Annotated in this window: 100 protein-coding genes, 3 tRNA genes and 1 pseudogene (2 of these 104 only partly in view); 82 read left to right on the top strand and 22 right to left on the bottom strand. The window is 74.9% G+C overall.

What is annotated here, in order from left to right:
• Window positions 1-1,234: the 5' portion of an SDR family oxidoreductase gene (locus EV189_RS07890; protein ID WP_231116174.1), read on the bottom strand. The gene continues 320 nt to the left of window position 1, outside the view; the window shows 1,234 of its 1,554 coding nt (coding positions 1-1,234); the start codon lies at window positions 1,232-1,234; its stop codon lies beyond the left edge, outside the window.
• A gap of 68 nt (window positions 1,235-1,302) precedes the next feature.
• On the opposite strand from EV189_RS07890, the gene EV189_RS07885 reads away from it, so the two are divergent.
• Together EV189_RS07885 and EV189_RS07880 are read left to right on the top strand one after the other, a co-directional pair.
• Window positions 1,303-2,541, top strand: coding sequence for an MFS transporter (locus EV189_RS07885; protein WP_130492372.1), 1,239 nt, complete (start codon window positions 1,303-1,305; stop codon window positions 2,539-2,541).
• 100 nt (window positions 2,542-2,641) lie between these two features.
• On the top strand, window positions 2,642-4,720 hold the full coding sequence (locus tag EV189_RS07880; protein ID WP_130492371.1) for a phosphocholine-specific phospholipase C: 2,079 nt from the start codon (window positions 2,642-2,644) through the stop codon (window positions 4,718-4,720).
• 7 nt (window positions 4,721-4,727) lie between these two features.
• Here EV189_RS07880 and EV189_RS07875 read toward each other — a convergent pair whose 3' ends face one another.
• A complete protein-coding gene (locus EV189_RS07875; RefSeq protein ID WP_130492370.1) occupies window positions 4,728-6,830 on the bottom strand; it encodes a prolyl oligopeptidase family serine peptidase in 2,103 nt (700 codons plus the stop codon).
• 180 nt (window positions 6,831-7,010) lie between these two features.
• On the opposite strand from EV189_RS07875, the gene EV189_RS07870 reads away from it, so the two are divergent.
• From EV189_RS07870 to EV189_RS07855, 4 genes are read left to right on the top strand one after another with little or no spacing between them, the layout of a single operon-like run.
• Window positions 7,011-7,541: an HNH endonuclease gene (locus EV189_RS07870; protein ID WP_130492369.1), complete on the top strand. Its 531-nt coding sequence runs from the start codon at window positions 7,011-7,013 to the stop codon at window positions 7,539-7,541.
• Between the two features lie 55 nt (window positions 7,542-7,596).
• Window positions 7,597-9,729: a 4-alpha-glucanotransferase gene (gene malQ, locus EV189_RS07865; protein ID WP_130492368.1), complete on the top strand. Its 2,133-nt coding sequence runs from the start codon at window positions 7,597-7,599 to the stop codon at window positions 9,727-9,729.
• 10 nt (window positions 9,730-9,739) lie between these two features.
• Window positions 9,740-10,111, top strand: a complete 372-nt coding sequence (locus tag EV189_RS20615; protein WP_231116173.1) for a hypothetical protein — start codon at window positions 9,740-9,742, stop codon at window positions 10,109-10,111.
• The gene (locus EV189_RS07855; protein ID WP_130492939.1) at window positions 10,098-10,472 is read left to right on the top strand and encodes a DUF5130 family protein; all 375 of its coding nucleotides are present in this window, start codon (window positions 10,098-10,100) and stop codon (window positions 10,470-10,472) included. Before EV189_RS20615 ends, EV189_RS07855 begins: the two co-directional genes overlap by 14 nt.
• A gap of 22 nt (window positions 10,473-10,494) precedes the next feature.
• Here EV189_RS07855 and EV189_RS07850 read toward each other — a convergent pair whose 3' ends face one another.
• Both EV189_RS07850 and EV189_RS07845 read right to left on the bottom strand, forming a co-directional pair.
• A complete protein-coding gene (locus EV189_RS07850; protein WP_130492367.1) occupies window positions 10,495-11,118 on the bottom strand; it encodes a PadR family transcriptional regulator in 624 nt (207 codons plus the stop codon).
• Between the two features lie 68 nt (window positions 11,119-11,186).
• Complete coding sequence (locus tag EV189_RS07845; protein WP_231116172.1) at window positions 11,187-12,242, bottom strand: LacI family DNA-binding transcriptional regulator; 1,056 nt, start codon at window positions 12,240-12,242, stop codon at window positions 11,187-11,189.
• Window positions 12,243-12,258: 16 nt separating this feature from the next.
• Here EV189_RS07845 and EV189_RS07840 point away from each other — a divergent pair, with 16 nt between their 5' ends.
• Entirely contained in the window at window positions 12,259-13,428 is a 1,170-nt protein-coding gene (locus EV189_RS07840; protein ID WP_165400190.1) for an MFS transporter, read from the top strand.
• Here the strand turns inward: EV189_RS07840 and pepN are convergent.
• Window positions 13,425-15,974: an aminopeptidase N gene (pepN, locus tag EV189_RS07835; protein WP_130492364.1), complete on the bottom strand. Its 2,550-nt coding sequence runs from the start codon at window positions 15,972-15,974 to the stop codon at window positions 13,425-13,427. The genes EV189_RS07840 and pepN overlap by 4 nt on opposite strands.
• A 144-nt stretch (window positions 15,975-16,118) precedes the next feature.
• Between pepN and EV189_RS07830 the strand changes: the two genes are divergently transcribed.
• From EV189_RS07830 to EV189_RS07820, 3 genes are read left to right on the top strand one after another with little or no spacing between them, the layout of a single operon-like run.
• Complete coding sequence (locus tag EV189_RS07830; RefSeq protein ID WP_130492363.1) at window positions 16,119-16,736, top strand: mycothiol-dependent nitroreductase Rv2466c family protein; 618 nt, start codon at window positions 16,119-16,121, stop codon at window positions 16,734-16,736.
• 19 nt (window positions 16,737-16,755) lie between these two features.
• The gene (locus tag EV189_RS07825) at window positions 16,756-17,226 is read left to right on the top strand and encodes a ribose-5-phosphate isomerase (RefSeq protein WP_130492362.1); all 471 of its coding nucleotides are present in this window, start codon (window positions 16,756-16,758) and stop codon (window positions 17,224-17,226) included.
• A 4-nt stretch (window positions 17,227-17,230) separates the two neighbouring features.
• Window positions 17,231-17,590 carry a hypothetical protein gene (locus EV189_RS07820; protein WP_130492361.1) on the top strand — a complete coding sequence of 120 codons (360 nt, stop codon included), beginning with the start codon at window positions 17,231-17,233 and terminating at the stop codon, window positions 17,588-17,590.
• Window positions 17,591-17,614: 24 nt separating this feature from the next.
• Here EV189_RS07820 and nagA read toward each other — a convergent pair whose 3' ends face one another.
• The gene (gene nagA / locus EV189_RS07815) at window positions 17,615-18,712 is read right to left on the bottom strand and encodes an N-acetylglucosamine-6-phosphate deacetylase (protein ID WP_130492360.1); all 1,098 of its coding nucleotides are present in this window, start codon (window positions 18,710-18,712) and stop codon (window positions 17,615-17,617) included.
• A 42-nt stretch (window positions 18,713-18,754) separates the two neighbouring features.
• Here nagA and EV189_RS07810 point away from each other — a divergent pair, with 42 nt between their 5' ends.
• Both EV189_RS07810 and EV189_RS07805 read left to right on the top strand, forming a co-directional pair.
• Window positions 18,755-19,573: an Fpg/Nei family DNA glycosylase gene (locus tag EV189_RS07810; RefSeq protein ID WP_130492359.1), complete on the top strand. Its 819-nt coding sequence runs from the start codon at window positions 18,755-18,757 to the stop codon at window positions 19,571-19,573.
• Entirely contained in the window at window positions 19,570-20,058 is a 489-nt protein-coding gene (locus tag EV189_RS07805; RefSeq protein ID WP_130492358.1) for a glutathione peroxidase, read from the top strand. The genes EV189_RS07810 and EV189_RS07805 overlap by 4 nt, the downstream gene beginning before the upstream one ends.
• A gap of 9 nt (window positions 20,059-20,067) precedes the next feature.
• Here the strand turns inward: EV189_RS07805 and EV189_RS07800 are convergent, their stop codons facing one another.
• Both EV189_RS07800 and EV189_RS07795 read right to left on the bottom strand, forming a co-directional pair.
• Complete coding sequence (locus tag EV189_RS07800) at window positions 20,068-21,429, bottom strand: DNA polymerase IV (RefSeq protein ID WP_130492357.1); 1,362 nt, start codon at window positions 21,427-21,429, stop codon at window positions 20,068-20,070.
• Between the two features lies 1 nt (window position 21,430).
• Window positions 21,431-21,501 (bottom strand) — tRNA-Gly (locus EV189_RS07795).
• Window positions 21,502-21,555: 54 nt separating this feature from the next.
• On the opposite strand from EV189_RS07795, the gene EV189_RS07790 reads away from it, so the two are divergent.
• From EV189_RS07790 to EV189_RS07750, 9 genes and pseudogenes are all read left to right on the top strand, one after another.
• Window positions 21,556-21,628 (top strand) — tRNA-Pro (locus EV189_RS07790).
• 112 nt (window positions 21,629-21,740) lie between these two features.
• A complete protein-coding gene (tig, locus tag EV189_RS07785; RefSeq protein ID WP_130492356.1) occupies window positions 21,741-23,198 on the top strand; it encodes a trigger factor in 1,458 nt (485 codons plus the stop codon).
• Between the two features lie 269 nt (window positions 23,199-23,467).
• On the top strand, window positions 23,468-24,088 hold the full coding sequence (locus EV189_RS07780) for an ATP-dependent Clp protease proteolytic subunit (RefSeq protein ID WP_130492938.1): 621 nt from the start codon (window positions 23,468-23,470) through the stop codon (window positions 24,086-24,088).
• Between the two features lie 42 nt (window positions 24,089-24,130).
• Complete coding sequence (locus tag EV189_RS07775) at window positions 24,131-24,790, top strand: ATP-dependent Clp protease proteolytic subunit (RefSeq protein WP_130492355.1); 660 nt, start codon at window positions 24,131-24,133, stop codon at window positions 24,788-24,790.
• Window positions 24,791-24,929: 139 nt separating this feature from the next.
• Window positions 24,930-26,216, top strand: a complete 1,287-nt coding sequence (gene clpX / locus EV189_RS07770; protein WP_130492354.1) for an ATP-dependent Clp protease ATP-binding subunit ClpX — start codon at window positions 24,930-24,932, stop codon at window positions 26,214-26,216.
• Window positions 26,217-26,342: 126 nt separating this feature from the next.
• A complete protein-coding gene (locus EV189_RS07765) occupies window positions 26,343-28,427 on the top strand; it encodes a methyl-accepting chemotaxis protein (RefSeq protein WP_130492353.1) in 2,085 nt (694 codons plus the stop codon).
• A 36-nt stretch (window positions 28,428-28,463) separates the two neighbouring features.
• Window positions 28,464-31,061, top strand: a complete 2,598-nt coding sequence (locus tag EV189_RS07760; RefSeq protein ID WP_130492352.1) for a valine--tRNA ligase — start codon at window positions 28,464-28,466, stop codon at window positions 31,059-31,061.
• Window positions 31,016-32,422: pseudogene (locus tag EV189_RS07755) on the top strand (bifunctional folylpolyglutamate synthase/dihydrofolate synthase); the annotation flags it as partial. The gene EV189_RS07760 and the pseudogene EV189_RS07755, both read left to right, overlap by 46 nt.
• A 5-nt stretch (window positions 32,423-32,427) precedes the next feature.
• The gene (locus EV189_RS07750) at window positions 32,428-33,441 is read left to right on the top strand and encodes a LacI family DNA-binding transcriptional regulator (protein ID WP_130492350.1); all 1,014 of its coding nucleotides are present in this window, start codon (window positions 32,428-32,430) and stop codon (window positions 33,439-33,441) included.
• A gap of 4 nt (window positions 33,442-33,445) precedes the next feature.
• Here EV189_RS07750 and EV189_RS07745 read toward each other — a convergent pair whose 3' ends face one another.
• Window positions 33,446-34,483 (bottom strand): LacI family DNA-binding transcriptional regulator, encoded by a 1,038-nt coding sequence (locus EV189_RS07745; protein ID WP_130492937.1) that lies wholly within the window; start codon window positions 34,481-34,483, stop codon window positions 33,446-33,448.
• A gap of 211 nt (window positions 34,484-34,694) precedes the next feature.
• On the opposite strand from EV189_RS07745, the gene EV189_RS07740 reads away from it, so the two are divergent.
• Both EV189_RS07740 and EV189_RS07735 read left to right on the top strand, forming a co-directional pair.
• The gene (locus EV189_RS07740) at window positions 34,695-35,915 is read left to right on the top strand and encodes an endo-1,4-beta-xylanase (protein ID WP_130492349.1); all 1,221 of its coding nucleotides are present in this window, start codon (window positions 34,695-34,697) and stop codon (window positions 35,913-35,915) included.
• Window positions 35,916-35,989: 74 nt separating this feature from the next.
• Window positions 35,990-37,489: a GGDEF domain-containing protein gene (locus tag EV189_RS07735; RefSeq protein WP_130492348.1), complete on the top strand. Its 1,500-nt coding sequence runs from the start codon at window positions 35,990-35,992 to the stop codon at window positions 37,487-37,489.
• Between the two features lie 173 nt (window positions 37,490-37,662).
• Here EV189_RS07735 and EV189_RS07730 read toward each other — a convergent pair whose 3' ends face one another.
• Window positions 37,663-39,153, bottom strand: a complete 1,491-nt coding sequence (locus tag EV189_RS07730; RefSeq protein ID WP_130492347.1) for an HNH endonuclease signature motif containing protein — start codon at window positions 39,151-39,153, stop codon at window positions 37,663-37,665.
• 501 nt (window positions 39,154-39,654) lie between these two features.
• Between EV189_RS07730 and EV189_RS07725 the strand changes: the two genes are divergently transcribed.
• From EV189_RS07725 to EV189_RS07655, 16 genes are all read left to right on the top strand, one after another.
• Window positions 39,655-40,014 (top strand): DUF4233 domain-containing protein, encoded by a 360-nt coding sequence (locus tag EV189_RS07725; RefSeq protein ID WP_130492346.1) that lies wholly within the window; start codon window positions 39,655-39,657, stop codon window positions 40,012-40,014.
• A 23-nt stretch (window positions 40,015-40,037) separates the two neighbouring features.
• Window positions 40,038-40,484, top strand: a complete 447-nt coding sequence (gene ndk / locus EV189_RS07720; protein ID WP_130492345.1) for a nucleoside-diphosphate kinase — start codon at window positions 40,038-40,040, stop codon at window positions 40,482-40,484.
• A 214-nt stretch (window positions 40,485-40,698) separates the two neighbouring features.
• Window positions 40,699-41,730, top strand: coding sequence for a rod shape-determining protein (locus EV189_RS07715; RefSeq protein WP_130492344.1), 1,032 nt, complete (start codon window positions 40,699-40,701; stop codon window positions 41,728-41,730).
• 41 nt (window positions 41,731-41,771) lie between these two features.
• Entirely contained in the window at window positions 41,772-42,614 is an 843-nt protein-coding gene (mreC, locus tag EV189_RS07710) for a rod shape-determining protein MreC (RefSeq protein ID WP_130492343.1), read from the top strand.
• Window positions 42,611-43,126, top strand: a complete 516-nt coding sequence (gene mreD / locus EV189_RS07705) for a rod shape-determining protein MreD (RefSeq protein ID WP_130492342.1) — start codon at window positions 42,611-42,613, stop codon at window positions 43,124-43,126. Before mreC ends, mreD begins: the two co-directional genes overlap by 4 nt.
• Window positions 43,123-45,315, top strand: a complete 2,193-nt coding sequence (mrdA, locus tag EV189_RS07700; RefSeq protein WP_231116170.1) for a penicillin-binding protein 2 — start codon at window positions 43,123-43,125, stop codon at window positions 45,313-45,315. Before mreD ends, mrdA begins: the two co-directional genes overlap by 4 nt.
• Window positions 45,312-46,493, top strand: a complete 1,182-nt coding sequence (rodA, locus tag EV189_RS07695; RefSeq protein ID WP_130492341.1) for a rod shape-determining protein RodA — start codon at window positions 45,312-45,314, stop codon at window positions 46,491-46,493. Before mrdA ends, rodA begins: the two co-directional genes overlap by 4 nt.
• A gap of 65 nt (window positions 46,494-46,558) precedes the next feature.
• Window positions 46,559-47,488 carry a hypothetical protein gene (locus tag EV189_RS07690; protein ID WP_130492340.1) on the top strand — a complete coding sequence of 310 codons (930 nt, stop codon included), beginning with the start codon at window positions 46,559-46,561 and terminating at the stop codon, window positions 47,486-47,488.
• A 55-nt stretch (window positions 47,489-47,543) separates the two neighbouring features.
• A complete protein-coding gene (locus EV189_RS07685) occupies window positions 47,544-48,071 on the top strand; it encodes a SigE family RNA polymerase sigma factor (protein WP_130492339.1) in 528 nt (175 codons plus the stop codon).
• A complete protein-coding gene (locus tag EV189_RS20130; RefSeq protein ID WP_165400189.1) occupies window positions 48,068-48,310 on the top strand; it encodes a hypothetical protein in 243 nt (80 codons plus the stop codon). The genes EV189_RS07685 and EV189_RS20130 overlap by 4 nt, the downstream gene beginning before the upstream one ends.
• Complete coding sequence (gene lepB, locus EV189_RS07680) at window positions 48,307-48,987, top strand: signal peptidase I (protein ID WP_165400188.1); 681 nt, start codon at window positions 48,307-48,309, stop codon at window positions 48,985-48,987. The genes EV189_RS20130 and lepB overlap by 4 nt, the downstream gene beginning before the upstream one ends.
• A 121-nt stretch (window positions 48,988-49,108) precedes the next feature.
• Window positions 49,109-49,387, top strand: coding sequence for a hypothetical protein (locus EV189_RS07675; protein WP_130492337.1), 279 nt, complete (start codon window positions 49,109-49,111; stop codon window positions 49,385-49,387).
• An 11-nt stretch (window positions 49,388-49,398) separates the two neighbouring features.
• Window positions 49,399-49,911, top strand: coding sequence for a GAF domain-containing protein (locus EV189_RS07670; RefSeq protein WP_130492336.1), 513 nt, complete (start codon window positions 49,399-49,401; stop codon window positions 49,909-49,911).
• 88 nt (window positions 49,912-49,999) lie between these two features.
• Window positions 50,000-51,931, top strand: a complete 1,932-nt coding sequence (locus EV189_RS07665) for a TIGR03960 family B12-binding radical SAM protein (protein WP_130492335.1) — start codon at window positions 50,000-50,002, stop codon at window positions 51,929-51,931.
• Window positions 51,931-52,707, top strand: coding sequence for a TIGR03936 family radical SAM-associated protein (locus EV189_RS07660; RefSeq protein WP_130492334.1), 777 nt, complete (start codon window positions 51,931-51,933; stop codon window positions 52,705-52,707). Before EV189_RS07665 ends, EV189_RS07660 begins: the two co-directional genes overlap by 1 nt.
• 134 nt (window positions 52,708-52,841) lie before the next feature.
• Window positions 52,842-55,949, top strand: coding sequence for an Rne/Rng family ribonuclease (locus EV189_RS07655; protein WP_130492333.1), 3,108 nt, complete (start codon window positions 52,842-52,844; stop codon window positions 55,947-55,949).
• Window positions 55,950-56,272: 323 nt separating this feature from the next.
• Here EV189_RS07655 and EV189_RS07650 read toward each other — a convergent pair whose 3' ends face one another.
• Together EV189_RS07650 and EV189_RS20125 are read right to left on the bottom strand one after the other, a co-directional pair.
• Window positions 56,273-58,168, bottom strand: coding sequence for a putative bifunctional diguanylate cyclase/phosphodiesterase (locus tag EV189_RS07650; protein WP_130492332.1), 1,896 nt, complete (start codon window positions 58,166-58,168; stop codon window positions 56,273-56,275).
• An 83-nt stretch (window positions 58,169-58,251) separates the two neighbouring features.
• Window positions 58,252-60,708, bottom strand: coding sequence for a hypothetical protein (locus tag EV189_RS20125; RefSeq protein ID WP_165400187.1), 2,457 nt, complete (start codon window positions 60,706-60,708; stop codon window positions 58,252-58,254).
• A 293-nt stretch (window positions 60,709-61,001) separates the two neighbouring features.
• Between EV189_RS20125 and rplU the strand changes: the two genes are divergently transcribed.
• From rplU to EV189_RS07620, 5 genes are all read left to right on the top strand, one after another.
• Window positions 61,002-61,319, top strand: coding sequence for a 50S ribosomal protein L21 (gene rplU / locus EV189_RS07640; protein WP_130492330.1), 318 nt, complete (start codon window positions 61,002-61,004; stop codon window positions 61,317-61,319).
• A gap of 4 nt (window positions 61,320-61,323) precedes the next feature.
• Entirely contained in the window at window positions 61,324-61,590 is a 267-nt protein-coding gene (rpmA, locus tag EV189_RS07635; RefSeq protein ID WP_130492329.1) for a 50S ribosomal protein L27, read from the top strand.
• A 99-nt stretch (window positions 61,591-61,689) separates the two neighbouring features.
• Window positions 61,690-63,060, top strand: coding sequence for a GTPase ObgE (gene obgE / locus EV189_RS07630; RefSeq protein ID WP_130492328.1), 1,371 nt, complete (start codon window positions 61,690-61,692; stop codon window positions 63,058-63,060).
• A 29-nt stretch (window positions 63,061-63,089) separates the two neighbouring features.
• Window positions 63,090-64,196, top strand: a complete 1,107-nt coding sequence (gene proB, locus EV189_RS07625; RefSeq protein WP_130492327.1) for a glutamate 5-kinase — start codon at window positions 63,090-63,092, stop codon at window positions 64,194-64,196.
• A gap of 76 nt (window positions 64,197-64,272) precedes the next feature.
• A complete protein-coding gene (locus EV189_RS07620; RefSeq protein ID WP_130492326.1) occupies window positions 64,273-64,779 on the top strand; it encodes a GAF domain-containing protein in 507 nt (168 codons plus the stop codon).
• Here the strand turns inward: EV189_RS07620 and EV189_RS20450 are convergent.
• Both EV189_RS20450 and EV189_RS07610 read right to left on the bottom strand, forming a co-directional pair.
• A complete protein-coding gene (locus EV189_RS20450; RefSeq protein ID WP_196788537.1) occupies window positions 64,776-67,628 on the bottom strand; it encodes a hypothetical protein in 2,853 nt (950 codons plus the stop codon). The genes EV189_RS07620 and EV189_RS20450 overlap by 4 nt on opposite strands.
• 63 nt (window positions 67,629-67,691) lie before the next feature.
• Window positions 67,692-68,483, bottom strand: a complete 792-nt coding sequence (locus EV189_RS07610) for an MBL fold metallo-hydrolase (protein WP_130492325.1) — start codon at window positions 68,481-68,483, stop codon at window positions 67,692-67,694.
• 119 nt (window positions 68,484-68,602) lie between these two features.
• Here EV189_RS07610 and EV189_RS20960 point away from each other — a divergent pair, with 119 nt between their 5' ends.
• Window positions 68,603-68,731, top strand: coding sequence for a hypothetical protein (locus tag EV189_RS20960; protein WP_269204178.1), 129 nt, complete (start codon window positions 68,603-68,605; stop codon window positions 68,729-68,731).
• 16 nt (window positions 68,732-68,747) lie between these two features.
• Here the strand turns inward: EV189_RS20960 and EV189_RS07605 are convergent, their stop codons facing one another.
• Window positions 68,748-70,004 carry an EAL and HDOD domain-containing protein gene (locus tag EV189_RS07605; protein WP_165400186.1) on the bottom strand — a complete coding sequence of 419 codons (1,257 nt, stop codon included), beginning with the start codon at window positions 70,002-70,004 and terminating at the stop codon, window positions 68,748-68,750.
• A 149-nt stretch (window positions 70,005-70,153) separates the two neighbouring features.
• Here EV189_RS07605 and nadD point away from each other — a divergent pair, with 149 nt between their 5' ends.
• From nadD to EV189_RS07555, 10 genes are all read left to right on the top strand, one after another.
• Window positions 70,154-70,795 (top strand): nicotinate-nucleotide adenylyltransferase, encoded by a 642-nt coding sequence (nadD, locus tag EV189_RS07600; protein ID WP_130492323.1) that lies wholly within the window; start codon window positions 70,154-70,156, stop codon window positions 70,793-70,795.
• A 56-nt stretch (window positions 70,796-70,851) separates the two neighbouring features.
• Window positions 70,852-71,244 carry a ribosome silencing factor gene (gene rsfS, locus EV189_RS07595; RefSeq protein ID WP_130492322.1) on the top strand — a complete coding sequence of 131 codons (393 nt, stop codon included), beginning with the start codon at window positions 70,852-70,854 and terminating at the stop codon, window positions 71,242-71,244.
• Window positions 71,241-71,927, top strand: coding sequence for a histidine phosphatase family protein (locus EV189_RS07590; protein WP_130492321.1), 687 nt, complete (start codon window positions 71,241-71,243; stop codon window positions 71,925-71,927). The genes rsfS and EV189_RS07590 overlap by 4 nt, the downstream gene beginning before the upstream one ends.
• 77 nt (window positions 71,928-72,004) lie before the next feature.
• A tRNA-Ala gene (locus tag EV189_RS07585) sits at window positions 72,005-72,077 on the top strand.
• Between the two features lie 150 nt (window positions 72,078-72,227).
• Window positions 72,228-73,043, top strand: a complete 816-nt coding sequence (locus EV189_RS07580) for a C1 family peptidase (protein WP_130492320.1) — start codon at window positions 72,228-72,230, stop codon at window positions 73,041-73,043.
• 2 nt (window positions 73,044-73,045) lie between these two features.
• Window positions 73,046-73,330 carry a protease inhibitor I42 family protein gene (locus EV189_RS07575; protein WP_165400185.1) on the top strand — a complete coding sequence of 95 codons (285 nt, stop codon included), beginning with the start codon at window positions 73,046-73,048 and terminating at the stop codon, window positions 73,328-73,330.
• 41 nt (window positions 73,331-73,371) lie between these two features.
• Window positions 73,372-74,574: an AI-2E family transporter gene (locus EV189_RS07570; protein WP_165400184.1), complete on the top strand. Its 1,203-nt coding sequence runs from the start codon at window positions 73,372-73,374 to the stop codon at window positions 74,572-74,574.
• Window positions 74,575-74,624: 50 nt separating this feature from the next.
• Window positions 74,625-75,665, top strand: coding sequence for a M4 family metallopeptidase (locus tag EV189_RS07565; protein WP_130492318.1), 1,041 nt, complete (start codon window positions 74,625-74,627; stop codon window positions 75,663-75,665).
• A 6-nt stretch (window positions 75,666-75,671) separates the two neighbouring features.
• Window positions 75,672-76,004 carry a protealysin inhibitor emfourin gene (locus EV189_RS07560; protein ID WP_130492317.1) on the top strand — a complete coding sequence of 111 codons (333 nt, stop codon included), beginning with the start codon at window positions 75,672-75,674 and terminating at the stop codon, window positions 76,002-76,004.
• 88 nt (window positions 76,005-76,092) lie between these two features.
• Window positions 76,093-77,079, top strand: coding sequence for an acetylxylan esterase (locus EV189_RS07555; protein WP_130492316.1), 987 nt, complete (start codon window positions 76,093-76,095; stop codon window positions 77,077-77,079).
• Between the two features lie 191 nt (window positions 77,080-77,270).
• Here EV189_RS07555 and EV189_RS07550 read toward each other — a convergent pair whose 3' ends face one another.
• Window positions 77,271-78,914, bottom strand: a complete 1,644-nt coding sequence (locus EV189_RS07550; protein ID WP_130492315.1) for a RecQ family ATP-dependent DNA helicase — start codon at window positions 78,912-78,914, stop codon at window positions 77,271-77,273.
• A 136-nt stretch (window positions 78,915-79,050) separates the two neighbouring features.
• Here EV189_RS07550 and EV189_RS07545 point away from each other — a divergent pair, with 136 nt between their 5' ends.
• The 5 genes from EV189_RS07545 to EV189_RS07525 all read left to right on the top strand — a co-directional run bounded on the left by EV189_RS07545 (window position 79,051) and on the right by EV189_RS07525 (window position 87,200).
• On the top strand, window positions 79,051-79,998 hold the full coding sequence (locus EV189_RS07545; RefSeq protein WP_130492314.1) for a GGDEF domain-containing protein: 948 nt from the start codon (window positions 79,051-79,053) through the stop codon (window positions 79,996-79,998).
• Between the two features lie 64 nt (window positions 79,999-80,062).
• A complete protein-coding gene (gene leuS, locus EV189_RS07540; RefSeq protein ID WP_130492313.1) occupies window positions 80,063-82,909 on the top strand; it encodes a leucine--tRNA ligase in 2,847 nt (948 codons plus the stop codon).
• 4 nt (window positions 82,910-82,913) lie between these two features.
• Window positions 82,914-83,786 (top strand): DegV family protein, encoded by an 873-nt coding sequence (locus tag EV189_RS07535; RefSeq protein WP_165400183.1) that lies wholly within the window; start codon window positions 82,914-82,916, stop codon window positions 83,784-83,786.
• A gap of 106 nt (window positions 83,787-83,892) precedes the next feature.
• Complete coding sequence (locus EV189_RS07530) at window positions 83,893-84,852, top strand: helix-hairpin-helix domain-containing protein (protein WP_231116168.1); 960 nt, start codon at window positions 83,893-83,895, stop codon at window positions 84,850-84,852.
• A complete protein-coding gene (locus EV189_RS07525) occupies window positions 84,849-87,200 on the top strand; it encodes a ComEC/Rec2 family competence protein (RefSeq protein WP_130492311.1) in 2,352 nt (783 codons plus the stop codon). The genes EV189_RS07530 and EV189_RS07525 overlap by 4 nt, the downstream gene beginning before the upstream one ends.
• A 110-nt stretch (window positions 87,201-87,310) precedes the next feature.
• Here the strand turns inward: EV189_RS07525 and EV189_RS07520 are convergent, their stop codons facing one another.
• The gene (locus EV189_RS07520; protein WP_130492310.1) at window positions 87,311-87,718 is read right to left on the bottom strand and encodes a PPOX class F420-dependent oxidoreductase; all 408 of its coding nucleotides are present in this window, start codon (window positions 87,716-87,718) and stop codon (window positions 87,311-87,313) included.
• A 120-nt stretch (window positions 87,719-87,838) separates the two neighbouring features.
• On the opposite strand from EV189_RS07520, the gene holA reads away from it, so the two are divergent.
• A complete protein-coding gene (holA, locus tag EV189_RS07515) occupies window positions 87,839-88,792 on the top strand; it encodes a DNA polymerase III subunit delta (RefSeq protein ID WP_130492309.1) in 954 nt (317 codons plus the stop codon).
• Window positions 88,793-88,862: 70 nt separating this feature from the next.
• On the opposite strand, the gene rpsT is transcribed toward holA, so the two are convergent.
• Window positions 88,863-89,129: a 30S ribosomal protein S20 gene (gene rpsT, locus EV189_RS07510; RefSeq protein WP_130492308.1), complete on the bottom strand. Its 267-nt coding sequence runs from the start codon at window positions 89,127-89,129 to the stop codon at window positions 88,863-88,865.
• A 198-nt stretch (window positions 89,130-89,327) separates the two neighbouring features.
• On the opposite strand from rpsT, the gene lepA reads away from it, so the two are divergent.
• The 5 genes from lepA (at window position 89,328) to hemW (ending at window position 95,356) form a co-directional block, all read left to right on the top strand.
• On the top strand, window positions 89,328-91,187 hold the full coding sequence (gene lepA / locus EV189_RS07505) for a translation elongation factor 4 (protein ID WP_130492307.1): 1,860 nt from the start codon (window positions 89,328-89,330) through the stop codon (window positions 91,185-91,187).
• A 255-nt stretch (window positions 91,188-91,442) separates the two neighbouring features.
• Window positions 91,443-92,087 (top strand): MOSC domain-containing protein, encoded by a 645-nt coding sequence (locus tag EV189_RS07500; RefSeq protein WP_130492306.1) that lies wholly within the window; start codon window positions 91,443-91,445, stop codon window positions 92,085-92,087.
• 9 nt (window positions 92,088-92,096) lie between these two features.
• Window positions 92,097-92,921: an S-methyl-5'-thioadenosine phosphorylase gene (locus EV189_RS07495; RefSeq protein WP_130492305.1), complete on the top strand. Its 825-nt coding sequence runs from the start codon at window positions 92,097-92,099 to the stop codon at window positions 92,919-92,921.
• 95 nt (window positions 92,922-93,016) lie between these two features.
• Entirely contained in the window at window positions 93,017-94,099 is a 1,083-nt protein-coding gene (locus tag EV189_RS07490; protein WP_130492304.1) for a glycosyltransferase, read from the top strand.
• A gap of 42 nt (window positions 94,100-94,141) precedes the next feature.
• On the top strand, window positions 94,142-95,356 hold the full coding sequence (gene hemW, locus EV189_RS07485; protein ID WP_165400182.1) for a radical SAM family heme chaperone HemW: 1,215 nt from the start codon (window positions 94,142-94,144) through the stop codon (window positions 95,354-95,356).
• 68 nt (window positions 95,357-95,424) lie between these two features.
• Here hemW and EV189_RS07480 read toward each other — a convergent pair whose 3' ends face one another.
• Entirely contained in the window at window positions 95,425-95,895 is a 471-nt protein-coding gene (locus EV189_RS07480) for a DUF4870 domain-containing protein (RefSeq protein WP_165400181.1), read from the bottom strand.
• A 115-nt stretch (window positions 95,896-96,010) separates the two neighbouring features.
• Between EV189_RS07480 and EV189_RS07475 the strand changes: the two genes are divergently transcribed.
• Window positions 96,011-96,787: an HAD-IIA family hydrolase gene (locus EV189_RS07475; protein ID WP_130492301.1), complete on the top strand. Its 777-nt coding sequence runs from the start codon at window positions 96,011-96,013 to the stop codon at window positions 96,785-96,787.
• A 4-nt stretch (window positions 96,788-96,791) separates the two neighbouring features.
• Here the strand turns inward: EV189_RS07475 and EV189_RS07470 are convergent, their stop codons facing one another.
• Window positions 96,792-97,610: a DUF3097 domain-containing protein gene (locus tag EV189_RS07470; RefSeq protein ID WP_130492300.1), complete on the bottom strand. Its 819-nt coding sequence runs from the start codon at window positions 97,608-97,610 to the stop codon at window positions 96,792-96,794.
• A gap of 50 nt (window positions 97,611-97,660) precedes the next feature.
• On the bottom strand, window positions 97,661-97,885 hold the full coding sequence (locus EV189_RS20120) for a hypothetical protein (protein WP_165400180.1): 225 nt from the start codon (window positions 97,883-97,885) through the stop codon (window positions 97,661-97,663).
• Window positions 97,886-98,025: 140 nt separating this feature from the next.
• Between EV189_RS20120 and hrcA the strand changes: the two genes are divergently transcribed.
• The 13 genes from hrcA (at window position 98,026) to EV189_RS07400 (ending at window position 111,876) form a co-directional block, all read left to right on the top strand.
• Window positions 98,026-99,045 (top strand): heat-inducible transcriptional repressor HrcA, encoded by a 1,020-nt coding sequence (hrcA, locus tag EV189_RS07460; protein ID WP_130492298.1) that lies wholly within the window; start codon window positions 98,026-98,028, stop codon window positions 99,043-99,045.
• Between the two features lie 66 nt (window positions 99,046-99,111).
• A complete protein-coding gene (dnaJ, locus tag EV189_RS07455) occupies window positions 99,112-100,233 on the top strand; it encodes a molecular chaperone DnaJ (protein WP_130492933.1) in 1,122 nt (373 codons plus the stop codon).
• Window positions 100,230-100,964 (top strand): 16S rRNA (uracil(1498)-N(3))-methyltransferase, encoded by a 735-nt coding sequence (locus tag EV189_RS07450; protein WP_130492297.1) that lies wholly within the window; start codon window positions 100,230-100,232, stop codon window positions 100,962-100,964. Before dnaJ ends, EV189_RS07450 begins: the two co-directional genes overlap by 4 nt.
• A 36-nt stretch (window positions 100,965-101,000) precedes the next feature.
• Window positions 101,001-101,702 carry a Pr6Pr family membrane protein gene (locus EV189_RS07445; protein ID WP_196788536.1) on the top strand — a complete coding sequence of 234 codons (702 nt, stop codon included), beginning with the start codon at window positions 101,001-101,003 and terminating at the stop codon, window positions 101,700-101,702.
• The gene (locus EV189_RS07440) at window positions 101,699-103,678 is read left to right on the top strand and encodes a M13 family metallopeptidase (protein ID WP_130492296.1); all 1,980 of its coding nucleotides are present in this window, start codon (window positions 101,699-101,701) and stop codon (window positions 103,676-103,678) included. The genes EV189_RS07445 and EV189_RS07440 overlap by 4 nt, the downstream gene beginning before the upstream one ends.
• Window positions 103,675-104,028: an HIT domain-containing protein gene (locus EV189_RS07435; protein WP_130492295.1), complete on the top strand. Its 354-nt coding sequence runs from the start codon at window positions 103,675-103,677 to the stop codon at window positions 104,026-104,028. Before EV189_RS07440 ends, EV189_RS07435 begins: the two co-directional genes overlap by 4 nt.
• A gap of 77 nt (window positions 104,029-104,105) precedes the next feature.
• The gene (locus EV189_RS07430) at window positions 104,106-105,371 is read left to right on the top strand and encodes an acyltransferase family protein (RefSeq protein WP_130492294.1); all 1,266 of its coding nucleotides are present in this window, start codon (window positions 104,106-104,108) and stop codon (window positions 105,369-105,371) included.
• Between the two features lie 111 nt (window positions 105,372-105,482).
• Entirely contained in the window at window positions 105,483-106,526 is a 1,044-nt protein-coding gene (locus EV189_RS07425; RefSeq protein WP_130492293.1) for a PhoH family protein, read from the top strand.
• Window positions 106,523-106,996, top strand: coding sequence for an rRNA maturation RNase YbeY (ybeY, locus tag EV189_RS07420; protein ID WP_130492292.1), 474 nt, complete (start codon window positions 106,523-106,525; stop codon window positions 106,994-106,996). Before EV189_RS07425 ends, ybeY begins: the two co-directional genes overlap by 4 nt.
• A 52-nt stretch (window positions 106,997-107,048) precedes the next feature.
• Window positions 107,049-108,395 carry a hemolysin family protein gene (locus EV189_RS07415; protein ID WP_231116166.1) on the top strand — a complete coding sequence of 449 codons (1,347 nt, stop codon included), beginning with the start codon at window positions 107,049-107,051 and terminating at the stop codon, window positions 108,393-108,395.
• Window positions 108,392-108,766, top strand: coding sequence for a cytidine deaminase (locus tag EV189_RS07410; protein ID WP_130492291.1), 375 nt, complete (start codon window positions 108,392-108,394; stop codon window positions 108,764-108,766). The genes EV189_RS07415 and EV189_RS07410 overlap by 4 nt, the downstream gene beginning before the upstream one ends.
• Window positions 108,763-109,680, top strand: a complete 918-nt coding sequence (gene era / locus EV189_RS07405; protein ID WP_130492290.1) for a GTPase Era — start codon at window positions 108,763-108,765, stop codon at window positions 109,678-109,680. Before EV189_RS07410 ends, era begins: the two co-directional genes overlap by 4 nt.
• A gap of 138 nt (window positions 109,681-109,818) precedes the next feature.
• Window positions 109,819-111,876, top strand: coding sequence for a S8 family serine peptidase (locus tag EV189_RS07400; RefSeq protein ID WP_130492289.1), 2,058 nt, complete (start codon window positions 109,819-109,821; stop codon window positions 111,874-111,876).
• Window positions 111,877-111,908: 32 nt separating this feature from the next.
• Here EV189_RS07400 and EV189_RS07395 read toward each other — a convergent pair whose 3' ends face one another.
• Complete coding sequence (locus EV189_RS07395; RefSeq protein WP_165400179.1) at window positions 111,909-112,544, bottom strand: pyridoxamine 5'-phosphate oxidase family protein; 636 nt, start codon at window positions 112,542-112,544, stop codon at window positions 111,909-111,911.
• Between EV189_RS07395 and EV189_RS07390 the strand changes: the two genes are divergently transcribed.
• Complete coding sequence (locus EV189_RS07390) at window positions 112,543-113,874, top strand: aminotransferase class I/II-fold pyridoxal phosphate-dependent enzyme (RefSeq protein ID WP_130492287.1); 1,332 nt, start codon at window positions 112,543-112,545, stop codon at window positions 113,872-113,874. The two genes, EV189_RS07395 and EV189_RS07390, sit on opposite strands and share 2 nt — an antisense overlap.
• A gap of 188 nt (window positions 113,875-114,062) precedes the next feature.
• On the top strand, window positions 114,063-115,343 hold the 5' portion of the coding sequence (gene leuA, locus EV189_RS07385) for a 2-isopropylmalate synthase (RefSeq protein ID WP_130492931.1). Its footprint extends 411 nt past the window's final position; only the first 1,281 of its 1,692 coding nucleotides appear in the window; it begins with the start codon at window positions 114,063-114,065; its stop codon lies beyond the right edge, outside the window.

Below are 115,343 nucleotides of genomic sequence, written 5' to 3'. Positions count from 1 at the left end.
AGTCGAGCGCGTCGCCCACGTGGACGTCGTCGGGGTCCGTACGCCCGCGCCGCAGGCCCGGCCCGCCGACGAGCCGGTCCATGAGCCCGCGCACCCGCCAGGCGAACGGGAACGAGTACCACCCGCGCTTGCCGCCGATGCCCTCGAGCACCCGCCACAGTGCCTCGGGCGAGGCGCGGACGAGCCGCTCGCGCTCGTCGACGTACAGGTCGCCGCCGGCCCACGTCGGGTCGGTCGGCAGCGGGTCGCTCGGCGCGCCGGGCATCGAGGCCGAGGACCAGTACGTCGGCACGCTCATCTCGCGCACCCGGGCCAGGGCGAGGCCGACGGCGTCGTCGAAGCCGAGCAGGCCCTCGGGCGGGTCCGGCACGTACTGCGCGATGTCGTGCTCGCGGCAGACCACGGTGTTGCGCAGCGACTCGACGAGCGGGCGCGCGATGGAGTTCGGCACCGGCGTGACCACGCCGACCCAGTGGCTCGACAGCGACGGCGAGAGCACCGGCGTCTTCAGCAGCCTCCGCCGGGGGAGCCCGGAGACGAGCGCGAAGCGGTGCATCATCTCGGCGTAGGTCAGCACGTCGGGGCCGCCGATGTCGAAGGCCCGGTTGACCTCCGGCGGGAGCTGGGCGGCGCCGACGAGGTAGCGGAGCACGTCGCGCACGGCGATGGGCTGGATCCGCGTGTTGACCCACTTCGGCGTCACCATCACCGGCAGCCGCTCGGTGAGGTGGCGCAGCATCTCGAACGAAGCAGACCCCGAGCCGAGGATGACCGCGGCCTGCAGGACCGCCGTCGGCACGCCGGAGGCCAGCAGGATGAAGCCGACCTCGGCTCGGGAGCGCAGGTGCGGCGAGAGGTCCTCGTCGCGGGGCAGCAGGCCGCCCAGGTAGACGATCCGCCCGACGTGCTCCGCGCGCGCGGCGGCGGCGAAGGTCAGGGCGTGGGACCGGTCCGTGGTCTCGAAGCTGCGGCCGGTGCCGAGCGAGTGCACGAGGTAGTACGCCACCTCGACCCCGGCGAGCGCCGCGCGCAGGGACCGGTCGTCGGCCATGTCGCCGCGTGCGGTCTCGACCTGCTCGGCCCACGGGTAGCGCTCGATCTTGCCGGGGTCGCGCACGAGGACGCGGACGCGGTGCCCGGCGGCGAGCAGCTCCGGCACGAGCCGACCGCCGATGTAGCCGGTCGCCCCCGTCACCAGGCACAGCCGGCTGCCGGGGCCCTGCTCGTCCGTCATGCCGCCCATGATCCGCCCCCGGGGAAACGGATGCACGTCGAGCCGCGCCGCTGTGTGAGCATGGACGGATGTCCGCGGTCGGCCTGAAGGGCTACGTCGAGGTCCTCCGCCACCGGGAGGCGCTGCTGCCGTTCGTGCTCTCGCTGCTGGCCCGGCTGTCGTACGCGCTGGTGCCGCTGAGCGCCGTCCTCCTCGTGCAGCAGGTCCGCGGGTCGTACGGCGATGCCGGTCTCGTCACCTCGACGTACGGCCTCGGCACCGCCGTCGGTGCCCCCGTCCTCGGCCGCGCGCTCGACCGCGTCGGGCACCTGCGGGTCCTCGTCCCGGCCTCGCTCGGCTGCGGCGCCCTGCTCCTCGCGCTCGCCCTGCTGGCCGCGGCCGACGCGCCGCTCGGCGTGCTCGTAGCCCTCTCGACCGGGGCCGGCGTGCTGTTCCCGCCCATCGGCCCCGCGATGCGCGAGGCGTGGCGGCAGGTGTTCCCCGACGGGCCCCTCCGCCGCGGCGGGTACGCGCTGGACGCCGTCGCCGTCGAGACCATCTTCATCGGCGGCCCGCTGCTGCTCTCCGTGCTCGTCGTGACCACGCCCGCGGCGTTCCCGCTCGCCGCGGCCGCGGTCGCGCTCGCCGGAGGGACCACGGCGTTCGCCCTGACGCGGGCGTCGCGCTCGGTGGAGCCGCACGAGGACCACGCCGACGGGACGTCGCGGGGGCAGCGCAGCGCCGCGCTCTCCCCGGGGATGCCGCTGCTGCTGCTGGCGGGCTTCTGCCTCGCGGTCGCCTTCGGCTCGATCGACACCTCGCTGGCGGCGACCGCGCGCAGCGTGCTCCACGACCAGACGAAGCTGGGCATCCTGTTCACCGCGATCGCGGGGGGCAGCACGATCGGCGGCCTCGTCTACGGCGCGCGAGCCTCGCACGTGCCCGGCCAGGAGCAGCGCCGGATGCCCTGGACGCTCGCGACCTTCAGCCTCGGGCTGCTGCCCCTGCCGTTCCTCCTCCGGCTGGACCCGCCACCGCTGCTCGGCGTGCTGCCGCTGCTGCTCCTCGCCGGGCTCTCCATCTCGCCGACGATCCTCATGCAGCTCAACCTCATCGACCGGCTCTGCCCGCCGCAGCAGGTCAACGAGGGGCAGAGCTGGCACACGACCGCCGTGACGACGGGGGCTGCGGCGGGTGCTGGGCTCGCGGGCGTCCTCATCGACCGCATCGGCGTCCCCGCGTCGTTCGCGGACGCCGTCGTGGCGACGGCGGTCGGTGCACTGGTCGCCTGGCTGGCCCAGCCGTTGTGGCGCAAGGAAGCGCTCTGAGCCCTGCCCGCGGACGTTCACCTGCCGTTCCGGCCCGCGTCTCCTCGCGCCCCTAGCGTCGGCTCCGTCCCCGACGGCGCTGACACGAAGGCAGACCAGGATGTCCACGGACCGCCGCACGTTCCTCAAGATGCTCGGACTGCCTGCTGCTGCGGCAGTCCTGCCAGGCTTCGACATGCAGAAGGCGCTGGCCATCGAGGCCGACGTGCGTCACGGCAGCATCGAGGACGTCGACCACGTCATCGTCCTCATGCAGGAGAACCGGTCCTTCGACCACTACTTCGGCTCGCTGCGCGGCGTACGCGGCTTCGCGGATCCGCGCCCGGTGCGCCTGCCGTCGGGCAAGTCCGTGTGGCACCAGCCGGACGGCGACGGTGAGCTGCTCCCGTTCCGCCCGCCCGTCCAGGACCTGGGCCAGACCTTCCTGCCGGACCCGCCGCACGGCTGGAACGACACGCACGCGGCGTGGAACGGCGGCCGCCACGACCAGTTCGTGCCCAACAAGGGCACCTCGGCGCTGACCTACCACACGCGGGCCGACCTGCCCTGGCAGTACGCCCTCGCCGACGCCTTCACCGTGTGCGACAACTACCACTGCTCGCTGCTCGGCCCGACCGACCCGAACCGCTACCACATGTGGACCGGGTGGGTCGGGAACGACGGCAAGGGCGGTGGACCGGTCATCACCAACGCCGAGGCCGGCTACGACTGGTCGACCTACCCGGAGCGGCTGCAGCGCGCGGGGATCAGCTGGAAGGTCTACCAGGACGTCGGCGAGGGGCTCGACGCCGCGGGCTCCTGGGGCTGGACCTCCGACCCCTTCATCGGCAACTACGGCGACAACTCGCTGCTCTACTTCCACCAGTACCAGGACGCCCAGCCCGGGAACCCGCTCGCGGACCGCGCCAAGACGGGCACGGACGTGAAGGCCGAGGACCGCGACCCGGAGCGGCTGCTGGACCAGTTCCGCGCCGATGTCGCGTCCGGGCAGCTGCCGCAGGTCTCGTGGATCGTCGCGCCCGAGGCGTACTCCGAGCACCCGAACTGGGAGCCCGACTTCGGCACGTGGTACGTCGCGCAGGTCCTGCAGATCCTCGCCGAGCACCCCGAGGTGTGGAGCCGGATGGCGCTGTTCATCACCTACGACGAGGAGGGCGGGTTCTTCGACCACCTCGTGCCGCCGACGCCGCCGACCTCCGCCGCGGACGGCATCTCCACCGTCCCGACGACCAACGAGGTCTACCCCGGCAGCGACGCGCACCCCGCCGGCCCGTACGGCCTGGGGATGCGGGTGCCGATGATCGTCGTGTCGCCGTGGACGCGCGGCGGCTACGTCGACTCCGAGCTGTTCGACCACACCTCGCTCATCCGCTTCCTCGAGAAGCGGTTCGGCGCCGGCAACCCCGACCTCGTCGAGAGCAACATCACCCCCTGGCGCCGCGCGGTCGTCGGTGACCTCACCTCGGCCTTCGACTTCGAGTCCCCCGGCACGACGACGGCGCTCGCCCTGCCGGAGACGGACTCGCTGAAGCCGCAGGACCTCACGCGCCAGCCGGACGAGGAGCTGACGAAGCCCGCCGACCAGCAGGTGCCGCCGCAGGAGCGCGGTGTGCGCCCGGCGCGGGCACTGCCCTACGAGGTCCACGCAGACGGCGTGGTCCGCGCCGGCGCCCTGCACCTCACGATCGCGAACACCGGCGACGCCGCGGTGGTGCTGCAGCTGCGCTCGGCGGACCCGGCGTCGCAGCCCCGGAGCTACACCGTCGGCGCTGGCCACGACGTGACCGACGTCGTCGCGCTGCCGACCGGCGACTACGACCTGGAGCTCCACGGCCCCAACGGGTTCTTCCGCTCCTGGCGCGGCGGGACCACGCCCGGCCGGCTCGCGGTGGCGGCCACCACGACCTACCACAAGCACAAGGTGCGCCTCGACGTGAGCAACCCCGGGTCCGAGCGGATCGACGTCACGCTGCGCGAGCGCTACACCGGTGAGACCACGCGGGTGTCCGTACGCCCCGGCGCCTCCCGCTCGGAGACCTGGTCGCTCGGCAGCAGCGGCGGCTGGTACGACGTCACCCTCACGGTCCAGCAGGACCCCGGCCTGGTCGTGGGCTACGCCGGCCACGTGGAGAGCGGGCGGCAGAGCATCTCCGACCCGCTGATGGGCGGCCTCGTCTGAGCAGCGCCTACAGCGGCAGCCCGGTGTGCGCGGCGAGAAAGACCGTCGTGTCCACGCTGAGCTCGATCGTGCGCGACAGCGAGCGCGAGCCGTGGCCGACGTCCTTCTCGCGCCGGACGAGCACCGGGCGGTCGCCGGAGGTCGCGTGCTGCAGCGCGGCCGCGAGCTTGCGGGCGTGCAGGGGGTCCACGCGCGTGTCGCCGTCGAAGACGGTGAACAGCGTGGCCGGGTAGTCCGTGCCGGCGACGACGTGGTGGTAGGGCGAGTACGACAGCAGCCAGCCGAGCTGCTCGGGGTCGGCGGCCGAGCCGTACTCCACCGCCCACGTCGCGCCGAGGCCGAACTGCTCGTAGCGCACCATGTCGAGCAGCGGCGCGCTGCAGACGGCCGCGGCGAACAGCTCGGGCCGCTGGGTCAGTGCGACCCCGACGAGCAGGCCGCCGTTGGAGCCACCGCTGATGCCGAGCTGCTGCGGCGTCGTCCACCCCTCGGCGACGAGCGTCTCCGCCGCGGCGTAGAAGTCGTCGTAGACGTTCTGCTTGCGCCCCAGCATCCCTGCGCGGTGCCACTCCTCGCCCTCCTCGCCGCCCCCGCGCAGGCAGGCGACGGCGTAGACCCCGCCGGCCTCGACCCACTGCAGGATCCCGGAGGAGTAGCCCGGGCCCATGGGGATGCCGAAACCGCCGTAGCCGTAGAGGATCGTGGGTCGCGGCTGGTCGGGAGCGGCGGTCGGTGAGAGCACGAACATGCGCACGGTCGTCCCGTCCTTGGACGAGAACTCCTCGAGCTGCACGGAGACCTCGGGCACCTCGACGCTGCCTGGAGGGGTCGCGTAGAGCGACACCTCGCCGGTGCGGGCGTCGTAGTGGTAGACCGACGACGGCGTCACGTGGTCGGTGTAGCCGAACCACACCTCGTGCCCGCCCTCGGGATGCGCTGAGAGGCCACCGATCGAGCCCACGCCAGGCAGGTCCACCGACCCGCGGCGCTCGCCGGTGGCGAGGTCGTGGACGGAGACCTCGGAGACCGTGTGCCGCGTCCAGGAGCAGAGCAGCAGCGGGGCGTCGCCGAGCTCCGGGCCGTCGAGCAGCGCGTAGCCGTCGAGGACGGCCTCGGGATCCTCGGGGACGAGGTCGCGCCAGGACGCGTACGCGAGGTCGTCGGGTGAGGTCACGCAGACCCGTCCGCGCGGGGCGTCGCGGTCGGTGAAGACGTAGACCCGGCCGTCCCGCCCCACGTGCAGGCCGGTCTGGGCGTCGACGCCGACCTGCACCTCGCGCAGCGCGGGCGACTCCAGCGGAGAGGAGGAGAGGTCGGCGATCCAGAGGTCGTTGCGGGGCGCCGTGCCCTCGGAGGCCGAGATGGTGAGCCAGCGGCCGTCCATGGAGACCGAGGCGCCGTAGTACTCCGTCTTCTCCCGCCCCTCGCCGAAGACGAGCACGTCCTCCTCGGGCGAGGTGCCGAGCCGGTGGAGCCAGACCCGCCGGTGGTACTGCGCCTCGTCGGCCGGGACGAGCGCGGGGTCCAGCCGGCGCACGTAGTAGAACGCCTCGCCGCCCGGCAGCCACGCGACGGGGGAGTAGCGGGCGCGGTCGATCGGCCCGTCGACGAGCTCACCGGTCGCGACGTCCAGCACGCGCAGCACCGACTCCTCCGTGCCGCCCTCCGAGAGCTGGTAGGCCAGCAGGTGGCCCTCCTTGCTCGGCTGCCACGAGTCGAGCGTCGTCAGCCCGGAGGGGTCGAGGGCGATGGGGTCGAGCAGCACCCGCTCGCTGCCGTCCGCCTCGCGCACCCACAGCACCGAGAGCTCCTGCTCCGCCGTGCGCCGCATGGAGAACCGCCGCTCGCCGCGGAGCGCGGGAGCCGAGACCGAGCCGGCGCCGAGCAGCTCGCGCAGCCGGGCGCGTACGCGGTCCCGACCGGGGAGCCCGTCGAGGTGGGCGCGGACGAGCGCGTCCTGCTCGCTCGACCAGGCCTCGACGGCCGCATCGGCTGCGTCCTCCAGCCAGCGGTACGGGTCCGCGACGTCGTACGCGGGGGCGGACTCCGGCAGCCGCTCGACGATGTCGAGGCGCGGGGCGTCGGGGTAGGGCGGGCGTCGGTCGGGCATGCCGCCGACCCTATGCGGCGGCCGGCCACGTCGCCCGGAGGCCGAGGGGCCGGGCAGCGGCCGTGTGAACGGTGTGTGACAGGAGCGCAATGTGGTGGTCAAACGGGCGTACCGGGCGCAGACTGGCCCTGCGCAGACCGACGCGAGCCACGCGCCGGCGAACACGCCCGGGAGGCTGGTATGGCGCACGCGCTCGTCCTCAACGCGAGCCTCGAGCCCCTCTGCGTCGTGCCGCTGCGCCGCGCCGTCGTCCTCGTGCTCAACCAGAAGGCCGTGGTCGTCGAGAGAGCCCCGGACCGCCTGCTGCACTCCGAGCGGACCACGATGGACGTCCCCGTCGTGGTCCGTCTCCGTTCCTACGTCCGGGTGCCCTACCGCCGCGGCGTGCCGCTGACCCGGCGCGCCGTCCTGGAGCGCGACGCGCACCGCTGCGCGTACTGCCCGAAGCGCGCCGACACCGTCGACCACGTGATCCCGCGCTCGCGCGGCGGCCAGCACGCGTGGACGAACGTCGTCGCCGCCTGCTGCCGGTGCAACCACCGCAAGGGCGACGCCCTGCTCGCCGACCTCGGCTGGGAGCTGCCGTTCACCCCGGGGGAGCCGCCGGCGAGCATCGCCCTGGTCGTCGGGTGGGGCCGCCGCGAGCCGCTCTGGGAGCCGTACCTCGCGCTGGCGGGCGTCGAGGGCGCGCCGACCGGGACAGCCGCATGATCACGCGGCGGCGCGCAGCGGTGTGACCCGGCGTGGGGTGGGCACGACGGCACGTGTGACAGGACTGCCCCCCGCGCTGGCCGAGCTCGCCTCGGCCTTCCACGTCTCCACGGAGTTCCACGACTGGCAGGGCCACCACCGCGAGGTGGACCCGGAGACGATCCGCGCGGTGCTGACCGCGCTCGGCGTCGACGCCTCCGACCCGGCCGCCGCCCTCGAGGAGCAGCAGCTCGCGCCGTGGCGCCGGGTGGTCCCCCCGTGCACCGTCGTCCGGCAGGGGACGCGCGCGGAGATCCCCGTGCACGTCCCGCACGGCAGCCCGGCGACCGTGTCGGTCGAGCTCGAGTCCGGGGGCCGGGTGGAGCTCGAGCAGGTCGAGCGCTGGGTGGAGCCGCGCACGGTCGACGGCGTCCAGACGGGCGAGGCGACGTTCCGTCTCCCCGAGGACCTGCCGCTCGGCTACCACCAGCTGGTCGCCGGCGGCGGGGCGCAGGGCGACGGCCTGCTCATCGTCACCCCCCGGCGGCTGGAGCTGCCCGAGCCGGGGACGCGGGCCTGGGGCTTCGCGACGCAGCTGTACTCCTCGCGCTCCGGCGCGTCGTGGGGCCTCGGCGACCTGCGCGACCTCGCCACGCTCGCCCGCTGGGCGGGGGAGCAGGGGGCGGACTACGTCCTCGTGAACCCGCTCCACGCCGCCGAGCCCGTCGAGCCGATGGAGCCCTCGCCCTACCTCCCGTCGACGCGCCGCTTCGTCAACCCCGTCTACCTGCGCGTCGAGGACGTCCCTGAGCTGGTCGCGCTCGGCGAGGAGGACCGCGCCCGGGTCGCCGCCCTGGGCGAGGAGCAGCGCGCCGCCTCGCGCACTCCGGACCCCATCGACCGCGACAGCGTGTGGGCCGCGAAGCGGGAGGCCCTCGGGCTGCTCCACGCGGTCGCGCGCGACGAGCGGCGGGAGGCGGCGTACCACGCGTTCCTCGCGCGCGAGGGCGGCGGCCTGGTCGACTTCGCCACCTGGTGCGCGCTGCTCGAGGAGCGGCGCGCGAGCTGGCAGGAGTGGCCGGAGGAGCTGCGCGACCCGCGCTCCCCGGCGGTCGAGGAGGCGCGGGCGCGGCTCGCCGACCGGGTCGACTTCTTCTCCTGGCTGCAGTGGCTGCTCGACGAGCAGATGACCGCGGCGCAGCAGGCCGCGACCGACGCCGGCATGCGGCTCGGGATCATGCACGACCTGGCCGTCGGCGTGCACCCGTCGAGCGCCGACGCGTGGGCGCTGCAGTCGGCGCTCGCCCAGGGGGTGAGCGTCGGAGCGCCGCCCGACGCGTACAACCAGCAGGGCCAGGACTGGTCGCAGCCGCCGTGGCGCCCGGACGTCCTCGTCGAGACGGGGTACGCCGCCTACCGCGCCATGCTGCGCACGATCCTGCGGCACTCCGGCGGCATCCGGGTCGACCACATCCTCGGGCTCTTCCGCCTGTGGTGGGTGCCGCAGGGCCAGCCGCCGACCGAGGGGACCTACGTCCGCTACGACCCCGAGGCCCTCGTCGGCATCCTCTGCCTCGAGGCCGCGCGGGCCGGGGCGGTCGTCGTGGGCGAGGACCTCGGCACGGTCGAGCCCGGCGTGCGCGAGTTCCTCTCCGACCGCGGCGTGCTCGGCACGTCCATCCTGTGGTTCGAGCGCGACTGGGACGCGGGCGTGCCGCTTCCGCCCGAGCGGTGGCGCGAGCTGTCGCTGGCCTCGGTGACCACCCACGACCTCCCGCCGACGGCGGGCTACCTCGCCGGCGAGCACATCCGCATCCGCGACGAGCTCGGGCTGCTGACCCGGCCGGTCGAGGAGGAGCGCGCCGCCGACGCCGCGGACCAGCGGTCGTGGGTGGAGTTCCTGCTGCAGCACGGGTTCCTGCGCCCCGAGGACGAGCACGACGAGCAGGCGGTCGTCGAGGCGCTGCACCGGCTCGTCTGCGCCTCTCCGGCGCGCCTCGTCTCGGTCGCCCTGCCCGACGCGGTGGGGGACCGCCGCGCGGTCAACCAGCCGGGGACGTTCCGGGAGTACCCCAACTGGCGCTTCCCGCTCTGCGACGGGTCCGGGCGCCCGGTGCTGCTCGAGGAGCTGGTCTCCGACGCCCGCGCGGAGTCGCTGGCCCGCGTGGTGCGCGACTCCCTCGCGCGGGCGGCGGCGGACCGTGGCTAGGCTGCGGGCTGTGACTCGCCGATCCGCGCTCTGGCGTCCGCGACTGGTCGCCCGGACGTACGCCGCCCTCCTGCCGCTGCTCGCTCTCACGGCCTCCCCGAGCGCCTACGCGTTGGGCAACCGCCGCTACGACGGCGACGACCCCGGCCCCGGCATCAGCGTGCTGGCCGGCGTGGCGATCTACATCGGCATCCCGCTGCTCGTCTCCGTCGTGGTGGCGGTGCTGACGTTCGCGCCCGGCGCGACCCGCGGCCCGCGCTACCGCCCGGGCGTCGGCTGGCGTGCTGCACCCGTGTGGTTCGGCGGGCCGTCCGCGGGCGCCGCCGCCGCCGACGACGCCCCGCGGGCCGAGGGGACGGGTGGCGTCAGTGCCGAGTGGTGAGGCGTTCAGCGACAAGCAGCAGGCGGCCATCGAGCGCGCGCGGGCCGAGGTCCGCGAGCGTGCCGGGCTCCACGTGAGCGTCTACGTCGGCGCGCTCGGCGCCCAGCCGCGGGCGCGGGCCGAGCAGCTGCTCGCCGGTCTCGGCGCCGCCGGTGCCGACGTCGCGCTCGTGGCCGTCGACCCCGCCGCGCGGCGGCTCGAGCTCGTCACCGGCGCCCGCGCCGCCCGCCGGCTCGACGAGCGCTCGGCGACGCTCGCCGCGCTGGCGATGACCTCGTCGTTCGGCAGCGGCGACCTCGCCGGCGGCATCGTCAACGGCATCCGCATGCTCGGCGAGCACGCGAGCGCGCTCAGCCGCTAGCCCCGCTGGTTCCACGACCGGGTCAGCCGTCGCCGTCGGCGAGCAGCAGGTAGAGCGCGCGCCGCGCCTCGGCGAGCGCCTTCGCGGCCGCCTCGAGCTGCGCGGCGCTCCCGCGGCTGCTGATCTGCCGCGCCGCGTGGTGGACGTCCTCCAGGATCCGGCGCAGGTCGGGGCGGTCGGCGTCGTCGCTCAGCGCGACGAACGGGTCCTCCAGGCCGGCGGCCTGCTCGCGCCCTGCGTCGGTCAGCGTGACCAGCTTGCGCCCGCCCTCCGAGCGGACCGTGACCAGCCCCTCGTCCTCGAGCTGGGCGAGGGTGGGGTACACCGCGCCGGGGCTCGGTCGCCAGGCGCCTCCGGTGCGCTCCGCCATGGCCTGCATGAGCTGGTAGCCGTGCATCGGCTCCTCGGCCAGCAGCAGCAGCGCCGCTGCACGGACGTCACCGCGCTGGGCGCGGCCGCGACCGCCGGGACCACGCCGGCCGGGGCCGCCGTGCCCGCCGCGCCGACCCCGCTCGTGCGGGTGCTCGTGCGGCGGCCCGTACGGGCTGAGTCCCTCGGGGTGGTGTCCCTCGGGGTGGTGCCCTTCGGGGTGGTGGTGGGGTCGTCTCGGCCCCCACGGGCCGTTCCAGGGGCTGTGCTCGCGCATCGCTCCTCCTCGTGTCGTCTGTTCTGACAACAGTCACGATATATCGCGAGTAGGACGAATGCAAGGGACTACCGCGTCGAGCCGCGCACCACGACGTGCCAGGCGTGCTCGACGAGCGGGTCGGCGGTGCGGCCGAGCACGAGCCGGGCGCACTCCGCGCCCTGGTCGCGCAGCGACTGGGCCACCGTCGTCAGCCCGGCCCGCGCAGCCTCGGGGCTGTCGTCCCAGCCGGTGAGGGCCACCTCGTCCGGCACCCGCAGCCCCGCCGCGGCCACGGCCCGCAGGGCACCGAGGGCGAGCTCGTCGCTCATCGCGGCGACGGCGTCGGGGCGGTCTCCCGCGGCGAGCAGCTCCGCGACGAACGCCTCGCCGACCTCCGTCGCGTTGTCCGGGCACACCGCGAGCCGCAGCTCCGCGGCCGGGCGACCCGCCGCGGTCCACGCAGCGCGCAGCCCCTCCCAGCGGTGCCGCGTGACCGGGTAGCGGACCTCGCCGACCTCGTCCGCCCGCAGCAGGAGCCGCTCGCGCTCGCGGTCGAGCGGGAACCCCAGCACGAGCGGGCGGCGCGAGCCCCGCCACGCCGTACGCCCCACCTCCTCCGCCGCCGCGCGGTCGTCGATGCCGATCACGGGGAGCCCGCGGGAGTGCGGGCCGTTGTGCACCACGGCGGGGAGCCCCGTGGCGGCCACGGCGTCGAGGACGGGGTCGTCGTCGCTGGTCGTCCACACGACGAGGCCGTCGACGACGGCGCGCGCGACGCGCTCGCGGTCGGAGTCGGCGCCCGTGATGGGCAGCAGCGTGAGCCCCACGCCCTCCTCCGCGCAGACGTCGGCGATGCCGGCGAGGAAGCGCGCGGCCTGCGGGTCGTCGAACGCGTAGCTCAGCCGCTCCCCGAGCACGACGCCGAGCGTGCCCACGCGGCCCCGGCGCAGCGAGCTCGCGGCGGGGTGCGGACCCGGGTACCCGAGCTGCTCGGCGGCGGCCCGTACCCGAGCGGCGGTCTCCGGTGAGACGCGCTCCGGCTGGGAGTAGGCGTACGACACCGTCATGACCGAGACGCCCGCGGCGCGCGCCACCTCGCGCATGGTCGGGCGCCGCGGGGACTCGCCAGGGGAGGGGGGCACGGCCTACAGTCTAGGTGTGTACCGGTACACAGCAGTCGAGGAACTCCCGACCTTCGTGCGGGACCGCCCCACCGTGCTCGCGTACGCGGCGCTGGCCTGCTGGACCACGTGGCTGTACGCGTTCGGCCCGGCGCTCGCTCTGCTCCGCCACGAGCTCGGCTTCTCCTACACGACGCTGGGGGCGTACTCGGCGCTGCTGTCGGGCGGCGCGGCCGTGGCCGGCGCCGGGTTCGCCGCGGTCGCGCGGCGCGTGGCGCGCGGCCCGCTGCTCTGGGGCTCCGCGCTCGGGACCTCCCTGGCGGCCGGGCTGTTCCTGCTCGGCCGCGGGATCGCAGTGACGATGGTCGGCGCAGGGCTGCTCGGGCTGGGCGGGACGGTGCTGCTGGCGACGCTGCAGGCGGTCCTCTCGGACGGCCACGGCGAGCGGCGGGAGCGCGCGCTGACCGAGGCCAACATCGGTGCCGCCGCCTCGGCCGTCCTGGCCCCCCTGGCGCTGGGCGCGTCAGCCGCCAGCGGCCTCGGCTGGCGGGCCGTGCTCGTGCTGCCGGCGGTGGGGTTCGGCGGCCTCTGGCTGCGCTACCGGCACGAGCCGCTCCCCGTGCCGGCCCGGAGCCCGGAGGCGCACAGCCGCGGCGGCATCCCGCTGGCCTGCGGGATGTTCGCCGTGCTCACCGCCATCACGGTCGCCGTCGAGTTCTGCCTGGTCTACTTCGGCCCGCAGCTGCTCGTCGGCACCGGCATGTCCGCCGCGGCCGCCGGGACCGCGCTGAGCAGCAACTACCTCGGCATCCTCGTCGGCCGGGTGGGCGGGGGCTGGCTCACGCGGGCCCCGGGACGCAGCGTCGTCCTGCTGCAGGCCTCCCTGGCGGTGACGGCCGCGGGCTTCGTCCTCTTCTGGCTCTCGGGCGCGCCCGTCCCGGCCGTCGTCGGGCTGTTCGTCGCCGGGGTCGGCGTCGCCAACCTCTACCCGCTCTCGCTGTCCCTCGTGCTCGGCGCCGCCGAGGGTCACGAGGACGTCGCCAACGCGCGCACGCAGCTCGCGGCCGGCGTCGTGTCGGCGGCCGCGCCGTACCTGCTCGGGAGCCTCGCCGACGCGTACGGGCTGCGCGCGGGCTTCGGCCTCGAGCCCGTGCTGCTCCTCGGCTGCCTCGTCCTCCTGCTGGCGGGGCTCCGCGCCCGCCGCTAGTCCTGCGCGTCGCGCTGCTGGGCGCGCAGCGCGCGGGCCACGCCGTCGCGCGACTCCAGCACGAGACGGCGCAGCGACGAGGGCGCCGCGGCGTGCTCGGCGAGCCAGGAGTCCGTGCGCGCCAGCAGCTCCGCGTCGGCGAGCAGCGTCGGGAACAGCCCGACGACGATCGACTGCGCGGTCTCGTTGGTGCGCGCCGCCCAGACCCGCTCGAGCGCGTCGAAGTAGCGCTCGGTGTACGGCGCGACGAGCTCCTCCTGGCCGGGCTCGGCGAACCCGCCGATCGTCGCGACCAGCAGGGAGTTCGGCAGGTCGTCGCGCTCGACGACCGACTCCCACGCCGCGGCCTTCGCCTCGGCGGTCGGCTGCGCGGCACGGGCGGCGGCGGCGTGCCGCTCGCCGGTCGCGGTGCGGTCGCGCACCAGCTCGGCGTCGACGGCCTCCGGCCCGCGCTCCCCGCCCGCGACGAGGCGGTGGAGCAGGTCCCAGCGCAGGTCGGTGTCGACCGCGAGCCCCTCGAGCTGGTGCGTGCCGTCGTAGAGCCCGGCGACGAACGCCAGCTGCTCCGGAGTGCGCGCCGCAGCCGCTGCTGCGCGGACGAGCTGCAGCTGCGCGTCGGACCCGGGCGCCGCCTGGCGGGCGAGGTTCTGCAGGCCGTCGGCGAGGACCTGCGCGGCCCGCTGGCGGAAGGAGGGCTCGACGTAGAGCCGGGCCACGACCTCCGCCTGGCGCAGGACCGTGCGCAGCATCGAGGAGTCGGTCTCGCTGCCGATGCCCTCGACGACGAGGCGGAGGTAGTCGCGCGGCCGCATCTCCGCGTCGCGGCACATGTCCCAGGCCGCCCCCCAGCACAGCGCGCGGGGCAGCGACGCGGCGACCTCGTCGATGTGCGCGACGAGGGTCTGCACGGACCGGTCGTCGAGGCGCACCTTCGCGAACGCCAGGTCCTCGTCGTTGAGCAGCAGGAGGTCCGGGCGCTTCTCGCCGAACAGCTCGGGCACGGGAGTGCTCGCGCCGTCGACGTCGACCTCGAGGTAGCGGCGGCGGGTGAGGCCCCCCTCGCCGAGGTCGTAGAGCCCGATGCCGAGCCGGTGCGGGCGCAGGGTCGGGTGCTGCTCCGGCACCTCCTGCAGCACGGAGAAGGAGGTGAACGTGTCGTCCGCCGCCGTGGTCAGCTCGGGCCGCAGGGTCGCGACGCCCGCCGTCTCCAGCCACAGTGCCGACCAGGTCGAGAGGTCGCGCCCGCTGGCCCGCTCGAGCTCGACGAGCAGGTCGTGCAGCGTGGTGTTGGCGTAGGCGTGGGTGGTGAAGTAGGTGCGGATGCCGCTGAAGAACGCCTCGCGCCCGACGTAGGCCACGAGCTGCTTGAGCACCGACGCGCCCTTGGCGTACGTGATGCCGTCGAAGTTGACCTCGACGTCCTCGAGGTCGTTGATCTCGGCGACGATCGGGTGGGTGCTCGGCAGCTGGTCCTGCCGGTAGGCCCAGGTCTTCTCCGTCGTGACGAACGTCGTCCACGCGTCGGTCCAGCTGGTGGCCTCAGCGGCGGCGACGTGCGAGACGAACTCGGCGAAGGACTCGTTGAGCCACAGGTCGTTCCACCACTTCATCGTCACGAGGTCGCCGAACCACATGTGGGCGAGCTCGTGGAGGATCGTGATGGCGCGGCGCTCGACCGACGCCTCGCTGACGCGGCTGCGGAAGACGTAGTCCTCGAGGATCGTCACGCATCCGGCGTTCTCCATGGCGCCGGCGTTGAACTCCGGCACGAAGAGCTGGTCGTACTTGTGGAACGGGTAGGCCAGGTCGAAGAGCTCCTCGTAGAAGTCGAAGCCCTGCTGGGTGATCCTCAGGATCTCCTCGGCGTCGAGGAACTCCGCGAGCGTCCGGCGGCAGTAGACGTTGGCGGGCACGGAGCCCTTGCGCGAGCCGACCTCGCCGCGCACCACGGCGTACGGACCGGCGACGAGCGCGGTGACGTAGGACGAGAGCCGCGAGGTCGGGGCGAACCGCCACACCGCGGCGCCGTCGGCGGCGGGCTCGGGCTCCGGCGTCGGGGAGACGCTGACGACCTGCCAGTGGGCAGGAGCCGTGACCGTCAGCTGGTACGTCGCCTTGAGGTCCGGCTGCTCGAAGACCGCGAACATGCGCCGCGAGTCGGCGACCTCGAACTGGGAGTAGAGGTAGGTCTCGCCGTCGACCGGGTCGACGAAGCGGTGCAGGCCCTCGCCGGTGCGCATGAAGGTGCAGTCGGCGACGACGCGCAGCTCGTTGTCCTCCGCCAGCCCCGGCAGGCGCAGCGTCGTGCCGTCGAACAGCGCCGCGGTGTCGAGCGGCGTGCCGTTGAGCACGGCCTCCTGGATGCCGTCGGCGACGAGGTCGATCCACGTCTCCGCGCCGGGCTCCGCGCAGCGGAAGCGCGCGAGGGTCGTCGAGCGGAAGGTCGCACCCGTGCCCGTCACGTCGAGCTCGATGGCGTAGGACTCGACGGAGAGCAGGGCGGCGCGGGCCGCCGTCTCCTCGCGGGTGAGGTTCATGCCGGGCATGGGCCGCATCCTCCCACGGAGCGCCTCCCGCTACCCGCTCCGAGGGTCGGTGCCGCCGCGGCGGGAAGAAACCCGGCGGCCGCCGTGCTGCCGCTCCAGGACGGGACCGCCCGTACGACGATCACGACGACGAGAGGGAGACGCATGACCGAGCGCACGAGTGCCGACTTCTGGTTCGACCCCATCTGCCCGTGGGCCTGGATGTCCTCCCGGTGGGTGCGGCAGGTCGAGCAGGTGCGCGACGTGGACGTGACCTTCCACGTCATGTCGCTCGCGTACCTCAACGACGGGCGCGAGGGCCTGCCGGACTTCTACAAGGACCAGCTGCCCAAGTGGTGGGGCCCCGTCCGCGTCGTGACCGCTGCCGAGGAGCAGCACGGCCAGGAGGTCGTGCTCCCGCTGTACGAGGCGCTCGGGCGGCGCATCCACAACGAGAAGCGCGGCACCGACGACCTGCCCTCGGTCATCGCCGAGGCGCTCGAGGAGGTCGGGCTCCCGGCGTCGCTGCTCGATGCCGCGACCAGCACGGACTACGACGAGGCGCTCAAGAAGAGCCACCACGCCGGCATGGACCAGGTCGGCATGGACGTCGGCACGCCCGTCATCAGCGTCGGCGGCGTCGCGTTCTTCGGCCCCGTCGTCTCCCCGGCCCCCAAGGGCGAGGACGCCGGCAAGCTGTGGGACGGCGTCCTGCTCGTCGCCGGCACCGACGGCTTCTTCGAGCTCAAGCGCACCCGGACCCGCGACCCGATCTTCGACTGAGGAGTGGTTGGATGCGCTCATGCGCGTCCACCTCGGTAGCGACCACGCAGGGTTCGAGCTGAAGCAGGCGCTCGTCGCCTGGCTCCAGGAGCAGGGCCACGAGGCCGTCGACCACGGTCCGGCCTCCTACGACCCCGAGGACGACTACCCCCCGTTCGTCCTGCGCGCCGCCGAGGGCGTCGTCGCCGACCCGGGGTCGCTCGGCATCGTGCTGGGCGGCTCCGGGAACGGCGAGCAGATCGCCGCCAACAAGGTCACGGGGGTGCGCGCGGTCCTGGCCTACGACCAGGAGACCGCGGCGCTCGGCCGCCGGCACAACGACGCCAACGTCATCGCCATGGGCGGGCGCTTCACGCCGCCGGAGCGGGCGTGCGACCTGGTCAAGGTGTTCCTCGAGACGGCGTTCGAGGGCGGGCGGCACGCGCGCCGGCTGGGACTGCTGGCCGCGTACGAGGCGGGGGAGGGGCTGCCGCCGCTGCCGGGCGAGTGAGCGGGTGACCGACCACCGCCGCCGCCGGACGCGTCACCAGCCCCCCGTCCCGCCGCAGCCGGTCAACCGGGTCACGCTCGCGCTGGCCCTCACGAACGCCGCGGCCGGGGCGCTCGTCGTCGTGTGGGGCCTGACCGTCCTCCGAGCACCGCTCGGCTCCCGGGACGGGAGCCTCGACGACGTCTTCCCCCTGCTGTTCGTCTCGGGCCTGCTCGGAGCGGCCCGCCCGAAGTCCGTCACCGCGGCGTACCACCGGACCGGGAGCAGGGTGCTGCGCGTGGTCCTCGACGTGGTCGACTCCTGGACGCCGCTCATGGTCCTCTGCCTGACGGGGTTCTTCGTCGCCGCGAAGACCCTGCATTAGCGGACAGGCGCTACCGGACAGGCGCTACCGGACAGGGACCCCCGCGAGGAACACCTGCTGCACAGCGAGATCTGGCGACAGCTCCACGACATCAGCGCGCAGCCCGACCTCGACCGCACCCCGGTCGGTCAGCCCGAGGACGCGGGCCGGACGGGTGGACGCGGCCTGGACGACGTCCTCCAGCGCGACGGAGAAGTCGCGCACTGCACGGCGGAACGCCTCTCCCGTCGTCAACGTGCTCCCCGCGATCGAGCCGCCCTCGACGAGGCGTGCGACCCCGTCGACGACGTCCACGTCCAGGGACCCCAGCCGGTAGCGGCCGTCAGGAGCACCGGCCGCGGAGATCGCGTCGGTCACGAGCACCACGCCGCCGCGCGCGGACGCGAAGGCGAGCCGGACGACGGCGCCGTCGAGGTGGACGCCGTCGCAGATGAGCTCGCAGACCACGTCCGGGGAGTCGAGCAGGCCGCCCGGCGTACCCGGCTCCCGGTGGTGGAGCCCGCGCATCCCGTTGAACAGGTGGGTGCCGACGCGCGCCCCGGCGGCCGCGGCCGAGCGGACGACGTCTGCCGTCGCGTCGGTGTGCCCGACGGCCGGCAGCACGCCGGCGGCGGCGAGCGCGGCGACGAGCTCGAGTCCGCCCGGCAGCTCCGGTGCGAGCGTCATCATGCGGACGGTCCCGCGGCCCGCGGCGACGATCCGCTCGGCGAGGTCCGCGTCCGGGGCCAGCAGGAGCCGCGGGTCGTGCGCCCCCTTGTGGCCCGGGTCGAGGAACGGGCCCTCGAGGTGGCTGCCGACGACCGTGCTGCCGGCCTCGACGACCGACGCCACGGTCGCGACCTGCTGCACCAGCACCTCCTGCGGCGCGGTGACCAGGCTCGCGAGCGTGGTCGTCGTGCCGCCCTGCAGGTGCCAGGCGGCGGCCGCGCGCACCTCGTCCGGGTCGTCCGAGGCGTACGACGCCCCGCCCCCGCCGTGCACGTGGAGGTCGACGAAGCCCGGCACCAGCCACGGGGCGTCCGCGTCGACCGGGGCGCTCCGGATGCCGGCGATGCGGCCGTCTGCGAAGGTGAGGTGCCCCTCGACGACCCCGTCCGGGGTGACAATCCGGCCTGCGGGCATGCGCCCCCCTCTCCTGTCGGGGCGCGAGCATAGAGGAGGGGCATGCCCGAGGGGCACACCGTGCACCGCAGTGCGGCGCTGCTCGCCGACCTGTTCGCCGGCACCGAGGTCTCCGCCTCCAGCCCGCAGGGGCGCTTCGCCGACGGGGCGGCGCTCCTCGACGGCCGTGTGCTCGAGCGCACCGAGGCCGTGGGCAAGCACCTGCTCGGCGACTTCGGCGACGGCCGGCTCCTGCACGTGCACCTCGGGCTCTACGGCAAGTGGGCCGCCGGGCGCGGAGAACCCCCTGAGGTCAAGGGAGCCCTGCGGCTCCGGCTGCGCAACGACGAGGCGTGGGCGGACCTCCGCGGACCGACGGCGTGCGAGGTCGTCGACCCTGCCGCGCGCACGGCCCTGCTCGCCCGGCTGGGACCCGACCCCCTGCGCACGGACGCCGACCCGGAGCGCATGTGGCGCGCCCTGTCCCGCAGCGGGTCCTCGATCGGCGGCCTGCTCATGGACCAGACCGTCGTCGCCGGGATCGGCAACGTCTACCGCGCGGAGGTGCTCTTCCGCTCCGGCATCGACCCCGCCATGCCCGGGAAGCTGCTGTCCCGTACGGCGTTCGACGTGCTCTGGCTCGACCTGCGCGCGCTGCTCCGCGCGGGCGTACGGGCCGGCCGCATCGTCACGACGCGGCCGGAGCACCGGTCGCGCCGCGGGCGCGCGACGCTGGCGGACGCGCACTACGTCTACCGGCGCACCGGGCTGCCCTGCCGCATCTGCGGCACCCCGGTCCAGACCCGCGAACTGCTGTCCCGCAACCTGTACTGGTGCCCGACCTGCCAGTCGGGCGACCCGACCGGAGGAGTCCTCGCGTGAGCATCCACGACGTCCCGCTGCACCGGCTCGACGGGAGCGACGCGACCCTCGGCGCGTACGCCGGCAAGGCGCTGCTCGTCGTCAACGTCGCCAGCAAGTGCGGCCTCACGCCGCAGTACGCCGGTCTCGAGGCGATGCAGCGCGAGCTCGGCGACCGCGGGCTGCAGGTCGTCGGCTTCCCCTGCAACCAGTTCAAGGGCCAGGAGCCGGGCTCCGCGGAGGAGATCGCGGAGTTCTGCTCCGCGACGTACGGCGTGAGCTTCCCGCTGTTCGAGAAGATCGAGGTCAACGGCCCCGGGCGGCACCCGCTCTACGCCGAGCTGGTCCAGACCGCGGACGCCGACGGCAAGGCCGGCGACGTGCAGTGGAACTTCGAGAAGTTCCTCGTCGCCCCCGACGGCTCCGTCGTCGCCCGGTTCCGCCCGCAGACCGAGCCCGAGGACCCGGACCTGCGCAAGGCGGTCGAGGCCGCGCTCCCGGCATAGCCGCATCCCCTAGGGCAGGGGCCCGGGCACCACGGGCTCGGGAGGCGCGTGGCGCAGCGTGCCGTCGAGCCGCACCGACCGGGTACGCGCCGGCGGGCTCAGCGTCGTCTCGAAGCGCACGCTCGCAACCCCGTGCCCGGCGCCGACGAGCCACCCGCGGCCGTGCTCGGGGTGGACGACGTCGGCGCCCGCGGGAGAGTGCTCCGTCACCGCTGCACCCTCCGGCGCCGGCGCCTCCTCGCCCTCCTCCTCGACGACGGCGAGCGGGGTGAGCGCGGGGCGGGGGCGCTCCTCCGCGCCGAGGACGAGCTGCGCCACGGAGTCGAGCCCGCTGAAGGCGACGCCGAGCAGGCGGACGCCGAGCGCGCCGGGCGCGCCGGCCGACGACGCGAGCAGCGCCCGGCGGGCGGCCTCGAGCAGCACCTGCTCGTCGTCGCTCGGCGACGGCAGGGACACCGAGCGCGTCTGGACGGCGAAGTCCGCGTAGCGCAGCTTCACCGTCACCGTCCGCGCGGTCTCGCCCGAGGCCAGCAGCCGCTCGTGCGCCTCGGCGAACAGCGGGTCCAGGCCCTCGCGGCAGGCGACGAGCCCGTGCAGGTCCACCGCGAACGTGCGCTCGGAGCCCACCGACTTGCGCACCCGCTCGGCCTCCACGGGCCGCTCGTCGCGCCCGTGGGCCAGCTCCCACATCGCCCGCCCGACGGCGGAGCCGAGCAGGCCGGTGACCGTGGGGAGGCCGGCGGCGCGCAGCTCGGGCAGTGTGCGGATGCCGCCGCCGGAGAGCCGCTGGGCACCGACCGGGCCGATGCCGGGCAGCGCCGTCACGGGCAGCCCCAGCAGCAGCTCCTCCTCGGCGGCCGCGTCGAGCACGCGGGTGCCGCCGGGCTTCGCCGCCTCGCTCGCGAGCTTCGCGCCGAGCTTGTGCCGGGCGACCCCGACCGAGGCGCTGAGCCCGACGGCGGCGGAGACCATGCCGCGCAGCCGCTCGACCGCGGCCCGCGGGTCGCCCGTCCAGTCGCCCTCGTACGCGCTGGTGAGGTCGACGTAGACCTCGTCGAAGGCGACCTGCTCGACCCGCGCGAACGCCGCGAGCACCGGGGCCAGCGCGGCGCGGGAGTGCTCGGCGTACGCCTCGAAGCGCGGGCTGAGCCACGCCGCGAGCGGGGCGAGCGCGCGGCCCTGCCAGGTGGGCATCGCCGACCGGACGCCGTACGCGCGGGCGGGGTAGTTCGCGGTCGTGATGACGCCGCGCGGCCCGAGACCGGCGACCACCACGGGCGTGCCCCGCAGGCTGGGCTTCTGCCGCTCCTCGACCGCGGCGAAGAACGCGTCGAGGTCGAGGTGGGCGACGGGCAGGTCGGCAGCGGGCAAGAGCGGGTGACGGGAATCGAACCCGCATGACCAGCTTGGAAGGCTGGGGCTCTACCATTGAGCTACACCCGCGACGCGGTCCGGAGTCCGGCAGCGCGGTCGCAGTCTAGACTGCTGCGCGCGCCGCGGGGCGTAGCGTAGTGGCTAGCGCGCCTGCTTTGGGGGCAGGAGATCGGGAGTTCGAATCTCCCCGCCCCGACTGAGCAGGGTGCCACCCTGCCCGGAGCACGGCACGCCCACGCGCGCCGCACCACCCGCCGTACCACCGCACGCCCAGCAGACGCCCAGCAGTCCCGAGGAGAGCACCCAGCGTGAAGACCGACGTCGAGACCCTCAACCCCACGAGGGTCAAGCTCACCGTCGAGGTCGACTTCCAGGAGCTCACGCCGAGCCTGGACGCGGCGTACAAGCGCATCGCGGGCCAGGTCAGCATCCCCGGCTTCCGCCGCGGCAAGGTGCCGGCGCGGATCATCGACCAGCGCGTGGGTCGCGCGGCGGTCCTCGAGGAGGCCGTCAACGAGGCCCTCCCGCAGTTCTACGGCCGGGCCGTCGAGGAGACCGAGGTCGCGGCGCTGGGGCAGCCGGAGGTCGAGGTGACCGCGTTCGCCGACGGCGAGCCGCTGGTCTTCACCGCCGAGGTCGACGTCCGCCCCGAGGTCGAGCTCCCCGACCTGTCCTCCATCACGGTCACGGTCGACGACGTCGTCGTCGAGGACGAGGCCGTCGAGGAGCAGCTGACCCAGCTGCGCCAGCGCTTCGGCACCCTCAACGGCGTCGAGCGCCCCGCCGCCGAGGGCGACTTCGTCTCGATCGACCTCGAGGCGCAGGTCGAGGGCGAGACCATCGAGGGCGGCTCGCTCACCGGCCAGTCGTACGAGGTCGGCACCGGCGGCCTGCTCGAGGGCCTCGACGAGGCCGTGACCGGCCTGTCCGCCGGCGAGTCGCGCACCTTCACCACCTCCATCGCCGGCGGCCCCCGCCGCGGCGAGCAGGCCGAGGTCACCGTCACCGTCCAGTCCGTCAAGGAGCGCGAGCTCCCCGAGGCCGACGACGACTTCGCCCAGCTGGCGAGCGAGTTCGACACCCTCGACGAGCTCAAGGCCGACCTGCGCACCCGCCTCGAGCGCGGCGCCCGCGTCGAGCAGGGCGTCGCCGCCCGCGACAAGGCCCTCGAGGCGCTGCTCGAGCAGATCGAGCTGCCGCTGCCCGAGGCCGTCGTCAAGGCCGAGGTCGACGCCCGCCAGCACGACCTGCACCACCAGCTCGAGCGCGCCGGCCTCGACAAGGCCGCGTACCTCGCCGAGGAGGAGCAGACCGAGGAGGAGTTCGACGCCGAGGTCGCCAAGCGCGCCGCCGAGGCCGTCAAGGCGCAGTTCGTCCTCGACGCCCTGGCCCGCCGCGAGGAGGTCCAGGTCAGCCAGGAGGAGCTCACCGAGCACCTCGTCCGCCGCTCGCAGCAGTACGGCCTGGCCCCCGAGCAGTTCGCCCAGCAGCTGATGGAGGCCGGCCAGGTCCCCGTCCTCGTCTCCGAGGTCGTGCGCGGCAAGGCGCTCGCCATCCTGCTGGAGGCCGTCACCATCAAGGACGAGTCCGGCAACGTCGTCGACCTGGAGGAGCTGCGCCCGCAGCTCGCCAGCACCGCGCTGGACTACGACCCCGAGGACCTCGACGACCACGCCGGCCACGACCACGGTGACCACGAGGGCCACGACCACGGCGACCACGAGGGCCACGACCACGGCGACCACGAGGGCCACGACCACGCCTGAGGCCGGCCGCGCCCCGCAGCGCCCAGCACCACCCCGACGCCCCCGCCCCGGACCCCCGGCGGCGGGGGCGTCGTGCTGCCGGCCCCGCCGGTGGCCCCACCTATGCCAGTGGCGAACACGGGTGTGCCGGGGACTGGCGGAGCCGATCCCACGGTTAGTGTCAGAGCCAGGTCCCGGGACCCCCGCAGCGGGGGAGCCGGGCGCACGACCTCCACTGCACGTCGTCCGAGGGAGCAGCAGTGACCGCAACCACCCCGTCAGGGCTCGTCGTGCCGACGCACGCCGCCCAGACCGCCAGCTCGTCCGCCGCCGAGGGCGGGCTCGACAGCCGCGTCTACGAGCGCCTGCTCCGCGAGCGCATCATCTTCCTCGGCTCGGTCGTCGAGGACGCGAACTCCAACGCCATCTGCGCGCAGATGCTGCTGCTGGCCGCCGAGGACCCGCACCGCGACATCTGGCTCTACATCAACTCGCCCGGCGGCTCGGTCTCGGCCGGCATGGCGATCTACGACACCATGCAGTACATCGAGAACGACGTCGCGACCGTGGCCATGGGCCTCGCGGCGAGCATGGGGCAGTTCCTGCTCTCCGCCGGCACTGCCGGCAAGCGCTACGCCACCCCGCACGCGCGGATCATGATGCACCAGCCGTCCGGCGGCTTCGGCGGCACGGCCTCCGACATCAAGATCCAGGCCGAGCAGATGCTCTACACCAAGCGCAAGATGGCCGAGCTCATCGCCGGGCACACCGGCCAGACGGTGGACACGATCGAGCGCGACTCCGACCGCGACCGCTGGTTCACGGCGGACGAGGCCAAGGACTACGGCTTCATCGACCAGGTGGTGCGGCACGCGCGCCAGGTCGGCACGGACGACACCCCGGCCGGCTGAGACCGCGCGACCCCCCACCCCAGCGACGCGAAGGATCCCGCGATGAGCGACCTCCACCTCCCGCAGGGCGTGCTGCTCGGCCAGCAGGCCGGTGGCGCCCTGCACCAGCCGTCCTCCCGCTACGTGCTCCCGCAGATCGAGGAGCGCACCTCCTACGGCTGGAAGCGGCTCGACCCCTACACCAAGCTGTTCGAGGAGCGCATCATCTTCCTCGGGCAGGCGATCGACGACACGATCGCCAACGACGTCATCAGCCAGCTGATCGTGCTGGAGTCGGCCGACCCCGACCGCGACATCGTCATCTACATCAACTCGCCCGGCGGCTCGTTCACCGCGCTGACGGCGATCTACGACACGATGCAGTTCGTCCGCCCCGACGTGCAGACGTTCTGCCTCGGCCAGGCCGCCAGCGCCGCGGCCGTGCTGCTCGCCGCCGGCACCGAGGGCAAGCGGTTCGCGCTGTCCAACAGCCGCATCCTCATCCACCAGCCCTACAGCGAGGGCGGCGGCCAGGGCTCGGACATCGAGATCCAGGCGCGCGAGATCCTGCGCATGCGCGAGTGGCTCGAGGAGACGCTGGCCAAGCACGGCAAGGTCCCGCTGGAGCAGGTGCGCCGCGACATCGAGCGCGACAAGATCCTCACCCCGGGCGAGGCCGTCGAGTACGGCATCATCGACCAGGTCCTCTCCAAGCGGTCCTGATCGTCCTCAGCGCAGCAGCGCGCCGGTCGATGGGAGATCGACCGGCGCGCGCCGCGCCGGACCCGTACCACGGGGGGCCCCGAGGGGGTACCGTCGAGACCGCACCGGCAGCAGTCGTCATCGAGAGGAGAGGCACCGCGTGGCACGCATCGGCGATGGCGGCGACCTGCTCAAGTGCTCCTTCTGCGGGAAGAGCCAGAAGCAGGTCAAGAAGCTGATCGCCGGCCCCGGCGTCTACATCTGCGACGAGTGCATCGACCTCTGCAACGAGATCATCGAGGAGGAGCTCAGCGAGACGACCGAGGTCGCCTTCGACGAGCTCCCCAAGCCGCGCGAGATCTTCGACTACCTCGACCAGTACGTCATCGGCCAGGACGTGGCCAAGAAGGCCCTGTCGGTCGCGGTCTACAACCACTACAAGCGGGTCCAGGCCGGCGACGCGAAGGGCCCGAAGCACGGGCGCGACGAGTCCGTCGAGCTCGCGAAGTCCAACATCTTGCTGCTCGGCCCCACCGGCTGCGGCAAGACGCTGCTCGCGCAGACCCTGGCCCGCATGCTCAACGTCCCGTTCGCGATCGCGGACGCGACCGCGCTGACGGAGGCCGGCTACGTCGGCGAGGACGTCGAGAACATCCTGCTCAAGCTGATCCAGGCCGCCGACTACGACGTCAAGAAGGCCGAGACCGGGATCATCTACATCGACGAGATCGACAAGATCGCCCGCAAGAGCGAGAACCCGTCGATCACGCGCGACGTCTCCGGCGAGGGGGTGCAGCAGGCGCTGCTGAAGATCCTCGAGGGCACGACCGCGTCGGTGCCGCCGCAGGGCGGCCGCAAGCACCCGCACCAGGAGTTCATCCAGATCGACACCACCAACGTGCTGTTCATCGTCGGTGGCGCCTTCGCCGGGCTCGAGAAGATCATCGAGGGCCGCGCGGGCAAGAAGGGGCTCGGCTTCGGCGCGCAGCTGCGCGCGACCAACCAGCTCGACGCCGACGCGTCGTTCGCCGACGTCATGCCCGAGGACCTGCTGAAGTTCGGCATGATCCCGGAGTTCATCGGCCGCCTGCCGGTGCTGACCAGCGTGAGCCCGCTCGACCGCGAGGCCCTGGTCCGGATCCTCACCGAGCCGCGCAACGCGCTCGTCAAGCAGTACTTCAAGCTGTTCGAGCTCGACGGCGTCGAGCTCGAGCTCACCGACGACGCCCTCGAGGCGGTCGCCGACCAGGCCCTCCTGCGCGGCACGGGCGCCCGCGGCCTCCGCGCGATCATGGAGGAGGTCCTCATGTCGGTCATGTACGATGTGCCCTCCCGCGAGGACGTGGCGCGGGTCGTCATCGACCGCGACGTCGTGCTGAAGAACGTCAACCCGACCCTCGTGCCGCGCGAAGCCCCGAAGCGGGAGCGCCGCGAGAAGTCCGCCTGACCCGCGCCGGTCGGCTGACCGGCACGAGGACAGGCCAGCCCCAGGACCGGCTCAAGGGGAGCGGGCCCCGGTCGATGGGGGAGGAGCGCCGCGCTGCGGTGCGCTCCCCGGTCCCGGAGGTCGACGATGCCGCGAGGCAGTGCTGCTGCTGCGGGTGGTGCCGCTGGCGCTGCGGCGGCCGCCCCCTGGGCACTGCGCCCCGCGCTGGCCGTGACCTCCCGGCTGCGGCTGGGGGGCGCGCTCGCCGTGCTCATCGCCGTGCTGCTCGTCCCGGGCGGCATCGCCGCCGGCTCGTACGCGCAGGCCGTCGGCGGCCAGCTCTCCTTCGCCGCGCAGGAGCGCGCGGGCGTCGTAGTCCTGCGCCCGGCGCTGACCGCGCTGGCGGCCGACGTCCGCGGGGACCGGGTCGACCTGGCACCGCTCCAGGCCCAGGTCGCCGCCCACCCCGAGCTGCACCTGGCCGACGAGCTGCGCGCCGTCAGCGCGGCCCTCGGCGCGGCGGACGCCGGCAGCCCCGCGGGTCGTGCCGCCGTCGCGGACGCGCTCGTCGCCCTCGTCACCGAGACCGGCAACGGCTCCAAGCTCATCCTCGACCCGGACCTCGACTCGTTCTACGTCATGGACGCCGAGGTCGTGCAGCTGCCGCGCGCCCTCGCGGCCGCCGCCGCGGCGGCCGTCCCCCCGAGCGGGGCCGCCGACGCGCAGGTCGCCGCCCGCGCCGTGCTCGCCGGGACCGTCGCGGGAGCGGGCGGTTCGCTCGTGTCCGACGCGGCGACCGCGGCCCGCAGCACCTCGGCCGCCGGGCTCGCCGAGCGGCTGACCCCCCTGCGCACGGCCGGCGCGGCCGCCGCCCAGGTCGCCACCGCGACGACGGCGGCCAGTGGACCCCAGCTGCAGCAGGCGGTCCGCGTCCTCGCCGACGACGCGGTCGTGACCGGAGGGCTCGCGCCGCTCGACGCCCTGCTCGCCACCCGCGAGCGGCACCTGTCCTCGGCCCGCGACCTGCGCCTGGGCCTGACGGCGCTGAGCCTGCTGCTCGCGGTCTGGATCGCCGGCGCGGTGCGCTGGCGGACCGGGCGCGACGCCCGGGCCGCCGTGGGCGCGGCCGCCGCCCTCGCCGGTGGCGACCTGTCCGAGCAGCCTGCTCCCCACGGTCGCGACGAGCTCGCCTCCATCGTGCGCTCGGTCGACGGGGCCCGGCGCACGCTGGTCGAGCAGCAGCGGGCGCTGCGCGCGAGCGCCACCGAGCTCGAGCGCCAGCAGCGCACGCACTACCGCGACCAGCGGCTCGCCGAGCAGCAGGCCCGCGACCGCGCCCAGCAGGTGGTCGACGAGACCTCCGCGGTCGTCCTCACCGAGCTCGAGGGCGTCGTCGCCCAGGTCGGCGACGTCACGCAAGCCGCGTCGGGGATCGACGACAGCGTCCGCGAGGTCGACGAGGTCGCCCGCGCGGTGGTGGCGCAGGCCGAGCACGCCGACGAGCTCATCCGCACCCTCGGCGAGAGCCTGCACCGGGTCGGGTCGATCGCCGGGCTCATCACCGGTGTCGCGGACCAGACGAAGATGCTCGCGCTCAACGCGACCATCGAGGCCGTGCGCGCGGGTGCGGCGGGCCGCGGGTTCGCGGTCGTCGCCGACGAGGTCAAGCAGCTGGCCGCGACGACGGCGAGCTCGACCGAGGAGATCACCAGCACGGTGAGCGCCCTCGAGCGCGACGCCCAGGCGCTGTCCGACGCGGTCGCCGCCACCGGCGGCTGCGTGAAGGCGGTCGACGCCGCCAACACCTCGCTGTCCGGCGTCGCCGGGGAGCAGGGCCGGCTGGTCGACGACCTGCGCCGCTCGCTGGCCGACGCCATGGAGCGCGTCCGTGCGATGGGCGCCCTGGGGGAGAGCCTGGAGCGGCGCTCGTCCGCGCGCGTCCCGGTCGCCGACCCCGGCACCCTCGTCGTCCGCGGCCAGGGCCACCCCGTCCGCCTGCTCGACATCAGCGAGGGCGGCGCGCGCTGCCTGCTGCCCGACGGCGTGCACCTCGCCGGTGACGAGCCCGTCGAGCTCGAGTGCGCCCTGCTCGACCGCACGCTGCGGGTGCGCGCGCTCGCCGTGCGCGCGAGCGCGGACGGCGAGGTGGGGCTGCGCTTCGCCGGCCACGGCGCCGACGAGGCGGCGCTCATCAGCGCGTACGTCGCGGACTTCCTCTCGCCGGTCGCGTGAGCCGGGGCGCGCTGCCCGATCACTAGACTCGGCGGCGTGAGCGCTGAGACGACCCCCGTGACCCCCTCCCTGCCGACCGCGTACGCGCCGGCGGAGGTCGAGGGCCCGCTCTACGAGCGCTGGGTCGAGCGGGGCTGGTTCACCGCGGACGCGACGAGCGGGAAGCCGCCGTACGCCATCGTCATCCCGCCGCCCAACGTCACGGGCTCGCTGCACCTCGGCCACGCGTTCCAGCACACGCTCATGGACGCGCTCACCCGCCGCAAGCGGATGCAGGGCTACGAGGCGCTGTGGCTGCCGGGCATGGACCACGCCGGCATCGCGACGCAGACCCTCGTCGAGCGCCACCTGCTGGCGACCGAGGGCCGCTCCAAGCACGACTACACCCGCGAGGAGTTCGTCGCGCGGGTGTGGGAGTGGAAGGAGGAGTACGGCGGCCGCATCCTCGGCCAGATGCGCCGCCTCGGCGACGGCGTCGACTGGAGCCGCGAGCGCTTCACCATGGACGAGGGGCTCTCCCGCGCCGTCCAGACGATCTTCAAGCGGCTCTACGACGACGAGCTCGTCTACCGCGCCGAGCGGATCATCAACTGGTGCCCGCAGGACCGCACGGCGCTCTCCGACATCGAGGTCGACCACAGCGACGACGACGGCGAGCTCGTCTCGATCCGCTACGGCGACGGGGACGCGACGATCGTCGTCGCGACGACGCGCGCGGAGACGATGCTCGGCGACACCGCCGTCGCGGTGCACCCGGACGACGAGCGCTACGCCCACCTCGTCGGCACCGAGGTCGAGCTCCCGCTGACCGGGCGCCGGATCCCCGTCGTCGCCGACCCGCACGTGGACCCCGCGTTCGGCACCGGCGCGGTCAAGGTGACGCCCGCGCACGACCCCAACGACTTCGAGATCGGCCAGCGCCACGGGCTGCCCTCGCTGGTCGTGCTCGACGAGGCCGCGGCCGTCACCGTCCCCGGGCCGTTCGAGGGGCTCGACCGCTTCGCCGCCCGGACCGCCGTGGTCGAGGCGCTGCGCGCGGAGGGGCGCGTGGTCGCGGAGAAGCGGCCCTACGTCCACTCGGTCGGGCACTGCTCGCGCTGCGGCACGACCGTGGAGCCGCGGCTCTCGCTGCAGTGGTTCGTCCGCGTCGAGCCGCTCGCGAAGGCCGCCGGTGACGCCGTGCGCGACGGGCGGACGACGATCTCCCCGGCCTCGATGAGCCAGCGCTACTTCGACTGGGTCGACGACATGCACGACTGGTGCATCAGCCGCCAGCTGCTCTGGGGCCACCGCATCCCCGTCTGGTACGGGCCGGCGGGCGAGGTGCGCTGCGTCGGGCCGGACGAGGAGCCGCCGGGCGAGGGGTGGACGCAGGACCCCGACGTGCTCGACACGTGGTTCTCCTCCGGCCTGTGGCCGTTCTCCACCCTGGGGTGGCCGGAGCGCACCCAGGACCTCGCGACCTTCTACCCGACGAGCGTGCTGCTCACGGGCTACGACATCATCTTCTTCTGGGTCGCCCGGATGATGATGTTCGGCCTGTACGCCATGGACGGCGAGGTGCCGTTCCGCACCATCGCGTTGACGGGCCTCGTGCGCGACGACCGCGGCCGCAAGATGTCCAAGTCCAAGGGCAACACCGTCGACCCGCTCGACTGGATGGACCGCTACGGCTCGGACGCGCTGCGGTTCACACTGGCCCGCGGCGCCAACCCCGGCACCGACGTGCCGATCGGCGAGGAGTGGGTGCAGGGCTCGGGCCGCTTCTGCAACAAGCTGTGGAACGCCACCCGCCTCGCGCTGCAGAGCGGGGCGCACGTCGGCGAGCTGCCCCCGGCCGAGCAGCTCGGCGTCGCGGACCGGTGGATCCTCTCCCGGCTGCACACGACGCTGGCCGAGGTCGACGCGTTCTACGAGGACTACCAGTTCGCCAAGGCCACCGAGGCGCTCTACCACTTCGCGTGGGACGAGTTCTGCGACTGGTACCTCGAGCTCGCGAAGGTCCAGCTCGCCGGCGAGGGGGCGGAGGCCACCCGGCTCGTGCTCGGCCACGTGCTCGACGTGCTGCTCAAGGTCCTCCACCCCGTCGTGCCCTTCGTCACCGAGACCCTGTGGACCGCGCTCACCGGCGGCGAGTCGCTCGTCGTCGCGCCCTGGCCGGTCGCCGACGCGCACCGCGCGGACGCCGCTGCCGAGCAGGAGGTCGCCGCGCTCCAGCGCCTCGTGACCGAGGTGCGCCGCTTCCGCAGCGAGCAGCGCGTCAACCCCGGCCAGCGGGTGCCGGCCCGGTTCTCCGGGCTGGGGGCGCTCGCCCCGCACGAGGAGGCGGTGCGCTCGCTGGTGCGCCTGGTCGACCCGGGCGACGGCTTCACCGCCACCGCGCGGCTCACCCTCGGCGAGACCGTCGTCGAGCTCGACCTCTCCGGCACGATCGACGTCGCCGCCGAGCGCAAGCGGCTCGAGAAGGACCGCGCCGCCGCCGAGGTCGAGCGCTCGCGCGCCGCCGGCAAGCTCGGCAACGAGGCGTTCCTCGCGAAGGCCCCGGACGCCGTGGTGGCCAAGGTGCAGGGCCAGCTGGCGGCGGCCGAGGCGGAGATCGCCCGGATCGACGCCCAGCTCGGCGGGCTCGGCTGACGCGGATGCCCGAGAGCCCCGAGCTGCAGCAGCGCCTGACCGAGGTCGAGGCCGCGATCCTCGCCCGCGCGCCCGAGCACGACCTCGTGCCGAGCCTCGACCGGATCCGCGCGGTCGTCGACCTGCTCGGCGACCCGCAGCGCGCGTACCCCGTCGTCCACCTGACCGGCACCAACGGCAAGACGACGACGACCCGCATGGTCGACGAGCTGCTGCGGGCCTTCGGCATGCGGTCCGGCCGCTTCACCAGCCCGCACCTGCACACCCCGCGCGAGCGGATCAGCATCGAGGGCCGGCCGATCGACGCCGAGCGCTTCGTCGCGACCTACGACGACGTCGCGCCGTACCTCGAGCTCGTCGACGCCCGGGGCGGGCCGCGACTGACGTTCTTCGAGGTGTTCGTGGCGCTCGCGTACGCCGCCTTCGCCGACGCCCCTGTCGACGTCGCCGTCATCGAGGTCGGCATGGGCGGCGCGTGGGACGCGACCAACGTCGCCGACGGTGCGGTCTCCGTCGTGACGCCGATCGCCCTCGACCACACGAGGTTCCTGGGTGCGACCACGGTCGAGATCGCCGCGGAAAAGGCGGGCATCATCAAGCCCGGTGGCACCGCGGTCCTCGCGCTGCAGGAGCTCGAGGTCGCCCAGGTCCTCCAGGCCCGGGCCGCCGAGGTGGGCGCGACCGTGGTGCGCGAGGGCCTGGAGTTCGGCGTCCTCGCGCGGGCGCAGGCGGTCGGCGGCCAGCTGGTCTCCCTGCGCGGGCTCGGCGGCGACTACGAGGACGTCTTCCTGCCGCTTTACGGCGCGCACCAGGCGCAGAACGCCGCCACCGCGCTCGCCGCGGTCGAGGCGTTCTTCGGCGGCGGCGAGCACGGGCTCCTCGACGTCGAGGCGGTGCGCGCCGGGTTCGCCGCGGTGACCTCGCCCGGCCGGCTCGAGGTCGTCCGCCGCTCGCCCACGGTGCTGCTCGACGCCGCCCACAACCCGGCGGGGGCGCTCGCGACGGCCGAGGCGCTGCGTGACTCGTTCGACTTCACCCGGCTCGTCGGCGTCGTCGGGGCGATGGCCGACAAGGACGTCCGCGGCATCCTCGAGGCGTTCGAGCCCGTGCTGGCCGAGGTCGTCGTGACGGCGCCGCGCTCCGAGCGGGCGATGGACCCCGACGAGCTCGGCGCCCTGGCGGTCGAGGTGTTCGGGCCCGACCGGGTCGAGGTCGTCCCCGCCCTCGACACCGCGCTCGACGTCGCCGTCGGCCTCGCCGAGGAGGACGCCGAGGTCGGCGGCTCCGGGGTGCTCGTCACCGGCTCGATCGTCACCGTGGGGCAGGCCCGTACCCTGCTCGGCGCCAGCGGGCGCAGGTAGCCCGCGTGGTCGAGGCCGGGCGGCGGCCCACCATCCGCGACATCGCGCGGGAGGTGGGCATCTCCAAGGCGAGCGTCTCGTTCGCCCTCAACGGCCGCCCCGGCGTGTCCGCCGAGACCCGCGCCGCCGTGCTCGACGCGGCGAAGCGGCTGGGCTGGCACCCGAGCAGCGCCGCCCGCGGGCTGTCGGAGGCGCGGGCGAGGGCCGTCGGCCTCGTCGTCGCCCGGCCGCCGGAGCTGCTGCAGGCGGAGCCGTTCTTCGCGGCGCTCATCGCCGGGCTGGAGTCGGCGCTCTCGCCGCTGGGGATCGGGCTGACGCTCACCCTCGTGGGCGACGTGCGCGAGGAGAGCGAGGTCCACCGGCGCTGGTGGGCCGAGCGCCGGGTCGACGGCGTCGTCGTCATCGACGTGCGTGCTCGCGACCCGCGGCTGCCCGTGCTGCGCGAGATCGGCCTCCCGGCCGTGGTGTTCGGCTCGCACGCGAAGGTCGACGGCATCCCCTCCCTGCGCGTCGACGACCGCGCTCCCGCCACCGCCGCGCTGACCCACCTCGTGGAGCGCGGGCACCGGCGCATCGCCCGCGTGGGGGGACCGGCCGGCCTGGCGAGCACCCGCTCGCGGGCGAGCGCCTTTCGCCGGGCGAGCGAGCAGCTGACGGGCCAGACCGGCACGGACGTCAGCGCGGACTACACGCCCGAGGGCGGCGTACGCGCCGTCCGCGAGCTGCTCGCCCTGCCCGAGCCGCCGTCCGCGGTGCTCTTCGACAACGACGTCATGGCGGTCGCGGCGATCTCGGCGTGCCTGCGCGACGGGCTGCGCGTCCCCGACGACCTCGCCGTGGTCGCCTGGGACGACTCGCTCATGTGCCGGCTCACCTGCCCGGGCGTCTCCGCGCTCGGCCGCGACGTCGTCGGGGACGCCGGGCGCGCAGCGCGCATGCTGGTCCGCGCGACGGAGGGCGAGGACGTCGCGGACGAGCCGATGAGTGAGCGGGTGCTGGTCGTGCGCGAGAGCAGCTGAGCGCTCAGGCGCTGGTCGTCCGCCGGCCGCTCGTGCCGCGCCGTGCCCTCGGCAGCCGCGGCGGCGCGGTGGACGAGCGCAGCACGAGGTCGGTCGGCAGCGTGAGGTGCGTCTGCGCCGGGCTCGCCCCGCCGAGCAGCTCGAGCAGCAGCTCGACCGCCATGCGTCCCATGTCCTGGATGGGCTGGTTGACGGTCGTGAGCGGCGGCTCGGCCATGACCGACTCGGGGATGTTGTCGAAGCCGACCACCGAGAGCTCGCTCGGCACCGCGATGCCGAGCACCCGCGCCATCTCGAGGGTCTCGATCGCCGAGCGGTCGTTCGCGGCGAAGACCGCCGTCGGCCGGTCTGGCAGCGTCAGCAGGGCGCGGGCGGCGTCGGCGGAGAGCTCCTGCTCGTACGCCCCGATCTGCACGAGGTCGGGGTCGAGCGGGATGCCGTGCGCCTCCAGCGCCTGGCGGTAGCCGAGCGCGCGCTGCTCGGCCGACTCCAGGTCGGGGCGGCCCGCGAGGAAGCCGATGCGCCGGTGCCCCAGGCCCAGCAGGTGCTCGGTGGCGAGCCGCGCCCCGCGCCGGTTGTCCGAGTCGACCATGGGGAGGCCCGACCGCCCGCGGTGCGGGTCCACCGCGACGAGCGGGATGGCGGCGTCGGCCTCGACGACCGTCGGGGTGACGAGCACCGCGCCGTCGATGAGGGTGCCGCCGAGCCGCGAGAGGTAGCGCTTCTCCCAGCCCACGCTGTCGACCGCGAGGCCGCCGGCGGAGTAGACGACGAGCTCGTAGCCCGAGCCGTGGATGGCCCGCGAGGCGCCCTTGAGCAGCTCGGTGCTGAACGGCTCGAGGTCCGCGACGAGGATGCCGATGACGTTGGTCTTGTGGCTGCGCAGGCTGCGCGCCACCAGGCTCGACTCGTAGCCGAGCTCGTCGATGACGGCCTGGACCTTGGCCGCGGTCGCCGCCGCCACGCCGTAGCGGCCGTTGATGACCTTGGACACCGTCGCGACCGAGACGCCGGCGTGGGATGCGACATCGCCGATGGTCACGCGGGGGGAGGGCACCGGCTGATCGTAGCGGCGGAAATCGTTATCGAGAACGATTGACAGCGAAAAGTCGTGCAACTACGTTCGCGAGCGACCACGACCCCGGTCGCTGAACCGCTGGACCGACGACGCACCAGTGAGGGAGAAACCCCATGCTCGCAGACTGTCCAGCGCGGCACCGGGCCGCGCCGACGCGCCACCGCCGGGGCTAGGGGTGGAGCACCGTACGGGCAGCACCGTCGTCACCGTGGTCGACGGCGAGGGGCGACCCGTGGCGGACGCGGACGTGACCGTCCGGCAGACGGCGCACGCCTTCCGCTTCGGCTGCATCGGGTTCGACCTCATCCCGCTGGCCGACGGCGAGCTCGCCGGCGCGGCCGCGGAGGCGGCCGGTCTGCTCGCCGAGCAGTGGCTCGAGCTGTTCAACACGGCCACGCTGCCGTTCTACTGGGGCGACTTCGAGCGCGTGCGCGGCCGGCCCGACACGGCGCGGCTGCTCGCGGCGGCGCGGTGGTTCCGGGACCGGGGCGTCGAGCTCAAGGGCCACCCGCTCGCCTGGCACACGGTCACCGCGCCGTGGCTGCTCGAGCTGTCCACCGACGAGGTCGCCGCCGTGCAGCGCGAGCGGATCACCCGCGAGGTGAGCGGCTTCGCCGGGCTCATCGACACCTGGGACGCGATCAACGAGGTCGTCATCATGCCGGTGTTCGACAAGGAGGACAACGGCATCACCCGGCTGTGCCGCGCGATCGGGCGCATCCCGATGATCCGGCTGGCCTTCGAGACGGCCCGCGCGGCGAACCCCGCGGCGACCCTGCTGCTCAACGACTTCGACATGTCCACGGCGTACGAGTGCCTCATCGAGGGCGTGCTCGAGGCGGGCATCCGCATCGACGCGCTCGGGCTGCAGAGCCACATGCACCAGGGCTACTGGGGCGAGGAGCGCACGCTCGAGACCCTCGACCGCTTCGCGCGGTACGGCCTGCCGATCCACTTCACCGAGAGCACCCTGCTCTCCGGCGACCTCATGCCGCCGGAGATTCAGGACCTCAACGACTGGCAGGTCGAGTCGTGGCCGTCGACGCCCGAGGGCGAGGCGCGCCAGGCCGACGAGGTGGTGCGCCACTACCGCACGCTGCTCGGCCACCCCGCGGTCGAGGCCGTGACGTACTGGGGCATCACCGACGCCGGCGCGTGGCTCGGCGCGCCGGTGGGCTTCGTGCGCGCGGACGGGACGCCCAAGCCGTCGTACGCCGCCCTGCACGGGCTGGTGAAGGGCGAGTGGTGGCTGCCGCCCACCCCGCTGCGCACGGACGCCGGAGGGCGGGTCGCGGTGCGCGGGTGGTACGGCGACTACGAGGTCGCCGCTGCCGGGCAGCGCGGCGGGTTCGCCGTCTCGCCGGGCGCGGAGGAGCAGCAGGTCGTGCTCCGCTAGAGCGGCTCCGCTCAGGCCCGGGCGCGCTCGGCCGATGAGGGCGTCGTACGGGCCGCAGGGGGAGCGGAGGGGGCATGCCCGCAGCAGCGCTGGACGCGGCGGCGGCCGCCGTCGCGGCCCTGGCCTGCCTGCGCGCGGCGCGGATCGCCTCGGCCCGCGGCGCCCGCGCCTGGCGCTGCCAAGCGGCGGCGTGCGCCGCCTGGGCCTGCTGCGCCGGCGTCCCCGCGCTCGAGGTCCCCGGCAGGCTGCTCTTCCTGCTCGGCGTCACGTGCGGGATGTGGCTCACCTCGCGCGCCTCGGACGTCCGCTCCCGCCTCCGCATGCTGCTCGACGGGCTGACCGGCGGCATCGGGGTCGCGATCCTCCTGCGCACCCTGGTGCTCGACCCGGCGTGGCACCCCTCCGCGTCACCCGCGCTGGTCCTCTGGCCGGCCGGCGCGGCGACCCTCGCCGTCTTCTACGCCTGCATCGCGCTGAGCGAGATCCCGCCCGGGCGTCGGACCATGCCGCTGCTGCTCGTCGGCGCGCTGCTCTGCGACGCCACCGGCGCGTGCGCGGAGTCGCTGGAGGTGCTCCGCGGTGAGAGCGGGTCGCCGGTGCCGCACCTGCTGCGCGCGGCGTGCTCCACGCTGGTCCTCGCCTCCGCCCTCGTGTACCGCGGCACGTCCCGGCGCCGGGAGCACCGGTCCTCGTCGCTGCGCGTCGGGCTCGCGCCGTACGCGCTGGCGGCTCCCGCCTCGGTCAGCGCCGTGGTGCGCGCCGCGAGCGAGCGGCTCTCGTGCTTCGAGGTGGGGACCACGTCTTGCCTCGTCGCGCTCGTCCTGCTCCGCCAGGTCGTCACGCTCAGCGAGAACCGCGAGCTCGTCGCGCGGCTGGCGGCTCGCGAGGCCCTGCTCGCGCACGCCGCGACGCACGACGCGCTCACCGGACTGCCCGGCCGCGGCGTGCTCGGGGAGCGGCTCGCGGCGGCGCTGGAGGCCGGGGGTGCCGCCGTCCTGCTCGTCGACCTCGACGGCTTCAAGCAGGTCAACGACAGCCTCGGCCACGCCGTCGGCGACGAGGTGCTCGTCGAAGCCGCCCTCCGGCTCACCGCCGCGGTGCCGGAGCCGGGGGTCGCCGGCCGCCTCGGCGGTGACGAGTTCGCCGTCGTCCTCCCCGACCCCGCGCAGGCGCTGCCGCTCGTCGAGGTGCTCGTGCAGCGGCTCGCCGACGCGTACGCCACCTCCGCCGGACCCGTCCGCGGTGTCAGCGCCAGCATCGGGCTCGCCGTGCGCGACGCGCCCGACGGCACCACCGCGTCGCAGCTGATGCACGAGGCCGACCTCGGCATGTACGCCGCGAAGCGCGCCGGCAAGGGCCGCTGGAGCCCGGCCGCGAGCGCCCCGCGGAGCGGTGAGCAGGAGCTGCCCTCAGAGGGCCGGCTGCGCTGGCGGCTCGACGCGGGAGTGCTGCGCGTCGAGCTGGTACGGGACGGCGGCGCCCGGCTGCTGGGGGAGGAGCCGTGGCCGCCAGCGGCCCGCTCCGCCGCTGCTGTCCCTGCCGTACGCGGTGCCGCCTCGGGTCACGAGGGCTGACGGTCGGTCGGGGCGGCAGTTCGGCGGGGCGGCAGTTCGTCGGCGCGGCAGTCGGCGGCGCGCTGTCGCGCCTGGCCGGGCGTGGCCGAGCCTGAGACCCCTCAAGTCGCGCCCGTGGTCGCGCCCGTAGCCCCGTCCGGCGGGTGCCGGCGGGGCTGGGCTGCTCTCGTGGGTCAGGGGGCGCAGGGTTGGGCGTCTGGTCGTGCTTGGTAGACCCGACCCAGGGGTGTGCGGTGGGCGATGGTCCCGTCGGGTAGCGGGGTGGTGGTCCACCCCCACCAGGTCTTGAGGTTGTGGTGGAGCCGGCATCTGGGGCAGAGGTTGCGGCAGGTGGTGTGCCCGCCGCCAGGGTCGTCCGGGTGGTCGTGGTTGAAGGGCACCGTGTGGTCGACGTCGCAGCGGCTCGCCGGGACCGAGCACGTCGGGTGTCCGCAGTGCAGCCACAGCGCTGTCACGTGCGCCCGCTGGGCGGCGGTGGGTTGGTAGCGCAGCTTGTGGAGGTCGAGGAGCCGGCCGTCGGGGTCGGTGATGGCGAGCTGCCAGGTCCCGTCGGAGGCGAGCAGGCGGCCGAGGTCGGCGGGGATCGGGCCGTGGCCCACGAGGTGGGCGGGGTCCTCGGCGAGGCCGAGGAGCGTGGCGGCGGAGATCTGCACCTGCACCGCCACCGGGCTGCTCGTCCTGGTCAGGGCGGGCAGGAAGTCGCCGTCGGCAGTCGGGTCGAGCAGGACCGAGCAGACCGCGACGAGCGCGTCCGCGCGGGACCCGGCGCGGCGGGCGAACCCGCCCGCGCTTCCGGTCGAGCCACTGTCTCCAGCGGGCAGGTCGCGGGCGATCCGGTCGAGCGCGCTGGACACGACCTGGGCTTCGTCGGCGGTGAGCAGGGCGCGGATCTCGGCCATCCCGTCGGGCAGTGGGGTGACGCGGACGGCGCGCTGCTGGACGGCGGCGGCGTGCCGTTCCGCAGCGCCGCGGGGGTCGAGCTTGGCGACCGCGCGGCGCACGTCGCGGCGCAGCTCGCTGACCGTCCGCTCCGGGGCGCGGCGCAGCACCGCCGCCTCGAGTGCCGGGATGTCCTCGTCGGCGAGGACGGACGCCTCGTCGACCACGACGCGGGCGTGTGCGGGTGAGAGGTGGCCCTCGGTGAGTAGCCACCGCGTACCGGGATGGCGGGTCGTCAGCAGCAGCGCACCGTCCACCATCGCGGCGGTCCCGCGCTCGGTCATCCGCAGCGCGAGCGCCATCTCCGCCTGCGCGGACGCCTCCGCCCCGCCACCGCGCGCCGCACCCGGCACTGTCTCCGCAGTGGCGGCGCTGATCTGCGAGTAGGCCGAGGCGACGAGCTCGGCCTTCACCGCGGCCGCCACAGCCTCCACGCGGGCGCAGGCCTGCACCAGCGCCAGCCGCGCGTCGGCGAGGACCACGACCTCCGGGCGGCCCTCCTTCGGCCCGTCGGCACCGGGGGCCGGTTCCCCCGCCAGCGCCCACGACCGCAGCAGGCCCTCGTCGCGACTCAGCTGCTGCACCAGCGACAGCAGCATCGGCCCCGCGGCGACCTGCTCCAAAGCCTGCGCGAACGGCAGCCCCGGCCCAGGCAGCGCAACGACCCCGGGCACCGGACGGACGGGCAACCCGTCGCCCCACTCAGGACCTTCATTCGAACGCATGTTCGAATGATATCGCTGCCGTGCGCGAGGGGCAAGGGCGAGCCGATGTCAGAGGATCGGATCGAGCCCACTCTGTCCCGCAAGGAGCGGATGACGCTGGGAAGGGCGCACCGGCTGGACAAGGGGGAGTACTGCTCGCTCCCCGCTGGTAGCGCCCAAGAAGTGCTTGATCACGAGGAGCTGGAGAACTCGTGCGGGCGGTGCCGCACCGTGCCAGGCACCTCTGCCGCACGTCCACTCGAGATCTGCATGATCACGGGGGAGGGAGACGCAGGACCGCGGGGTACGGGGTCTTGCCTGGCGAGCGTCGCCCGCACGCTGGCACGCCAGACACACCCGCACGCCAGACACACCCGCACGCCAGACACACCCGCAAGCCAGCACACCCGCCCACTCCCCGAGACGTGCATGATCACGAGGTGATGGCGGTGGCGGACCACGGGCCGGCCACGACATGGAGGACGACGGGCCCCGCGGCGTACGCGGTGGGAGGATGTCCCCGTGCGCCGCCGTCTCGCTGCCGTGGTCCTCGTCCTCGAGGCGCTGGTCGTGTTCTTCGCGGTCCTCGTCGCCAAGGACCTCTCCGACCTCTCGACGGGCCAGCTGACCCTCCTCGGCGGGGGGTTGTGCCTCGCCTGCCTGCTGCTCTGCGGGTTCCTGCGCTACTCCTGGGCCTACGTCGTGGGCTCGGTGCTGCAGGTCGTCGTGGTGCTCAGCGGGCTGGTCGTGCCGATCATGTGGTTCGTGGGCCTCATGTTCGCGGCGATGTGGTTCGGGTTCCTCGTCCTGGCCGCGCACATGGAGCGCAACATCGCGAAGATCCAGGCGGCGCGGGCCGCGACGCCGCCGCCCGCGCGCTGACCCGCGCTCGGTAGGGTCGGCGCGTGACCGACGCGACCGCGCCCCAGCAGACCGAACGCACCCTCGTCCTCGTCAAGCCCGACGGCGTCGAGCGGGGACTCACCGGCGAGGTGCTGCGCCGCATCGAGGCGAAGGGCTACCGCCTGGTCGCGCTCGAGCTGCGGCAGCTGGACCGCGAGACGGCGGCGCGCCACTACGCCGAGCACGAGGGCAAGCCGTTCTTCGAGCCGCTGCTGGAGTTCATCACCTCGGGTCCGCTGGTGGCCGCGGTGTTCGAGGGCCAGCGCGTGATCGAGGGCTTCCGCTCCATCGCCGGTGCGACCGACCCGACGGTGGCCGCCCCGGGCTCCATCCGCGGCGACCTCGCCCGCGACTGGGGACGCAAGGTCATCGCCAACATCGTCCACGGCTCCGACTCGCCCGAGTCCGCGGCCCGTGAGATCGCCATCTACTTCCCCGGGCTCGCCTGAGCGCCGCTGGTCGCGGCCCGGCGGCCCCGCCCGACCCGGCAGGGCCGCCCCGCCCGGACCCCGGGCTCGCCTGAGCGCCCCGCGACGCGCGCGGGGCAGTGCCGGGAACTCGATAGAGTGACCCGGTCGTTCGCGGGGCGGGACAGCAGCGCCCCGCTCCGCTGAGCCGCTCGGCTGCCCCTGACCGCACTCTCCAGGAAGGCCGCCCACACCGATGGCGAACCACTTCTCCTTCATCGGCCGTGACATGGCCGTCGACCTCGGCACGGCCAACACCCTGGTCTACGTCCGCGGTCGCGGGATCGTCCTCAACGAGCCCAGCGTCGTGGCGATCAACACCGGCAGCGGCGGCATCGTCGCCGTCGGCGCCGAGGCCAAGAAGATGATCGGCCGCACGCCGGGCAGCATCGTCGCGATCCGCCCGCTGAAGGACGGTGTCATCGCCGACTTCGACGTGACCGAGAAGATGCTGCGCTACTTCATCCAGAAGGTGCACCGCCGCAGCAGGTTCTCGCACCCCCGCCTCGTCGTCTGCGTGCCCAGCGGCATCACCGGCGTCGAGCAGCGCGCGGTCAAGGAGGCCGGCTACGGCGCGGGCGCCCGCAAGGTCTTCATCATCGAGGAGCCGATGGCCGCCGCGATCGGCGCCGGGCTCCCGGTGAGCGAGCCGACCGGCAACATGATCGTCGACATCGGCGGCGGCACGACCGAGGTCGCCGTCATCTCCCTCGGCGGCATCGTCACGAGCCAGTCCATCCGCACGGGCGGCGACGAGCTGGACAACGCGATCATCCAGTACGTCAAGAAGGAGTACTCGCTGATGCTCGGCGAGCGCACCTCCGAGGAGATCAAGATGCAGATCGGCTCGGCGTTCCCGACGCCCGACGAGCCGAACGCCGAGATCCGCGGCCGCGACCTCGTCAGCGGGCTGCCGAAGACCATCGTGGTCAGCGCGGAGGAGATCCGCCGCGCCATCGAGGAGCCGGTCAACGCGATCGTCGACGCGGTCAAGACCACGCTCGACAAGTGTCCCCCGGAGCTCTCCGGCGACATCATGGACCGCGGGATCATGCTGGCCGGCGGCGGCGCCCTGCTCCACGGGCTCGACGAGCGGCTGCGCCACGAGACCGGCATGCCGATCCACATCGCCGACCGCCCGCTGGACGCCGTCGCCCTCGGCTCCGGCCGCTGCGTGGAGGACTTCGAGCAGCTCCAGCAGGTCCTGCTGCCCGAACCGCGCCACTAGGTTGCCGGCCTCCTCGACCTCCCGGCCCGGAGCGCCGGCCGATGGGGCGTGACTCCCGCCGCACCCGGCTGGTCCTCACCCTGCTGCTCCTGACCTCGGTCACGCTGCTCCTGCTCGACGGCCGCTCGGGCGCAGGCTCCCCGCTCCGCCGCGTGCGCGACGCGGCCGGCGCCGTGCTCGGTCCCGTGCAGCGGGCGGTCGCCTCGGCCGCCGGGCCGCCGGTCCGCTTCGCCCAGGGGCTCGGCGACGTCGGCAGCCGCGAGGACGAGCTGCGCCGGCTGCGCACGGAGGACCAGGTGCTCCGCCAGCAGCTCGCGCAGGGGCAGGACGAGCACCGGCGCCTGCTGGAGCTCGAGCGGCTCACGTCCTCGGCCTCGGCGCTGAGGATCAAGGCCGCGCGCGTCATCGCGCTCTCGCCGGCGCAGGGGTTCTCGACCACGGCGACCATCGACGTCGGCGCGCACGACGGCGTACGCGTCGACACCACGGTCGTCGGCCCCGGCGCCTCCGGGCAGGGGCTCGTGGGGAGGGTCGTCGCCGTCCACCCGACGACCGCGACCGTCCTGCTCGCGACCGATCCCGGCTGCTACGTCGGCGTGCGGCGCAGCACGACCGGTGGGCTGTTCGGCGGAGTGGCCGGCACCGGAGCGGGCCGCGACCTCGAGCTCACCGGCTTCGACCCGGACCCGGTCAAGGTGGGGGAGTCGCTCGTCACGGCGGGGTCCGCCGGCGGGCGCCCCTTCGTCAAGGACGTGCTGGTCGGCAAGGTGGTCAAGGTCCGTACCGCTCCCGGCACGCTCACCACGCGCGCGACGGTGACGCCGGCCGTCGACTTCGGCCGGCTCGACGTCGTGGGGGTCGTGGTGGGGCAGCAGGGACCGTGAGCACCCTGCGCGCGGCCCTGCTCGCCCTCCTCGTGCTCACCGCGGTGCTCGTCCAGTCGGTCGTGCTCGCGCCGCTCCACCTGCCCGGCGCGACGCCGGACGTCGTCCTGCTCGTCGTCGTCGGCACCGCCCAGGCGTGGGGCCGGCTGCCGGGCGCGGTGGCGGGCTTCGCCGCTGGCCTCGCCGTCGACCTCCTCCCGCCCTCCGACGGCGCGGCCGGACGCTGGGCCGCCGTCCTCACCGTGCTCGGGTACGCCGTGGGCCGGACGTTCGAGCACGTGGCGGCGGCGCCGCTGCGCACCCTGCTGGCCGTCGTCGTGGCCGCTCCCGCGAGCGTCGCCGGGAGCGCCCTGCTCGGCACGCTGATCGGCGACCCGGGCGTCGCGTGGTCCCGCGTGCCGCAGGTCGCGCTCGCCGCGCTGGCATACGATCTGGTGCTGACTCCGCTCGTCGTGCCGGCGGTCCAGCGCCTGGCCCGCACGGCAGACCCGGAAGCAGGAGTGCGCCTGTGAGCGAGCGTTCGACCGTGCGGCTGCTCGTCCTCATGGTGCTCGTGGTCTCGCTGCTCGGGACGCTCGGCGGCCGGCTGTGGTACCTCCAGGTCCGCACCGGCTCGAGCTTCGCGCAGGCCGCGACGAGCAACCGCGTGCGCGAGATCGTCACGCCCGCCACGCGCGGGCTCATCCTCGACGCGCAGGGCCGCCGGCTGGCGCAGAACACCACGGCCCTCGTCGTCTCGGTGAGCCGCACCGAGCTGCTCAAGCAGCCGCACGGGGGCGTCGCCCTCCTGACCCGCCTCGCGAAGGTCCTGGGCACCACCGAGCAGGAGCTGCACCAGCGCACGACGCTGTGCTCGGAGCCCGGCCGCGTCAAGGGCGTGTGCTGGAACGGCTCGCCCTACGAGCCGATCCCGGTCTCCGACATCGGCGCGCTCAGCCAGCAGCAGCAGATGCTCATCGCGCAGCGGATCAACGAGCGCCAGGAGGACTTCCCCGGCGTCACGGCCGAGCAGACGGCCGTCCGGGACTACCCCGGCGCGGGCGTCGGGGCCAACGCGGCCCAGCTGCTCGGCTACCTCGGCCCGGTGACGCAGGACGAGATCGACAAGGCCAAGGCGGCGGGCCAGCAGCTGGAGGGCGGCGACCTCGTCGGGCGCTCGGGGCTGGAGAAGGAGTACGACTCCTACCTGCGCGGCGTCCCCGGCGTCGAGCAGCTCGCCGTCGACCACCGCGGCGGGGTGACGGGCACGATCGCGGAGACGGACCCGACCCCCGGCGACTACCTCGTCACGACGATCGACGCCAAGGTGCAGAAGGCGGCGGAGGACGCCCTGCGCGGCGCGATCACGCACGCGCGCACGGTCGGCGACCCCAACAAGGCCTTCAAGAAGTACAAGGCCGACTCGGGCGCGGTCGTCGTGCTCGACACGCAGACCGGTGGCGTCGTCGCGATGGCGAGCTACCCGAGCTACGACCCGAACGTCTGGGTGAACGGCATCTCCAGCAAGGAGTACGCCGCCATCACCGGCGCCGGCGCCAACTACCCGGTGCTCAACCGCGCGATCCAGGGCGACTACGCCGCCGGCTCGATCTTCAAGGCCATCTCGACGGCCGGCGCGGTGAAGGCGGGCTACTCCACGAGCTCCAGCGTGGACTGCCCGTCGAGCTACCCCGTCGGCGGCAAGCCGAAGAAGAACTACGAGTCCGAGGCGTACGGCCGCATCTCCTTCGAGCGCGCGATCGAGGTCTCCTGCGACACCAACTGGTACGCCTTCGCGCAGCACACCTGGGACCGGCTCGGCGGCTACAGCCAGAAGAGCGACGCGAAGGACCCGTTCGTCCAGGCGGCCAAGGGCTACGGCCTCGGCGAGCAGACCGGGATCGACCTGCCGGGCGAGCACGGCGGGCGCATCCCGACGCGCGAGTGGAAGCGGGCGTACTGGGAGCAGACGAAGGCCAGCTCGTGCCTGCGGGCGAAGAAGGGCTACCCCGAGCTCTCCGGCGACCGGGCGCGCTTCCTCCTCCAGCTGGCCAAGGAGAACTGCACCGACGGCTGGCGCTACGGCCCCGGTGACGAGGCGAACTTCGTCATCGGCCAGGGCGACGTGCTCGTCACGCCGCTGCAGATGGCGCGCGTCTACGCCGCCGTCGCCAACGGCGGCACGATGTGGGAGCCCCACGTGGCGAAGGCCGTCATGTCGCCCGCGGGCCGGGTCATCAAGCAGTTCCGGCCGGTCTCGGCCGGCAAGCTCCCCGCCTCCAAGGGGACCATCGACTTCCTCCACACCGCCCTGCACGGCGTCACCGTCAAGGGGACAGCCGCCGGGGTCTTCCGCGGCTGGCCGAACGACGCGCTGCCGATGGCGGCGAAGACCGGCACGGCCGAGGTCTACGGCAAGCAGTCGACGTCGTGGTTCGCGTCGTTCGGGCCCGTCAGCAACCCGAGGTACGCCGTGGTGATGATGGTCTCGCAGGGCGGCACCGGGTCGGGCACCTCCGGTCCTGCGGTCCGGAAGATCTACGAGGCGCTGCTCGGCGTCAAGGGCACGACGGTGGACCCGGCGACCGCGGTGCCCCCGGGCGCGCAGCAGCCGAAGGCGCTGCCCCGCGTCGCTCCCGACGGACGGATCCTCGCACCGCAGGGCCGCAAGCCCACGGCCGTGGTGCGCCCCCGGAAGAGCTCCGGGAAGAAGGGCGCGTGACCGCCACCACCGCGTACGCCGTGCCGCGGTCGCGCGCGACCGACCGCGGCGGCGCGCTGCGGCGGGTCGACTGGGTGCTGCTCGCGGCCGTCGCCGGGCTGCTCGCGATCGGCGCGCTGGAGGTCTGGTCGGTGACCAGCGGCGGCAGCCCCTCGGCGCCGAAGGGCCGCTCCTTCCTCAAGAAGGAGGCCGTCAACGTCGGCATCGGCAGCGTGCTGGCCCTCGCCGCGGCGTGGTTCGACTACCGCCGCCTGCGGCTCTGGGCGCCGGTGGTCTACGCCGCCGCGGTCCTCGGGCTGGTGGCGGTGCTCTCGCCGCTCGGCGCGACCATCAACGGCTCGCACTCCTGGATCCTGCTGCCGGCCGGCTTCTCGATCCAGCCCTCGGAGATCGCCAAGGTCGCGCTGGTCGTCGGGCTCGCGATGGTCCTGTCGGAGAAGCGCGGCAGCGAGACCGCCGCCGGCGACGGGGACGTCGTGCTCGCGCTCGTCGGTGCGGCCGTGCCGCTCGGCCTCGTCATGCTGCAGCCCGACCTCGGCACCGCGCTGGTCATCTCGCTGATGGTCGTCGGCATGATCGCGGTGTCCGGAGCGCCCCTGCGCTGGGTGGTGCTGCTCGTGGTCACCGCCGCGGGGCTCGGCACGGCGGCGGTGACCGTGCCGGGACTGCTGTCGCCGTACCAGGTCGACCGGCTCACGTCGTTCGCCCACCCCGACCGCGACCTCTCCGGCTCGGCCTACAACGTGCACCAGGGCATGATCGCGATCGGCGGCGGGGGCCTGCACGGCTACGGGCTCTTCCACGGCCCGCAGACGCAGGGCGGGTTCGTGCCCGAGCAGCAGACGGACTTCATCTTCACCGCCGTGGGGGAGGAGCTGGGCTTCCGCGGCGCGCTCGCGCTCGTGGCACTGCTCCTCGTCGTGCTCTGGCGCGCGGGGCGGATCGCCTGGGCCGCCGACGACCTGTTCGGCCGGCTCGTCGGCGTGGGGACGATCTGCTGGTTCGGCTTCCAGGCGTTCGAGAACATCGGGATGACCCTCGGGATCATGCCGGTGACCGGTGTGCCGCTGCCCTTCGTGTCGTACGGCGGCTCCTCGACCTTCGCCGCCCTCGTGGCGGTCGGGCTGCTGCAGAACGTCCACACGCGCAGGTCGGGGCGCCACCCCGGTGTGGATTGATCCCAGTCGCGACTGAACCAGAAGGCCACTGAACCGGGACACCGTCCCGCCTGCTCCTCCTGGCCATGAGGTCCCCGAGGGTGCTCGCCGCCGCTGCCGCTCTGCTCGTCCTGCTCGCCGCGGCTCCCGCGTCGGCCAAGCAGATCCACGACACCGCCCGAGGTGACGCCACCCTGCAGTCCACGACCGCGCTGCCCGGGCTCGCCACCGGGCAGGCGGCGGAGGTCGTCGCGTCCGTCCGGCTCGGCGCCCCGAACCAGCGCCAGGTCGCCGTCGGCGTGCGGCTCGGCTGCGGTCCGGCCGGTCTGCGCTCGACGCACCAGGTGTGGGACGGGACGAACCGCATGGCCGGGCAGCGCCCGACCGTGCTGCGGGTGCGGATGCTCTACGTCGCCCCGCGCGCCGGGGACTACGCCTGCCGGCTGCGAGTGACGGTCGCCACGCACATCGGCGTCCGTGGTGCCGGGATCCCGCTCGGCGGCGTGACCCTCGCCGCGACGCCGCTGGCGGCCCCAGCCTGGACGGCGCGCGCGGTCGAGACCGGGCACGGCGCGAACGTCTTCGTGCCGCTCGGCAGCCGCGAGGTCCGGGTGCCGCTGCTGTCGTGGACGCCGACGGCCGCCGGGACGTACGCGGTGACCGCGGACACCTACCTCACCGAGTGCCACCGCAACCTGCTCGACAAGTTCTGCCCCCAGGGCTGGCACTACCCGCGCACCGGCCGCGCGGTGACCCGTACGCGGCTGCTCGTCGCGCCCGAGCGGCCCGGACCGGGTTGCTCCCCGCGCAGCAGCCGCCCGCAGACCGTCGTCATCGACAGCCTCGTGCACCACCTGCGGGTGCCGCACCGGCTCGTCGTTCCCCTCGACCCCGCGTGCGGCGCGTGGACGGTCAGCCTGCTCGCCTCCGACCCGGCGCCGGGGACCACCGCGTACGTCGTCGGCATGCGCAACCCCTACACGACCGCCTACGCCGTCCCCGTCAGCGCTCCCTGAGGATCGGCTCAGCGCCGCGCGGAACCTTCTCGGGCCCCCGCGCGTGCTCCTCGTCGTGACCGCTCCTCCCGACCCGGCGTTCGAGGCGTTCGTGCGCTCGGCGTCCCCGCGCCTGCGCGCCACCGCGTACCTCCTCACGGGGGACGCGGGCCGCGCCGAGGACCTCCTGCAGAACGCGCTGGTCGCGGTCTACCTGCGCTGGGAGCGGCTGGAGGGCGACCCCGTCGACTACGCGCGGCGCTGCGTCGCCAACGGCTCGGTCAGCTGGTGGCGGCGGGTCGGCCGGCGCGAGGCGCCCGGGCCCGTGGTCGAGCTCGGCCGGATCCCCGACCTCGCCGACGACGCCGTACGCCGCCGGGCCGTCGCGCAGGCGCTGGCCGGGCTGACCGAGCGGGAGCGGCGGGTGGTGGTGCTGCGCTACGTCGAGGACCTCTCCGAGCAGCAGACGGCCGAGGTGCTCGGCATCGCCACGGGCACCGTGAAGAGCGCGTGCGCGCGGGCGCTGCGCAAGCTGCGGGTGTCGCCGTACCTCGACGAGCTGGGCGGCGCGCCGGCGCGCGCCGTGCTGGAGGAGCTGGCATGAGCGGGCAGAGCACCACCGTCCCCGAGCTGCGCCGCGCGCTGGCCGTGGCGCCGTGGGGCGAGCCGGTGGCCGCGTACGCCGTGGTGCGCGCCGCCGCCCGCGCCACGCGCCGGCGCCGGGCCGCGGCGCTCGTCCTGGCCCTGCTCGTCGGCTCCGGCGCGGTCGTCGCGTGGCCCGGCGACGCGGCGGCGGCAGCCCCTGCGCCGTCCGCGGCACAGGCGTGGGAAGGTGCCCTGTGACCGAGGTGCACGAGGAGAGCGGGACCCAGCAGGTGAAGCGGAGCTCGAGGTGGCGCTCCTGGCTGGAGCTGCCGGTGATCGTCGGGGTCGCCCTGCTGCTCTCGCTGCTCGTCCGCAGCTTCCTCGTGGAGGCCTTCGTCATCCCGAGCGGCTCGATGGAGCAGACGCTGCGCGTCGGCGACCGCATCGCGGTCGAGAAGGTCGGCTACCGCTTCGGCTCGATCTCCCGCGGCGACGTCGTGGTCTTCCACGGCCCGGCGGGCTGGGAGAGCGAGACGTCGGGCGAGGGCGCCGGCGGCGTGCTCGGCGCGGTGCAGACCGTGGGGTCGTGGTTCGGGCTGCCGACGCCCTCCGACGACGACTTCGTCAAGCGCGTCATCGGCCTGCCGGGCGACCACGTGGAGTGCGCGGGCCCCGGCCTGCCCGTCAAGGTCAACGGCAAGGCCGTCGCCGAGTCCTACATCTACCCCGGGGACGACCCGTCGGGGACGCCGTTCTCCGTCACCGTGCCGCCGGGCGACCTCTGGGTGATGGGAGACCACCGCGGCGACTCCGCGGACTCGCGCTCGCACCTCGACGACCCCGACCGCGGGTTCGTCCCCGAGCACGACGTCGTCGGGCGCGCGGTCGCCGTGGTCTGGCCGCCCACCCACTGGCGGCGGCTGCCGCGCGACTGAGCGGGCGGTGACGCGGGTCACGCCGCGTCCACCCGTACGGGCCAGGGCGGGACGCCCGGACGCGCCGATGCAGGGGGAGTGCCTGTCGGACGACCGGCTCGATCCCCAGGAGGACCTCCCCGTGCCCCCAGCCACGGCGCCTGCGCGCGGCGTCACCGAACCCACCCTCGACGACCTGCTGGTCAGCCTGCGCCGGGTGCTCGCCGGCCGCTTCGACGAGGTGTGGGCCGCGATCTGCGCCGCCGCGCGGATCACCCCCTCCACGAGGGTCGCTGACCCCGACACCCTCACCCGCGTGCTCGAGGCCACGCTCGCGCAGGGCGGCGCGGCCCGGATCTCCGGCCAGTCGCTGCTCATCCGCCAGCGCAGCGCCCGCACCCTCGCCCGCCTCGGCCAGTAGGAGCCGCCGCCATGAACCCCGTCATCGCCAACGACCCCGTCACCGACGCCGAGCGCCTCCAGGAGGTCGGCTCCTACGACCTCTACTCCGACGAGGTCCGCGCCCAGCTCGACGCCTTCGCCCGCGCCGCGGCCGCGCGCTTCGACCTGCCCATCGGCCTGGTCTCGATCGTCCTGGACGAGGCCCAGTACCTCGCCGGCACCTCGGGCGTCGAGGGCTGGATCGACGAGGCGGACGGCACGCCCGTGGAGTGGTCCTTCTGCGTCAACGCCGTGCGCAACCGCGCGCCGTACGTCGTCCCGGACGCGACCGTCGACCCGCTGCAGCACGACAACCCGCTCGTCACCGACGACGGCATCCGCAGCTACGCCGGCGCGCCGCTGGTGACCAGCTCGGGCCACGTGCTCGGGTCCTACTGCGTCATCGGGACCACCCCGCGCGACTTCACCGCCGAGGAGGTCGCGGAGCTGACCCGCATGGCCGACGAGGTCGTCGCCGCCATCGAGCAGCACCGGGACGCCTGAGCCTCCGGCGGGACGGCCGTACCCTAGGGGCAGTCGACCGTCCCGCCGCTGAGCCCTCAGCACGATCCCGCACGGGGAGACCCCGCCCATGCCCGTAGCCTCGGTGTTCCCGCAGCTCGAGCCGCTGCTCGCGCGCGTGCAGAAGCCGGTCCAGTACGTCGGTGGCGAGCTGAACGCGCAGGTCAAGGACTGGGACGCGGCGAGCGTGCGCTGGGCGCTGATGTACCCCGACGCGTACGAGGTCGGCCTGCCCAACCAGGGCCTGCAGATCCTCTACGAGGTGCTCAACGAGCAGCCCGACGTGCTGGCCGAGCGGACCTACAGCGTGTGGCCGGACCTCGAGGCGCTCATGCGCGAGCACCGCGTCCCGCAGTTCACCGTCGACGCGCACCGTCCCGTCGGGGCCTTCGACGTCTTCGGCGTGTCGTTCGCGACCGAGCTGGGCTACACCAACCTGCTCGCGGCGCTCGACCTCGCCGGCGTCCCGCTCGCCGCGGCGGACCGCGACGAGTCGCACCCGGTCGTCGTCGCCGGCGGGCACGCGGCCTTCAACCCCGAGCCCATCGCGGAGTTCATCGACGCGGCCGTGCTGGGCGACGGCGAGGAGGCCGTGCTCGCGATCTCCGCGATCGTGCGCGGCTGGAAGGCCGAGGGCCGGCCCGGCGGGCGCGAGGAGCTGCTGCTCCGGCTCGCCCGCACCGGCAACCTCTACGTCCCGCGCTTCTACCAGGTCGACTACCTGCTGGACGGCGCCGTCCAGCGCGTCGTGCCGACGCGCTCCGACGTCCCGTGGCGCGTCGGCAAGAACACCGTCATGGACCTCGACGAGTGGCCGTACCCGAAGCAGCCGCTGGTGCCGCTCGCGGAGACCGTCCACGAGCGCATGTCGGTCGAGGTCTTCCGCGGCTGCACCCGCGGGTGCCGCTTCTGCCAGGCCGGCATGATCACGCGGCCCGTGCGCGAGCGCAGCATCACCACGATCGGCGAGATGGTCGAGGCGGGCCTCAAGGCGACCGGCTTCCAGGAGGTCGGGCTGCTCTCGCTGTCGAGCGCCGACCACACCGAGATCGCGGACATCACCAAGGGCCTCGCCGACCGCTACGAGGGTACGAACACCTCGCTCTCGCTGCCGAGCACGCGCGTCGACGCGTTCAACATCGACCTGGCCAACGAGCTCACCCGCAACGGCCGCCGGTCCGGGCTGACCTTCGCGCCCGAGGGCGGCACGGAGCGCATGCGCCGCGTCATCAACAAGATGGTCACCGAGGACGACCTCATCCGGACCGTCGCCGCGGCGTACTCCGCGGGCTGGCGGCAGGTGAAGCTCTACTTCATGTGCGGCCTGCCGACCGAGACCGACGAGGACGTCGTCGCGATCGCCCGCGTCGCCCGCCGCGTCATCGAGACCGGCCGCCAGGTCAGCGGGTCGCGCGACATCCGCTGCACCGTGTCGATCGGCGGGTTCGTGCCCAAGCCGCACACGCCGTTCCAGTGGGCGGCGCAGCTCGACCACGAGACGACCGACGCGCGGCTGCAGAAGCTGCGCGACGCGATCCGCGGCGACCGCGACTACGCGCGAGCCATCGGCTTCCGGTACCACGACGGCAAGCCCGGCATCGTCGAGGGCCTGCTCTCGCGCGGCGACCGCCGCGTCGGCGCCGTGATCCGGCGGGTCTACGAGCAGGGCGGACGCTTCGACGGCTGGAGCGAGCACTTCTCGTTCGAGCGCTGGATGTCCTGCGCCGAGGAGGTGTTCGAGGGCACCTCCGTCTCGGTCGACTGGTACACCACCCGCGAGCGCGGCCAGCACGAGGTGCTGCCCTGGGACCACCTGGACTCCGGGCTGGACAAGGAGTGGCTCTGGCAGGACTGGCAGGACGCCGTCGACCCTGATGGCGCAGTCGAGGTCGACGACTGCCGGTGGAACCCCTGCTTCGACTGCGGCGTCTGCCCGCAGATGGGCACGGAGATCCAGGTCGGGCCGACGGGGCAGAAGCTGCTGCCGCTGAGCGTCGTCTGATGGCGCGCACCCCGGACGGGCCGCCTCCTCCTCCGGCGGTCCAGAAGCTGCGCGTGCGCTGGGCCAAGCGCGGCCGGTTGCGCTTCACGAGCCACCGCGACTTCCAGCGCGCGTTCGAGCGCGCGGTGCGCCGGGCGGGGCTGCCCGTCGCGTACTCCGCGGGGTTCTCGCCCCACCCGAAGATCTCGTACGCCGGGGCGGCTCCCACCGGCACCGCCAGCGAGGCCGAGTACGTCGAGGTGTCCGTCACCACGCGCGTGGACCCGGCCGAGGTCGCGCGCCTGCTCGACGCCGCGATGCCGCCGGGGCTCGACGTGCTCGAGGTCGTCGAGGCCGCGCCCGGCGCCGGCTCGCTGGCCGACCGGCTGCAGGCGTCGCACTGGCGGATCGAGCTGCCCGGCACGGCCGCCGCCCAGGCGGAGGAGGCCGTCGCCGCGTTCCTCGCCTCGCCCGAGGTGCTCGTCGAGCGGCTGACCAAGGACGGGACGCGCACGTTCGACGCGCGCGGCGCCGTGCTGCGGCTCTCGGCGGGGTCCGAGCCCGAGCGGGAGCCGTGTGCGATACTGCACGTGGTCGTACGGCACGGAACCCCGACCGTGCGACCCGATGACGTCCTGTCCGGACTTCGTCGGACGGGGATCCTCGTGACGCCTGCGCCGCCTGTCGCGGTGCGGCTGGCACAGGGCCCCCTCGACGAGCCGACGGGCGAGGTGGGAGACCCGCTCGCCCCTGACCGGAACGCCGTCGGCGCGCCCCTCGCTGTTGGCGGCGCCTGATCGCGGCACGCTGCCGCCGGGCCTGCTGAGCGGGGACGCGCATTCCACAGGCTTCCCGCCGGGCGCGCCCGGCGGCACGAGCCGCTCCCGCGCGGCGCTCCGGCGCCCGGGAGCGGAGGCAGGAGCGGCCACCCATGGTCGAGGACAGCGACACCACCACCAGCGAGACCACCCCCGCTGCCGAGGGAGCGGACACGCCGGCGCCCGCGCGCAAGCGGGCACCCGCGAAGCGCACCGCCGCCAAGCGCACCACCAAGAAGGCCGCGGCTGCTCCGCCCGAGGAGCCGGCTGCCGAGCCCGGTGCTGCCGAGCCCGGTGCTGCCGAGCCGGCGGCCCCCGTGGCGGCGGAGGCGGCCGATGTGCCTGCTCCCGCCGAGGAGGCGCCGGCGCGCCCGCGGCGCACCCGGAAGACCGCGGCGAAGAAGGCCGCACCCGCCGAGCCGCCGGCGCCCGACGCTCCGGCGCCCGACGCCGCGGTCGAGCCACCGGCCGAGCAGCCCGCGGCCGCCGCGGAGCCCGCCGCCGAGCAGCCCGCGCCCGCGCCGCGCAAGCGCGCCGCACGGCGCCCCGCCAAGAAGGCGGCGGCCCCGGTCGTCGAGGAGACCCCGCTCCCCGCCGCGCTGACCGAGCCCATCACCGAGCCGGCCGCCGAGCAGGCCGGGGCGGAGCCGCTCGCGGAGGTCGTCGACGAGGCCGCCGCCGCGCTCGTCCCGCCGGTCGAGGACCTCACCGAGGAGGAGCGGGCGGCCGCGCTCGACGCGGTGGCGCTCGCCAACGAGGCGCCCGCGGTGCCGTCCGTGCTCTTCCAGGCCCCGCCCGCGCCGGAGGAGGCGCCTGCCGCCGCGGACGAGGCTCCCGTGCGCCGCCGCCGCCGCAGCTCGCGCCCGGCCGGGTCCGCCTCGGCCGAGCCGGTGCAGGCCGAGACCCTGCCGGTCGTCGTCGCCGACGAGCCCGCCGCCCCGGCGGCGGAGGCCCCGGCTGCTGGGGCCGCGGGCACCGGCGACACCGCCGACGCTGCCGACACCGCAGGGGACCGGCCGCGCCGCCGCCGCCGGGCCAGCCGCCTGGCGCCCACCGACGTGCCGGCGCTCTCCGAGGAGGAGGCCGCTGAGGCGCTCGCCGACGGCACCGCCCTCGCGGCGCTCGACGAGACCGCCGCGGTCGACGAGCCGACCGGCGAGGACGAGGCCGACGACGACGCCCGCGGTGAGGGCGAGTCCGGCCGTCGCCGCCGCCGTCGCGGGGGACGCGGTCGCCGCAGCCGCGGGCGCGACGACCGCGCCGACGACACGAGCGAGGGCGGCGAGGCCGCCGCGGAGGACGAGCCGGCAGCAGCACCGTCCGCGGCGCCGGCAGGCGACGCGGTCGCGCAGGACGAGCCGGCCGACGCCGACAGCGAGGACGGCGAGGGCAGCAGCAGCTCGCGCCGCCGTCGTCGCCGCCGCCGCCGCGGGGGAGAGGACGTCGAGCCCACCGCCGAGGCCGAGGCGCCCCGCGCCCGCGAGGGCCGCCGGACGCGTACCCGCGACGAGGACGAGGTGTCCTCGCTGCGCGGCTCCACGCGGCTCGAGGCCAAGAAGATGCGCCGCCGCGAGGGGCGCGAGCTGGGCCGGCGGCGCACCCCGCTGCTCAGCGAGGCCGAGTTCCTCGCCCGCCGCGAGAGCGTGCAGCGCACGATGGTCGTGCGCCAGCAGGGCAAGCGCACGCAGATCGCGGTGCTCGAGGACGGCATGCTCGTCGAGCACTACGTCGACAACGGCGAGACCGCGACGATGGTCGGCAGCGTCTACCTCGGCCGAGTGCAGAACGTCCTGCCCAGCATGGAGGCGGCGTTCATCGACCTCGGCAAGGGCCGCAACGCCGTGCTCTACGCCGGTGAGGTCAACTGGGACGCGGCCGGGCTGGAGGGCCAGCCCAAGCGCATCGAGGTCGCGCTGAAGAGCGGCGATCCCGTGCTCGTCCAGGTCACCAAGGACCCCATCGGGACCAAGGGCGCCCGCCTCACGAGCCAGGTCTCGCTGCCGGGTCGCTTCCTGGTCTACGTCCCCGGCGGTGGCATGACCGGCATCAGCCGCAAGCTCCCGGACACCGAGCGCACCCGGCTGAAGTCCATCCTGCGCAAGGTCGTCCCCGAGGACGCCGGCGTCATCGTCCGCACCGCTGCCGAGGGGGCGTCCGAGGAGGACATCGCCGCTGACGTGGCGCGGCTGCAGCAGCAGTGGGAGGAGGTGCAGGCGGCGGCGCGTACGGCCAACGCCCCGGCGCTCCTCCACGGCGAGCCCGACCTCACGGTCCGGGTGCTGCGCGACGTGTTCAACGAGGACTTCACCAGCGTCGTCGTCTCCGGTGACGGGGCGTGGGGCACGGTCGAGCCGTACATCCGCGGTGTCGCCCCCGAGCTCGCCGACCGCGTGACGCGGTGGACGGGCACGGGCGACGTGTTCGCCGCGCACCGCATCGACGAGCAGCTCGCGAAGGCGCTGGACCGCAAGGTCTACCTGCCCTCGGGCGGGTCGCTGGTCATCGACCGCACCGAGGCGATGGTCGTCATCGACGTCAACACGGGGCGCTTCACCGGCAAGGGCGGCAACCTCGAGGAGACCGTCACCAAGAACAACCTCGAGGCCGCGGAGGAGATCGTCCGCCAGCTGCGGCTGCGCGACCTCGGCGGGATCATCGTCGTCGACTTCATCGACATGGTCCTCGAGAGCAACCGCGACCTCGTCATGCGCCGCCTGCTCGAGTGCCTCGGGCGGGACCGCACGAAGCACCAGGTCGCCGAGGTCAGCTCGCTCGGGCTGGTGCAGATGACGCGCAAGCGCGTCGGGACGGGCCTGCTCGAGGCGTTCTCCGAGCCGTGCGAGCACTGCAAGGGGCGCGGCGTCATCGTCTCGCTCGACCGCGTGCTCAACGGCTCTGGTGGCGACCACGACCACGGCTCCCGCCCGCGCGTCGTCGTGCCCCCGGGCGCGGCGCCCTCCCCGGCCCTGCTGGCGCCGCGCGCGGCCGCGGCGGAGCCCGCCGCGGCCGAGGAGCTCGCGGAGGACCCGGTCGCGGCCGAGGACCCGGTCAGCGAGGCGCCGGTCGCTGAGGTCGAGGCGGTGGAGGTCGCGGCCGTCGAGGTCGCGGCGCCGGTCGTCGAGCCCGTCCACGAGCCGGTCCTCGTCGGCGCCGACCCGGTCGAGGAGCCCGTCGACGACGGCCGCCCGCCGCGCCGCCGCCGCCGGGCCACGCGCCCCTGACCCAGCGCTGACCCAGCGCTGACGCAGCGTCCCCTGCTCCGGTCCGTCACCGTACGGGCCGGAGCAGGGCCGTCTCCGGGCGCAGTGCTGCTCCGTCGTCCCGTGCGACACGCGCCGGGGGGAGCAGGACCAGGTCGAGGGGACCGGCTGCGGTGAGCGGGGCGCGTACGTGCTCCCGCTGGCGCGTGTCGGCGGTCTGGCGCCGACGACGGGGAGGAACCCGCTGCGGGTGCGAGGAACTCTGGTCCCCGTGGCGGCGGGCCGCTCTGCGTCGTGCGGTGCGCGGGGCGCGTACGTGCTCCCGCTGGCTCGTGTCGGGGAGCTCAGCCCTGGCGGGCGGGCTCGTCGAGCAGCTCGGTCCACGGGACGGGCTTCGACCAGCGGTAGCCCTGGCCCCGGTCACAGCCGATGTCCCGCAGCCACTCGTCCACGTCGGGCGTCTCGACGCCCTCGGCGAGCACGCGTCGGCCGAGCCCGCGGGCGAGCGCGACGACGGAGGTGATGATCGCGCGGTCCTCGGAGTCGGCGAGCGCGCCGGAGACGAAGGACCGGTCGATCTTGATCTCGCAGACCGGCAGGGAGCGCAGCTGGGCGAAGGTCGTGAAGCCGGTGCCGAAGTCGTCGATCGACATCTCGACCCCGAGCTGCGCCAGCGCGGCGACGGCGCTGGCGAGCAGGCCCTGGTCCGCGGGGAGCGCGGTCTCGGTGATCTCCAGCGTGAGCCGGTCGGCCGGTACGCCGTGCTGCGCGAGCAGCGCCGCGACCTCCTCGGCGAGGGCGGGCCCGACGAGGTTGCGCATGGAGACGTTGACGCTGACCTGCCAGTCGACCCCGCGCTCGCGCCAGGCGGCGCAGTCCCGGACGGCGCGGCGCAGCACCCAGGAGGTGAACGGCCCGATGGTGCCGGACTGCTCGACGGCGTCGAGGAAGGCGGCGGGAGGCAGGAGCCCGCGCTGCGGGTGCTGCCAGCGGACCAGTGCCTCGACGCCGACGGTCGCACCGGTCGTGAGGTCGACCTGGGGCTGGTAGTGGAGGACGAGCTCGTCCTCCTCGATGGCGCGGCGCAGCTCGGCCTGCAGGCCCAGCGCCTCGGCGGTGAGCGTCTGCAGCTGCTCGGTCCAGGCGACGACGTGCGCGGTGCTGCGGCTCGCCTCGTGCAGCGCGATGTCGGCGCGCCGGAGCAGCACGCCGAGCTCGCCCTCGCCCGCGGACACGGGGACGACGCCCCAGCTCGCCTCGCACACCAGGGGGACGCCCTCGAGGACGAGCTCGGCGCCGAGCGCGGCGCGGACGCGGTCCAGCACGGCGAGCGCCTCGGTTCCGGTCTCAGGCAGCAGCAGGCCGAACTCGTCGCCGGCGAGCCGGGAGACGACCGTCGTGGGCGGCAGCGCGGCCCGCATCCGGGAGGCGGCCGCGCGCAGCAGCTCGTCGCCCGCGTCGTGGCCCAGGGTGTCGTTGACCTCGGTGACGTGCTCGATGTCGGCCAGCACGAGCGTGCCCGGAGCGCCGGTCTGCAGCATGTGGTCGACGAGCTCGCGGAAGGCGCGGCGGTTGGGCAGGCCGGTGAGCTCGTCGTGGCGGGCGCGGTGCTCGTCCTCCGCGGCGGAGCGGCGCAGCCGGCGCATCGTCGACCAGGCGAGCCCCACCTGGACGAGGTAGAGCGCGAGCAGGGCCAGCGAGAGTCCGACGTAGTAGCGGTGCAGGTCGCGGCTGACGCTGGCCGCGATGTCCTCGTACGGCACGCCCACGTCCAGCACCTCGCCGGCACCCCCGGACGCCGGCGTGGGCAGCGGCGCGACGATGTGGATGACGGAGCCGCTCGGCGTGCTCGGGTCGCTGGTCAGCCCGACACCGGGACGTCCCGCGCGGGCGGCGGCGAACAGCGGCCCGTCGACGGCGGCGAGGCGCCGCTCGACCGGGCCCTCGCCCCACAGCACCCGCCCGTCGACGCCGCGGACGGCGACGAAGTGCACGGCCTTGCGGCGCATCGCGCTGTCGACGAGCACGCGGAGCTGCGCGGCGTCCGCGGAGCTGATCGAGCTGACCTCGCGGCCGGCCAGCACCGGGTCGAGCACGGTGCCCTGGAGCATCCGGGCCTGCGCGGTGCCCCGGCCGAGCACGCGGACGTGGCCGTCGCGCTGCTCGCCCTGCACGAGGAACAGCCCGAGCACGAGGACGGGCACCAGGCTCGCCGCGGCGTACCCGGCGGCTGCGCGCACGTGCGCAGGGGGCCGGGCTGGCCGTGGGGAGCTCACGCGGTCCTGTCGGCAGACAGGGCGCGTGACTTCAGTCACGGGCGGGATCAGTCCGGCAGGTACGCCGAGCGGCCGGCCGGGGACGCCGACGGGAGCGGCGTGGACGAGGTGGTCGCCGACACCGACGGGCTGCTGGACGGCGACACCGACGGCGACACCGACGGCGACACCGACGGCGACACCGACGGCGACACCGACGGCGACACCGACGGCGACGCGGACGGCGACGCGGACGGCGAGGCCGTGGGCGACGGGCCGCTAGGCGGCAGCGGCAGCCGCTGGAAGCGGACCGTCAACGCACCGGTGTCGTCGGTGAGGTCGACGTCCCACAGCCCCAGCCGGGCCCGGCCGGTGCGCGCCGCCGTCCACGTCGTGGTCCAGACGTGGCTGCCCGCGCTGCACCCGGTGCCGTCGGGGTCGGTCGGCGCGAACACCGGGTCGACCCCGTCGACGAACAGCCCGAACAGGTCCGCGGGACGGGTGGCGTTCCAGCCGGCGACGCTCGCGGACCAGGGGCCGGTCCCGCGGGCGGCGCACTCGGCGTCGGCCGGCCCGTACCCGGTGCCCCAGGTCCCCGAGGCGGTGACGAGGTAGCTCGTCCCGCGCACGAGCACGCCGGCGGTGCGGACGACGCCGGTCGAGCCGTCGGCCGGCAGCGCCACGGACTCGTCGACCAGCGCCGTGCCGTTGGTCAGCGGGTACGCGTCGGCGGGCGGCGTCGGCACCGCGTCGGCGAGGCGCACCGAGACCTGCAGCGAACCGCTCGCCGCGGTGCCCGCCGGGGCGTACACCTGGAAGCGGGCCTGGCCGTCGACGGTGGGGCGGTAGGTCCACGTGTAGTCGTGGCCGTTGGCGCAGCTCCCGGTCGCGGCGGCGACGGGGACGAGCGACGGGCGGGCCCCGTCGACCCACAGGTCGAGCATGTCGGTCGTCGGGCGCAGCGGGTCGCCGGAGGCCGAGCGCTGCCAGGTGCTGGACTGCCCGCGGCGCACGCAGGCCGCGTCCGCCTGGCCGTCGGCGTAGTCGAACGTGCCGCTCGCCGTGACCGTGTACGTCGCGCCGGCCCGGAGCACGCCCGCGGTCCGCACGGCGGTGCCGTCGGCGGGGACGTCGAGCTGCTCGGCGTACTCGCGCGGCCCCGTCGTGAGGCGCGGCAGGTCGGCGACCGGCGCGTCCGTGACGGGGGCCGCGGCCGGCGGCACCCAGGCGTCGAGCGGCGTACCGCCCGGCAGCACGGTGACGTGCACGCTGCCGCTGTTGTCGCCGTAGTAGTCGTCGAGCAGCTGGAGGGAGAGCGGCCCGGTGGTGTCGGGGCGGTAGTCCCAGACGTAGGTGTGCCGGTCGTCGCAGCCACCCGTCGAACCCGCCCGGGTCCGCCAGGAGCTCGCCCCGCCGACGAGCAGGTCGAACTGCGTGCTGCCGGACTGCTCCCAGGTCGAGCGCCGCGACCAGCCGCTGTCGTCGTACGGGTGCCAGTTGCAGGTGGCGTCGGCGAGCATCGAGCCGGCGCCGTACGCGTAGGTGCCCGTGGCGACGAGGCGGTAGGTCCGCTTCGCCTGCAGGGAGAACGACGTGGTGACGGTCTCGCCCGTCGCGGGCACGTCGAGGCCGACCGCGGGCTGCGCGGTCTGGTCGAGCAGCGGCGGCCAGACCGGCGTGGCGGTGGGCGTCGGCGTCGACCGCGGGACCGGCGGGAGCACCGGCGCGCTGGTCGCGACCGGGCGCACCGGCGGGGGAGTGGGGACGGGCGCGGCGGGCCGGGCGCTCGCCGGGGGGCTGGCCTTCGTGGTGGGCGGCAGCGTCGGCAGGTCGGGGTCGGGGTCGAAGGTGCCGCCGGGCTTCGGCGTGGGGCCGGGAACCGGGACGGGGTCGACCACGAGCCCGGACCAGAACGACGTGCGGCCGAGCGCGCCGTTCCAGCTCATCGAGATGTGCATGTGGTCGGTGTGGTTGCTCGCCCCGTGGTACGCCCGCCAGCGGTTGGGGTCGCTGGTGGACCAGATCCGCTTGTCCCAGATGACGTACATGATCCCCATGCGCCGGGCCATGGCGTCCTTGTTGCCGTAGCGGTCGGTGGCGAGGAGGTACTTGAGGAAGGCCGCGGCGGCCGCGCGCTGCTTGGCGTTGTGCATGTTGACGCCCCAGTCGAACGCGCGCCCCTCCTTGTGCTCGGAGACGCCGCCGACCTTGCAGCCACGGCTGATGCCGAGGCTGCCGGTGCCCTTGTACGTGCGCTGCAGCCAGTTCGCGAGCTTGACCGTGCCCGCCTTGGGCTTCGGGTCGCACCTCGTCTGCTCCTGGACCGGGGCGAACCACTCGATCTTCCGGCTGAAGGTCCGCGTGGTCGCAGCCTGCGCCGCGGGCCGCGCCACGTGCGTCGCCGCCTCGGCAACCGGGGCGGTGACGGCGGCGACGGGTGCCAGCAGCGCGAGCGCCACGGCGAGGGGCACGCCGCGGCGCCCCCGCTGGTCGGGGCGCGGACGATCGGTGGGCAGGTGGTGCACGGGGTCTCCGCAAGGGGCTTCGGGGACGACCCCTACCGTTCGGCACCCGCGCAGGGGCCCTGAGGAGCCCGTCCGGTGGTTCGCTCTGCGTGACCGCTCCGAGGGGACCGGAAGGGCGGGAGCCCTCGTTTGACCTGTCGCGGGACGGTTCCGTACTCTGGTCATTCGGTGCGCCGCTGGCGCGCCTCCCCGCGCCTGCGCGTGCGACCCCCGTCCTGGGCCCTCGGCCCGGTCCGGAGCGCCGCCGCTCGTCCGCCGCGGGGTCGTCCGTGGGCTGAAGAGGAAGTGCCAGGGTGTACGCGATCGTCCGCGCCGGCGGCCGTCAGGAGAAGGTCGCCGTCGGCGACCTCGTCGTCCTCGACCGAGTGGCCGGCGAGCCCGGGTCCTCGGTCCAGCTGCAGCCGCTGCTGCTCGTCGACGGCGACACCGTCACCTCGGACGCCGCGTCGCTCTCGGGCGTCACGGTGACCGCGGAGGTCGTCGACCACCACCGCGGGCCGAAGATCGACATCCTCCGCTACAAGAACAAGACCGGCTACCGCCGCCGCCAGGGCTACCGCAGCGCCCTGACCGCGGTCAAGGTGACCGGCATCGAGACCGGGAAGGCGTGACGGCATGGCACACAAGAAGGGTGCGTCCTCGACCCGCAACGGTCGTGACTCCAACGCGAAGCGCCTCGGCGTGAAGCGCTACGGCGGCCAGCTCGTGGGCGCCGGCGAGATCATCGTCCGCCAGCGCGGCACGCACTTCCACCCGGGCCTCGGCGTGGGCCGCGGCGGCGACGACACGCTGTTCGCGCTCGTCCCCGGCCACGTGAAGTTCGGTACGCGCCGCGAGCGCCGCGTCATCGACATCGTGCCGCTGGCCGCCGCGGCCGAGTAGCAGCTCCTCGACGAGGGCGGGTCCGGGATCCTCCGGCCCGCCCTCGACGTTTTCCCCGGGGCGCCGGTCCGGCGCCCCCACCTCCTCGGAAGGCCCCCCATGACCACGTTCGTCGACCGCGTCGTGCTCCACGCGAGCGCCGGCAGCGGGGGGCACGGGTGCGCCTCCATCCACCGCGAGAAGTTCAAGCCGCTCGGCGGCCCGGACGGTGGCGACGGCGGTGACGGCGGCGACGTCGTGCTCGTGGTCGACCCGCAGGTCACGACGCTGCTGGACTACCACCACGGCCCGCACCGCCACGCGGACAACGGCAAGCCGGGGCAGGGGAGCAACCGCGACGGCGCCAACGGGACGACGCTCGTCCTGCCCGTGCCCGACGGCACGGTGGTCACGACGCTGGACGGCGAGGTGCTGGCGGACCTCGTCGGCGCGGGCGCGACGTACGTCATCGCCCAGGGCGGGCGCGGTGGCCTCGGCAACGCCGCCCTCGCCTCCACCAAGCGCAAGGCACCCGGCTTCGCGCTGCTCGGCGAGCCCGGCACCGCCCGCGACGTGGTCCTCGAGCTCAAGACCGTCGCCGACATCGCGCTCGTGGGCTTCCCGAGCGCCGGCAAGTCCAGCCTCGTGGGGGCGCTGTCGGCGGCGAAGCCGAAGATCGCGGACTACCCCTTCACCACGCTCGTCCCCAACCTCGGCGTCGTCGAGGCGGGCGAGGTCCGCTTCACCGTCGCCGACGTCCCCGGCCTGATCCCCGGCGCGAGCGAGGGCAAGGGCCTGGGCCTGGAGTTCCTCCGCCACGTCGAGCGCTGCGCCGCGCTCGTCCACGTGCTCGACTGCGCCACGCTCGACCCCGGCCGCGACCCGCTGAGCGACCTCGACGTCATCGAGGCCGAGCTCGCGTCGTACGGCGGGCTCCAGGACCGTCCGCGCCTCGTCGCGCTCAACAAGGTCGACGTGCCCGAGGCGCGCGACCTCGCCGACATGGTCCGCCCCGAGCTCGAGGCCCGCGGCCTCGAGGTCGTCGAGGTCTCGGCCGCGTCCCGCGAGGGGCTGCGCGAGCTCTCCTTCGCCATGGCGCGCGTCGTCGCCAGGGCGCGGGCCGAGGCGCCCGCGGTCGAGGTGACCCGTACCGTGCTGCGCCCGCGGCCCGTGAAGGGCCCGGAGTTCTCGGTCACCCCCGAGGGCGACTTCTTCCGCGTCCTCGGCGAGAAGCCGTGGCGCTGGGTGCGCCAGACCGACTTCTCCAACGACGAGGCGGTCGGCTACCTGGCCGACCGGCTGGCGAAGCTGGGCGTCGAGGAGGAGCTCGTGGCCAAGGGCGCCACGCCGGGCTCCACGGTCGTCATCGGCGAGGGGGACCAGGCCGTCGTCTTCGACTGGGAGCCGACAGTCGAGACGGGCGCCGAGCTCCTGCACGGTCCCCGCGGCTCCGACCTGCGGCTCGAGCCCGAGCCGCGCCGCCGCCGGTGAGCGCGGGCGCCGGCGCGCCGGCCACGCCGGTGCTGTCGGCCGCGCGCATCGTCGTCAAGGTCGGCTCGTCCTCGCTCACCACCCGGCAGGGCGCCCTGGACGGCGACCGGGTCGACGCCCTCGTCGACGCCCTGGCTGCACGGCGCGCTGCGGGGAGCGACGTCGTGCTGGTGAGCTCCGGCGCGATCGCGGCGGGCCTCAGCCCCCTCGGGCTGGCGCGCCGGCCCCGCGACCTCGCCTCCCAGCAGGCGGCGGCGAGCGTGGGGCAGGGGCTGCTCGTCCACCGCTACACCGCGGCCTTCGCCCGCCACGGCCTGGCCGTCGGGCAGGTGCTGCTCACCGCCGAGGACGTGATCCGGCGGGCGCACTACCGCAACGCCCAGCGCACGCTGTTCCGGCTGTTCGCGCTCGGCGCCGTGCCGGTGGTCAACGAGAACGACACGGTCGCCACGCACGAGATCCGCTTCGGCGACAACGACCGGCTCGCCGCGCTCGTCGCCCAGCTCGTGCAGGCCGACGCCCTCGTCCTGCTGAGCGACGTGGACGGGCTGTACGACGGGGACCCGCGCAAGCCCGGCGCCACCCTGATCCCGCGGGTCGCCGACCCGGCGGAGCTCGCCGGCCTCGAGGACCGCATCGGGGGCACCGGCTCGTCGGTCGGCACCGGCGGCATGGCGACGAAGGTGGAGGCGGCCCGGATCGCCGCCGCCGCCGGGATCCCGACGCTGCTCACCTCGGCCGCGCTGGCCGGCGCCGCCCTGCGCGGCGAGCAGGTCGGGACCTCGTTCCTGCCCACCGGCCCGCGCCGGCCGCCGCGGCTGATGTGGCTCGCGCACGCCAGCTCCCCGCGCGGGCGGCTCGTCCTCGACGACGGTGCGGTGCGCGCGGTCGTCTCGCGCGGCGCCTCGCTGCTGCCCGCCGGCATCACGCGGGTCAGCGGGGAGTTCGCGGCCGGCGACCCCGTCGAGCTCGTCGACCCGGCGGGCCTGCCCGTGGCGCGCGGGCTCGTCAACTACGACGCCGGTGAGCTGCCGGGGCTGCTCGGCCGCAGCACGCACGAGCTGGCCGCGGAGCTGGGGCCGGCGTACGAGCGCGAGGTCGTGCACCGCGACGACCTCGTCGTCCTCCCGCGCTGAGGTCCGCTCCAGGACCTGATCGGGTGGCGCCCGGCGGACCCCCTCCGGCCCCGTGGCGCGCGGCCGATGGTGCGGCATGACGACGAAGGTGGAGCTCGCCGAGCTCCGCCGGCTCGAGGCCGCCACCGCGTACGACCTCGGGGACGCGGCGCTGCGCGCGGAGCTGGACGCCCTCGCCGCCTTCACGGCCGCGGCGCTCGAGGCCCCGATCGCGCTCGTCACGCTCGTCCTCGACAGCTCCGTCGTCATCGCCGGGTCGTACGGCGTGAAGCCGGACTGCGCGTTCGCCGGCCCGGCGGGCTACCCGGTCGACTGGTCGTTCTGCGCGTTCACGGTCAAGGCGCGCGGCGCGTACGTCGTCTCCGACACGGCGGCGAGCCCGGTCCACGCCGGCAACTGGTTGGTCGAGGCGAGCTCGCTCGCGAGCTACGCGGGTGCCCCGGTCATCGACGAGGCGGGCGAGGTCCTCGGCGCGCACTGCGTCCACACCCACCAGCCGCGGGTCTACCGCCCGGAGGACATCGACCTGCTCCGCGCCGGTGCGGCCCGCGCGCGCCGGGTGCTCGCCCGGCACCGCCGCTAGCCCGAGCGACCGCTCGCGATCACCGTGCGGCCGAGCACGATGCGCAGCGCACTGCCCCGCGCCGGCAGGACAGCCGGGAGCCGCAGCGTCGCGTTGCCCCGGCGGTCCAGGCGCACGACGCCGAGCGCGGCCCACCGGCCGTGCCGCTGGACCCGCACGGCGACGGTCCTCCCGGCGTAGTGCGAGCTGAGGTCCACGCGCAGCCGGTGGCGGAGCCGGTCGGTGACGAGCAGCGGCACGGGCGCGCGGGTGTCGGCCACCACCGACCCCGGGGGCGCGACCAGAGCCGGGGCGGCGGACGGTGGCGGCGGGACCGTGCTGGCTGCGCCCGCCGCCGGGCTGCTGCTCGGGGCGGAGGTGCCCGGAGTGGCGGCCGGTAGCCCGCCGGCGCTCGGTGTCGGGGTGGGTGACGGCGGCCCCGTGGTCGGGGGTGGCGTCGTCGACGTGTCCGTGGGGACTGCGTCCCACCCCGGCAGGGGATGCTCGTCGTCCTGCGGGTCGGCACCCGGTGGCAGGGCGCGGTAGTGCATCACGACGTCGAAGGTGTCATCGCCGCAGGTCGTCCGGCCGGCAGCCGACAGGTGGAGCAGGACGCCGGCGGCCACGTCCTCGACGAACTGCTGCAGCTGGAGCCGACCGGAGGAGCTGGCCGTGCACAGCGGGTACGGGGCGCCGATCGAGACCCCCACGCCGGGCCCGGCGCCCCCCGGGGCTGCGGAGCCGATCGGCACGCCGTCGGCCGGCTCCAGGGTGCCGGTGCTCCAGGCGCCGTCGGTCTCCCACCCGACGTTGAAGCTGGTCGTCCCCCAGGCCGACCCGCCCGCCAGCGTCGCGGTGGGCGCGAACGTGAAGGAGGGGCCGGGTGACCCGTCGGCGTGCCGCTCGTGGAACGTGAGCGACGTGTCACCCGTCGCCCCGTCGCCCGTCAGCGGGACGGCCGTCGCCCCCGGACCTGCATCGAGTCGCGCGTCGCGCCGTCCGGGCGCGGAGGGGACGAACGTCACGTCGACGCGGCACCCGCGGGAGTCGCAGCCGGTGTCGCCCAGCCGGAAGTCCGCGAGAGCCGGTCCGCTCACCCGCCAGTCGGGTGACCGGGTCGCGCCGGTGAGCCAGAACGTCTGCATCCGCCCGACGTGCGAACCGACCGCCGCCTCGCCGAAGGCCCACCCGCTGGGCGCGATCGCGGGCACGCTGCCCGTCGGCTCCTGGAAGACGACCTCGGCGTACGCCGGGGCTCCGGCGTCGCACCCGTTGCGCAGGAGCGCCCACAGCCGGTCGACGCGCCCGTCAGTGCCTTGGTGCAGGTCGCGGACGTCGAGAGAGGTCCGCGAGCAGTGGTCGGCCTCGGTGTCACGGCCTTCGACGATGGCGTGGCGGACCGCGCGGTGGGTCGCGTCGAGGCTGGAGAGGAGGTCGCTGCCGAAGCCGGCGTCGACACTCAGGTCGTCAGGGGTGCCTCCGACCTGGACCAGTCCCTCCGCGGCTGTCAGCAGTTCCGGAGCGGTGTCGGCGGTCGGTCCCAGAGAGGCCCTGCTCGTCGTCCCCTGGGGCGGCTGCTGCACGGGTCGGACGACCTGCTGAGTGGGCCAGCCGGGCAGGGCGGGCAGGCCGCGGGGGAGGTCGCGCTCCCAGGGGGCGAGCACGTGGACGTGCAGGGTGCCCTCGAGGGCGTCCGCCGCGCCGTCGCACCACTGGGTGAAGGTGAGGGACAGGTGCGCGATCGCGCCGTCCGGGGCGTAGTCCAGCTGCGCGACGTGGATGTCCCCGCGCGTGTGCGAGCAGGCTCGGGAGTCCATGGAGACGTCCAGGACGGGCGCGGACACCCGCCCGTACCCCTCCCGCAGTGCACCGGTGTAGTCCCCGGCGTGCAGCCGGGCCCCTGGTGGGGCGTCGATCTCGCCGTCGACGCTGACCTCACTCCCGTCGACGTCGCGGGCGGAGCTGGTCGCGGCGAAACGCAGCGAGGTGGACCCCTCCCCTCCGAAGACCCCGACCCCGCCTGACGCCTGGTCGACCCTCACGTCCTGGCCCTTGCCGACCCAGTCGGAGGTCCCGCCGCTGTGCAGGGCGAGGGAGGTGTCGCCGGGGGTGGCGTAGCCCGCGAGGGCCACGACCGGGAGGCCCGGCCCGAGGTCCAGGCTGCCGCTCCGGACTCCGGAGGCGACGGGGGCGAAGGTCGTGTCCACCCGGCAGGCCCGGGCGTCGCACGGTCCGCTGCGGGCGGTGAAGTCGCTCGCGTCCACTCCCGCGACGGCGGCACGCGTCGGGGTGCCACCGAGCACCCAGACCGCTGCTCGCGCCGGCGTGGTGGAGTGCGGTGCGAGTTCGGGGAAGGCCACGCCGCTGGGGACGACCAGGGGCCCGGAGGGCACCGCGCGTCCGACCGCGACCTCGCCGAAGGCGCTGGCGCCGCAGGCGAAGCCGGCCCAGAAGCGGTCGACGGTGCCGTCCCCCGCGAAGTGCACCTCGCGCACCGTGTAGTCCCCGCCGTCACAGGCGGTCCCGTCAGGACGGCTCACCGACAGCGCTCCACGGGGAGAGCTGGCAGTGCCGACCTGCTGGTACGACCCCGGGACGAAGGAGCGGCCACCGGGAGCGCTGAACGCCACGTCGGTGACGGCACCATCGGCGTCGGCGAACGAGATGTCGACGGTGAACGGGGCGTTGCTCCAGAGCCTGGGCGAGGCCGTGAGCAGCTGCGTGCCGTACCGCAGCGAGGAGACCGCGAGGTAGCTCGTCGGGGTGTCCGCAGCCGCACTCACCGGCGCAGTGGGCAGCAGCCCGACCGCGACGAGCGCCAGGACGAGCAGGGCGAGCAGGGTCGGCCGCCGGCCGTACGACCACGTCATCGGTGCCCCCCCGGGCTCGTCGTGGGCGGAGGCTAGCGCTCGAGCGCCTGCCACCGCCAGGGCTCAGAGCGCGAGCGTCTCCCCGCGCCCCACCCAGCGCACGTCCACCTGCAGCCCGCGGCGGTCGAGCTCCTCGCGGAACTCCGACAGCGGCGAGCGGAACACCGGGTACTCCTCGTAGTGCACCGGCACCACCGTCGTGCCCCGGCGCCCGAGCTCGAGCAGCTCGAGCAGGTCGGCGCCCATCCGGCCGTCCATCGTCAGCGTCAGGCCGAGGATGCGGGTGCCGCCGAGGTGCACGAGCGCGAGGTCGATCTCGGGGTAGCGCCGGACGATCTCGCGCAGGTCGTCGCGCACGAGCGTGTCGCCCGACTGGTAGACGCGGTACGGCCGCTGGCCCGGCCGCTCGAACTCCATCAGCGTGCCCATGACGCGGGGGATCGCGAGCTGGGCGAGGCCGGGGGCGTGGCGCCCGGGCAGCGCGGTGACCCGCAGCGTCGCGCCGTCCTTGCCCGTCTCCCACGACTCCCACGTCGTCAGCCCCCGCGCCTCGACCCGGCGCGTCCGCAGCCGCGTGGCCCCCGACGGCGTGGTGAGCACGGGCACGGACGGGTCGAGCCCGCGGCGGGCGACCCGGTCGTAGTGGTCGCCGTGGAGGTGGGACAGGGCGACGGCGTCCAGCGGCGGCAGCTGGTCGGGGGAGAGGGCCGGGTCCTGCAGGCGCTTCGACGACAGCCCGAGGCCGAGGTACGCGCGCTGCCCGCGGCGCAGGAAGTTCGGGTCGGTGAGCACGCGGAAGCCGTCCCGCTCGAGCAGGGTGGTCGCGTTGCCCACGAAGGTCAGCGAGGACGTCACCCCGCGGAGGTTCCCCCAGGCCGACGCGTCACGCCTGCTCCGGCCCGCGGCGTCGCCGTGTGCGAGGATGCCGGGGCCGGGCTGCCGGCGGATCCGCGCTCGGAAGGTGGAGGGACCAGATGCTCGTCGTGGCGGCCGAAGAGGTCAAGAACTCGCTGCCGGCGCCGCCCATCGTGCTCGGGCTCATCGCCTTCGGCATCCTGTGCGCGCTGCTCGCGATCACCTGGACGTTCCACAAGTACCGCTGACGAGCGGCCCGCGCCCTCAGGCGCGGGCGCCCGCCGGTGCGGAGCGCGTCGCCCCGAGGGCGTCGTCGGTCGTCATCGCCGTCCACGAGACGGCCCCGAGGTAGGACCGGACCAGCTCGTCGGCGCTGATCGGCAGCGCGTCGAGCCCGGCGGCCACGGCCGCGTCGTCGAGGTCCTCGAGCCCGGCGACGGTGGAGAGGATCTCGCCGAGCCGGCCCTCGCGGCGCAGCAGCGCGGCCTGCAGGTCCTCGGCGAGGGGCAGCCGGTCGACGACCAGCGGCATGCTGAGGCCGAGCAGCTGGTCCAGGCTCGAGAGCAGCCCGACCATGAAGGCGGACTCCGGGCGGACGTCGCCGGTGTGCCGGGCGACGAGCTCGCAGGTCCGGGCCCGCGTCATCGCGGCGCTGAGCTGCTCGCTGTCCGGGTCGGAGGCGTCCGACAGCACCATGAGCAGCATCCACGAGCGCAGCGTCGCCATGCCGAGCAGGACCAGCGCGTCGCGGATCGACTCGATCCGGCGGATGGTGCCGGAGGAGGCGGCGTTGGCCGCGCGCAGGATCCGGTAGTTCAGCCCCAGGTCGGCGCGCACGACCTCCTCGATCTCGCCGAGGTCCACCTCGGGGTCCGCGAGCCGCCCGAGCAGGCGCAGGCAGGCGAGGTGCGCCGGCGACACCGTCCGCGCCGAGACGACGTCCGGGCGCAGCAGGAAGTAGCCCTGGAACCAGTCGAAGCCCAGTCGGTGGCAGAGGTCCATGTCCGTCGCCGTCTCGACGCGCTCGGCGACCAGCGTGACGTCGTGCGAGGAGCGCAGCGCGTGCACCCGGCGCTCGAGCTCCTCGGGCGCGGCGTCCTTGACGTCGACCTTGACGATGTCGGCGACGTCGAGCAGCGCCATGCGGTGCTCCTGCTGGACCGACCAGTCGTCGAGCGCGATCGAGTAGCCCTGCTCGCGCAGGCGGCGGGCCCCCTCGACCACCTCGGCGTCCGCGGGGATGGTCTCGAGCAGCTCGAGGACGGCCTTCTCGGGCGTGAACGGCACCGGCAGCTCGCCGACGACGAACGGGCGGGTGAGGTTGACGAAGGCGAGCCGGCGGCCGACGAGGCGCTCGAGCCCGAACTCCATGAAGGTGTTGACGATGACGCGGGTGGTGGCGAAGTCGTCGCTGCGCTCGGCCGAGGTCGAGGTCGTCTGGGCGCGGAAGAGCAGCTCGTAGCCCACGACGTCCATCGAGCGGTCGTAGACCGGCTGGCGCCCCACGTGCACAGCTGGCATTCCGTCTCCCGTGCCTCGCGCACGGGCCCCGGGAGGGGACGGCCGAAGGAGTCGGCTCCCGCACGTCGCTGTCCCCATCGGGTGACAATGGGAGCCACTTGAGGGGAACCGGGCGCAGGTCACCGGGACCGCAGACCGGAGGAGCGCGGGTGCAGCGGATCGGCGTCATGGGCGGCACGTTCGACCCGGTGCACCACGGCCACCTCGTGGCGGCCAGCGAGGTCGCCTGGCGCTACGACCTCGACGAGGTGGTCTTCGTCCCCACCGGCCAGCCGTGGCAGAAGTCGGAGCGCACCGTCACCCCGGCCGAGCACCGCTACCTCATGACGGTGGTGGCGACCGCCTCCAACCCCCGCTTCACGGTCAGCCGGGTCGACATCGACCGGCCCGGCCCGACGTACACCGTCGACACGCTCAACGACCTCGCCGCCGAGCGCGGGCCCGACGTCGAGCTGCTCTTCATCACCGGCGCCGACGCGCTCGCCCAGATCCTCACCTGGAAGGACGCGGAGGAGATGTTCTCCCTCGCGCGCTTCGTCGGCGTGACCCGGCCGGGGCACGCGCTCTCGGTCGAGGGGCTGCCCACCGACCGCGTCAGCCTGCTCGAGGTCCCGGCGCTGTCGATCTCGTCGACCGACTGCCGTGACCGGGTCGAGCGCGGGGAGCCGGTGTGGTACCTCGTGCCCGACGGCGTGGTGCAGTACATCGCCAAGCACCGCCTGTACGCCCCGCCGCCCGCCACGGAGCTCCGCCCCGCCCGTGACGGCTCCGCGGAGCTCCGCCCAGCGTGACAAACTGGGAGGCCGAGGGGCCGCTGCGGCGGCCCGCCCCTGCGTGAAGGAGCCGGATGGCTGCCAGTCCCCGAGCGGTCGAGCTCGCCCGCGCCGCTGCCGTCGCCGCGTCGGACAAGCTCGGCGAGGAGATCGTCGCCGTCGACGTGAGCGAGCAGCTCGTCATCACCGACGCGTTCGTCCTGGTCTCCGGGACCAACGACCGCCAGGTGAAGGCGCTCGTCGACGCGGTGGAGGAGGCACTGCTCGGGCTCCAGGCCAAGCCGGCGCGCCGCGAGGGCGAGCGCGAGGGCCGGTGGGTGCTGCTGGACTACCTCGACATCATCGTGCACGTGCAGCACCAGGAGGAGCGCGCCTTCTACGCGCTCGAGCGCCTGTGGCGCGACTGCCCCTCGATCCCGCTGCCGGAGGAGGTCACCCGCGGTCGTTCGGGCGTGGGCTCGGCGTGAGCGTCGCCGCCCGCAGCTCGACCGTCCCGCGGCCGGTGAGCCGCCGCGTCGTGCTCTGGCGGCACGGGCGCACCGCCTGGAACGCCGCGATGCGCTTCCAGGGCCAGACCGACATCCCGCTCGACGAGGTGGGCGTGCAGCAGGCGCGCGCCGCCGCCGCCCGGCTCGCGTCGCTGCAGCCCGACCTGCTGGTCTCGTCCGACCTGCTGCGCACGCGCGACACCGCCGCCGAGCTCGCCCGCCTCACCGGGCTCGAGGTGCGGCTCGACCCGGGGCTGCGCGAGACCTTCGCGGGGACCTGGCAGGGCCGGACGAGCGCCGAGATCGCAGCCGACGACGGGGACGCGTACGCCGCCTGGGTCGCGGGAGAGCCCGACGTGCGCCCGGGCGGGGGAGAGACGCGCTGGGAGGTCGCCGAGCGGACCTGCGCCGCGGTCCACCGCGCGCTCGAGGGCACGCCCGCGGGCGGCACCCTCGTCGTCGTCACCCACGGTGGGGCGGCGCGCACCGCGCTGGCCATGCTGCTCGGCCTCCCCCCGGAGCACTGGGGCGTGCTCGGCGGCCTCTCCAACTGCTGCTGGTCGGTGCTGCACGAGGACGCCCGCCGCGCGCCCGGGGCCTGGCGCCTCGAGGAGCACAACGCCGGCTCGCTGCCCGAGCCGGTGCTCACCGAGGAGGGGTAGCGAGCCGGTCGAGCGCTGGCACGGGCGCGGGTCCTGGACCTGTATAGTCTTCCGAGTGCCGCGGGCGACCGCGGTGCGGGGCTGTAGCGCAGCTGGTAGCGCACCTCCATGGCATGGAGGGGGTCAGGGGTTCGAGTCCCCTCAGCTCCACCTCTCCCGGTCCCTCCGGTCTGCACCCGACAGGGCAGCGGCCGCTGCCCCTCAGGGCACACCACCCTCACCGAGCGTGACTGCCCTCCGCGTACGCGCCTAGCGTCGAGCAGGCGCACACGGGGTGCGCCGTTCCCGGAGGAGAGCTCGATGGCCGAGACCCCTGCGCGCCGCACCGCGCGCTACGGATGGGTGCCGGACCTTCCCGACCAGCGCGACCAGCTGTACGCGGCGCGCCCCCAGACCCTGCGGGCGCTGCCGCCGAAGGTCGACCTGCGCGACGACTGCCCGAAGACGGTCTACGACCAGGGGCGCATCGGCAGCTGCACGGCCAACGCGATCGCCGCGGCGTACGAGTTCGACCTGCTCAAGCAGGGCTCGATCGACATGATGCCGTCGCGGCTGTTCATCTACTACGGCGAGCGCGCCATCGAGGGCAGCGTCCACTCCGACTCCGGCGCGCAGATCCGCGACGGCATCAAGGTCGTCAACAAGCTCGGCGTCTGCTCCGAGGACGAGTGGCCCTACGACGACACGCCGCCCGACTACGACGGAGGCCCCTTCCCCGCTGGTGCGCGGGCCGGGCAGAAGCCGAGCGCTGCGGCGTACGCGTCGGCGCGGCACCACAGGGCGAAGGGCTACCACCGCGTGGTGCGGGCGCTCTCGCAGTTCAAGGCGTGCCTCGCCGACGGCTACCCCTTCGTCCTCGGCTTCACGGTCTACGAGAGCTTCGAGAGCGACGCGGTGGCGCAGACCGGTGAGATGCCGATGCCGAGCACCTCCGAGCACGTCCTCGGCGGCCACGCCGTCCTGGCGGTGGGCTACGACGACAGCACCCAGCGCTTCCACGTGCGCAACTCCTGGGGGCCGGGCTGGGGCGACGGCGGGTACTTCACGATGCCGTACGCGTACCTCACGACCCCGGACCTGTCCTCGGACTTCTGGACGATCAGGACCGTGGCCTGAGGGTGGGGGAGGTCCGTACCGCCCGGGTCGGCGAGCAGGTCGCGCTCGCCGTCCCGGAGCGGCGCACCGGCGGCTACCGGTGGGTCGTGCGCAGCGAGCCGGAGGGCGCGCTGGAGGTGGTCGCCGACGACTGGGAGCCGCCGGAGGGGGACGCGCCGGGAGCGGTGGGGACGCGGCGGCTGGCCGTCCGCGTCGCGGCACCGGGGCGGCTGCTCGGCGTGCGCGCGCGCTCCTGGGAGGCGGCCTCCGGCGAGGGCACGGTCCTGCTCGAGGTGCGCGTGGCCTGAGCGGGTGCGTCGGCCTGGTCAGCGCAGGGCACGATGATCACGTGAGCTCTGACTCGGACGACGAGGTCGCCCGCGACCTGCCCCAGGGGGAGGACCCCCGGCCGGGGGCTGCCGACGCCTCGATCGAGGACAAGGAGCGGGCGGCCCACCGCTCCGCGCCGCCCCCTCCGAAGCCGCTGAAGGTCCGCGACGGGTGGCCGACGCGGCGGATCTTCTCCGCCGCCTGCACGGTGGCGGCGGGGTTCTTCCTCGTCTACTTCTTCGCGACCCTGCTCAAGGCCGTGACCTCCGAGCTGATGCTCGTCGTGCTGTCGGGCGTCATCGCGGCGGGGCTCGACCCCGTCGTCGCCCTGCTCACCCGGCGCGGCCTCAAGCGCCAGTGGTCGGTCGCGCTCGTGGCCACCGTCTTCATCCTCGCGGTCGTGGGCTTCTTCGCCGCGATCGTGCCGCCGATCGTCGACCAGACCGGGCAGCTGGTGAAGGCGGCCCCGGACATCAGCAAGGAGCTGCAGGACCGGAGCACGCTCATCGGCCGGCTCAACACGCAGTACCACCTGCTCGACACCGTCACGTCCCGGCTGGGCTCGTCCTCGGGCTCGACCGCGGGCAGCAGCGGGTCCGGGCTGCCGGTCGGCGGCATCCTCAACGTGAGCGCGGCGATCTTCGGCACCCTCGTCTCGAGCCTGACGGTGCTCGTGCTGACGATCTACTTCCTCGCCAACATGCCCGGCATGCGGCGGGCGGTCTACCGCACGATCCCGGCGAGCCGGCGCGAGCGCGCGGTGCTGCTGGGCGACGAGATCTTCGCGCGGGTGGGCGGCTACGTGCTCGGCAACATCGTCACCTCCGTCATCGCCGGCGTGGGGACGATGGTGTTCCTCGAGATCGCGGGCGTGCCGTACGCCGGGGCGCTCGGTCTGCTCGTCGCGGTGCTCGACCTCATCCCCATCGTCGGCTCGACGATCGGCGGCACGCTGGTCACGCTGGTCGCGCTCACCGTGTCGCTGCCGGTCGCCGTCGCCAGTCTCGTCTTCTACGTCGTCTACCGCCTGCTCGAGGACTACCTGCTGACGCCCCGCGTCATGAACCGCACCGTGCACGTCCCGCCGGTGCTGACGATCGTCGCGCTGCTGCTGGGTGGTGCGCTGTTCGGGATCGAGGGCGCCTTCCTCGCCATCCCGGTCGCGGCGGCGACCGAGCTCGTCATCAGCGAGGTGGTCTGGCCCAAGCTCGACTCGGTGTGAGGGCGCGTGCGTCCCGCGTGACTGTCGGTGGAGGGGGGCAGGCTGGGGCCATGCGCTGCTCGATCATCCCGCCCTACCTCCTCCGCGCCGTCGCCGAGGCCGGCCCCGAGCCCGCCCGCAGCCGCGCGCGGGAGACCCTCCTCGTCGACGCGGAGGTGCGCCGGCTGCGCGAGGACGCGCGCGCCCCCGGCTGGGCCGCAGGCGCAGGGGAGGCCGTCGCCGCGCTCGCGCCGAAGCGCACGGTCTCCGACGCGCACCACGGCCAGCCGCCGGGCACCGTCGTGCGCCACGAGGGCGGGCCGGCCACCGGGGACGGCGCCGCGGACCGGGCCTACGACGGGCTCGGTGCGACCTACGGCTTCTACGCGCAGGTCTACTCCCGCGACTCCCTCGACGGGCGCGGGATGCCGCTGCGCGCGTCGGTGCACGTCCAGCGGGGCTGGGACAACGCCGAGTGGGACGGCGAGCGGATGCTCTTCGGCGACGGGGACGGTGAGGTGTTCGGCGACTTCACCTCCTCGCTCGACGTGATCGGGCACGAGCTGACCCACGGGGTGACGCAGTACGAGGCCGCCTTCGACTACCAGGGCCAGTCCGGCGCGCTCAACGAGTCGATGTCCGACGTGTTCGGCAGCTGCGTCAAGCAGTGGTCGCTGCAGCAGACCGCCGAGCAGGCCGACTGGCTCATCGGCGAGGAGCTCCTGCTGCCCGGCGTGCACGGTGTCGCGCTGCGCTCGATGAAGGCTCCGGGGACGGCCTACGACGACCCGCGGCTCGGCGGCAAGGACCCGCAGCCGGCGAACATGCGCGACTACGTCGAGACCTCGGAGGACGAGGGCGGGGTCCACCTCAACTCCGGCATCCCCAACCACGCGTTCTACCTCGCCGCGACGGCGATCGGCGGCTCGAGCGGGGAGGGCGCGGGCCGGGTCTGGTACGCCGCGCTGCGCGACCGCACGCTGACCCCGCAGGCGGACTTCGCCGCGTTCGCCGCCGCCACCCTGCGAGCGGCGCAGGCCGTCGGCGGGTCGGCGCCGGGCGCGGTGCGTGCGGCGTGGACTGCGGTCGGCGTCGAGCCGACCGGGAGCTGAGCGGGGATGACCGACGGCACTGGAGCCGGCACTGAGGGCGGCACCGACGCGCTCGCGGTGACCGTGCGGCGCACCGGGGGCTTCGCCGGCGTCGCGCGCGCCTGGACGCTCTCGCTCGGCGACGTCGACGAGGAGCTCGGCGGCCGCCTCCGCGCGCTCGCGGGCGAGGCCGTCGCGGCCCCGCCGCCCCCCGCGCCCCCGCGCGCCGACGGGTTCCGCTGGTCGGTGGTGCTGCACTCACCGGGGGGCGACTCCGCCCTGGAGGCCCCCGAGTCCGCCCTCCCTCCCGCCCTCGCCGAGCTGGTCGGCCTCGTGCGCGAGCACGGCGCCGCGCCCTGACGCGACGGCCCGACCCCCGCCCGTCTCCGGGGGAGCGCTCCCTAGACTGCGCGGGCACCGCCGACCCACCGCGAAGGAGCGCTGACGCATGGCCTGGTACGACCTGCCGCTGGAGCAGCTGCGGACCCACCGCACCGCGACGCAGGCCCCTGCCGACCTCGACGCGTTCTGGTCCCGCGTCCTCGCCGCGACCGAGGCCGCAGCACGCCCCACCACGCTGGAGCGGTGGAAGCCCGGGGTCTACGGGCCGACGCCGGTGTGGGACGTCGAGTTCTCGGGCGGGCGCGGCGACCGCATCCGCGCCTGGTACCTCCGCCCCGCGGGCGTCGCGGAGGACGAGCCGCTGCCCGTCGTCGTCACCTCGATCGGCTACGGCGGCGGGCGCAGCGTCCCCGCGGACCACCTCGCTCTGCCGGCGCTGGGCTTCGCCTCGCTCGTCATGGACACCCGCGGGCAGGGCGCGCGCTGGGCGGTCGGCTCCACGGGCGACGGCCCTGACCTCGGCCCCGAGCTCTCCACCGTCATGTCGCGGGGCATCACCGACCCCGAGCAGTACTACTACACGCGGCTCTACTGCGACGTGGCCCGGGCCGTCGACGTCGCGGCCCGCGACCTGCCCGGCGTGGACTCCGCGCGCATCGGGGTCACCGGCGGCAGCCAGGGCGGCGCGCTCTCGCTCGCGGCCGCCGCCCTGCGCCCCGGCCTGGTGCGCGCCGTCGCCGCCGACGTGCCCTTCCTCTGCGACATCTCCCGCGCGATCCGCATCACCGACAGCAACCCCTACAAGGAGGTCGGCGACTTCCTCGCCCAGCACGTCGACCTCGTCGAGACCGCGGAGCGCACCCTCGCGTACGTCGACAACGCCGTGCTCGCCCCGCGGATCACCGCACCCGTGCACATGACGGTCGGTCTCATGGACGACATCTGCCCGCCGTCGACGGTCTTCGCGGCCTTCAACGCGCTCGAGGTCGAGGACAGGTCGATCGTCGTCAACCAGTTCGGCGGACACAGCCCCAGCCACGTGCACGACGAGCTCAAGCTGCGCTTCCTGCGCGAGCGGCTCGGCCTGGCGTGAGACGGTGCGCCACCGAGGGGTGACGCAGCCCACACCGCCGCTCTACGCTTGTCCTGACGGGCCAGCGACGAGCAGCGGGAGGCGACGATGACCGGGTCCTCGTGCCGCGGCGGAGCCGTGCTGGCCGTGATCACGGCCGCCCGTGCCGCCGAGGCGCTCGGCGCGCCCGACGTGCCGGCGCCGCGCCCCGCTCAGCCGGCCTCCTCCACCGCCTCGAGCAGGCCGTGCGACTCGACGGCGTCGAGACCGAGCACCTTGTAGCCCTCGGTCTCGAACAGCACGACCACCCGGTCGTCCTCGTAGCGCATCACCACGCCGGTGCCGAAGCTCGGGTGCGCCACCGTGCCTTGCAGCGCGTACGGCGCGTCCTCCGGCACCTCTCCCTCGACGCTCGCGCTGGACCCGGACAGGCAGTTGTCGCAGTTGCCGCAGGGCCCGGGCGCCTCCTCGCCGAAGTAGCCGAGGACGAACTGGCGCCGGCAGCCGGCGGTCTCGGCGTACCCGCGCACCATCTCGACGCGCGAGCGCTCCAGCCGCTGCTGCGCCTCGCTCGCCGCGACCGCGGCGTCGGCCAGCTCCTCGGGCCCGGCGTCCGGCTGCTGCTCGGCGGCCTCCTCGAGCGCGGAGAGCAGCCGCGGCAGCTTGCGCGGCCCGAAGCCGGTGCGCTCGCGCATCTCCTCCTCGCCGACGCCGCCGGCGCGCAGCCTGGCCACGCCGACGAGCTCGTCGCGCTTGAGCACGCCCGAGGCGAAGAAGCGCCGCAGGCCCAGGTCCTCCGGGCGGTAGAAGAGGACGGCCTCGCTCGGCTCGCCGTCCCGGCCTGCGCGGCCCACCTCCTGGTAGTACTCGTCCAGCGAGCCGGGGACGGCGGCGTGCACGACGCTGCGGACGTCCGGCTTGTCGATGCCCATGCCGAAGGCGCTCGTCGCGACGACGACGTCGAGCCCGCCGTCGAGGAACCGCGTGTGCACGTCCTCGCGCAGCGACCTGCGCAGGCCCGCGTGGTACGCCGCGGATCGCAGGCCGAGCTCCTCCAGCGAGCCCGTCACCTCCTCGGCGTCGCGGCGGGTCGCGACGTAGACGATCTGCGGCTTCGGGCTCGCCGCCGCGCGGAGGAGCACCTGCTCGCGCTGCTCGCCGCCGTCCTGCGGGCGCACCACCTCGAGCCGGATGTTCTCCCGGGCGAACCCCTGGACCAGCACGAACGGGTCGCGCAGGCCGAGCCGCTCGACGATGTCGTCGCGGACCGGGGGAGCGGCCGTCGCCGTCAGCGCGATGACCGGCGGGCCCCCGAGCGCCTCGAGGTACGCGCCGAGGCGCAGGTAGTCCGGGCGGAAGTCGTGGCCCCACGAGGAGATGCAGTGGGCCTCGTCGACGGCCACGAGCGACGGGGCCAGGGCGCGCACCTCCTCGAGCACCTCGTCGTTGCCCAGCTGCTCGGGGGCGAGGAAGAGGAACTCGGCCCGCCCCTCGCGCACGTCGGCGAGGACCTCCGCGCGCTCGCGGACGCCGAGGTCGGAGTTGAGCACCGCCCCGCGGACCGTACGGGTCGCGCCCTCGTGCGCGCCGAGCCCCTCGGCCTGGTCGCGCTGGAGCGCGAGCAGCGGGGAGACGACGAGCGTGGGCCCGGGCAGGTGCAGCCCCGGCAGCTGGTACGTCGCGGACTTGCCCGCCCCCGTCGGCATCACGACCAGGGCGTCGCGCCCGGCGAGCACCGCCGCCACCGCCTCGCCCTGGCCGGGGCGCAGCTCCTCCCACCCGAAGACCTCCCGGGCGGTCTGCAGCACCTCCGGAGGGACGGCCGGGGCGGTGCGGGCGGTGGGGGGCTTCGTCACTGCACCGAGTTGCCCCCGGCCCCTGGTCGGCAACCGCCCTGTGACGGACCCGGCACCGGGCGGTGGGGGGAGACCCGCCTGGCCGTCATCCGGCTGGGGCCTTCAGTTTCGGGCGCGGACGGTCGATGATGGCCGCGTGAGCGTGCTGTGGATGGACGAGTGGGCCCGGCTGCGGGCGCGCCTGGCGCGTACCCCCGGCGGGCTCGTCACCTGGGCTGCGCTGGTGCTCGGGGTCGTCGCGCTGGCCGCCCTCGTGACGGCGGTCGCCGCCGCGACGACAGCACCGCTGGCCGTGGTCCCCGTCGCCCTGGCGGGCACGGCGGCCCTGTCGCTGCCGCAGCGGGAGCGCCTCGTGGCGCTCGGCGCCGCGGCGGCCACCCTGCTGGTGGGCTGCGTCGTCGTCGCCCTGCGCGGGCAGGGCAGCGTCGCCGGGCCGCTGTGGCTGGTGCTCGGCTGGCTGCTCGCCGCGGGCGTCGCCGAGGCGGTGGCGGTCCGCGTGCGCTCGCTGCGGCTCGCCCTCGAAGCAGCGCGCGCCGCGGTCGACGCGGTCAGCGTGCGCGACCCGCTGACCGGGGTCGCCAACCACCACGGGCTCGAGCTCGTCGGCAAGCAGATCGTCGAGACCGCCCGCCGGCAGGGTGACGCGGTCTACTGCACGTTCGTGGAGATCGGCGGGCTCGCCGAGGCGCGCGCCGCGCACGGCGCGGACGCGGTCTCCGACGTGCTCGTCGCGCTCGCCGAGGCGCTGCGCGCGGTGACGCGGACGACCGACGTCGTCGCCCGCTGGCAGGACCAGGTCTTCTGCACCGTCGGCCAGGGTGCCGGCGTCGAGCCCACGGAGCTCGAGCGGCGCATCCGCCGCCGCCTCGGCGCCGACGAGACCCTCGACCGTGCCGTGTGGTCCGGCCGCATCACCGTCGGCGGCGCCATGCTGCCGCCGTGGGACTCCGGCACGCTCGAGACGCTGCTCGTCCGCGCCGCCGAGGAGCTGCGCGCGCGCTCGATCCAGCGCCGCCCCACCGCCGGCGAGTCCGCCGTGCCCCAGCCGTCCGACGACACGCACTCCTCGTCCGACACCCCCTGACCGCCCGCTCGGCCCCCCTGCCGCCGGGAGGGCCGCTGCGCCGCCGACGGTAGGCTTGCCCGTCATGACGACGGCCAGCGCAGACCCCCGTGTGGACGACGACGCCGCTCCGGCGCACCGCTACACGGCCGCGCTCGCCGGCGACCTGGAGCGCCGCTGGCAGGAGCGCTGGACGGCGGAGGGGACCTTCGAGGCGCCCAACCCCGTCGGCGCCCTCGCGGGCCCGGTCGACGACCGCCCGAAGCGCTTCGTCATGGACATGTTCCCGTACCCCTCGGGCTCGGGCATCCACGTCGGGCACCCGCTGGGCTACATCGCGACGGACGTGTTCGCGCGCTACTCGCGCATGACGGGCTACAACGTCCTGCACACGCTCGGCTTCGACGCGTTCGGCCTGCCCGCCGAGCAGTACGCCGTGCAGACGGGCCAGCACCCCCGCGTCACCACCGAGGGCAACATCGCGACGATGCGCGTGCAGCTCGGGCGGCTCGGTCTGGGCCACGACGCGCGGCGCTCGATCTCGACGATCGACCCGGACTACTACCGCTGGACCCAGTGGATCTTCCTGCAGGTCCACGCCTCCTGGTACGACCGCGAGGCTGGCCGTGCCCGCCCCATCGCCGAGCTCGAAGCCGCGTACGCCTCGGGGGAGCGGCCCACCCCCGACGGCCGTGCGTGGAGCGAGCTCACCGGTGACGAGCGGGCCGAGCTGCTCGACCAGGAGCGACTGGCCTACCGCTCGAACGCGCCGGTCAACTGGTGCCCGGGCCTCGGCACCGTCCTCGCCAACGAGGAGGTCACCGCCGACGGGCGCAGCGAGCGCGGCAACTTCCCCGTGTTCAAGCGCAACCTGCGCCAGTGGATGATGCGCATCACGGCGTACGCCGACCGGCTGGTCGACGACCTCGACCGGCTCGACTGGCCCGAGCCCGTGAAGCTCATGCAGCGCAACTGGATCGGCCGCTCGAACGGTGCGCATGTCGACTTCTCGCTGTCCGCCAGCGCTTCCTCGGTGCGCGTCTTCACCACGCGCCCGGACACGCTGTTCGGCGCCACCTACGTCGTCCTCGCCCCCGAGCACGAGCTCGTCGACACCATCACGGCCGCCGCGTGGCCGGAGGGCGTCGACGAGCGCTGGACCGGCGGAGCCGCCACGCCCGCCGAGGCCGTAGAAGCCTACCGGGCCCGCGCCGCGGCGAAGTCCGAGGAGGAGCGCACCGCCGACTCGCGCGAGAAGACCGGCGTCTTCACCGGCGCGTACGCCGTGAACCCGCTGTCGGGCAAGGAGATCCCGGTCTTCATCGCCGACTACGTGCTGGCGGGCTACGGCACTGGCGCCATCATGGCCGTGCCCGCGGAGGACCAGCGCGACTGGGACTTCGCGCAGGCGTTCGGCCTCCCCGTGGTCCGCACCGTGCAGCCGCCGGAGGGCTTCGCCGACGACTCCGCCTACACCGGCGACGGCGCGACGATCAACTCCGGCTTCCTCGACGGGCTGGGCCGGACCGAGGCCAAGGCCGCCGCCATCGCCCGGCTCGAGGAGCTCGGCGCCGGGTCGGGCACCACGACGTACAAGCTGCGGGACTGGCTGTTCAGCCGCCAGCGCTACTGGGGCGAGCCCTTCCCGGTGGTCTACGACGAGGACGGCCGTGTCGTGCCGCTGCCCGAGTCGATGCTGCCGGTGACGCTGCCCGAGGTGTCGGACTACTCGCCGCGGACCTTCGACCCCGACGACGCGCAGAGCGACCCCGAGGCGCCGCTCGGGCGCAACCCCGAGTGGGTCGAGGTCACCCTCGACCTCGGCGACGGGCCGAAGAAGTACCGGCGCGACACCAACACCATGCCCAACTGGGCGGGCTCGTGCTGGTACCACCTGCGCTACATCGACCCCGTCGACGAGCAGCGCCTGGTGGAGCCCGAGAACGAGCGCTACTGGATGGGCCCCCGTGCCGAGGGCGCGACGGGCGGGGTCGACCTCTACGTCGGCGGCGTCGAGCACGCCGTGCTCCACCTGCTGTACAGCAGGTTCTGGCACAAGGTGCTGCACGACCTGGGCTACGTCTCGAGCTCCGAGCCGTACCACAAGCTCTTCAACCAGGGCTACATCCAGGCCTACGCCTACACCGACGCGCGCGGGGTCTACGTCCCCGCCGCCGAGGTCGAGGAGGCCGACGGCGGCTGGACCTGGCAGGGCGAGCCGGTGCAGCGCGAGTACGGCAAGATGGGCAAGTCGCTGAAGAACAGCGTGACGCCGGACGAGATGGCCGCGGAGTACGGCGCGGACACCCTGCGCCTCTACGAGATGAGCATGGGCCCGCTCGAGGTGTCGCGCCCGTGGGAGACGCGCGCGGTCGTCGGCTCCTTCCGCTTCCTGCAGCGGCTCTGGCGCAATGTCGTCTCCGAGGAGACCGGCGAGCTGGTCGTCGGCGACGTCGAGCCCGACACCGAGCTTCTCCGCGTGCTGCACCGCACGATCGAGGGCGTGCGCGCGGACTTCGAGGCGCTGCGCTTCAACACCGCGGTCGCGAAGCTCATCGAGCTGAACAACGCGGTGACCAAGCGCGGAGGGACCCCGCCGCGCTCCGTGGTCGAGCCGCTCGTGCTGCTGCTCGCGCCGCTCGCCCCCCACGTCGCCGAGGAGCTGTGGTCCCGCCTCGGGCACGCAGGATCGCTTGCGCACGAGCCCTTCCCGGTGGCCGACCCCGCGCTGCTCGCTGAGGAGACGGTCGTGTGCGTGGTGCAGGTCGCGGGCAAGGTGCGCGACCGGCTCGACGTCGCCCCGGACATCGGCGAGGACGCGCTGCGCGAGCTGGCGCTCGCCTCCGAGGGGGTCCGGCGCTCGCTCGGGGAGCGGGGGATCCGTACGGTCATCGTGCGCGCGCCCAAGCTCGTCAACATCGTCCCTGCCTGAGCCGGTGCGCACCGTCGCGCTGGTCACGGACGGCACCGCGACGCTCCCGGCCCTGCTCGGCGGTGTGCCGGAGGGCTGGCTGACGACGGTGCCGGTGACGCTCGTCGTCGACGGCTCGCCCTCCGAGCTCGACGCCGACCGGCTGCCGGAGCTGCTGCAGGGCAAGCACTCCGTCAGCACGGCCGCGCCGTCGCCGCGCGCGCTGCGCACCGCGTACGCCGCGGCCGCAGCGCTGGGCGCCGAGGCGGTCGTCTCCGTGCACCTGCCGGAGTCGCTGTCGAGCACCGTGCTCGCCGCGCGGCAGGGCGCGGAGGACGCGTCCGTGCCGGTGCACGTGCTCGACGCCGGCACGGTGGGCCTGCCGCTCGGCTGGTCGGTCGCCGCCGGGGTCGCGGCCGCCGCTGCCGGGCTCGACGCGGAGGCGGTGGCGCGGACGGTCCTGCGGGTCGCGGGGGAGACGCGGCTCGCCTTCGTCGTGCCGAGCCTCGAGCACCTGCGCCGCGGCGGACGGATCACGACCGGCCAGGCGGTCGCCGGCACGGCGCTCGCGGTGCGCCCGGTCCTGCACGTCACCGGTGGCCGGGTGGAGCTGCTCGAGCGCGTCCGCACCACGGCCCGCGCCCGCGAGCGGATGGTGCACCGGGCCCTCGGGCACGCGGCCCTGCTCCGCGGCCGCGGTCGCGAGGTCGTGGCGGGGGTCCAGCACCTGGGAGCCCAGTCGGCGGCGGAGGAGCTCGCCGCCGAGCTGCGGGCCGGTGGCCTGCGCCCGGAGGTCCGGGAGATCGGGCCCGTGGTGGGCGCCCACGCCGGCCCCGGCGTCCTCGGCGTGGCCGTGGGCGGCCTGCCTCGCGAGCTGCTCGACCAGCTGCCCGGCTGACCGCGGCGCGTCCGTCCACAGGGAGTGGCTGCGCGCCGGGGAGAGCTTGTCCCCAGGGGGACGTCGCCGTACGCGGCGGCGCGCCCCGCTGCCTAGCGTCGCGGTCGTGGCGCCCCCCTCCGCCAGGCACTCCTGGTCCTCCTGGTCCGACGACTCCCCGCCCGGCGGCCCGAGCACCGACCGGGGTCCCGCGGTCCGCCGGCTGCGGGCGCTGACGCTGCCTGTCGCGACCCTCGGGCCGGACGTGCCGGTCCAGGAGGGGCGGCCCTGGGTCCCCGACGACGGGACGGGCTGGCTCGCGGAGGAGCCGGCGGACCCGTCCCCGGTCGACGGCGGCCTCCCGGTGCCCGCGCCGGCGCCGCCGCGAGCGGCGGGGGGCGCGCTGCTCGCCCGGCACCGGGCCGAGACCGCGATGTCGCGCCCCGCGCTGCTCGCGTGCGCCGCCCTCGCGGCTGCGGCGGCCCTGGGCGTCGCCCTGGCCTGGCTGCTCCAGCGCCCGCACGCCGAGCTCGCCCCTCCTGCTGCTGCGGCGGCCGCCCGCCCGTCGAGCAGCGCGGCCGTGGTCACCGGCACCGGTGCCGCGGCACCCCCGTCGGCCGCGGCTGCGGAGGTCGTCGTGGACGTGGAGGGACGCGTCCGCCGTGCGGGGGTGGTGCGGCTGCCGGCCGGCTCGCGGGTCACCGACGCCGTCGAGCTCGCCGGGGGTGCCGCCCCGCGCGCGGACCTCCGCCAGCTCGACCTCGCCCGTCCGCTCGTCGACGGCGAGCAGCTGGTGGTCCCGGCGGTGGGGGAGGTGCTCGCGCCGAGCGCGGCGCAGCCGCCGCCGGCGGCCGGGGGCACCGCCGCTGGGAGCGCGACGGGCACGGGTGCGGGCGGTCTGCTCGACCTCAACGCCGCCACGGCGGGGGACCTCGACGGCCTGCCCGGCGTCGGCCCCGTGCTGGCGCAGCGCATCCTCGACTGGCGCACCGCCCACGGGCGCTTCAGCAGCGTCGACGAGCTGCGCGAGGTCGGCGGGATCGGGGACGCCCGGCTCGCCGACCTGCGCAAGCGGGTCCGGGTGTGACGGGCGCTGCACCGGCGCGTCCCGCCGCGAGCGCTCCTCACGCGGAGCCGGCCGACCTGCGCCTCGTGCTGCCGGCGCTGGGCGCGTGGGCCGGTGCCTGGTGCGGCCTCGTCGGGGCGGCGCGGCTGGTCGTGGCGGCGGTGGTCCTGCTCCTCCTGCTGGCCGGTGCGGTCGTCCTCCGTCCCGGGCCACGGGCCAGGGTCGTCGGCGCGGTCGCCCTCGCCGGGGCGCTCGGGCTGGGCGTGGGACTGGCCCGCGCCGCTCCGCTGCGCGCGGGCCCGGTGCACGCCCTCGCGGCGGTCGGCGCGAGCGCGACCGCGGACGTCGTCGTCACCGGCGACCCCGTGGTCCTCGCCGCACGCCCGCGCCCGGGCCGGCCCGACCAGGGGATGGTGGCGCTCCCGGTGCGGGTCGAGGCCGTCACCGCACGCGGTACGCGGTGGCGCGTCCGCCTCCCCGCCGAGCTGCTGGCCCGCGACTCCCGGTGGGCCGCCCTGCTGCCCAGCCAGCACGTCGTCGCGCACGGCCGCCTCACCGCCGCCGAGCCGGGCTCGGGGGCCGCGGCGACCCTCGTGGTCGCGGGCGCTCCGGACCACGTGCGGCCGCCCTCGCTGCTGCAGCGCGGGGCGGGGAGCCTGCGCGCCGGCCTGCGCCGGGCGGTGGCGGGGCTGCCGAGCGGGCCGCGCGGCCTGCTCCCGGGGCTCGTCGACGGCGACACCGGCCTGCTGCCCGACGCCGTGCGGGCGGAGTTCCGGACGGCGGGGCTGACCCACCTGGTGGCCGTGTCCGGGGCCAACGTCGCGTTCGTCGTGGGGGCGGCCCTGCTGCTCGGCCGCTGGGCCGGCGTCCGCGGCCGCTGGCTCCCCGCGCTGGGGCTGCTCGCGCTCGCCGGGTTCGTCGTCCTCGCGCGCCCGCAGCCGAGCGTGCTGCGCGCGGCGGCGATGGGCGTCGTCGCGCTGCTCGGCACGGCGGCGGGCAGGCCGACGGCGCCGCTCCCGGCGCTCGCCGCCGCGGTGCTCGTCCTCGTCGTCGGCGACCCCTGGCAGGCCCGCTCCTACGGCTTCGCGCTCTCGGTCCTGGCGACGGCCGCGCTGCTCCTGCTCGCGCCCCCGCTCACGGCGGCGCTGCGGCGGCGCGGGCTCCCGCTCCCGGCGGCGCAGGCGCTCGCGGTGCCGGTCGCGGCGCACCTCGCGACCGTGCCCGTGGTCGTGCTGCTCTCGGGGCAGGTCAGCCTCGTGGCGGTCCCGGCGAACCTCCTCGTCGCCCCGCTCGTCGCCCCCGCCACGCTGCTCGGCGTCGCCGCGGCCCTGGTGGCACCGCTCTGCCTGCCGGTCGCCCGGGTGCTCGCCCTGCTGGGCGCCGTGCCGGCCGGGCTGGTCGTGCTCGTCGCGGCGGTGGCGAGCCGGCTCCCCGGCGGGGCCGTGCCGTGGCCCTCCGGCGTGCCGGCGGCGCTCGGGCTGGCCGTGCTCGTCGCCCTCGGCTGGTGGGCCGGGCCGCGGGTGCTCGCGCGCCCCGTCGTCGTGCCCGCCCTGGCCGCGGTCCTCGCCCTGCTGGCGCTGCGGCTGTCCGCGCCGCACTGGCCGCCTGAGGGCTGGGTCGTCGTGGCCTGCGACGTCGGGCAGGGGGACGGCCTCGTGCTCTCGACCAGCGAGCCCGGGACCGCGGTCGTCGTGGACACGGGTCCCGACCCCGCTGCGGCCGACCGCTGCCTGCGCACGCTCGGGGTGCACCGGGTCGCCCTGCTCGTCCTCACCCACGACCACGCCGACCACGTGGAGGGCCTGCCGGGTGCGCTGCGCGGTCGCAGCGTCGGCACGCTGCTCGTCAGCCCGCTCGCCGAGCCGCCGGGGGAGGCGCGCCGGGTCGCGGGCTGGGTCGCCGCCCGCGGCATCGAGCCCGTCGTCGCCGTCCCGGGGACGACCTGGACCTGGTCGGGCGGCAGCGCGGAGGTCCTCGCGCCCGCGTCGGTCACCGCCGGCGAGGACCCGAACGACGCCAGCGTCGTGCTGCTCGTGCGCAGCGCCGGTCTGCGCATCCTGCTGACCGGCGACGTCACGCCGGTCTCGCAGGCCGCGCTCCACCTCGGCTCGCCGCCGTTGGACTCGGGCGTGGACGTGCTGAAGGTGCCGCACCACGGCTCGGTCCACCAGGACCCCGGGTTCCTCACCGGCCTGCGCCCGCGGGTCGCGCTCGTCTCCGTGGGCAAGAGCAACGACTACGGCCACCCGGCGCCGGCCACGCTGGACCTGCTGCGCGGGGCGGGGGCGGTCGTCGGGCGGACCGACGACGACGGCGACCTCGCCGTGCTCGCGACGCCCGCGGGCCCCGCCCTGGTGCGCCGCCGGTGAGGGCCAGCCGCGGGGCGTCAGCCGTCGAGCCCAGCCGGTGGGCGTCAGCGGGTGCGCGTCCGCGGTTGCGCGTCAGTCGGCGACCCCCACCGGCGGTCGTAGGGCGGGTCTCAGCCGCGCGCCGCGACCCTGCCCCAGCCGTGCACGTGCTCGACCTCGATCCACGCGCTCACCCGGCGCCGCTCGCGGTTCGGGTACGCCCCGCCGCCGTAGTGCCGGGACAGCCGGTCGATGTCCGCGAGGTCCTCGTCGTCGCGCCACTCGACGACCCGGCCCTGCACGCTGACGTGGGTGTACCAGTCGCCCTCGGCGAGCGCGGTCAGCGAGACGCGCGGGTCCTGGCGCAGCCACTCGAGCCGGCGCCGGCCCTCGTCCATGTTGACGAGGATGCGGTCGCCGTCGAGCAGGTACCACGTCGCGACCGAGACGGGGGAGCCGTCCGGGCGGACGGTGGCGATGACGGCGGGGTTCGGGCGCGCGAGCAGCTCGCGGACCTCGGCGGACAGGGGCTCGGGCACGCGGCGCTCCTGGGGGTCGGCGGGGGTGGGCAGGGCGCTCGGACGGGCGCCCGCCGGCCGCGAGTCTGCCACGCACGCCGGTGCCCCTGAACGTCCCCGCCGCCGCGTACGCTCCCTGCCGTGACCGCCCCTCCGCTCACGCTCGTCACCGGCCCCGAGGAGCTCCTCGTCGAGCGGGCCGTCGTCGAGGTGCGTGAGGCGGCGCGCGCCGCCGACCCGGCCGCGGAGCTGGTCGAGCTCGCCGCCGCGGAGCTGGTGGGCGGGGTGCTGGCGCAGGCCACGAGCCCGTCGCTGTTCGGGGAGTCGCGGGTCGTCGTCGTCCGCGGGCTCGAGGAGGCGGGGGAGAGCGCGGTCGCGGAGGTGCTCGGCGCGCTCGCCGCGCCCGCCGACGACGTGGCCCTCGTCCTGCTGCACCGCGGCGGGAACCGCGGCCGCAAGGTCCTCGACGCGGCGAAGGCGGCCGGCGCCCGCGTCGTCGCCTGCGACGAGGTCAAGAAGCGCAGCGACAAGCTGGCCTTCGTGGGAGCCGAGTTCCGGCGCGCCGGGAAGGGCCGCAAGCTCGACCCCGACGCGGCAGAGGCGCTGCTCGACGCGGTCGGGGGCGACCTGCGCTCGCTCGCGGCGGCCTGCAGCCAGCTGGCCAGCGACGTCGAGGGTCCGGGCACGCTCGAGGCGGTCCGCCGCTACTACGAGGGCCGCGCCGAGGTCAGCGGCTTCGTGGTCGCCGACGCGGTCGTGGAGGGGCGCACCGGCGACGCGCTCGTCGCGCTGCGCTGGGCGCTGCAGACCGGCACCGACCCCGTCCCCCTCACCGCCGCCCTCGCCGGCGCGCTGCGCACGGTCGCCAAGGTCGCCTCCGCCGGTCGCGCCGCCCGCGCCGCCGACATCGGCGTCCCGCCGTGGAAGCTCGACGTCGTGCGCCGCCAGGCCCGCGGCTGGACCGAGCAGGGCCTCGCCGAGGCGATCGCCGTCATCGCCGCCACCGACGTCGAGGTCAAGGGCGGGGGAGCCGACCCGGCGTACGCCGTGGAGCGGGCCGTCGTCACCGCGAGCCGGCTGCGCGGCGAGCGCTAGCCGGCCTCCGCGGAGACGCCGACGGGGCCGCCCTCCCGGAGGAGGACGGCCCCGTGCGGAGCGGACTGCGTCAGGCGCTGGGCGAGCCGGCGCGCTTGGCGATCGCCGACTTGCGGTTGGCTGCCTGGTTCTTGTGGATGACGCCCTTGCTGGCGGCCTTGTCGAGGGCGCGCGTCGCAGCGGCGGCGAGCGCGGCGGCCTCGGTGGCGTTGCCCGCGTCCGAGGCCTCGCGGAACTTGCGGATCGCCGTCTTGAGCGACGACTTGACCGCCTTGTTGCGAAGGCGGGCGGCCTCGTTCTGCCGGTTGCGCTTGATCTGGGACTTGATGTTGGCCACGGAGCAGTGCCTCGCCGGTGTCGAGCTGGACGTCTGGAGGTGCGGCGCGGCGCATGGTGCTGCCGTGACGCGACGCACCAGGTTAGCAGGAGGCCGCGGATCCGCCAAAGCCGCGCATCCCGTCCGCCACCGGGGCGCCCGCCCTCGCGCGTGCGACCATGGAGGCCCGCGACCCGTACCGGAAGGCTGTCCCCGCCCGTGCCCCCTGCTCCTGCCCGCTCCGGTGACGCCCCCCAGCCGAGCCGGACCGACCCGGCGGTGATCCGGAACTTCTGCATCATCGCCCACATCGACCACGGCAAGTCGACGCTGGCCGACCGGATGCTGCAGGTGACCGGTGTCGTGGACGACCGCTCGATGCGGGCGCAGTACCTCGACCGCATGGACATCGAGCGCGAGCGCGGCATCACGATCAAGTCGCAGGCGGTGCGGCTGCCGTTCCGCAGCGGGGACGGCACGACCTACGTGCTCAACCTCATCGACACCCCGGGGCACGTCGACTTCACCTACGAGGTCTCCCGCTCGCTCGCGGCGTGCGAGGGCTGCATCCTGCTGGTCGACGCCGCGCAGGGCATCGAGGCCCAGACGCTCGCGAACCTCTACCTCGCGCTGGAGAACGACCTCCACATCATCCCGGTCCTCAACAAGATCGACCTGCCCGCCGCCCAGCCGGAGAAGTACGCCGCGGAGCTCGCGCACATCATCGGCTGCGACCCCTCCGACGTGCTCCGCGTGAGCGCGAAGACGGGCGAGGGCGTGGCGGAGCTGCTCGAGGAGGTCGTCCGCCAGGTGCCGGCACCGGTCGGCGACCCGGACGGCCCGGCGCGCGCGCTCATCTTCGACTCGGTCTACGACTCCTACCGCGGCGTGGTGACCTACGTCCGCGTCATCGACGGCACGCTCAGCCGGCGCGAGCGCATCCTCATGCTCTCGACCAAGGCGACCCACGAGATGCTCGAGGTCGGCGTCATCTCGCCCGAGCCGGTCCCCGGCGACGGTCTCGGCGTCGGTGAGGTGGGCTACCTCATCACCGGGGTGAAGGACGTCCGGCAGAGCAAGGTCGGTGACACGGTCACGCTCAACGCCCGGCCGGCGACCGAGATGCTCGGGGGCTACAAGGACCCGCGGCCCATGGTGTTCTCCGGGCTCTACCCCATGGACGGCGACGACTACCCGGACCTGCGCGACGCCCTGGAGAAGCTCCAGCTCAACGACGCCGCCCTCGTATGGGAGCCGGAGACGTCCGCGGCGCTGGGCTTCGGCTTCCGCTGCGGCTTCCTCGGGCTGCTCCACCTCGAGATCGTGCGCGAGCGGCTCGAGCGCGAGTTCAAGCTCGACCTCATCTCCACCGCGCCCAACGTGGTCTACCGGGTGGTGATGGAGGACGGCACCGAGCACACCGTCACCAACCCCAGCGAGTTCCCCGGCGGCAAGATCGCCGAGGTCGACGAGCCGATGGTGCGCGCGACCGTGCTCAGCCCGACCGAGTTCGTCGGCCCGATCATGGAGCTCTGCCAGAACCGCCGCGGCAGCCTGCTCGGCATGGACTACCTGTCCGAGGACCGCGTCGAGCTGAAGTACACGATGCCGATGGCGGAGATCGCGTTCGACTTCTTCGACGCGCTCAAGTCCCGGACCCGCGGGTACGCCTCGCTGGACTACGAGCCCGTCGGCGAGCAGTCCGCCGACCTCGTCAAGGTCGACATCCTGCTGCAGGGCGAGACGGTCGACGCGTTCAGCGCCATCGTCCACAAGGACAAGGCCTACGCGTACGGCGTCGACATGACCAAGAAGCTGCGCGAGCTCATCCCGCGCCAGCAGTTCGAGGTGCCGATCCAGGCCGCCGTCGGAGCGCGGGTCATCGCGCGCGAGAACATCCGCGCCATCCGCAAGGACGTCCTCGCCAAGTGCTACGGCGGTGACATCACCCGCAAGCGCAAGCTGCTGGAGAAGCAGAAGGAGGGCAAGAAGCGGATGAAGATGGTCGGCCGGGTGGAGGTCCCCCAGGAGGCCTTCATCGCCGCGCTCTCCACCGACGCCGCCCCCGCGAAGAAGTAGGCCGCACCTCCCCGCTGTCGTACGGTCACATCCGCGCGACCGCGCGGTGACCTGCGGTGATGCCGCACGACCGAAGGGGCGGCACGCACGGGAAATCTGCCCTGTGGAGCGCTCTCTCCACTACGGTCGTGGAGAAGGGCTCGGGTCGTCCCGCTCCCCGTCCGAGATGTCCTGAGAAGGGCGATCGGGAGGGCCGGAGGCACGGGCACCACCCGGCAGCGCAGCACGGGACGGAACCGGAGGGGGGCGACGAGCATGGACGGTACGGGCATCCCCGGCCAGCGCCGGCACACCGCCACGATCGTCAGCGTCAACACCTCCGGGGGCAGCGAGCTCCCCGCGGTCGGCGCCACCGGCATCGACAAGCGCCCCGTCCCGGGCGCGGTCGAGGTCGCCGAGCTCGGGCTCGCCGGCGACGTCCAGGTCGACGCCAGGAACCACGGCGGGGCGGACAAGGCGGTCTACGCCTACGCGTTCGAGTCGCTCGCCGCCTGGGAGGCGCAGCTCGGCCGCTCGCTCTGGCCGGGCGCCTTCGGCGAGAACCTCACGACCGTCGGGCTCGACGTCGACGGCGCGCTGGTCGGCGAGACCTGGCGCGTGGGCACCGCCCTGCTCGAGGTCCGCGGTCCGCGCATCCCCTGCCGCAAGCTCTCCGTCCACCTCGAGCGCCCCGAGCTCCAGCGCGAGTTCCTCGCGGCGCGCCGGCCGGGGGCGTACCTCGCGGTCGTCCGCCCGGGGACGGTCACCGCGGGCGACGCCGTCGAGGTCGTCTGGCGCCCGAGCGGCGCGCCGAGCGTGGCCGAGGTCTTCGCGGCCCGGACCGGCGGGCGGCGGACGTCGGCGCTGCGCGCCATGCCCTCGCAGCGCGTCCTCGACGTCCCCGTCTCCGCCGCTCGCTAGCCTGCGGCGGTGACCGCAGCCGCTGAGCAGACCGCGCCCGTCGGAGTCGTCGGGGGGTCCGGCCTCTACGACCTGCTCGACGACGCCCGCGAGGTGAGCGTCACCACGCCGTACGGGCCGCCCAGCGACGTCCTCACCGTCGGCCTGGTCGGCGGTCGCGAGGTCGTCTTCGTGCCGCGCCACGGGCGCGGCCACCGCTTCCCGCCGCACCGCGTCAACTACCGGGCCAACCTCTGGGCGCTCCGGTCGCTGGGCGTGCGGCAGGTGCTCGCGCCGAGCGCCGTCGGCTCGCTGCGCGCCGACCTGCCGGCGGGCACGGTCGTGCTGCCCGACCAGGTCGTCGACCGCACCTGGGGCCGGGCGCACACCTTCAGCGACACCGACGACGGGGTCGTGCACGTGGGCTTCGCCGACCCGTACTGCCCGGTGCTGCGCAGCGGCGTCCAGCAGGGCGCGGCGGCCGTCGGGGAGGACGTGGTCCCGAGCGGCACGCTCGTCGTCGTCAACGGGCCGCGCTTCTCCAGCCGCGCGGAGTCGCGCTGGCACGCCGCGCTCGGCGGCAGCGTCGTCGGGATGACGGGCATGCCGGAGGCCTCCCTCGCCCGCGAGCTCGGGCTCTGCTACGCCTGCATCGCCCTCGTCACCGACCTCGACGCGGGCGTCGAGGGCGACGCGGGCGTGACGCACCAGGAGGTCCTCGCGGTGATGGCCGGCAACGTCGCGCGCGTCCGCGTGCTCCTCGCGGCGACCGTGCCCGTGCTGCCGGCGCAGCAGCAGGGCTGCGGCTGCGCCGCCGCGCTCGAGGGGCAGCACGTGCCCTACGACCTGCCCTGAGGCCGCTTGACCTGCGACGCGATCTCCACCGGGTGTTGGCCGGGCGGACACGCCGCGGACGGCCTGCTGGCAACCGGCGCAGGCGACCCTGCGGGATGCGCATCCTCCACCTCGCGACGCCGGAGCAGGGACCCGGCGCCCGGTCGCTGCTCCACGCCCTCTGCGAGGGGTACGCGACGGCGGGCCACGAGGTCGTCGTCCTGCCGCCCGGGCCCACGGCTCGCCCGGCCGGCCGTCGCCCCCACGGCTCACCCGCCGCAGCGGTGCGCGGCACGCTGCTGGCCGAGCTCGAGCGGGTGCAGCCCGACCGCGTGGAGGTGGCCGACCCCCGACTGGGCTGGGTCGGCGCGTGGGCCGGGACGGCCGGTGTGGGGTCGCTGGTCCTCGCGCCCCCACCGCCCCGCGGCGGGGCACCGGCGACGGCGGCCCCGGCCTCCCCGGCGCGGGCCGCCGAGCGCCGGGCCCTCGCGCTGGCGGCGTCCTTCGGTGCGGTCGTGTGCCCGACGAGCACGGCGGCCGAGCGCTTCACCCGGCTCGGCGTCGCGAACGCGCGGTGGGTGCCGCGCGGGACCGACCTCGCGACGTTCGTCCCGTGCCGCCGCGACGAGGAGCTGCGGGCCGGCCTGGCCCAGGGCGCGCGCGTCCTCGTCGCCGCCTCGGACGCGGTGGGCCAGGGAGAGCGGCCCGATCTGCTCCCGGCCGCGCTGCGGCGGCTGCGGGCGTGCGGGGTCGACGCGCGGCTCGTCGTGCTCGGCGCCCGCCCCGGCGGCACCCTGCGCCAGGCCGCGCGCGGGCTGCCGGTGACCCTGCTCGGGCCGCTGCCGGACCGGGGTGAGCTCGCAGCGGTGCTCGCGAGCGTCGACGTCGTCGTCGCGCCGGGCGCGGAGGACGTCCGCGCCGTCGACGTGCTCGCCGCGCTCGCCTGCGGCACGCCCGTCGTCGCGCCCGCCGGCAGCGCGGCGGCCGAGGTGGTGACGGACGCGTCCGGGGTGGTCGTGCCGCGTACGCCGGCGGGGCTCGCGGTCGGAGTGCTCGAGGCGCTCGAGCTGCGGGCGCACGGCCCCGGCGGGCCGCGGGCGCGGGCCGAGGAGTTCCCCTGGTCGCGCACCGTCAGCTCGATGCTCGCGCTGCACGCGCCGCCCGCGCCCGCGAGCCCGGCCGCCGCTGTCGCAGCCTGAACCCGACCTGAGCAGGTCGCAGCGTCGGGTTCAATGGAGGGCGTGCCCTCCACCCTCCCCGACGGCGCCCCCGCGCCCGCGGACGGGTCGCTCCCCGCGAGTGCGCTGGACTCCCTCGGGAGCAGTACCTTCTCGGCCTACCTCCACGTGCCGTACTGCACGACCCGCTGCGGCTACTGCGACTTCAACACCTACACCGCCGACGAGCTCGGGCCGGGCGTCAGCCGCGCGACGTGGCTCGACTCGGTGCAGCAGGAAGTCGCACTGGCGCAGGCGGTCCTGCCGGGCGCGCCGCCGCTCGACACGGTCTTCGTCGGGGGAGGGACGCCGACCCTGCTCGACCCCTCCGACCTCGTCGGCGCCCTGCGCTCGCTCGAGCGCGCCTTCGGTCTGGCCGACGGCGTGGAGGTCACGACGGAGGCCAACCCGGACACCGTCTCGCTCGGGTCGCTGCGCGCCCTGCGCGCCGGCGGGTTCACCCGCGTGTCGCTCGGCATGCAGTCGGCGGTGCCGCACGTGCTCGCGACCCTCGAGCGCCGGCACCGCCCCGAGCGCGTCCCCGCCGCGGTCGCCGAGGCGCGCGAGGCGGGGTTCGAGCACGTCAGCGTCGACCTCATCTACGGCACGCCGGGGGAGTCGCTCGTCGACTGGCGCCGCTCGCTCGAGGCCGCGCTCGCGCTCGAGCCGGACCACGTCTCGGCGTACGCGCTGATCGTCGAGGAGGGCACCCGGCTCGCGGCCCAGGTGCGCCGCGGGCAGGTCGCGGTCCCCGACGACGACCTCATGGCCGACGCGTACGCCCTGGCGGACGAACTGCTCACCGCCGCGGGCTACACCTGCTACGAGCTGTCGAACTGGGCGTGGCCCGGCGGCGAGTGCCGGCACAACGAGGCCTACTGGCGCGGCGCGGACTGGTGGGGCTTCGGCCCAGGGGCGCACAGCCACGTCGGCGGGACCCGCTGGTGGAACGTCAAGCACCCGGCGGCCTGGGCCGGGGCGCTCGCCGCCGGCCGCTCGCCCGCCGCGGCCCGCGAGGAGCTCGCCCTCGAGGACCGCCGCGTCGAGCGGGTCCTGCTGGAGAGCCGGCTCGCCGCGGGCGTGCCGCTCGACGTGCTCCGCGCGCCGGGGCTGCGGGCCGCCGGCCGGCTGGTGGGCGACGGGCTGCTCCGCGCCGACGCGTACGCCGACGGCCGGGCCGCGCTCACCTTGCGCGGCCGTCTGCTCGCCGACGCCGTCGTCCGCGACCTCGTCGACTGATCCCCAACGTTGTGGCCCTGGTTCGGTGCCAGGACGCGAACCAGGGCCACAACGTTGGGGACCGGGGCTCAGCTCACGATGCGCAGGTTGACCGGGTAGCGGTAGTCGAGGCCGTTGCTCGCGGCCACGGCGCCCTGCACCGAGAAGACGACCGCGAGGACCATGACGAGCAGCCCGACCGGGATGACGAGCAGGAGCCCGAACCCGAGCGTCAGCACGCTCACCACGATCCCGAGGACGCCGACCCCGAACAGCAGGATCCAGAAGTTCAGCGCCTCGACCGCGTGCCGCCGCACCCAGGGCGAGCGCGGGCCCTGCACGAGCAGGACGACGAGCGGGCCGAGGAAGCCGAACAGCACCAGCGAGGCGACGAGCCCGGACAGGTGCGCGCCCAGCGCCCACATGCGGTCCTCCTGCGCGGTGGGCGGCCGGCCGTACCCCGGCGGCGGCCCCCACGCCGGGCCGGGCGGCGGTCCCGGCGGTGGTGCGTACGCGCCCGGCGGCGTCGGCGGCTTCTCGAAGGACGGGCCCTCGCTCACGGTGCTTCCTCCTGCTGGTCCGGCGTGCTGCCCCCACGCTAGGGGCGCGGGCACGCGGGGGGATCCGGGACTTCCCCGATCCTGCCCCTGAGGTCGCCTCGCTAGGGTCGGCGCCATGACCGAACGCTCCCGCGAGTGCTGGCTGACCGACATGGACGGCGTCCTCGTGCACGAGGGCGCGGCGCTGCCGGGGGCGGCGGAGTTCCTCCAGCGGCTGCAGGAGCGCGAGCGCCGGTTCCTCGTGCTCACCAACAACTCGATCTTCACGCCCCGCGACCTCGCCGCCCGCCTGCACCGCTCCGGGCTCGACGTCCCCGAGAGCGCCATCTGGACCTCGGCGCTCGCCACGGCGGACTTCCTCGCCGACCAGCTGCCGGGAGGATCGGCGTACGTCATCGGCGAGGCCGGTCTCACGACCGCGCTGTACGAGGCGGGCTACACGCTCACCGACACCGCGCCGGACTTCGTCGTGCTGGGGGAGACCCGGACGTACTCCTTCGAGGCCATCACCAAGGCGATCCGGCTCGTGGGTGCTGGCGCCCGCTTCATCGCGACGAACCCCGACGCCACAGGGCCCTCTGCCGAGGGACCGCTGCCCGCGACGGGCGCCGTCGCCGCGCTCATCACCGAGGCGACAGGGGCTCGGCCGTACTTCGTGGGGAAGCCGAACCCGATGATGTTCCGCAGCGCGCTCAACCGGATCTCCGCGCACTCGGAGGGCACGGTGATGATCGGCGACCGGATGGACACCGACGTCGTCGCCGGCATCGAGGCGGGGCTGGAGACGCTGCTCGTGCTCACCGGGTCGACGCGCCGCGAGGACGTGGGCCGGTTCCCGTTCCGGCCGAGCCGCGTGCTCGACTCGATCGCCGACGTCGTCGAGCTCGTCTAGCGGCTCACTCCGGCGCGGCCGTGACGAAGTCGATGAGCTCCTCGACGCGGCCCAGCAGGGAGGGCTCGAGGTCGGCGTAGGTCCGGACCGACCCGAGGATCCGGCGCCAGGCGGCGGGCGGGTCGACCGGCCAGCCGAGCGCCGCGCAGACGCCCTCCTTCCACGGCTGCCCGCGCGGCACGTCCGGCCAGGCGCGCAGCCCGAGCACCGAGGGGCGCACGGCCTGCCACACGTCGACGTACGGGTGCCCCAGCACGAGCACGTGCGGCGAGGTCACCTGCGCGGCGATCCGCGACTCCTTCGAGCCCGGCACGAGGTGGTCGACGAGCACGCCGAGCCGGTGCCGCGAGTCTGGGCGGAACGCCAGCACCTCGTCGGGCAGCGCGTCGACGCCGTCGAGCATCTCGACCACGACGCCCTCGATGCGCAGGTCGTCGCCCCACACCTTCTCGACGAGCTCGGCGTCGTGCTTGCCCTCGACCCAGATCCGGCTGCCGCGGGCGACCCGCGCCTGCACGCCGGCGACGGCGACCGACCCGGAGGCCGTACGCGTCGGGGACGCCGGCGCCGCGACCACCGGGCGGACCAGGCGGACCGGCTTGCCCTCGAGCAGGAACCCGGGACCGGCGGGGAAGGAGCGCCGCACGCCGTGCCGGTCCTCGAGCACGACGACGAGCCCCTGCGGCTGCTTCTCGAGCAGGACGACCGCCCCGCACCAGCCGGTCTGCGCGTCCTCGAGGACGAGGCCGAGCTCGGCCGCGACCTCGGGCAGCGGGGCCCTGCGCGGCTTCTGGGGGAGGGCGGAGGGTCCGTACGGCAGCACCGTCCGACGCTAGCCCGGGTGGGCCGCGGTGCTGCGGAGGCGCGCGGGCCTCAGCGCTCGGTGGGCCCGTCGCCCTGTCCCGAGCCAGCCTGTCCCGAGCCGCCCTGTCCCGAGCCGCCCTGTCCCGAGCCGCCCCGCCCCGAGCGGGCGCGCTGGACCAGCTGCTGCACCTGGGCGCGGGTCTGCGGGTCCTTCGCGCGGCGCTGGGCCTCGCCGAGCAGCTTCTTGCCCTGGGGGGAGCGGGCGAACGTCACGAGCTTCGACAGGAGCGGCATGGGGCCTCCCTACCCCCGGCTCGGCCGCCCCACCCGGCCCGTACGCCCTGGCGCGGCCGCGACCCGACGCTAGACTTGGCACTTGAGCGCCGCGAGTGCCAGCAGCAGGCCGCGCGGCGACGGAGCCGAGGGGAGGGTGCATGACCGAGGAGCGCAAGCTCGCCGTGCTGCGCGCCATCGTCGAGGACTACGTCTCCACGCACGAGCCGGTGGGCTCGAAGGCGCTGGTCGAGCGGCACAACCTCGGGGTCTCGCCGGCGACGATCCGCAACGACATGGCGGCGCTGGAGGAGGAGGGCTACATCGCCCAGCCCCACACCAGCGCCGGTCGCGTCCCCACGGACAAGGGCTACCGGCTCTTCGTCGACCGGCTCTCCAGCATCAAGCCGCTGAGCGGGGCGGAGAAGCGCGCGATCGCGACCTTCCTCCAGGGCTCGCTCGACCTCGACGACGTCGTCATGCGCACGGTGCGGCTGCTGGCCCAGGTGACCCGCCAGGTCGCGGTGGTGCAGTACCCCTCGCTCTCGCGCTCCTCCGTGCGCCACGTCGAGCTCGTCTGGCTCGGCCCCTCGCGCGTCATGGTCGTCCTCATCACCGACACCGGCCGCGTCGAGCAGCGCGTCGTCGAGTCGCCGCACACGTGCTCCGAGGACCTCGTCAGCGGCCTGCGCAGCACGCTCGGCGGGCTGCTGGCCGGCATGGCGCTCGCGGACGCTCCGGGCGCGCTGGAGCGGCTGCCCGAGCAGTACCCCGACCAGGCCGAGCGCGCCGTCGTCGGGGCGATCGTCTCGACGCTGCTCGAGACCCTCGTCGAGACCCGCGAGGAGCGCGTCGTGCTCGCGGGCGCGGCCAACCTGGCCCGCTTCGGGCAGGACTTCCCGCTCACCATCCAGCCGGTCCTCGAGGCGCTCGAGGAGCAGGTCGTCCTGCTCCGCCTCGTCGGCGAGGCGACGAGCACGAGCTCGCTCACCGTGCGCATCGGCGACGAGAACCCCGAGGGGCTCACCTCGACGGCGGTCGTCAGCGTGGGCTACGGCTCGGGCGACCACGCCCTCGCCGGCATCGGCGTGCTCGGCCCGATGCGGATGGACTACCCCTCGACGATGGGGGCGGTGCGCGCCGTGGCCCGCTACGTCGGCCAGATCCTCGCCGACGGCTGAGCGCCGTGACCGCCGACCCCCTGCACACGTCCTGCGATGCCGACCCCCTGGAGCGAGGCCGACCCGGTGGCTGCTGACTTCTACGACCTGCTCGGGGTGTCCCGCGACGCCTCGACCGACGAGATCAAGCGGGCCTACCGCAAGCTCGCCCGTGAGCTCCACCCGGACGTCAACCCGGACCCGGAGACGCAGGACCGCTTCAAGGAGGTCACCCACGCGTACGAGGTGCTCTCCGACCCGCAGAAGCGGGAGCGCTACGACCTCGGCGCCGACCCCAGCGGGACGGGCGGCGGCTTCGGCGCGGGCTTCGGCTTCAACGACATCATGGACGCGTTCTTCGGCGGCGCCGGGGGCGGGCAGCGCGGTCCGCGGCCGCGCATGCGTCGTGGCCAGGACGCGCTGATCTCGCTGGAGCTCGACCTCTCCGAGGCGGCCTTCGGCGCGACGAAGGAGATCCTCGTCGACACCGCCGTCATCTGCCCCACCTGCTCGGGAGCGGGCACCGCCCCCGGCACCAGCCCGCAGACCTGCCTCGTGTGCCACGGGCGCGGCGAGACCCAGCAGGTCGCGCGCTCCTTCCTCGGGCAGGTCATGACGACGCGGCCGTGCGTCGCGTGCCAGGGGTTCGGTACGACGATCCCCAGCCCCTGCCCCGAGTGCGACGCGGAGGGCCGGATCAGGACCCGCAAGAGCCTCTCGATCAAGGTGCCGCCGGGCGTCGACACCGGGACGCGCATCCAGCTCGCCGGGCAGGGCGAGGTCGGGTTCGGCGGCGGCCCGGCCGGCGACCTCTACGTCGAGGTCGTGGAGCGCCCGCACGAGCTGTTCACCCGGCACGGCGACGACCTGCACTGCACGGTCACGCTGCCAATGACCGCCGCCGCGCTGGGCACGAGCGTGACGCTCGAGACCCTCGACGGCGCCGAGCGCATCGACATCCGTCCCGGCACGCAGCCGGGCTCGGTCATCCCGCTGGGGGCCCGGGGCATCCAGCACCTGCGCGGCACCGGGCGCGGCGACCTGCTCATCCACGTCGACGTCGCCGTGCCGACGAAGCTCGACGACGAGCAGGAGGAGCTGCTCCGCCGGCTCGCGGCGCTGCGCGGGGAGGAGCGACCGGACGGGCACTTCCGCCCCGGCGAGCAGGGCTTCTTCTCCCGGCTGCGCGACGCCTTCAACGGCCGGTGACCGCACCGGTCTTCGTCGCACCGCTCCCGGCCGAGCCGGCCGGCGAGCTGCTGCTCGAGGGCCCCGAGGGACGGCACGCCGCGCGGGTGCGCCGCGTGGAGCCGGGCGAGCGCGTCGACCTCGTCGACGGGCGGGGGACGCGGGCCCGGTGCCGGGTCACCGTCGTCGACGGCGACCGGGTGCGCTGCGCGGTCGAGGAGGTTGAGCGCGAGCCGGCGCCCGCCCCGCGCGTCGTCGTCGTGCAGGCGCTGCCGAAGGGCGAGCGCGCCGAGCTCGCCGTCGAGGTCCTCTCCGAGGTCGGCGTCGACGTGGTCGTGCCGTGGCAGGCAGAGCGCTCGGTCGTCCAGTGGCGCGGCGAGCGCGGCGCGAAGGCCCTGGAGAAGTGGCGCGCGACCGCCCGCGAGGCCGGCAAGCAGGCGCGCCGGGCGCGCTTCGCCGAGGTCGCCGAGGCCGCGACGACCCGGGAGGTCGCCGACCTGCTGCGCGGCGCGGCGCTGCCGCTCGTGCTCGGCGAGGAGGCGGCGGAGCCGCTCGCCGGGGTGGAGGTCCCTGCGACCGGGGACGTCGTCCTCGTCGTCGGCCCCGAGGGCGGGGTCTCGGGCGCCGAGCTGGCGGCCTTCGCGGCAGCGGGTGCCCGCGCGGTGCGGCTCGGACCCTCCGTGCTCCGCACCTCCACCGCCGGGGCGGTCGCCGCAGGGGTGGTGCTCGCCCGCACGACCCGCTGGTCCTGAGCCGCGCGGACGGCGCCGCTCTGCCAGGCTGGGCGCATGATCGACTGGCGCTCGCCGCTGGCCCGCACCTGGTACGCCGTCACGGCCCTCGCGGCCGGCGTCGGCCTCGTCATGCAGGCGTTCGTCACGGCCGCGCACGAGGGCGGCCACTTCACCTCGACGCCCGCGCGGGTGCTGAACCTGCTCTTCTTCTTCACCATCGAGTCCAACGTGCTGGTCCTGCTGACCCACGCCGTGCTCGCCGCCGCGCCGCGGGTCCTGCCGGCGTGGTTCGCCGTCGTCCGGCTCGCGGGACTCGTCGCCATCAGCCTCACCGGCGTCGTCTACCACGCGGTGCTCAAGGACCTCCTCGACCTCAGCGGCGCGGCCAAGGCCTCGGACGTGCTGCTGCACACGGTCTCCCCGCTGCTCACCGTCGTCGGCTGGCTGGCGTCCGGCCCGCGGGGCCAGGCCACGGTGCCACGCGCGCTGCGGGCGGCGGTCTTCCCCGTCGCGTACCTCGTCGTCACGCTGGCCCGCGGGCCGCTCACCGGCGACTGGTACCCCTATCCCTTCCTCGACGTGCAGGACCACGGGTACGCCCGCGTGCTCGCCAACGCCGTCGTCGTCGCGGTCGTGTTCTTCGCCCTCGCCGGCGCGTACGCGGCGCTCGACCGGGGGCTGGACCGGGCGCTCGCGGGTCGCGCCGCGCCCCGGGATAGGTTCGAGGGACGTCGGACGGGGAGGCGCGAGGGATGAGCACGGGGACCAGCAGCCCGCTGCGGAGCGGCATCGACCTGGCGGACGGCCGCCCGGAGGTGCGCCCGCAGGACGACCTGTTCCGCTTCGTCAACGGGCGGTGGCTCGACGACGTCGCGATCCCGGACGACCGGGCGTCGGCGGGCACGTTCTACGACCTGCACGACGAGGCCGAGGCGCACCTGCGCCGCCTCGTCGAGACGCTCGCCACCTCCCCGGCCGCCGAGGGCACCGACGAGCGCAAGGTCGGCGACCTCTACGCCAGCTTCCTCGACGTCGAGACCATCGAGCGGCTCGGCACGACGCCGCTCGCCGGCGACCTCGCCGCGATCGAGGCCGTGACCAGCACCTCCGAGCTCGCCCGGCTGCTCGGCGCCCTGCAGCGCAAGGGGGTGACCGGGGCGGTGGCGGCGTACGTCAACACCGACGCCAAGCGCTCCGACCGCTACGTCGTCCACCTCTCCCAGGCGGGGCTCGGGCTGCCCGACGAGTCCTACTACCGCGACGAGTCCTTCGAGCCGGTCCGCACCGCGTACCGCGAGCACCTCGTGCGCATGCTCGCGCTCGCCGGGCTCGACGACCCGGAGGGCCGCGCCGCGCGCACCTACGCGCTGGAGGAGCGGCTCGCCGGCGTGCACTGGGACCGCGTCTCCGCGCGCGACGCGGTGAAGTCCTACACGCTCGTCGAGCGGGCCGGGCTGGCCGAGCTCGCTCCCGCGTACGACTGGGCGGCGTGGCTGGAGGGGCTCGAGGCTCCGGAGAGCGCGCTCGCCGAGGTCGTCGTGCGCCAGCCGAGCTTCCTCGCCGGCCTGTCGGCGGCGCTCGTCGAGGTGCCGCTGCGCGACTGGCAGGACTGGGCCGCCTGGCGCCTGCTGCGCGCCAGCGCGCCCCTGCTGCCCGAGGCGCTCGCGGCGGAGAGCTTCGCGTTCTACGGCACCACGCTCACGGGCGCGCCCGAGCAGCGCGAGCGCTGGAAGCGCGGGATCGACGTCGTCGAGTCCGCGCTCGGGGAGGCGCTCGGCCGGCGCTACGTCGCCGACCACTTCCCGCCGCGCTCGAAGGAGCTCATGCTCGAGCTCGTCGGGAACCTCGTCGAGGCGTACCGCGAGGACATCACCGCGCTCGACTGGATGAGCCCGGAGACCAAGGCCCGCGCGCTCGAGAAGCTCGACGCGTTCACGCCCAAGATCGGCTACCCCGACGAGTGGCGCGACTACTCGGCGCTGGAGGTCCGGCGCGACGACCTGGTCGGCAACGTCCAGCGGGCCGACGCGTTCGAGCTCGACCGCGACCTCGCCAAGCTGGGCGGCCCCGTCGACCGTGGCGAGTGGTTCATGACGCCGCAGACGATCAACGCCTACTACAACCCGGGCATGAACGAGATCGTCTTCCCGGCGGCGATCCTGCAGCCGCCGTTCTTCGACCCCGACGCCGACGCGGCGGTCAACTACGGCGGCATCGGCGCCGTCATCGGGCACGAGATCGGCCACGGCTTCGACGACCAGGGCTCGAAGTACGACGGCGCCGGCAACCTCCACGACTGGTGGACCGACGCCGACCGGGCCGCGTTCGACGAGCGGGCGGCCGCGCTGATCGCGCAGTTCGACGCGCTCGAGCCGGCGCAGACCCCGGGCCAGCACGTCAACGGGGCGCTCACCGTGGGCGAGAACATCGGCGACCTCGGGGGTCTCACCGTCGCGTACAAGGCCTACGAGCTGTCGCTCGGCGGCGCGGAGCCGCCGGTGATCGACGGCCTCACCGGCTGGCAGCGGTTCTTCATCAGCTGGGCGCGCATCTGGCGCGGCAAGGGCCGCGACGCCGATGTGGCCCGCCGCCTGGCCGTGGACCCGCACTCGCCGACCGAGTTCCGGTGCAACGCGGTCGTGCGCAACCTCGACGAGTTCCACGCGGCCTTCGGCACCGCGACCAGCGACGGGCTCTGGCTGGAGCCCGCGGACCGGGTGCGGATCTGGTGACCACCAGCCCCGTGGCCGACTGCCTGTTCTGCCGGATCGTCGCGGGCGAGGTGCCCTCGACGGAGGTGGCGTCCAGCGCCGGCGCGTACGCCTTCCGCGACATCGACCCGAAGGCCCCGACGCACGTCCTCGTGGTGCCGCGCACCCACGCACCCGACCTCGCCGCGCTCGCGGTCGCGGACCCCGCGGGGCTCGCCGCCGTCGGCGAGCTCGTGGGGGAGGTGGCGCGGGCGGAGGGGCTGGAGGCGTACCGCACGGTCTTCAACACCGGGGCCGGCGCGGGGCAGACGGTCTTCCACGCGCACGCCCACGTCATCGGCGGGCGCGACCTCGGCTGGCCGCCGGGCTGACGCGTCACCCGGCTGCGCTGACCTAGACTGCGCCGGCCAGACGCGTCCGGGAGGCGCGGCGACCCGGAGGAGACAGGGTGCGGACGTACGCCAACCTCGACGGCCTGAGGGGCTTCGCCGCGCTCGTCGTCGTGATGACGCACTCCATCAACACCTTCCTGCCCGCGGTCTCCGGCGTGGGGGTCGTGCAGCACGAGTGGTTCGAGCCCGCGCTGCGCCAGCCGCCGCTGACGCTGCTGTGGAACGGCGAGATCGCCGTCGCGGTCTTCTTCGTGCTGAGCGGCTTCGTGCTCAGCGCCAAGTTCTTCCAGACGGGGTCGCGCGACGCCGTCGTCAGCAGTGCGCTGCGCCGCTACGTGCGGCTCGTCGTGCCCGTCCTCTCCGCCGTCCTCGTCGCGGCGGCCCTGATGCGTGCGGGGCTCATGCACAACCAGGAGGGCGCGCGGGTCAGCGGCTCCACCGGCTGGCTCGCGGTGCAGTGGACGGTGCAGGCCCACCTCCGGCCAGCCCTGGACGAGGGCCTGGTCGGCGCCTTCACGCACGCGGCGCCCCAGTTCGACAGCAGCCTGTGGACGATGGGCTACGAGCTCACCGGGTCCTTCATCGTCTTCGGCACCCTGCTCATCGTCGGCCGGGTGCGGCGCCGGGGCTGGCTGTACGCCGCCCTCCTCCTGTGGTTCCTGCAGGACTACTACGCGGCGTTCATCGCCGGGGTCGCCATCTGCGACGGGTGGCACAACGCTCCACGGGTGCGCGCCGCGCTCGAGCGCTGGGCCCCGGCCCTCCTCGGGGTCGGGCTGCTGCTCGGCCTGTGGCCGGTGAAGACGTTCCCGGGCATGGTGCTCAACCGCCTCGTCGACCTCCACGCACCCGCGCACGTCGCGCCGCTGCACCAGCTCGCGCACGAGCTGTCCGCGGTCGGGATCCTCATCGGGGTGCTCTCGCTCGGCCCGCTCTCGGCCGTGCTGCGGACGCGCCCCTTGCAGTTCCTCGGGCGCGTCTCGTTCTCGCTCTACCTCCTCCACGTGCTCGTGCTGGGGAGCCTCTCGTGCTGGCTGCTCGCCCGGCTCGCCCCGGACCTCGGCTACGGCGCCGCCGCTGCGACCTCCTTCGCCGTCACCCTCCTGGTGTGCTTCGCGGCGGCCGCCGCGTTCACCCGCTACGTCGACGACCAGGCGATCGTGCTGTCGGCGCGCTTCGCCCGGCTGTTCACGACCGAGTCCCCGACGCGCCCGCAAGCGGACGCCGGCGCTCAGGACGACCTCGACGGGTTGCCGCTGCCGCAGCTCGCGGGAGGGGCCGCGCCCTCGGCGCCGGCAGCCCCCGGGCGCAGGTCGGGCTGAGATCGCGCGGGTGCCCAGGGCCGTCCGCTGGGTAGCATCGGAGGGGACATCCGCGCACGAGCCCGGCGCAGCGCCGGGGAAGGACAGGAGCAGGCCGCCCCCGGCCGACCCATGGCGAACACCGGCACCTCAGAGGCGAGCACCTCGTCCACCATCACGGTCCCCGCGAGCCAGCCGATGGTGGCGCTCCTCGGCCCGGCCGACGAGCTGCTCCGCGTGGTCGAGCGCGCGTTCCCCGACCTGGACATCCACGTGCGCGGCAACCAGATCACGCTCACCGGCGCGCCCTCCGAGGCCGCGCTCGCCGAGCGGCTGTTCGCCGAGCTCGTCACGGTGCTGCGCACCGGGCAGGGCCTCACCGGCGACGCGGTCGAGCGCAGCGTGCGGATGCTGCGCGACGCGACCGAGGAGCAGCCCGCCGAGGTGCTCACGCTCTCGATCCTCAGCAACCGCGGCAAGACGATCCGCCCGAAGACGCTCGGGCAGAAGCGCTACGTCGACGCGATCGACCGCAACACCATCACCTTCGGCATCGGCCCCGCCGGCACCGGCAAGACCTACCTCGCGGTCGCGAAGGCCGTGCAGGCCCTGCTCGGCAAGCAGGTCACGCGCATCATCCTCACGCGGCCCGCGGTCGAGGCGGGGGAGCGGCTCGGGTTCCTGCCCGGGACGCTGAGCGAGAAGATCGACCCCTACCTGCGCCCGCTCTACGACAGCCTGCAGGACATGCTCGACCCGGCGACGATCCCGCGGCTCATGACCGAGGGCGTCATCGAGGTCGCGCCGCTGGCCTACATGCGCGGCCGCACGCTCAACGACGCGTTCATCATCCTCGACGAGGCGCAGAACACCTCCGCCGAGCAGATGAAGATGTTCCTCACCCGGCTCGGGTTCGGCTCGCGGATGGTCGTGACCGGCGACGTGACGCAGGTCGACCTGCCGAGCGGCACGCAGAGCGGGCTGCGGGTCGTCCAGGACATCCTCGGCGACGTCGGCGACGTGGCCTTCTGCCGGCTCTCCTCCCAGGACGTCGTGCGCCACCGGCTGGTCAGCGACATCGTCGCCGCCTACGAGCGCTTCGACTCGCAGGGCGGCCCCGCCACTGCCCGCCACGGGGCGAAGGGCCAGGACCGCCGCGGTCCCTCGCGCGCATGAGCATCGAGGTCAACAACGAGTCGGGCGTCGCGCTCGACGAGGAGCGGCTGGTCGCCCTCGCCCGGGCGACGCTCGACCGCCTGCGCATCCACCCGCTGGCCGAGCTGTCGGTCGCCGTCGTCGACGAGAGGGCGATGGAGGACCTGCACGTCCGCTTCATGGACCTGCCGGGCCCGACCGACGTCATGAGCTTCCCGATGGACGAGCTGCGGGCGCCGCGCGACGACGAGGAGCCCGAGCCGGGGCTGCTCGGCGACATCGTGCTCTGCCCGACCGTCGCCGAGCGCCAGGCCGCCGAGGCGGGGCACTCCACTGCCGACGAGCTCGACCTGCTGCTGGTCCACGGCATCCTGCACCTGCTGGGGCACGACCACGCCGAGCCCGAGGAGCACGCCGTGATGTTCGGGCTGCAGGGCAAGCTGCTCGACGCGTGGCGCAGCGACCGGCGACGCGGCGCGGGGACGCTGTGACGCCCCCTGTGATCCCCGCTGGCGGGCCGGCACCGAGGGGCGTGCGGCAGCCGTGAGCGCCGCCGACGCGTGGGTCCTGGCCGGCGTCGTCGTGCTCGTGCTCGTCGCCGCCGTGCTCGCCATGGCCGAGGCGGCGCTCTCGCGCGTGGGCCGCTCCCGGGTCGAGGAGCTCGTGCGCGAGGGGCGGCGCGGAGCCGACGCGCTGCACGAGATCGCCGTGGACGCCGCGCGCTACCTCAACGTGCTCACCTTCCTGCGGGTCGCGGCCGAGGCCCTCGCGGCGTCGCTGCTGACCTGGGCGGCCGTCCGCGTCCTGGGCCTGTCCGCGGGCAGCGTGCTGCTCGCGGGTGCGGTCTTCGCCGTCGCGTCGTACGTCGGGATCGGGGTCTCGCCGCGCACGCTCGGGCGCCAGCACGCCGACACCGTCGGGCTCGTCGTGGCGCCGGGGGTGCGCCGGATCGCGCTCCTGCTCGGCCCGCTCACCTCGCTGCTCATCCTCGTGGGCAACGCACTGACGCCGGGGCGCGGCTTCGCCGAGGGGCCGTTCGCCTCCGAGGCCGAGCTGCGCGACCTCGTCGACCTGGCGCAGGAGAACGCCGTCATCGACACCGACGAGCGCGCGATGATCCACTCGGTCTTCGAGCTCGCCGACACCGTGGCCCGCGAGATCATGGTGCCGCGCACCGACATGGTGTGGATCGAGCGCCACAAGACGCTGCGCCAGGCGCTGTCGCTCGCCCTGCGCAGCGGCTTCTCGCGCATCCCGGTCATCGGCGAGTCGCTCGACGACGTCGTCGGCGTCGTCTACCTCAAGGACCTCGTGCGGCGCACGCACGACGAGCCGCGCTCCTCCGCGCTGCACGTCGAGACCGCCATGCGGCCGGCGGCGTTCGTGCCGGAGTCCAAGCGGGTCGACGCCCTGCTCCGCGAGATGCAGGCGCAGCGCAACCACCTCGCCGTCGTCATCGACGAGTACGGCGGCGTCGCCGGCCTGTGCACCATCGAGGACGTCCTCGAGGAGATCGTCGGCGACATCAGCGACGAGTACGACTCGGGCGTCCCCGACGTCCAGCACCTCGACGAGCGCACGCTGCGGGTGAGCGCGCGGCTCAACCTGGGCGACCTGTCTGAGATCCTGGGAGTCGACCTCGAGGACGAGGACGTCGACAGCGTGGGCGGCCTGCTCGCCAAGCACCTCGGCCGCGTGCCCATCCCGGGCGCGCGGGTGGAGGTCGCGGGCATCGCCCTCACCGCCGAGTCCGGGCTCGGGCGCCGCAACCGGGTCGCCACCGTCCTGGTGGAGGTGCCGGAGCCCGCCGCCGTCGACGAGCCCGGCGCGGAGCAGGACGGCCCGTCCGCCGAGACCGCCACCGACCAGCAGGAGCAGGTGCACCAGTGAGCCAGCCGGACGCCCCCGCGGCGCAGACCGCCCTCGACCCCGAGGACGCCAAGCTCGTCACGCTCGCGCGCTCCGCCCGCGCCCGCCTCGCCCGCCCCGAGGGGGCCGCGGTCCGCGACGGGGACGGGCGGACCTACCTCGCCGCGACCGTGGAGCTGCCCTCCCTGCGGCTCAGCGCCCTGCAGGCCGCGGTCGCCGCGGCGGTCTCCAGCGGCGCGGCGACGCTCGAGGCGGCGGTCGTCGTGGGGGAGGCGCACGAGCCGTCCACCACCGACCTCGCCGCGGTCGCGGACCTCGCCGGCGCCGACTGCCCCGTCATCCTCGCCGACGCGCGCGGCCGCGTCGTCCGGTCCGTACGGGCCGGCGCGTGAGCGCCTTCCGCTCCGGCTTCGCCTGCTTCGTCGGGCGGCCCAACGCCGGCAAGTCGACCCTCACCAACGCCCTCGTCGGGGAGAAGGTCGCGATCACCTCGTCGCGGCCGCAGACCACCCGCCACGCCGTGCGCGGCATCGTGCACCGCGAGGACGCGCAGCTCGTGCTCGTCGACACCCCCGGCCTGCACAAGCCGCGCACGCTGCTCGGCGAGCGGCTCAACGCGGTCGTCATGACGACGCTGGGCGAGGTCGACGTCGTGGGCTTCTGCCTGCCGGCCGACGAGAGGATCGGCCAGGGCGACACCTGGATCGCGGGCGAGCTCGCGAAGGTCCGCCGCACGCCGAAGGTCGCGATCGTCACGAAGACCGACAAGGTCCCGCGCGAGCGGGTGGCCGAGCAGCTGCTCGCCGTCATGCGGCTCGGCGAGGCGACCGGCATCGAGTGGGCGGACGTCGTCCCGGTGTCCGCCGTCGCCGACGAGCAGGTCGGCCTGCTCACCGACCTGCTCACCCGGCTGCTGCCGGAGGGACCGGCCTACTACCCGGAGGGGGAGCTCACCGACGAGCCCGAGATGGTCATGGTCGCCGAGCTCGTGCGCGAGGCGGCCCTCGAGGGCGTGCGCGACGAGCTGCCCCACTCCATCGCCGTCGTCGTGGAGGAGATGGCCTACCGCGAGGACCGGCCGGAGGACCGCCCGCTCATCGACATCGCGGCGACGCTGTTCGTCGAGCGGCCCAGCCAGAAGGCCATCGTCATCGGGACGAAGGGCGCCCGGCTGCGCGACGTCGGCACCCGGGCGCGCCAGCAGATCGAGGCGCTGTTCGGCGCGCCGGTCTACCTCGACCTCCGGGTCAAGGTCGCGAAGGACTGGCAGCGCGACCCGCGCCAGCTCGCGCGGCTCGGGTTCTGAGGCCCGCACCACGCCGGACCGGGCACAATGCCCGGATCGCGGCTCTCGTCTGCGAGACTGACCGGGACGTACGGGCCTGCGCAGCGCGGCGAGGGCACTGGTGCGTGCACGTCGTCCCCGTAGGTCGTTGGAGTCCTCATGCCGTTGCGGCCCCTGCGCCGTCCGCTCGTGCTGACCGCAGGTCCCGCGCTCGCGCTGGGACTGCTCGCGGGCGTGGGCCTGCCCTTCCCGTCGTCGGCCGCGGTCCCCGCCGCTGACCGCGGCGCCTCCAGCGTCTTCGTCTGGTACGCGCCGGGGGCGACCGCGGCGCAGCGCCAGGTGGCGCTGCAGTCGGCGGACCTGCACGCGGCCTCCCGCGCGGAGGTGCCGCGCACCGAGAGCGTGCCGGTCCCCGCCGGCGAGGACGCCTCCGACGTCGCGGCCTCGCTGCGCGGCCGCCCCGGTGTGCGCTTCGCGATCCCGGACCTGCCGGTGCTGCGCGACGCGACGCCGGCGCCGGACCAGCTGTCGCAGGAGTGGGGGCTGCGCAACGACGGCCAGACGATCCTCGACCCCGACGTGAGCGCGCCGCAGAAGGGCGCCTTCAACGTCGACGTCGACGCCCCCGAGGCCTGGGCCCGGACCAGGGGCAGCCGCTCGACGATCGTCGCGGTCATCGACTCGGGCGTGGACATCACGCACCCCGACCTCGCGCCGAGCATCTGGACCAACCCGAGGCCGACGTCGCTGAACCCCGACCGGCCGAAGGAGAAGGACCTCCACGGCTGGGACTTCTGCCACGAGGACGGGTCGGTCTACGACCCGGACGAGTACTTCGACGACGGCGGCGAGCGCGAGCTCAACGACCTCCACGGCACCCACGTGGCCGGCACGATCGCTGCCGCCGACGACGGCGCCGGCACGAGCGGTGTCGCGCCCGGCGTGACGATCATGCCGCTGAAGGTGTTCGGCACGAAGGCCAACGGCGACGACTGCGGCTCGGACGGCATCTTCGAGGCGCTCGTCTACGCCGCGCTGCACGGCGCGAAGGTCGTCAACGCCAGCTGGAGCATCTCGGCGACCGACGCGCGCGACCGCGCGGAGATCGACGACCTGTTCACGACGCTGGGCCAGGAGTACGGCATCGTCATCGTCGCGGCCGCCGGCAACGGTGTCGTCAGCGCGGACGGCCAGGACGCCGGCATCGACGTCGACGCGGCGCTGGCGGCCGAGGCCGCGGGCGACACGAGCACTGACGTGCCCTACCCGGCCGCGTCGCTCTCCCCCAACGTCATCACCGTCGGGGCCGTGGACAACAGGGGTCGCCTGGCGCCGTTCTCGAACTACGGCTACCGCAGCGTCGACCTGCTCGCCCCCGGCGTCTCGGTGTGGAGCACGATCCCGGGCGCGCTGACGAAGGGCGACTACTCCCGCGCCTACGGCTTCCTCTCCGGGACCTCGATGGCCGCTCCGCACGTGACCGGCGAGGTCGCGCTGCTGGCGAGCGCGGGCCGGCTCCCGGCCACCGAGCTCGTCGACCGGGTCGTGCACACGGGCAAGCCGCTGCGCTCCGTGCCCGCGCGCGGCACGGCGACCAACGACATGGCGGACGCGTACCGCGCGCTCCAGCCGGGGACGACGCTGGAGTCCTCCGTCGCCCCGCCCACCGTGCACACCGGGGGCCGGGCGGTCGCCACGGCCACCCTGCACGACGCCGTGACCTGGACGCCCCTGGCCCGCCAGCTCGTCGTCCCGTGCTTCCGCGCCGCGGCCTCGCGCCGGTGGAGCTGCGCCCCCGCGGTCCGTACGGGCCTCGACGGCCGCGCGTCGGTGACGGTCGCGCCGTCCGCGACGACGGCGGTGCGCTGGTACTTCCGCGGCGTCCCCGGCTCCCCGGCGGCGGCCGGCCCGGTGCAGGTCGTCGGGCTGACCCGCCGCGTCAGCGCCGCGCTCAGCAGCACCCGCGTCGCGAGCGGCGGGCAGGTGCGGGTCACCGGGCGGGTGACGCCGGGGGAGCGCGGCACCACCGTGCTGCTCCAGCACCTGCAGGGCGGGCGCTGGCGCGACCTGCTCACCGGCGTCACCGACGGCACCGGCCGCTACCGCTTCCGCGTCCAGCTCGAGCGCGACGGGACCCGTGCGCTGCGCGTGCTCGTGCCGGCGAGCGACGGCTACAGCGCGTCGACGAGCTCGAAGCGGACGCTGACCGTCACCTGACGCACTGCTGGGCGACGGCCAGCTGTGGCCGGCTAGGGCCCGAGGGTCCCCGACCGCAGGTCGGCCGCGGGCTCCGGGGTCCCCTGCACCGTGCGCAGCGGCACCACGCCCGCCCAGTGCGGCAGTGCGAGGTCGGCCTCGTCGTCGACCGGACCGCCGGTGCGCCGCTTCAGCGTGATCGCGTCGACCTCGAGGGCGAGCACCGCGGTGGCCGCGAGCTCGCGGGAGTCCGCCGGGCGGCTGGCGGTGCTGCGTCCGCTCCAGACCGCGTCGAGCAGGGCGTCGAAGGCCTCCCGCTTCGTCGGCTCGTCGGTCACGAGCCGGAGCCGGCCGTGCGCCAGCACGGAGGAGTAGTTGAGGCTGTGGTGGACGGCGCTCCGTGCTAGCACGATCCCGTCGAGCTGCGTGACGGTCAGCGAGGCGGGGAGCTCCGCCTCCCGCGCGCGCAGGCCGAGGCCGCCACCGGTCGAGCCGTGCAGCCACACCGTGCTCCCGCTGGCCGCGTACATCATCGGCAGCGCTTGGGCGAAGCCGTCCTCGCGTGCCCAGCACAGGTGGCCGAGCCACTGCGAGCGGACGAACTCCCAGGCCGCGTCCTCGTCGGCGTAGCGCTCGAGCTTGCGTCGCGGAGGGGGAGGTGTGATTGCACTAGTACGATCTGCTGCCATGGCCGACACGGTAGACGACGAGGCAGCCGGCGTCGAACGCATTGCTGCCCTGCTGGCCGCGCCCGGGGCCGCCGCCATCGCCGAGCGGCTCGAGTCCGCGGTCCGCCGCGGCGAGCTGCTCCCGGGGTCCGTGCTGCCGCCGATCCGCAGCCTCGCCCGCTGGATCGGGGTCGACGCCAACACGGTGGCGGCGGCGTACCGCGCGGCGCGCGACCGCGGGCTCGTCGAGACCGCCGGGCGCGCGGGCACGCGCGTGCTGGAGCGGCCGAGCACCACGCCGCGGGGGAGCCTCGGGCCGCCGGTCCCGCCCGGCGCGCTGGACCTCACCCGCGGCGAACCAGACCCGGCGCTGCTCCCGCCGCTGCTGCTGGACGTGCCGCCCGTCTCGACGGGGTACGCCGTGGCCGGCCGCGACGGGCTGACCGACCTGCTGCGCTCCGCGGCGCGCGAGGCGCTCGGGGCCGAGGGCGTCCCGACCGCCGAGCTGACGGTCGCGAGCGGCGCGCTCGACGCGATCGAGCGGGCGCTGCGGGCGGTGGTGCGCCCGGGCGCGCGCGTCGCGGTCGAGGACCCGGGGTGGGGCAACGTGCTCGACCTGCTGCCGGCGATGGGGCACGCAGCCGTGCCGGTCGCGCTGGACGAGGAGGGCCCGCTGCCGGACGCCCTCGAGGCGGCGCTCGCCTCGGGGGTGGCCGCCGTCGTCGTCACCGCCCGTGCGCAGAACCCGACCGGGGCCGCCGTCTCGCAGGAGCGGGCGGAGGTGCTGCGCGGGCTGCTGTCGGCGCACCCCGAGGTCCTCGTCGTCGAGGACGACCACGGCGCGGCGCTCACACGGCTGCCGCTGAGCACGCTCGCCGGCGCCACCCGGCGGTGGGTGCACGTGCGCTCGGCCTCCAAGGCGTACGGACCGGACCTGCGCTGCGCCGTCGTCGCCGGCGACGAGGTGACCGTCGCGCGGACCGCGGGGCGGCTGCGGCTCGGGCCGGGCTGGGTCAGCACGCTGCTGCAGGACGCGACGGCCCGCGCGTGGTCCACGCAGGGGGACGTCGTCGCCCGGGCGGCGGAGGTCTACGACGAGCGGCGCGCGGCGCTCGTGGCGGCGCTCGCGGACCGGGGCGTACGCGCCTGGGGGAGGAGCGGGCTCAACGCCTGGGTGCCGGTGCACGACGAGGCGCGTGCGGTCGCCGGAGCGCTGGAGCAGGGGGTCGCGGTCGCGCCGGGGAGCAGGTTCCGGCTGGCCTCCGGACCCGCCGTCCGCGTGTCCACCTCGCAGCTCCCCGTCGGCCGCGCCCGCGAGGTCGCCGAGGTGCTCGCGCCGCTCGCGGGGTAGGTGCCTGGCAGGACGGGTGGGGAGTGGCCTACGCTGGCACCATGCTCGGCGCCCTCCTCCTTCGCCGCCGCGACGAGGCCGATTAGCGGCCGGGTCCTCGTCGCGGAGTCCGCACCTGCCGACCGCACGGCACGTCCCGCGACGACCCTGAGGACCCGAGAGTGAAGAACCAGCAGCAGCCCACCCCGATGCCGTTCGGCCGCTACGCGGCGTACCGGCCCGTCGAGCTCCCCGACCGCACCTGGCCGTCGAAGACGATCGAGCGCGCGCCGCAGTGGTGCTCGGTCGACCTGCGCGACGGCAACCAGGCGCTGATCGACCCGATGAGCCCGGCGCGCAAGCGCGCGATGTTCGAGCTGCTCGTGCGCATGGGCTACAAGGAGATCGAGGTCGGCTTCCCGTCGGCCAGCCAGACCGACTTCGACTTCGTCCGGCAGCTGGTCGAGGAGGACCTCATCCCGGACGACGTCGTCATCCAGGTGCTGGTCCAGTGCCGCGAGCACCTGATCGAGCGGACGTTCGAGGCGATCCGCGGCGCGAAGCAGGCCGTCGTCCACTTCTACAACTCGACCTCCACGCTGCAGCGCCGCGTGGTCTTCGAGCAGGACATGGACGGCATCCTCGGCATCGCGACGCAGGGCGCGCGGCTGTGCCAGAAGTACGCCGAGAACCTCCCCGGCACCGACGTCTACTTCGAGTACTCGCCGGAGTCCTACACGGGCACCGAGCTGGAGTTCGCGCTGCGGGTGTGCGACGCGGTCAACGACGTGCTGGAGCCGACGCCGGACCGCAAGACGATCCTCAACCTGCCGGCCACCGTCGAGATGGCGACCCCCAACGTCTACGCCGACAGCATCGAGTGGATGCACCGCCGGCTCGCCTACCGCGACGCGGTGACGCTGAGCCTGCACCCGCACAACGACCGCGGGACCGGCGTCGCGGCGGCCGAGATGGGCTACCTGGCCGGCGCCGACCGGATCGAGGGGACGCTGTTCGGCAACGGCGAGCGCACCGGCAACGTCTGCCTGGTGACGCTGGGGATGAACCTGTTCAGCCAGGGCATCGACCCGAAGATCGACTTCGGCGGCATCGACGAGATCCGCCGCACCGTGGAGTACTGCAACCAGCTGCCGGTCGGCGAGCGCCACCCGTACGGCGGCGACCTCGTCTTCACCGCCTTCTCCGGCTCGCACCAGGACGCGATCAACAAGGGCCTCGCGTGGATGCAGCGCGACGCCGAGGCCGCGGGCGTGCCCGTCGACGAGTTCCGCTGGGAGGTGCCGTACCTGCCGATCGACCCGAAGGACGTGGGCCGTACCTACGAGGCGGTCATCCGGGTCAACTCGCAGTCCGGCAAGGGCGGCGTCGCCTACGTCATGAAGAGCGAGCACAAGCTCGAGCTGCCGCGCCGGCTGCAGATCGAGTTCAGCCAGGTCGTGCAGAAGGTGACCGACGCCGAGGGCGGCGAG

This window comes from Motilibacter rhizosphaerae (genome assembly GCF_004216915.1).
GTDB lineage: Bacteria > Actinomycetota > Actinomycetes > Motilibacterales > Motilibacteraceae > Motilibacter > Motilibacter rhizosphaerae.
Note: the sequence above shows the minus strand (reverse complement) of the source record. Positions and strands in the feature narration are given on the sequence as shown.

Coding starts and splice junctions, on each gene's coding strand:
- EV189_RS07735 (WP_130492348.1), top strand. CDS start 35,990: ATGCCCGCAGCAGCGCTGGACGCGGCGGCGGCCGCCGTCGCGGCCCTG.
- EV189_RS07690 (WP_130492340.1), top strand. CDS start 46,559: ATGAGGTCCCCGAGGGTGCTCGCCGCCGCTGCCGCTCTGCTCGTCCTG.
- EV189_RS07850 (WP_130492367.1), bottom strand. CDS start 11,118: ATGCGCGAGCACAGCCCCTGGAACGGCCCGTGGGGGCCGAGACGACCC.
- EV189_RS07665 (WP_130492335.1), top strand. CDS start 50,000: ATGCCCGTAGCCTCGGTGTTCCCGCAGCTCGAGCCGCTGCTCGCGCGC.
- pepN (WP_130492364.1), bottom strand. CDS start 15,974: ATGCCCGGCATGAACCTCACCCGCGAGGAGACGGCGGCCCGCGCCGCC.
- EV189_RS20120 (WP_165400180.1), bottom strand. CDS start 97,885: ATGCCGCTCCTGTCGAAGCTCGTGACGTTCGCCCGCTCCCCCCAGGGC.
- EV189_RS07500 (WP_130492306.1), top strand. CDS start 91,443: ATGGACGGTACGGGCATCCCCGGCCAGCGCCGGCACACCGCCACGATC.
- EV189_RS07425 (WP_130492293.1), top strand. CDS start 105,483: ATGGCGAACACCGGCACCTCAGAGGCGAGCACCTCGTCCACCATCACG.
- EV189_RS07395 (WP_165400179.1), bottom strand. CDS start 112,544: ATGGCAGCAGATCGTACTAGTGCAATCACACCTCCCCCTCCGCGACGC.
- EV189_RS07830 (WP_130492363.1), top strand. CDS start 16,119: ATGACCGAGCGCACGAGTGCCGACTTCTGGTTCGACCCCATCTGCCCG.
- EV189_RS07555 (WP_130492316.1), top strand. CDS start 76,093: ATGGCCTGGTACGACCTGCCGCTGGAGCAGCTGCGGACCCACCGCACC.
- EV189_RS07490 (WP_130492304.1), top strand. CDS start 93,017: ATGCGCATCCTCCACCTCGCGACGCCGGAGCAGGGACCCGGCGCCCGG.
- EV189_RS07390 (WP_130492287.1), top strand. CDS start 112,543: ATGGCCGACACGGTAGACGACGAGGCAGCCGGCGTCGAACGCATTGCT.
- EV189_RS07620 (WP_130492326.1), top strand. CDS start 64,273: ATGACGACGAAGGTGGAGCTCGCCGAGCTCCGCCGGCTCGAGGCCGCC.
- obgE (WP_130492328.1), top strand. CDS start 61,690: ATGACCACGTTCGTCGACCGCGTCGTGCTCCACGCGAGCGCCGGCAGC.
- hrcA (WP_130492298.1), top strand. CDS start 98,026: ATGACCGAGGAGCGCAAGCTCGCCGTGCTGCGCGCCATCGTCGAGGAC.
- EV189_RS07870 (WP_130492369.1), top strand. CDS start 7,011: ATGGCGCACGCGCTCGTCCTCAACGCGAGCCTCGAGCCCCTCTGCGTC.
- EV189_RS07715 (WP_130492344.1), top strand. CDS start 40,699: ATGGCGAACCACTTCTCCTTCATCGGCCGTGACATGGCCGTCGACCTC.
- rpmA (WP_130492329.1), top strand. CDS start 61,324: ATGGCACACAAGAAGGGTGCGTCCTCGACCCGCAACGGTCGTGACTCC.
- EV189_RS07825 (WP_130492362.1), top strand. CDS start 16,756: ATGCGCGTCCACCTCGGTAGCGACCACGCAGGGTTCGAGCTGAAGCAG.
- EV189_RS07655 (WP_130492333.1), top strand. CDS start 52,842: ATGGTCGAGGACAGCGACACCACCACCAGCGAGACCACCCCCGCTGCC.
- EV189_RS07580 (WP_130492320.1), top strand. CDS start 72,228: ATGGCCGAGACCCCTGCGCGCCGCACCGCGCGCTACGGATGGGTGCCG.
- rsfS (WP_130492322.1), top strand. CDS start 70,852: ATGGCTGCCAGTCCCCGAGCGGTCGAGCTCGCCCGCGCCGCTGCCGTC.
- EV189_RS07660 (WP_130492334.1), top strand. CDS start 51,931: ATGGCGCGCACCCCGGACGGGCCGCCTCCTCCTCCGGCGGTCCAGAAG.
- EV189_RS20960 (WP_269204178.1), top strand. CDS start 68,603: ATGCTCGTCGTGGCGGCCGAAGAGGTCAAGAACTCGCTGCCGGCGCCG.
- EV189_RS07810 (WP_130492359.1), top strand. CDS start 18,755: ATGCCCGAGGGGCACACCGTGCACCGCAGTGCGGCGCTGCTCGCCGAC.
- EV189_RS07605 (WP_165400186.1), bottom strand. CDS start 70,004: ATGCCAGCTGTGCACGTGGGGCGCCAGCCGGTCTACGACCGCTCGATG.
- mreC (WP_130492343.1), top strand. CDS start 41,772: ATGGGGCGTGACTCCCGCCGCACCCGGCTGGTCCTCACCCTGCTGCTC.
- EV189_RS07730 (WP_130492347.1), bottom strand. CDS start 39,153: ATGCGTTCGAATGAAGGTCCTGAGTGGGGCGACGGGTTGCCCGTCCGT.
- EV189_RS07670 (WP_130492336.1), top strand. CDS start 49,399: ATGAACCCCGTCATCGCCAACGACCCCGTCACCGACGCCGAGCGCCTC.
- EV189_RS20130 (WP_165400189.1), top strand. CDS start 48,068: ATGAGCGGGCAGAGCACCACCGTCCCCGAGCTGCGCCGCGCGCTGGCC.
- EV189_RS20450 (WP_196788537.1), bottom strand. CDS start 67,628: ATGACGTGGTCGTACGGCCGGCGGCCGACCCTGCTCGCCCTGCTCGTC.
- EV189_RS07875 (WP_130492370.1), bottom strand. CDS start 6,830: ATGCCCGACCGACGCCCGCCCTACCCCGACGCCCCGCGCCTCGACATC.
- EV189_RS07560 (WP_130492317.1), top strand. CDS start 75,672: ATGACCGACGGCACTGGAGCCGGCACTGAGGGCGGCACCGACGCGCTC.
- EV189_RS07475 (WP_130492301.1), top strand. CDS start 96,011: ATGACCGAACGCTCCCGCGAGTGCTGGCTGACCGACATGGACGGCGTC.
- EV189_RS07765 (WP_130492353.1), top strand. CDS start 26,343: ATGCCGCGAGGCAGTGCTGCTGCTGCGGGTGGTGCCGCTGGCGCTGCG.
- EV189_RS07565 (WP_130492318.1), top strand. CDS start 74,625: ATGCGCTGCTCGATCATCCCGCCCTACCTCCTCCGCGCCGTCGCCGAG.
- nagA (WP_130492360.1), bottom strand. CDS start 18,712: ATGCCCGCAGGCCGGATTGTCACCCCGGACGGGGTCGTCGAGGGGCAC.
- EV189_RS07440 (WP_130492296.1), top strand. CDS start 101,699: ATGAGCACGGGGACCAGCAGCCCGCTGCGGAGCGGCATCGACCTGGCG.
- EV189_RS07400 (WP_130492289.1), top strand. CDS start 109,819: ATGCCGTTGCGGCCCCTGCGCCGTCCGCTCGTGCTGACCGCAGGTCCC.
- EV189_RS07885 (WP_130492372.1), top strand. CDS start 1,303: ATGTCCGCGGTCGGCCTGAAGGGCTACGTCGAGGTCCTCCGCCACCGG.
- ybeY (WP_130492292.1), top strand. CDS start 106,523: ATGAGCATCGAGGTCAACAACGAGTCGGGCGTCGCGCTCGACGAGGAG.
- EV189_RS07775 (WP_130492355.1), top strand. CDS start 24,131: ATGAGCGACCTCCACCTCCCGCAGGGCGTGCTGCTCGGCCAGCAGGCC.
- EV189_RS07880 (WP_130492371.1), top strand. CDS start 2,642: ATGTCCACGGACCGCCGCACGTTCCTCAAGATGCTCGGACTGCCTGCT.
- leuS (WP_130492313.1), top strand. CDS start 80,063: ATGACGACGGCCAGCGCAGACCCCCGTGTGGACGACGACGCCGCTCCG.
- EV189_RS07445 (WP_196788536.1), top strand. CDS start 101,001: ATGATCGACTGGCGCTCGCCGCTGGCCCGCACCTGGTACGCCGTCACG.